Annotated in this window: 108 protein-coding genes, 2 tRNA genes, 2 pseudogenes and 2 riboswitches; of the genes and pseudogenes, 74 read left to right on the top strand and 38 right to left on the bottom strand. The window is 70.3% G+C overall.

Annotated features, from left to right (window positions below; translation table 11 throughout):
• Positions 1 to 6 precede the first annotated feature (6 nt).
• Positions 7 to 288, top strand: a complete 282-nt coding sequence (locus AC07DI_RS13285) for an HU family DNA-binding protein (RefSeq protein WP_016645140.1) — start codon at positions 7 to 9, stop codon at positions 286 to 288.
• A 111-nt stretch (positions 289 to 399) separates the two neighbouring features.
• On the opposite strand, the gene murA is transcribed toward AC07DI_RS13285, so the two are convergent.
• Positions 400 to 1,749 carry a UDP-N-acetylglucosamine 1-carboxyvinyltransferase gene (murA, locus tag AC07DI_RS13280; protein ID WP_478904314.1) on the bottom strand — a complete coding sequence of 450 codons (1,350 nt, stop codon included), beginning with the start codon at positions 1,747 to 1,749 and terminating at the stop codon, positions 400 to 402.
• Positions 1,750 to 2,001: 252 nt separating this feature from the next.
• Here murA and AC07DI_RS13275 point away from each other — a divergent pair, with 252 nt between their 5' ends.
• On the top strand, positions 2,002 to 2,604 hold the full coding sequence (locus AC07DI_RS13275) for a YqgE/AlgH family protein (RefSeq protein WP_478904312.1): 603 nt from the start codon (positions 2,002 to 2,004) through the stop codon (positions 2,602 to 2,604).
• On the opposite strand, the gene AC07DI_RS13270 is transcribed toward AC07DI_RS13275, so the two are convergent.
• On the bottom strand, positions 2,577 to 3,503 hold the full coding sequence (locus tag AC07DI_RS13270; RefSeq protein WP_478904310.1) for a LysR family transcriptional regulator: 927 nt from the start codon (positions 3,501 to 3,503) through the stop codon (positions 2,577 to 2,579). The genes AC07DI_RS13275 and AC07DI_RS13270 overlap by 28 nt on opposite strands.
• Positions 3,504 to 3,660: 157 nt before the next feature.
• On the opposite strand from AC07DI_RS13270, the gene AC07DI_RS13265 reads away from it, so the two are divergent.
• From AC07DI_RS13265 to AC07DI_RS13240, 6 genes are all read left to right on the top strand, one after another.
• Entirely contained in the window at positions 3,661 to 4,836 is a 1,176-nt protein-coding gene (locus AC07DI_RS13265; protein ID WP_478904308.1) for an MFS transporter, read from the top strand.
• Between the two features lie 56 nt (positions 4,837 to 4,892).
• Positions 4,893 to 5,198, top strand: a complete 306-nt coding sequence (locus AC07DI_RS13260; protein WP_384254910.1) for a DUF3039 domain-containing protein — start codon at positions 4,893 to 4,895, stop codon at positions 5,196 to 5,198.
• A gap of 167 nt (positions 5,199 to 5,365) precedes the next feature.
• Positions 5,366 to 7,021, top strand: a complete 1,656-nt coding sequence (locus AC07DI_RS13255) for a beta-N-acetylhexosaminidase (RefSeq protein WP_478904306.1) — start codon at positions 5,366 to 5,368, stop codon at positions 7,019 to 7,021.
• A 295-nt stretch (positions 7,022 to 7,316) separates the two neighbouring features.
• Positions 7,317 to 8,222: an FAD binding domain-containing protein gene (locus AC07DI_RS13250; RefSeq protein WP_384254904.1), complete on the top strand. Its 906-nt coding sequence runs from the start codon at positions 7,317 to 7,319 to the stop codon at positions 8,220 to 8,222.
• On the top strand, positions 8,219 to 10,159 hold the full coding sequence (locus AC07DI_RS13245) for a (2Fe-2S)-binding protein (RefSeq protein ID WP_478904305.1): 1,941 nt from the start codon (positions 8,219 to 8,221) through the stop codon (positions 10,157 to 10,159). The genes AC07DI_RS13250 and AC07DI_RS13245 overlap by 4 nt, the downstream gene beginning before the upstream one ends.
• Entirely contained in the window at positions 10,156 to 12,459 is a 2,304-nt protein-coding gene (locus tag AC07DI_RS13240) for a xanthine dehydrogenase family protein molybdopterin-binding subunit (protein ID WP_478904303.1), read from the top strand. Before AC07DI_RS13245 ends, AC07DI_RS13240 begins: the two co-directional genes overlap by 4 nt.
• A gap of 75 nt (positions 12,460 to 12,534) precedes the next feature.
• Here AC07DI_RS13240 and AC07DI_RS13235 read toward each other — a convergent pair whose 3' ends face one another.
• The 3 genes from AC07DI_RS13235 to AC07DI_RS13225 all read right to left on the bottom strand — a co-directional run bounded on the left by AC07DI_RS13235 (position 12,535) and on the right by AC07DI_RS13225 (position 18,338).
• Positions 12,535 to 15,858 carry a S8 family peptidase gene (locus AC07DI_RS13235; protein WP_478904472.1) on the bottom strand — a complete coding sequence of 1,108 codons (3,324 nt, stop codon included), beginning with the start codon at positions 15,856 to 15,858 and terminating at the stop codon, positions 12,535 to 12,537.
• 167 nt (positions 15,859 to 16,025) lie between these two features.
• A tRNA-Cys gene (locus AC07DI_RS13230) sits at positions 16,026 to 16,097 on the bottom strand.
• A gap of 1,488 nt (positions 16,098 to 17,585) precedes the next feature.
• Entirely contained in the window at positions 17,586 to 18,338 is a 753-nt protein-coding gene (locus AC07DI_RS13225; RefSeq protein ID WP_478904301.1) for a VOC family protein, read from the bottom strand.
• Between the two features lie 220 nt (positions 18,339 to 18,558).
• Between AC07DI_RS13225 and AC07DI_RS13220 the strand changes: the two are divergent.
• The 5 genes and pseudogenes from AC07DI_RS13220 to AC07DI_RS13200 all read left to right on the top strand — a co-directional run.
• Positions 18,559 to 18,747, top strand: a pseudogene (locus tag AC07DI_RS13220) (helix-turn-helix domain-containing protein); the annotation flags it as partial.
• Positions 18,748 to 18,782: 35 nt separating this feature from the next.
• Positions 18,783 to 19,052, top strand: coding sequence for a DUF397 domain-containing protein (locus AC07DI_RS13215; RefSeq protein ID WP_478904299.1), 270 nt, complete (start codon positions 18,783 to 18,785; stop codon positions 19,050 to 19,052).
• A gap of 137 nt (positions 19,053 to 19,189) precedes the next feature.
• Positions 19,190 to 20,989 carry a DEAD/DEAH box helicase gene (locus AC07DI_RS13210; RefSeq protein WP_384262772.1) on the top strand — a complete coding sequence of 600 codons (1,800 nt, stop codon included), beginning with the start codon at positions 19,190 to 19,192 and terminating at the stop codon, positions 20,987 to 20,989.
• A gap of 308 nt (positions 20,990 to 21,297) precedes the next feature.
• A complete protein-coding gene (locus AC07DI_RS13205) occupies positions 21,298 to 21,939 on the top strand; it encodes an IclR family transcriptional regulator (RefSeq protein WP_384262769.1) in 642 nt (213 codons plus the stop codon).
• A gap of 110 nt (positions 21,940 to 22,049) precedes the next feature.
• Positions 22,050 to 22,856: a S16 family serine protease gene (locus tag AC07DI_RS13200; RefSeq protein WP_478904297.1), complete on the top strand. Its 807-nt coding sequence runs from the start codon at positions 22,050 to 22,052 to the stop codon at positions 22,854 to 22,856.
• Between the two features lie 149 nt (positions 22,857 to 23,005).
• On the opposite strand, the gene AC07DI_RS13195 is transcribed toward AC07DI_RS13200, so the two are convergent.
• From AC07DI_RS13195 to AC07DI_RS13170, 6 genes are all read right to left on the bottom strand, one after another.
• Positions 23,006 to 23,617, bottom strand: a complete 612-nt coding sequence (locus AC07DI_RS13195; RefSeq protein ID WP_478904296.1) for an ArsR/SmtB family transcription factor — start codon at positions 23,615 to 23,617, stop codon at positions 23,006 to 23,008.
• A gap of 74 nt (positions 23,618 to 23,691) precedes the next feature.
• Positions 23,692 to 24,669, bottom strand: coding sequence for a glycine betaine ABC transporter substrate-binding protein (locus AC07DI_RS13190; protein ID WP_478904295.1), 978 nt, complete (start codon positions 24,667 to 24,669; stop codon positions 23,692 to 23,694).
• Positions 24,666 to 25,562 carry an ABC transporter permease gene (locus tag AC07DI_RS13185; protein WP_478904470.1) on the bottom strand — a complete coding sequence of 299 codons (897 nt, stop codon included), beginning with the start codon at positions 25,560 to 25,562 and terminating at the stop codon, positions 24,666 to 24,668. The genes AC07DI_RS13190 and AC07DI_RS13185 overlap by 4 nt, the downstream gene beginning before the upstream one ends.
• Before the next feature lie 5 nt (positions 25,563 to 25,567).
• On the bottom strand, positions 25,568 to 26,833 hold the full coding sequence (locus tag AC07DI_RS13180; RefSeq protein ID WP_478904294.1) for a betaine/proline/choline family ABC transporter ATP-binding protein: 1,266 nt from the start codon (positions 26,831 to 26,833) through the stop codon (positions 25,568 to 25,570).
• A complete protein-coding gene (locus AC07DI_RS13175; RefSeq protein ID WP_384262792.1) occupies positions 26,826 to 27,473 on the bottom strand; it encodes an ABC transporter permease in 648 nt (215 codons plus the stop codon). Before AC07DI_RS13175 ends, AC07DI_RS13180 begins: the two co-directional genes overlap by 8 nt.
• A gap of 50 nt (positions 27,474 to 27,523) precedes the next feature.
• Positions 27,524 to 27,994 (bottom strand): Lrp/AsnC family transcriptional regulator, encoded by a 471-nt coding sequence (locus AC07DI_RS13170; RefSeq protein WP_384262757.1) that lies wholly within the window; start codon positions 27,992 to 27,994, stop codon positions 27,524 to 27,526.
• Between the two features lie 121 nt (positions 27,995 to 28,115).
• On the opposite strand from AC07DI_RS13170, the gene hppD reads away from it, so the two are divergent.
• From hppD to nthA, 4 genes are all read left to right on the top strand, one after another.
• Positions 28,116 to 29,264, top strand: a complete 1,149-nt coding sequence (gene hppD / locus AC07DI_RS13165) for a 4-hydroxyphenylpyruvate dioxygenase (RefSeq protein WP_384262755.1) — start codon at positions 28,116 to 28,118, stop codon at positions 29,262 to 29,264.
• Positions 29,265 to 29,394: 130 nt separating this feature from the next.
• Positions 29,395 to 29,676 carry a hypothetical protein gene (locus AC07DI_RS13160; protein ID WP_384262752.1) on the top strand — a complete coding sequence of 94 codons (282 nt, stop codon included), beginning with the start codon at positions 29,395 to 29,397 and terminating at the stop codon, positions 29,674 to 29,676.
• Positions 29,669 to 29,953, top strand: a complete 285-nt coding sequence (locus AC07DI_RS13155; RefSeq protein WP_384262750.1) for an SH3-like domain-containing protein — start codon at positions 29,669 to 29,671, stop codon at positions 29,951 to 29,953. The genes AC07DI_RS13160 and AC07DI_RS13155 overlap by 8 nt, the downstream gene beginning before the upstream one ends.
• Positions 29,950 to 30,537: a nitrile hydratase subunit alpha gene (gene nthA / locus AC07DI_RS13150; protein WP_384262747.1), complete on the top strand. Its 588-nt coding sequence runs from the start codon at positions 29,950 to 29,952 to the stop codon at positions 30,535 to 30,537. Before AC07DI_RS13155 ends, nthA begins: the two co-directional genes overlap by 4 nt.
• An 8-nt stretch (positions 30,538 to 30,545) precedes the next feature.
• Here nthA and AC07DI_RS13145 read toward each other — a convergent pair whose 3' ends face one another.
• Positions 30,546 to 31,976, bottom strand: coding sequence for a tetratricopeptide repeat protein (locus tag AC07DI_RS13145; RefSeq protein ID WP_478904292.1), 1,431 nt, complete (start codon positions 31,974 to 31,976; stop codon positions 30,546 to 30,548).
• Between the two features lie 98 nt (positions 31,977 to 32,074).
• Between AC07DI_RS13145 and AC07DI_RS13140 the strand changes: the two genes are divergently transcribed.
• On the top strand, positions 32,075 to 33,445 hold the full coding sequence (locus AC07DI_RS13140; RefSeq protein WP_478904290.1) for an FAD-binding oxidoreductase: 1,371 nt from the start codon (positions 32,075 to 32,077) through the stop codon (positions 33,443 to 33,445).
• 83 nt (positions 33,446 to 33,528) lie between these two features.
• Here AC07DI_RS13140 and AC07DI_RS13135 read toward each other — a convergent pair whose 3' ends face one another.
• Positions 33,529 to 34,014, bottom strand: a complete 486-nt coding sequence (locus AC07DI_RS13135; protein WP_384262741.1) for an SsgA family sporulation/cell division regulator — start codon at positions 34,012 to 34,014, stop codon at positions 33,529 to 33,531.
• Between the two features lie 268 nt (positions 34,015 to 34,282).
• Here AC07DI_RS13135 and AC07DI_RS13130 point away from each other — a divergent pair, with 268 nt between their 5' ends.
• Both AC07DI_RS13130 and AC07DI_RS13125 read left to right on the top strand, forming a co-directional pair.
• Entirely contained in the window at positions 34,283 to 35,791 is a 1,509-nt protein-coding gene (locus AC07DI_RS13130) for an RDD family protein (protein ID WP_384262739.1), read from the top strand.
• Positions 35,792 to 35,892: 101 nt separating this feature from the next.
• Positions 35,893 to 36,597: an RDD family protein gene (locus AC07DI_RS13125; RefSeq protein ID WP_384262736.1), complete on the top strand. Its 705-nt coding sequence runs from the start codon at positions 35,893 to 35,895 to the stop codon at positions 36,595 to 36,597.
• A gap of 98 nt (positions 36,598 to 36,695) precedes the next feature.
• On the opposite strand, the gene AC07DI_RS13120 is transcribed toward AC07DI_RS13125, so the two are convergent.
• A complete protein-coding gene (locus AC07DI_RS13120) occupies positions 36,696 to 36,980 on the bottom strand; it encodes a hypothetical protein (protein ID WP_384262734.1) in 285 nt (94 codons plus the stop codon).
• Between the two features lie 542 nt (positions 36,981 to 37,522).
• On the opposite strand from AC07DI_RS13120, the gene AC07DI_RS13115 reads away from it, so the two are divergent.
• Entirely contained in the window at positions 37,523 to 39,892 is a 2,370-nt protein-coding gene (locus AC07DI_RS13115; protein WP_478904468.1) for an immune inhibitor A domain-containing protein, read from the top strand.
• A 147-nt stretch (positions 39,893 to 40,039) separates the two neighbouring features.
• Positions 40,040 to 40,384, top strand: coding sequence for a hypothetical protein (locus AC07DI_RS13110; RefSeq protein WP_478904287.1), 345 nt, complete (start codon positions 40,040 to 40,042; stop codon positions 40,382 to 40,384).
• A 324-nt stretch (positions 40,385 to 40,708) separates the two neighbouring features.
• On the opposite strand, the gene AC07DI_RS13105 is transcribed toward AC07DI_RS13110, so the two are convergent.
• Together AC07DI_RS13105 and AC07DI_RS13100 are read right to left on the bottom strand one after the other, a co-directional pair.
• Positions 40,709 to 41,293 carry an isochorismatase family protein gene (locus tag AC07DI_RS13105; RefSeq protein ID WP_384263804.1) on the bottom strand — a complete coding sequence of 195 codons (585 nt, stop codon included), beginning with the start codon at positions 41,291 to 41,293 and terminating at the stop codon, positions 40,709 to 40,711.
• A 130-nt stretch (positions 41,294 to 41,423) separates the two neighbouring features.
• Complete coding sequence (locus AC07DI_RS13100; RefSeq protein WP_478904285.1) at positions 41,424 to 42,752, bottom strand: nicotinate phosphoribosyltransferase; 1,329 nt, start codon at positions 42,750 to 42,752, stop codon at positions 41,424 to 41,426.
• 91 nt (positions 42,753 to 42,843) lie between these two features.
• On the opposite strand from AC07DI_RS13100, the gene clpS reads away from it, so the two are divergent.
• The 10 genes from clpS (at position 42,844) to AC07DI_RS13050 (ending at position 50,866) form a co-directional block, all read left to right on the top strand.
• Complete coding sequence (gene clpS / locus AC07DI_RS13095) at positions 42,844 to 43,158, top strand: ATP-dependent Clp protease adapter ClpS (RefSeq protein ID WP_478904284.1); 315 nt, start codon at positions 42,844 to 42,846, stop codon at positions 43,156 to 43,158.
• Between the two features lie 43 nt (positions 43,159 to 43,201).
• The gene (locus tag AC07DI_RS13090; protein ID WP_478904283.1) at positions 43,202 to 43,804 is read left to right on the top strand and encodes a DUF2017 domain-containing protein; all 603 of its coding nucleotides are present in this window, start codon (positions 43,202 to 43,204) and stop codon (positions 43,802 to 43,804) included.
• Positions 43,805 to 44,176: 372 nt separating this feature from the next.
• On the top strand, positions 44,177 to 45,679 hold the full coding sequence (locus AC07DI_RS13085) for an amino acid permease (protein WP_384263793.1): 1,503 nt from the start codon (positions 44,177 to 44,179) through the stop codon (positions 45,677 to 45,679).
• Between the two features lie 87 nt (positions 45,680 to 45,766).
• Complete coding sequence (locus AC07DI_RS13080) at positions 45,767 to 46,189, top strand: M67 family metallopeptidase (protein WP_478904281.1); 423 nt, start codon at positions 45,767 to 45,769, stop codon at positions 46,187 to 46,189.
• A 3-nt stretch (positions 46,190 to 46,192) separates the two neighbouring features.
• Positions 46,193 to 46,313, top strand: a riboswitch (cobalamin riboswitch).
• A 45-nt stretch (positions 46,314 to 46,358) separates the two neighbouring features.
• The gene (locus tag AC07DI_RS13075; RefSeq protein ID WP_478904279.1) at positions 46,359 to 47,342 is read left to right on the top strand and encodes an ABC transporter substrate-binding protein; all 984 of its coding nucleotides are present in this window, start codon (positions 46,359 to 46,361) and stop codon (positions 47,340 to 47,342) included.
• 116 nt (positions 47,343 to 47,458) lie between these two features.
• Positions 47,459 to 48,472 (top strand): FecCD family ABC transporter permease, encoded by a 1,014-nt coding sequence (locus AC07DI_RS13070; RefSeq protein WP_478904466.1) that lies wholly within the window; start codon positions 47,459 to 47,461, stop codon positions 48,470 to 48,472.
• Complete coding sequence (locus AC07DI_RS13065) at positions 48,469 to 49,296, top strand: ABC transporter ATP-binding protein (RefSeq protein ID WP_478904278.1); 828 nt, start codon at positions 48,469 to 48,471, stop codon at positions 49,294 to 49,296. The genes AC07DI_RS13070 and AC07DI_RS13065 overlap by 4 nt, the downstream gene beginning before the upstream one ends.
• A 66-nt stretch (positions 49,297 to 49,362) precedes the next feature.
• Entirely contained in the window at positions 49,363 to 49,464 is a 102-nt protein-coding gene (locus AC07DI_RS13060) for a putative leader peptide (protein WP_384263781.1), read from the top strand.
• Positions 49,465 to 49,621: 157 nt separating this feature from the next.
• Entirely contained in the window at positions 49,622 to 49,900 is a 279-nt protein-coding gene (locus AC07DI_RS13055; RefSeq protein ID WP_384263778.1) for a MoaD/ThiS family protein, read from the top strand.
• A gap of 12 nt (positions 49,901 to 49,912) precedes the next feature.
• Entirely contained in the window at positions 49,913 to 50,866 is a 954-nt protein-coding gene (locus AC07DI_RS13050) for a PLP-dependent cysteine synthase family protein (protein WP_384263775.1), read from the top strand.
• A 151-nt stretch (positions 50,867 to 51,017) separates the two neighbouring features.
• Here AC07DI_RS13050 and AC07DI_RS13045 read toward each other — a convergent pair whose 3' ends face one another.
• On the bottom strand, positions 51,018 to 51,482 hold the full coding sequence (locus AC07DI_RS13045; protein ID WP_384263834.1) for a type II toxin-antitoxin system PemK/MazF family toxin: 465 nt from the start codon (positions 51,480 to 51,482) through the stop codon (positions 51,018 to 51,020).
• Between the two features lie 200 nt (positions 51,483 to 51,682).
• On the opposite strand from AC07DI_RS13045, the gene AC07DI_RS13040 reads away from it, so the two are divergent.
• Complete coding sequence (locus AC07DI_RS13040; RefSeq protein ID WP_384263836.1) at positions 51,683 to 52,435, top strand: MBL fold metallo-hydrolase; 753 nt, start codon at positions 51,683 to 51,685, stop codon at positions 52,433 to 52,435.
• Between the two features lie 107 nt (positions 52,436 to 52,542).
• Here AC07DI_RS13040 and AC07DI_RS13035 read toward each other — a convergent pair whose 3' ends face one another.
• Positions 52,543 to 53,820: a PTS transporter subunit EIIC gene (locus AC07DI_RS13035; RefSeq protein ID WP_384263839.1), complete on the bottom strand. Its 1,278-nt coding sequence runs from the start codon at positions 53,818 to 53,820 to the stop codon at positions 52,543 to 52,545.
• A 254-nt stretch (positions 53,821 to 54,074) separates the two neighbouring features.
• On the bottom strand, positions 54,075 to 55,400 hold the full coding sequence (locus AC07DI_RS13030; RefSeq protein ID WP_384263841.1) for a PTS transporter subunit EIIC: 1,326 nt from the start codon (positions 55,398 to 55,400) through the stop codon (positions 54,075 to 54,077).
• Positions 55,401 to 55,607: 207 nt separating this feature from the next.
• On the opposite strand from AC07DI_RS13030, the gene AC07DI_RS13025 reads away from it, so the two are divergent.
• From AC07DI_RS13025 to rdgB, 4 genes are all read left to right on the top strand, one after another.
• Positions 55,608 to 55,898, top strand: a complete 291-nt coding sequence (locus AC07DI_RS13025) for a PTS sugar transporter subunit IIB (protein WP_384263850.1) — start codon at positions 55,608 to 55,610, stop codon at positions 55,896 to 55,898.
• 98 nt (positions 55,899 to 55,996) lie between these two features.
• The gene (gene rph, locus AC07DI_RS13020) at positions 55,997 to 56,737 is read left to right on the top strand and encodes a ribonuclease PH (protein ID WP_384263843.1); all 741 of its coding nucleotides are present in this window, start codon (positions 55,997 to 55,999) and stop codon (positions 56,735 to 56,737) included.
• A 126-nt stretch (positions 56,738 to 56,863) separates the two neighbouring features.
• Positions 56,864 to 57,259, top strand: coding sequence for a hypothetical protein (locus tag AC07DI_RS13015; RefSeq protein ID WP_384263845.1), 396 nt, complete (start codon positions 56,864 to 56,866; stop codon positions 57,257 to 57,259).
• 34 nt (positions 57,260 to 57,293) lie between these two features.
• Positions 57,294 to 57,899, top strand: coding sequence for an RdgB/HAM1 family non-canonical purine NTP pyrophosphatase (gene rdgB / locus AC07DI_RS13010; RefSeq protein ID WP_478904274.1), 606 nt, complete (start codon positions 57,294 to 57,296; stop codon positions 57,897 to 57,899).
• Between the two features lie 55 nt (positions 57,900 to 57,954).
• On the opposite strand, the gene AC07DI_RS13005 is transcribed toward rdgB, so the two are convergent.
• The 3 genes from AC07DI_RS13005 to bcp form a co-directional block, all read right to left on the bottom strand.
• Positions 57,955 to 58,039: transfer RNA gene (locus AC07DI_RS13005), tRNA-Leu, on the bottom strand.
• Between the two features lie 194 nt (positions 58,040 to 58,233).
• Positions 58,234 to 59,730: a glycine betaine/L-proline transporter ProP gene (gene proP / locus AC07DI_RS13000; protein ID WP_478904272.1), complete on the bottom strand. Its 1,497-nt coding sequence runs from the start codon at positions 59,728 to 59,730 to the stop codon at positions 58,234 to 58,236.
• 132 nt (positions 59,731 to 59,862) lie between these two features.
• Complete coding sequence (gene bcp / locus AC07DI_RS12995) at positions 59,863 to 60,330, bottom strand: thioredoxin-dependent thiol peroxidase (protein WP_384253751.1); 468 nt, start codon at positions 60,328 to 60,330, stop codon at positions 59,863 to 59,865.
• Between the two features lie 217 nt (positions 60,331 to 60,547).
• Here bcp and AC07DI_RS12990 point away from each other — a divergent pair, with 217 nt between their 5' ends.
• The 3 genes from AC07DI_RS12990 to AC07DI_RS12980 all read left to right on the top strand — a co-directional run bounded on the left by AC07DI_RS12990 (position 60,548) and on the right by AC07DI_RS12980 (position 61,818).
• Positions 60,548 to 60,868, top strand: coding sequence for a DUF3618 domain-containing protein (locus AC07DI_RS12990; RefSeq protein WP_478904270.1), 321 nt, complete (start codon positions 60,548 to 60,550; stop codon positions 60,866 to 60,868).
• A gap of 80 nt (positions 60,869 to 60,948) precedes the next feature.
• Positions 60,949 to 61,293, top strand: a complete 345-nt coding sequence (locus AC07DI_RS12985; RefSeq protein ID WP_030793504.1) for a GroES family chaperonin — start codon at positions 60,949 to 60,951, stop codon at positions 61,291 to 61,293.
• 92 nt (positions 61,294 to 61,385) lie between these two features.
• Positions 61,386 to 61,450, top strand: a riboswitch (guanidine-III (ykkC-III) riboswitch).
• Between the two features lie 47 nt (positions 61,451 to 61,497).
• Positions 61,498 to 61,818: a DMT family transporter gene (locus AC07DI_RS12980; RefSeq protein ID WP_150168366.1), complete on the top strand. Its 321-nt coding sequence runs from the start codon at positions 61,498 to 61,500 to the stop codon at positions 61,816 to 61,818.
• Between the two features lie 66 nt (positions 61,819 to 61,884).
• Here AC07DI_RS12980 and AC07DI_RS12975 read toward each other — a convergent pair whose 3' ends face one another.
• Complete coding sequence (locus tag AC07DI_RS12975; RefSeq protein ID WP_478904269.1) at positions 61,885 to 64,455, bottom strand: transglycosylase domain-containing protein; 2,571 nt, start codon at positions 64,453 to 64,455, stop codon at positions 61,885 to 61,887.
• A gap of 252 nt (positions 64,456 to 64,707) precedes the next feature.
• On the opposite strand from AC07DI_RS12975, the gene AC07DI_RS12970 reads away from it, so the two are divergent.
• From AC07DI_RS12970 to AC07DI_RS12955, 4 genes are read left to right on the top strand one after another with little or no spacing between them, the layout of a single operon-like run.
• Positions 64,708 to 65,529, top strand: a complete 822-nt coding sequence (locus tag AC07DI_RS12970; protein ID WP_478904267.1) for an ABC transporter permease — start codon at positions 64,708 to 64,710, stop codon at positions 65,527 to 65,529.
• Between the two features lie 31 nt (positions 65,530 to 65,560).
• The gene (locus AC07DI_RS12965) at positions 65,561 to 66,385 is read left to right on the top strand and encodes an ABC transporter permease (protein ID WP_384254074.1); all 825 of its coding nucleotides are present in this window, start codon (positions 65,561 to 65,563) and stop codon (positions 66,383 to 66,385) included.
• Positions 66,386 to 66,391: 6 nt separating this feature from the next.
• Complete coding sequence (locus AC07DI_RS12960) at positions 66,392 to 67,357, top strand: ABC transporter ATP-binding protein (protein ID WP_384253760.1); 966 nt, start codon at positions 66,392 to 66,394, stop codon at positions 67,355 to 67,357.
• A gap of 9 nt (positions 67,358 to 67,366) precedes the next feature.
• Complete coding sequence (locus AC07DI_RS12955) at positions 67,367 to 68,077, top strand: DUF1707 SHOCT-like domain-containing protein (protein ID WP_478904265.1); 711 nt, start codon at positions 67,367 to 67,369, stop codon at positions 68,075 to 68,077.
• Between the two features lie 256 nt (positions 68,078 to 68,333).
• Here AC07DI_RS12955 and AC07DI_RS12950 read toward each other — a convergent pair whose 3' ends face one another.
• A complete protein-coding gene (locus AC07DI_RS12950) occupies positions 68,334 to 69,647 on the bottom strand; it encodes an SGNH/GDSL hydrolase family protein (RefSeq protein WP_384253765.1) in 1,314 nt (437 codons plus the stop codon).
• 275 nt (positions 69,648 to 69,922) lie between these two features.
• On the opposite strand from AC07DI_RS12950, the gene AC07DI_RS12945 reads away from it, so the two are divergent.
• The 3 genes from AC07DI_RS12945 to AC07DI_RS12935 all read left to right on the top strand — a co-directional run bounded on the left by AC07DI_RS12945 (position 69,923) and on the right by AC07DI_RS12935 (position 73,985).
• A complete protein-coding gene (locus tag AC07DI_RS12945; RefSeq protein ID WP_478904263.1) occupies positions 69,923 to 71,320 on the top strand; it encodes a DUF445 domain-containing protein in 1,398 nt (465 codons plus the stop codon).
• Between the two features lie 200 nt (positions 71,321 to 71,520).
• Positions 71,521 to 72,975 carry an MFS transporter gene (locus AC07DI_RS12940; protein WP_478904262.1) on the top strand — a complete coding sequence of 485 codons (1,455 nt, stop codon included), beginning with the start codon at positions 71,521 to 71,523 and terminating at the stop codon, positions 72,973 to 72,975.
• Between the two features lie 80 nt (positions 72,976 to 73,055).
• Positions 73,056 to 73,985, top strand: a complete 930-nt coding sequence (locus AC07DI_RS12935; protein WP_478904463.1) for a GlxA family transcriptional regulator — start codon at positions 73,056 to 73,058, stop codon at positions 73,983 to 73,985.
• 80 nt (positions 73,986 to 74,065) lie between these two features.
• On the opposite strand, the gene AC07DI_RS12930 is transcribed toward AC07DI_RS12935, so the two are convergent.
• The 4 genes from AC07DI_RS12930 to AC07DI_RS12915 all read right to left on the bottom strand — a co-directional run bounded on the left by AC07DI_RS12930 (position 74,066) and on the right by AC07DI_RS12915 (position 76,111).
• Positions 74,066 to 74,368 carry a hypothetical protein gene (locus AC07DI_RS12930; protein WP_478904261.1) on the bottom strand — a complete coding sequence of 101 codons (303 nt, stop codon included), beginning with the start codon at positions 74,366 to 74,368 and terminating at the stop codon, positions 74,066 to 74,068.
• Positions 74,369 to 74,467: 99 nt separating this feature from the next.
• Positions 74,468 to 74,980 (bottom strand): nucleoside deaminase, encoded by a 513-nt coding sequence (locus AC07DI_RS12925; protein WP_478904259.1) that lies wholly within the window; start codon positions 74,978 to 74,980, stop codon positions 74,468 to 74,470.
• A 124-nt stretch (positions 74,981 to 75,104) separates the two neighbouring features.
• Positions 75,105 to 75,308: a DUF397 domain-containing protein gene (locus tag AC07DI_RS12920; protein ID WP_389713254.1), complete on the bottom strand. Its 204-nt coding sequence runs from the start codon at positions 75,306 to 75,308 to the stop codon at positions 75,105 to 75,107.
• Positions 75,308 to 76,111, bottom strand: a complete 804-nt coding sequence (locus AC07DI_RS12915) for a helix-turn-helix domain-containing protein (protein ID WP_478904257.1) — start codon at positions 76,109 to 76,111, stop codon at positions 75,308 to 75,310. Before AC07DI_RS12915 ends, AC07DI_RS12920 begins: the two co-directional genes overlap by 1 nt.
• A gap of 257 nt (positions 76,112 to 76,368) precedes the next feature.
• Between AC07DI_RS12915 and AC07DI_RS12910 the strand changes: the two genes are divergently transcribed.
• Positions 76,369 to 77,001, top strand: a complete 633-nt coding sequence (locus AC07DI_RS12910; protein WP_478904255.1) for an ATP-binding protein — start codon at positions 76,369 to 76,371, stop codon at positions 76,999 to 77,001.
• 28 nt (positions 77,002 to 77,029) lie between these two features.
• Here AC07DI_RS12910 and AC07DI_RS12905 read toward each other — a convergent pair whose 3' ends face one another.
• The gene (locus tag AC07DI_RS12905; RefSeq protein ID WP_478904253.1) at positions 77,030 to 77,833 is read right to left on the bottom strand and encodes a helix-turn-helix domain-containing protein; all 804 of its coding nucleotides are present in this window, start codon (positions 77,831 to 77,833) and stop codon (positions 77,030 to 77,032) included.
• A gap of 243 nt (positions 77,834 to 78,076) precedes the next feature.
• Between AC07DI_RS12905 and AC07DI_RS12900 the strand changes: the two genes are divergently transcribed.
• The 3 genes from AC07DI_RS12900 to AC07DI_RS12890 all read left to right on the top strand — a co-directional run bounded on the left by AC07DI_RS12900 (position 78,077) and on the right by AC07DI_RS12890 (position 82,103).
• A complete protein-coding gene (locus tag AC07DI_RS12900; RefSeq protein WP_384253786.1) occupies positions 78,077 to 78,760 on the top strand; it encodes a hypothetical protein in 684 nt (227 codons plus the stop codon).
• A 104-nt stretch (positions 78,761 to 78,864) separates the two neighbouring features.
• Positions 78,865 to 80,280 carry a transcriptional regulator gene (locus AC07DI_RS12895; RefSeq protein ID WP_478904252.1) on the top strand — a complete coding sequence of 472 codons (1,416 nt, stop codon included), beginning with the start codon at positions 78,865 to 78,867 and terminating at the stop codon, positions 80,278 to 80,280.
• Positions 80,277 to 82,103: a DEAD/DEAH box helicase gene (locus AC07DI_RS12890; RefSeq protein WP_389713262.1), complete on the top strand. Its 1,827-nt coding sequence runs from the start codon at positions 80,277 to 80,279 to the stop codon at positions 82,101 to 82,103. Before AC07DI_RS12895 ends, AC07DI_RS12890 begins: the two co-directional genes overlap by 4 nt.
• A 64-nt stretch (positions 82,104 to 82,167) precedes the next feature.
• On the opposite strand, the pseudogene AC07DI_RS12885 reads toward AC07DI_RS12890, so the two are convergent.
• A pseudogene (locus AC07DI_RS12885) lies at positions 82,168 to 83,115 on the bottom strand (DNA cytosine methyltransferase); the annotation flags it as partial.
• A gap of 143 nt (positions 83,116 to 83,258) precedes the next feature.
• On the opposite strand from AC07DI_RS12885, the gene AC07DI_RS12880 reads away from it, so the two are divergent.
• Both AC07DI_RS12880 and AC07DI_RS12875 read left to right on the top strand, forming a co-directional pair.
• The gene (locus AC07DI_RS12880) at positions 83,259 to 83,963 is read left to right on the top strand and encodes an HNH endonuclease (RefSeq protein WP_384253793.1); all 705 of its coding nucleotides are present in this window, start codon (positions 83,259 to 83,261) and stop codon (positions 83,961 to 83,963) included.
• An 88-nt stretch (positions 83,964 to 84,051) separates the two neighbouring features.
• Entirely contained in the window at positions 84,052 to 85,191 is a 1,140-nt protein-coding gene (locus tag AC07DI_RS12875) for a DNA cytosine methyltransferase (protein ID WP_478904249.1), read from the top strand.
• Here AC07DI_RS12875 and AC07DI_RS12870 read toward each other — a convergent pair.
• The 3 genes from AC07DI_RS12870 to AC07DI_RS12860 form a co-directional block, all read right to left on the bottom strand.
• Positions 85,168 to 85,572: a very short patch repair endonuclease gene (locus AC07DI_RS12870; protein WP_384253799.1), complete on the bottom strand. Its 405-nt coding sequence runs from the start codon at positions 85,570 to 85,572 to the stop codon at positions 85,168 to 85,170. The two genes, AC07DI_RS12875 and AC07DI_RS12870, sit on opposite strands and share 24 nt — an antisense overlap.
• Before the next feature lie 73 nt (positions 85,573 to 85,645).
• Positions 85,646 to 86,440 (bottom strand): HNH endonuclease, encoded by a 795-nt coding sequence (locus AC07DI_RS12865; protein ID WP_478904247.1) that lies wholly within the window; start codon positions 86,438 to 86,440, stop codon positions 85,646 to 85,648.
• 199 nt (positions 86,441 to 86,639) lie between these two features.
• Complete coding sequence (locus AC07DI_RS12860; protein ID WP_478904245.1) at positions 86,640 to 87,668, bottom strand: SEC-C metal-binding domain-containing protein; 1,029 nt, start codon at positions 87,666 to 87,668, stop codon at positions 86,640 to 86,642.
• A 190-nt stretch (positions 87,669 to 87,858) separates the two neighbouring features.
• On the opposite strand from AC07DI_RS12860, the gene AC07DI_RS12855 reads away from it, so the two are divergent.
• From AC07DI_RS12855 to AC07DI_RS12830, 6 genes are all read left to right on the top strand, one after another.
• Positions 87,859 to 88,731: a class E sortase gene (locus AC07DI_RS12855; RefSeq protein ID WP_478904243.1), complete on the top strand. Its 873-nt coding sequence runs from the start codon at positions 87,859 to 87,861 to the stop codon at positions 88,729 to 88,731.
• Positions 88,732 to 88,772: 41 nt separating this feature from the next.
• The gene (locus AC07DI_RS12850) at positions 88,773 to 88,979 is read left to right on the top strand and encodes a DUF3311 domain-containing protein (RefSeq protein WP_478904241.1); all 207 of its coding nucleotides are present in this window, start codon (positions 88,773 to 88,775) and stop codon (positions 88,977 to 88,979) included.
• Positions 88,976 to 90,508, top strand: coding sequence for a sodium:solute symporter family protein (locus AC07DI_RS12845; protein ID WP_478904240.1), 1,533 nt, complete (start codon positions 88,976 to 88,978; stop codon positions 90,506 to 90,508). The genes AC07DI_RS12850 and AC07DI_RS12845 overlap by 4 nt, the downstream gene beginning before the upstream one ends.
• An 85-nt stretch (positions 90,509 to 90,593) precedes the next feature.
• The gene (locus AC07DI_RS12840; protein WP_384253814.1) at positions 90,594 to 90,926 is read left to right on the top strand and encodes a DUF6412 domain-containing protein; all 333 of its coding nucleotides are present in this window, start codon (positions 90,594 to 90,596) and stop codon (positions 90,924 to 90,926) included.
• 116 nt (positions 90,927 to 91,042) lie between these two features.
• Complete coding sequence (locus tag AC07DI_RS12835) at positions 91,043 to 91,810, top strand: YidC/Oxa1 family membrane protein insertase (RefSeq protein ID WP_478904239.1); 768 nt, start codon at positions 91,043 to 91,045, stop codon at positions 91,808 to 91,810.
• Positions 91,811 to 91,946: 136 nt separating this feature from the next.
• Positions 91,947 to 92,804: a fumarylacetoacetate hydrolase family protein gene (locus tag AC07DI_RS12830; protein WP_478904238.1), complete on the top strand. Its 858-nt coding sequence runs from the start codon at positions 91,947 to 91,949 to the stop codon at positions 92,802 to 92,804.
• A 54-nt stretch (positions 92,805 to 92,858) separates the two neighbouring features.
• Here AC07DI_RS12830 and AC07DI_RS12825 read toward each other — a convergent pair whose 3' ends face one another.
• Positions 92,859 to 93,347, bottom strand: a complete 489-nt coding sequence (locus tag AC07DI_RS12825; protein ID WP_384253821.1) for a heme-degrading domain-containing protein — start codon at positions 93,345 to 93,347, stop codon at positions 92,859 to 92,861.
• Complete coding sequence (locus AC07DI_RS12820) at positions 93,344 to 94,438, bottom strand: Gfo/Idh/MocA family oxidoreductase (protein ID WP_478904237.1); 1,095 nt, start codon at positions 94,436 to 94,438, stop codon at positions 93,344 to 93,346. Before AC07DI_RS12820 ends, AC07DI_RS12825 begins: the two co-directional genes overlap by 4 nt.
• Before the next feature lie 56 nt (positions 94,439 to 94,494).
• Here AC07DI_RS12820 and AC07DI_RS12815 point away from each other — a divergent pair, with 56 nt between their 5' ends.
• On the top strand, positions 94,495 to 95,697 hold the full coding sequence (locus AC07DI_RS12815; protein WP_478904235.1) for an ROK family transcriptional regulator: 1,203 nt from the start codon (positions 94,495 to 94,497) through the stop codon (positions 95,695 to 95,697).
• 28 nt (positions 95,698 to 95,725) lie between these two features.
• Here AC07DI_RS12815 and AC07DI_RS12810 read toward each other — a convergent pair whose 3' ends face one another.
• Positions 95,726 to 96,619, bottom strand: a complete 894-nt coding sequence (locus tag AC07DI_RS12810) for an NADP-dependent oxidoreductase (RefSeq protein WP_478904234.1) — start codon at positions 96,617 to 96,619, stop codon at positions 95,726 to 95,728.
• An 87-nt stretch (positions 96,620 to 96,706) separates the two neighbouring features.
• Here AC07DI_RS12810 and AC07DI_RS12805 point away from each other — a divergent pair, with 87 nt between their 5' ends.
• Positions 96,707 to 97,291: a TetR/AcrR family transcriptional regulator gene (locus AC07DI_RS12805; RefSeq protein WP_478904232.1), complete on the top strand. Its 585-nt coding sequence runs from the start codon at positions 96,707 to 96,709 to the stop codon at positions 97,289 to 97,291.
• 59 nt (positions 97,292 to 97,350) lie between these two features.
• On the opposite strand, the gene AC07DI_RS12800 is transcribed toward AC07DI_RS12805, so the two are convergent.
• Entirely contained in the window at positions 97,351 to 97,950 is a 600-nt protein-coding gene (locus tag AC07DI_RS12800; RefSeq protein WP_478904231.1) for a TetR/AcrR family transcriptional regulator, read from the bottom strand.
• Between the two features lie 161 nt (positions 97,951 to 98,111).
• Here AC07DI_RS12800 and AC07DI_RS12795 point away from each other — a divergent pair, with 161 nt between their 5' ends.
• From AC07DI_RS12795 to AC07DI_RS12740, 12 genes are all read left to right on the top strand, one after another.
• Entirely contained in the window at positions 98,112 to 98,828 is a 717-nt protein-coding gene (locus AC07DI_RS12795; protein ID WP_478904229.1) for an SDR family NAD(P)-dependent oxidoreductase, read from the top strand.
• Between the two features lie 257 nt (positions 98,829 to 99,085).
• Positions 99,086 to 99,871 carry an LPXTG cell wall anchor domain-containing protein gene (locus AC07DI_RS12790; protein ID WP_478904228.1) on the top strand — a complete coding sequence of 262 codons (786 nt, stop codon included), beginning with the start codon at positions 99,086 to 99,088 and terminating at the stop codon, positions 99,869 to 99,871.
• A gap of 78 nt (positions 99,872 to 99,949) precedes the next feature.
• The gene (locus AC07DI_RS12785) at positions 99,950 to 100,732 is read left to right on the top strand and encodes a GntR family transcriptional regulator (protein WP_384253837.1); all 783 of its coding nucleotides are present in this window, start codon (positions 99,950 to 99,952) and stop codon (positions 100,730 to 100,732) included.
• Positions 100,733 to 100,865: 133 nt separating this feature from the next.
• The gene (locus tag AC07DI_RS12780) at positions 100,866 to 101,990 is read left to right on the top strand and encodes a TIGR03364 family FAD-dependent oxidoreductase (RefSeq protein WP_478904226.1); all 1,125 of its coding nucleotides are present in this window, start codon (positions 100,866 to 100,868) and stop codon (positions 101,988 to 101,990) included.
• Positions 101,991 to 102,007: 17 nt separating this feature from the next.
• Entirely contained in the window at positions 102,008 to 102,712 is a 705-nt protein-coding gene (locus AC07DI_RS12775; RefSeq protein ID WP_478904225.1) for a phosphonatase-like hydrolase, read from the top strand.
• Positions 102,712 to 103,764: an ABC transporter ATP-binding protein gene (locus tag AC07DI_RS12770; protein ID WP_478904223.1), complete on the top strand. Its 1,053-nt coding sequence runs from the start codon at positions 102,712 to 102,714 to the stop codon at positions 103,762 to 103,764. The genes AC07DI_RS12775 and AC07DI_RS12770 overlap by 1 nt, the downstream gene beginning before the upstream one ends.
• 154 nt (positions 103,765 to 103,918) lie before the next feature.
• The gene (locus AC07DI_RS12765; protein ID WP_478904461.1) at positions 103,919 to 104,722 is read left to right on the top strand and encodes a 2-aminoethylphosphonate ABC transporter permease subunit; all 804 of its coding nucleotides are present in this window, start codon (positions 103,919 to 103,921) and stop codon (positions 104,720 to 104,722) included.
• Complete coding sequence (locus AC07DI_RS12760; RefSeq protein ID WP_478904221.1) at positions 104,709 to 105,506, top strand: ABC transporter permease; 798 nt, start codon at positions 104,709 to 104,711, stop codon at positions 105,504 to 105,506. Before AC07DI_RS12765 ends, AC07DI_RS12760 begins: the two co-directional genes overlap by 14 nt.
• A 21-nt stretch (positions 105,507 to 105,527) precedes the next feature.
• Positions 105,528 to 106,613 (top strand): 2-aminoethylphosphonate ABC transporter substrate-binding protein, encoded by a 1,086-nt coding sequence (locus tag AC07DI_RS12755; protein WP_478904219.1) that lies wholly within the window; start codon positions 105,528 to 105,530, stop codon positions 106,611 to 106,613.
• A gap of 142 nt (positions 106,614 to 106,755) precedes the next feature.
• Positions 106,756 to 107,535, top strand: a complete 780-nt coding sequence (locus AC07DI_RS12750) for an HAD-IIA family hydrolase (RefSeq protein ID WP_384253852.1) — start codon at positions 106,756 to 106,758, stop codon at positions 107,533 to 107,535.
• 125 nt (positions 107,536 to 107,660) lie between these two features.
• Positions 107,661 to 108,215 (top strand): hypothetical protein, encoded by a 555-nt coding sequence (locus AC07DI_RS12745; RefSeq protein WP_384253854.1) that lies wholly within the window; start codon positions 107,661 to 107,663, stop codon positions 108,213 to 108,215.
• An 82-nt stretch (positions 108,216 to 108,297) separates the two neighbouring features.
• Positions 108,298 to 108,897 carry a class F sortase gene (locus AC07DI_RS12740; RefSeq protein WP_478904459.1) on the top strand — a complete coding sequence of 200 codons (600 nt, stop codon included), beginning with the start codon at positions 108,298 to 108,300 and terminating at the stop codon, positions 108,895 to 108,897.
• A gap of 322 nt (positions 108,898 to 109,219) precedes the next feature.
• Here the strand turns inward: AC07DI_RS12740 and AC07DI_RS12735 are convergent, their stop codons facing one another.
• A complete protein-coding gene (locus tag AC07DI_RS12735; RefSeq protein ID WP_478904218.1) occupies positions 109,220 to 109,981 on the bottom strand; it encodes an ANTAR domain-containing protein in 762 nt (253 codons plus the stop codon).
• Positions 109,982 to 110,138: 157 nt separating this feature from the next.
• On the opposite strand from AC07DI_RS12735, the gene AC07DI_RS12730 reads away from it, so the two are divergent.
• Positions 110,139 to 111,170, top strand: coding sequence for a glycoside hydrolase family 6 protein (locus AC07DI_RS12730; protein WP_478904457.1), 1,032 nt, complete (start codon positions 110,139 to 110,141; stop codon positions 111,168 to 111,170).
• Positions 111,171 to 111,187 lie beyond the last annotated feature (17 nt).

Genomic DNA, 111,187 nt, shown 5'->3' with positions numbered 1-111,187 from the left:
ACAAACATGAACCGCAGTGAGCTGGTGGCCGCGCTGGCCGACCGCGCAGAGGTGACCCGCAAGGACGCCGACGCCGTGCTGGCCGCGTTCGCCGAGACCGTCGGCGAGATCGTTGCCAAGGGCGACGAGAAGGTCACCATCCCCGGCTTCCTGACCTTCGAGCGCACCCACCGTGCCGCTCGCACCGCCCGCAACCCGCAGACCGGTGAGCCGATCAACATCCCGGCCGGTTACAGCGTCAAGGTTTCGGCTGGTTCCAAGCTGAAGGAAGCGGCGAAGGGCAAGTAGCCCCGAGCAGCGAGAAGGGGCGGTCACCCGGTGGGTGACCGCCCCTTTTGCGTGCCGTCTACAACATGGCCTCGGACGCCGGCCGGAACGGAATCATCCGGCCGGGCCGGATCAGCTCAGCGCGGCCTTGCCCGGGAGCTCGACCTTCGCGCCCAGCTCTTGGAGCTTCTCCATGAAGTTCTCGTAGCCGCGGTTGATCAGGTCGATGCCGTGGACGCGGGACGTGCCCTGCGCCGCGAGGGCCGCGATCAGGTACGAGAAGCCGCCGCGCAGGTCGGGGATGACCAGATCGGCGCCCTGCAGCTTCGTGGGGCCGCTGACGACCGCCGAGTGCAGGAAGTTGCGCTGGCCGAAGCGGCAGTCGGAGCCGCCGAGGCACTCGCGGTAGAGCTGGATGTGCGCGCCCATCTGGTTGAGCGCGGAGGTGAAGCCGAGCCGCGACTCGTAGACCGTCTCGTGGACGATGGAGAGGCCCGCGGCCTGCGTCAGGGCCACGACGAGCGGCTGCTGCCAGTCGGTCTGGAAGCCGGGGTGCACGTCCGTCTCCAGGGCGATCGCGTTGAGCGAGCCGCCCGGGTGCCAGAAGCGGATGCCCTCGTCGTCGATCTCGAAGGCACCGCCCACCTTCCGGTAGGTGTTCAGGAACGTCATCATCGAGCGCTGCTGGGCGCCGCGGACGTAGATGTTGCCTTCGGTCGCCAGGGCCGCGGAAGCCCACGAGGCGGCCTCCAGGCGGTCCGAGAGGGCGTGGTGGTTGTAGCCGCCGAGGCTGTCGACACCGGTGACCCTTATGGTCCGGTCGGTGTCCATCGCGATGATCGCGCCCATCTTCTGCAGGACGCAGATGAGGTCCTCGATCTCGGGTTCGACGGCGGCGTTCGAGAGCTCGGTGACGCCTTCCGCGAGGACGGCGGTGAGCAGGACCTGCTCGGTGGCGCCGACGGAGGGGTACGGCAGCTTGATCTTCGTGCCGCGCAGCCGCTGCGGGGCCTCCAGGTACTGGCCGCCCTCGCGCTTCTCGATGGTCGCGCCGAACTGGCGGAGCACCTCGAAGTGGAAGTCGATCGGCCGGCCGCCGATGTCGCAGCCGCCGAGGCCCGGGATGAAGGCGTGGCCGAGACGGTGCAGCAGGGGGCCGCAGAACAGGATCGGGATGCGCGACGAGCCCGCGTGGGCGTCGATGTCGGCGACGTTCGCGCTCTCCACGTGCGACGGGTCCATGATGAGCTCGCCCGGCTCCTCACCGGGGCGGACCGTGACGCCGTGCAGCTGCAGCAGGCCGCGTACGACGCGGACGTCCCGGATGTCCGGGACATTGCGCAGCCGGCTCGGAGCGCTGCCGAGCAGCGCGGCCACCATGGCCTTGGGCACGAGGTTCTTCGCGCCGCGGACACGGATCTCGCCCTCCAGCGGGGTTCCGCCATGGACAAGCAGTACGTCTTCGGTGCCGGTGACGGTCATGAATCTCGCGTTCCGATTGGATGGACGGGGGGACCAAAGGGCAAGCGTAATGGCCGCGTACCCCCCTTCCGTAAGGCCAAGGCACCTAGAACAGGTCATGAGTTCGTGACAACACGAACCGTGCGGAACCGGACACTCCAGGTCACCGTCCCCGTCGGGCGCTCCACCTGCCCCTTTCGCCCCTGAGCTGCGTTCACTCCGGTATGCGCATTGGCTCCCCGCGCGGGGCGAAGATGCGGGATCATGTGGTCCATGACCGAGGTGTCCTCGCTCACAGGGCGGCTGCTCGTGGCCACGCCGGCCCTGGCGGACCCCAACTTCGACCGTGCGGTGGTGCTGCTCCTCGACCACGACGAGGAGGGCTCGCTCGGCGTGGTCCTGAACCGTCCGACGCCGGTGGAGGTGGCCGACATCCTGGAGGGCTGGGGAGAGCTCGCGGGCGCGCCCGGCGTCGTCTTCCAGGGCGGCCCCGTCTCGCTGGACTCGGCGCTCGGCATCGCGGTGATCCCCGGCGACGAGGGAGCGCCCCGGGCGGGTGCCCGCTCGCGCGCGGGCCGTGAGGACCCCGTCGGCTTCCGGCGCGTGCACGGCGCGATCGGCCTCGTCGACCTGGAGGCCCCGCCGGAGCTCCTCGCCTCCGTCCTCGGCTCGCTGCGGATCTTCGCCGGCTACTCGGGCTGGGGCCCGGGCCAGCTGGAGAACGAACTGGAGGACGGCGCCTGGTACGTGGTCGAGTCCGAGCCCGGCGACGTGTCGTCCCCGGACCCGGAGCGGCTGTGGCGGGCGGTGCTCAGACGGCAGCGCAGTGAGCTGGCGATGGTCGCCACCTATCCGGACGACCCGTCGCTGAACTGACCGGCCTGCCGGAGGTACCGCTCGGCCAGCGGGTGGGCGTCGCGTGCCGGGACCGCCAGGTGCACGGTGACGGGCGGCGCGTTCTTCAGGCGTACGCGGCGCAGGCCCGGGTGGGAGTGTCTGCGGGCCACCGGCTCGGGCGCCACGCCCACGCCGTGGCCCGCCGCGACCGCCTCCACCCACTCGTCGAAGTTGTCGGCGGTGCAGGCGAGCCGGGGCCGGCGGGACGCGGGCCACAGGTCGGGGCGGGTCGCGCCGGTGACGGTGTTCACAACGAGCGGCACGTCCGCCAGCTCGGACCAGTCCACGACGCGGCGGCCCGCGAACTCGGCGGCGCCGCGGGCGACGACGGCCACCCGCGGCTCGTGGTGCAGCACGTGTGAGCGCACCGTGCTGCCCGGCGGTATCTCGCCGCGTACGACCGCCACGTCGCAGGCCCCCGAGGTCAGGCCCGCGAGCGGGGCGTCCCGGCGCACCAGGCGGACGCCCGCGCCGGTCGACGCCTTGAAGGCGGCGCTGAGCGCGACGCACGCCTCGGGCAGCACGGAGGTGAAGCCGAGCCGGAGCAGGGGCGGCTCGGCGCACGTCGCGCGCAGGGTGGCGTCGAGGCGGGTCAGGAGCGGGGCGAGGTCGTCCCGCAGCCGGTGGCCCGCGTCGGTGAGGACGACGCGGCGCGTGGTGCGCTCCAGGAGCCGGGCGCCGACGGCCTCCTCCAGGGCGCGCACGGTCCGGGTGAGCGCGGGCTGCCCCACGCGGAGCCGGTCGGCGGCGTGCGTGAAGCTCAGCTCGTCGGCGACGGCGAGGAAGCCTCGGAGGTGGCGTAGCTCGACGGTGCGGAGGAGGGGGGTGGCGACGGGACCTTCCTGAGCGGTGCCGTCGGCCCTGTCCGTGCCATCCATGCCATCTGTGCCATCTGTGCCATTCACGCCATCCATGCTGCCCAAGCATAAATGGGCGCTCCGGGCATTTCCCCGGCGATGCGGAGGCCTCCTACGTTTCCCTCTCCCGGCGTGCCTGCCGGTGCTGAAACGTGACCGAACGAGGGAGTTGAGTGGCGTGCGCAAAGTGTGGCTGCTGATGTTGGGGGCCTTCACGTTGGGGCTCGATGCCTATGTGATGGCCGGGCTGCTGCCGGTCGTCGCCGGGGACCTGGGCACCACGGTGTCCCTCACGGGGCAGATGGTCACCGTCTTCACCCTCGCGTACGCGGTGAGCGCCCCGCTCGTCGCGGGGATGGCGTCAGGCGTACGCCCCCGGGCGCTGATCATCGGCGCGCTCGCCGTCTTCACACTCGGCAACGCGCTGACCGCGCTCGCGCCGGGCCTCGCGGTGCTGCTCCTCGCCCGCGGCGTCGCGGGTGCCGGTGCCGGGGTCTACTCCGCGCTGTCCACGGCCGCCGCCGCCTCGCTGGTGCCGGGGGAGCGTCGCGGGCGGGCCCTCGCGCTCGTCATGGGCGGGATGAGTTCGGGCACGGTGCTCGGGGTGCCGCTGGGGGTGCTGCTCGCCGAGCACGCCGGGTGGCGCGCCACGATGTGGGGCGTGACGGGTCTCGGGGCGCTCGCGCTTGCGGGGCTCGCCGTGTGGCTGCCCGCCGTGCCCGCCGATCCGCCGGTGCCCGCGCGGGCCAGGCTCGCGGCGCTCACCGACCGCGGTGTCGTGCCGGTCGTCGGCGTCTCCTTCCTCGGGGCGGTCGCTAGCCTCGGCCTGTACACGTACCTCGCTCCCGTCCTCGATGCCACGGGCGGCGTGGGGGAGGGGGATGTCGCGCCGTACCTGTGGGCCTGGGGTGTCGGCGGGGTCATCGGCAGTGTCCTCGCGGGGCCGCTCGTGGACCGTACGGGGCGGGCGGTGGCGCTGGTCGGCGGCCTCATGGCGGCGCTGGTCCTCGCCATCGGCGCGCTTCCGTTGCTCGGCGCGGGGGCCTTTCCCGCGCTCGTCCTGTGGGGTGCGGTGGGCTGGGCGCTCCAAGTCCCCCAGCAGCACCGCCTCCTGTCGCTCCGCGCCGAACGCGGCACGGTGGCTCTCGCGCTCAACAGCTCCGCGCTCTATCTGGGCAGTGCGGTGGGGTCGGCGGGGGCGGGGCTCGCGCTGTCCGCGGGGCTGGGGGCGGGGGATCTGCCCTGGGTGGCGGCGGGAGTGGCCGGTGCGGGGCTGGTCCTGCACGTGTTCGCCACGGGCTCCTTTCGTGTGCGGGTCGCCGGGGACGGGGTGCGCAGTTCCCCGCGCCCCTGAGGGAGCCGTGGTGCGGGCCCAGCGTCAACCCCCCACCGTGAGTACCCTTGGCCGTTATGAGCACTCTTGAGCCCGAGCCCGAGCGCGGGGCAGGTACGGGGACCCTCGTAGAGCCGACGCCGCAGGTGTCGCACGGTGACGGCGACCACGAGCGCTATGCGCATTACGTCCAGAAGGACAAGATCATGGCGAGCGCGCTCGACGGCACCCCCGTCGTCGCGCTCTGCGGCAAGGTGTGGGTCCCCGGCCGCGACCCGAAGAAGTACCCCGTCTGTCCCATGTGCAAGGAGATCTACGAGTCCATGAACTCCGACGGCGACAAGGACAAGGGCGGAAAGGACGGCAAGGGCGGCAAGAAGTAGCCGGCCCTCCCTGGCCTCTGTCTGTGTCTCTGTCTCTGCCTCGCATGAGCATGAGCAAGTCCTGATCGTCCGTTTCGGCCCCTTGTGGGGTCCCTCCGCCCGAGGGGCGTTGCGCGCGGCGCAACGCCCCTTTTGCGTTGCGCAATCGCGTGACAGCCTTGGGCGCCATGACCTTTGGGCAACTCATCCCGGCGCCCGCACGCGCCGAGGCCACGCAGAGCTCTTCCTTCGTCATCGACGCCTCCACCACGCTCCACGGCGGCCCCGGCACCGAAACCACCGAGCGGTGGCTGCGCACCACCCTCGGCGCCGCGCTCGGCCTGCCGTTCCCCGCAGCCGCCCAGGGCGCCGAGGACGCGGCCAACTCCCTCTCCCTGCGCGTCGACGACTCGCTGGCGCCTGAGGCGTACCGGCTCACCATCGACAGCGACCGCGTCGAGATCCGCGGCGGCGCGAGCGCCGGCGTCTTCTGGGGTGCCCAGACGCTGCGCCAGCTCCTCGGCCCCGACGCGTTCCGCCGCGCGCGGCTGCGGCCGGACGCCGAGTACTCCGTCCCCGCGGGCGTCGTCGAGGACGCCCCCCGCTTCGGCTGGCGCGGCATGATGCTCGACGTGTCACGGCACTTCATGCCGAAGGACGGGGTCCTGCGCTACCTCGACCTGCTCGCCGCCCACAAGCTCAACGTCTTCCACTTCCACCTCACCGACGACCAGGGCTGGCGCGTGGAGATCAAGCGCCACCCGAAGCTGACGGAGGCCGGTTCGTGGCGGGCCCGCTCCAAGTGGGGGCACCGCGCCTCGCCGCTCTGGGAGGAGCGGCCGCACGGTGGCTACTACACGCAGGACGACATCCGCGAGATCGTCGCGTACGCCGACTCCCTGCACATCGCCGTCGTCCCGGAGATCGACCTGCCGGGCCACTCGCAGGCCGCCATCAGCGCCTACCCGCACCTCGGCAACACCGACGTCGTCGACACCGAGGCGCTCACCGTCTGGGACACCTGGGGCGTCAGCAAGAACGTCCTCGCCCCGACCGAGGACGTACTCCGCTTCTACGAAGGCGTCTTCGAGGAGATCCTCGACCTCTTCCCCTCCACCTTCATCCACGTGGGCGGCGACGAGTGCCCCAAGGACCAGTGGAAGGAGTCGGCGCAGGCGCAGGCCCGCATCAAGGAACTGGGCGTCGAGGACGAGGACGGCCTGCAGAGCTGGATCATCCGGCACTTCGACCGCTGGCTCGCCGCCCGCGGCCGGCGGCTCATCGGCTGGGACGAGATCCTTGAGGGCGGCCTCGCCGAGGGCGCGACCGTGGCCTCCTGGCGCGGCTACCGGGGCGGTGTCGCCGCGGCCAAGGCGGGCCACGACGTCGTCATGTGCCCCGAGCAGCAGGTGTACTTCGACCACCGCCAGCACGGCGGCCCCGACGAGCCGATGCCCATCGGGTTCATCCGCACCCTGGAGGACGTCTACCGCTTCGAGCCCGTCCCCGCCGAGCTCACCGAGGAGGAGGCGGCCCGCGTCCTCGGCACCCAGGCCAACGTCTGGACCGAGGTGATGGAGAACCAGGGACGCGTCGACTACCAGGTGTTCCCGCGGCTCGCCGCCTTCTGCGAGGTGGCGTGGCGCAGGCTGCCCGCCTCCGCCGAGCGGGACTTCGCGGACTTCGAGCGGCGAATGACCACCCACTACGCGCGACTTGACGCCCTCGGCGTCGACTACCGCCCGCCGACGGGACCGTTGCCGCACCAGCAGCGCCCGGCCCCCGAAGGGCTGACGAACAGGGATCTCGGACGCCCGATCGAGGGAGCGCCCCCGAACGTGTGAGGCGGCCCCGGGTGCGTACTCCCGGCGGCCCGCGCGAGAGCGTGGGCCGCCGGAAGCGTCAACGCAGAGCAGGGCCCAAGAAACCGGCACATTCCCCGTACCGGGGACGAATGCCTCCTACTGGACCCCCGCGTCGGGCCCCCGGGAAGATGTGCCAGAGTTGCCACGTCCGGGTTGTGAGCACGTACCGTACGGCGGAACAGGCGTAACGGTGACACGTCGCGAAACGGCGAGCACTTCACATACGCGTTGTACGTGGAGTAGGCGGCCGGGCATCGGGAAGGGGCAGCCGGTTTTGAGCACGCACGCACCGCAGGCGGCACGGACACCGCAATCGGTGAAGCTGCCCGCCACGCTGGACGAGGCCGTGGCGGCGCTCACCGCCATGCCCGCCGCCGTGCCCGTCGCCGGCGGCACGGACCTGATGGCCTCGGTCAACTCGGGGCAGCTGCGCCCCGCCGCCCTCGTCGGCCTCGGCCGCATCAGCGAGATCCGCGGCTGGCAGTACCAGGACGGCCACGCCCTGCTCGGCGCCGGGCTCACCCACGCCCGCATGGGCCGCCCCGACTTCGCCGCGCTGATCCCCGCCCTGGCCGCCGCCGCGCGCGCCGCGGGCCCGCCCCAGATCCGTAACGCGGGCACCCTCGGCGGCAACATCGCCTCGGCCGCGCCCACCGGCGACGCGCTGCCCGTGCTCGCCGCCCTCGAAGCCGTCCTGATCATCGCGGGACCCGGCGGAGCCCGCCGCGAGATCCCCGTCTCCCACCTGCTCACCGGCATGGAGATGCTCCGCCCCGGCGAGCTCATCGGCTTCGTGCGCGTCCCGCTGCTGCACGCCCCCCAGGTCTTCCTCAAGGCGACGGGACGCACCGGGCCCGGCCGCGCCACGGCCTCCGTCGCGCTGGTCCTCGACCCCGCGCGGCGCGGCGTGCGCTGCGCGGTCGGCGCCATCGCGCCGATGCCGCTGCGGCCCCTGGAGGCCGAGGAGTGGGTCGCCTCCCTGATCGACTGGGACGGCGAGCGCGGCAGCCTCGTCCCGGAGGCGGTCACCGCCTTCGGCGAGTACGTCGCCGCCGCCTGCATCCCGGAGCAGCCCCCGGCGGCCGACGGCACCGAACAGCCGTTGTCCCCCGCCGTACTGCATCTGCGGCGCACCGTCGCCGCGCTGGCCCGACGAGCACTGGGGAGGGCGCTGTCGTGAGCGACGACCAGAACACCCACAACGGCGGCGGCTGGCAGCCGCATCCGCAGGGCGAGTACGACTCCGACGCCACGGCGTTCGTCCAGCTCCCCGAAGGCATGCTGGACGCCCCGCTCGCCGCGCCGGGCCACGGCTACGTCCCGCCGCAGATAACGGTCACCCCCACCACCAGCGACGCCACCGACCCGGCGGCCACCGGCGCGTGGGTCATGCCGCCCGAGGTGACGGGCGTGCCCGGCGGCGGACGCGGGGTGCGGTGGCCCGACGCGGGCACGGCGCAGGGCCACGCGGAGAGCCACGGGTACGACCCGCGGGCGACCGGCCAGTGGAACTTCGGCGAGGCGGAAGCGCCGCGGTCGCCGGTGTACGGGCACATGCAGGGCCACGGCCAGGCCCAGGACCACGGTCAGGGCCAGGGGTACGAGCAGGAGTACGGCCAAGAGCAGGAATACGGCCAGGACTACGGGCAGGACTACGCGCACCAGCAGTACGGGCAGGAGCCCGCCGCGCCGCCCGCGCCCGCCTCCGACGTCACCGGGGAGTGGTCGATCCCGGTCGCCGTCGGCGATCTGCCGGACGAGTCGGGCGAGTTCACCGCCTCGTCGCTGTCCACGTGGGGCGGCACGCCTCCCGCGACGCTGCCCGGTGGCGCGCCCGCGCCGTGGGCGACGGGTGCGGGTGCGGGTGCCGGTGTGCCGTGGGGCGTGCAGGCGCAGGAGGCTCTGCGGCAGGCCCCGCCGGAGGTGCCGCAGGGCGTCCAGGAGACGCTCCGGGCGCCGGAACCCGCTCCCGCCCCGGCCTCGACCCCGGTCCCGGCCGCGGCGGAACCGGAGAACCGGTTCGAGAAGACGCAGTTGCTGCGGGCGATCCGCGTACCGTCCGAGCCGCCCGTGCCGCCCGTGCCGCCCGTTCCCTCCGAGGACGAGTTCGCCGCCGAGCCGCTTGTGGAGCAGGTGCACGAGCCGGTTCACGAGCCCGTTCACGAGCCCGCCGAGGTCGTGGCGGAGACCGAGCCCGAGCCCGAGCCCGCCGCTGAGCCGGACGAAGCGCACGTATCGACGGAAGAAGCGGTCGCGCCGGACGAAACGGGCGCCGTGCCGGACGAAGCGGACGTCGTGGCGGAAGCGGCGGACGAGCCCGCCGAGCAGCCCGCCGAGCCCGCCGAGGCTGTGGCACCCCTCGATGCCGCCGAGCCCCCGGACGTCACCGAGACCTCGGACGTCACCGAGACCTCGGACGACACCGACGCCCCCGACGCCGACGAGTCGCCCGCACCCGAGATCGCCCCCAACCCCCTCCACGACGACCACCCCCTCGTCTCCTACGTCCTGCGCGTGAACGGCACCGACCGTCCCGTCACCGACGCCTGGATCGGCGAGTCGCTGCTCTACGTCCTGCGTGAGCGGCTCGGTCTCGCGGGGGCCAAGGACGGCTGCTCGCAGGGCGAGTGCGGGGCCTGCAACGTCCAGGTGGACGGCCGTCTCGTCGCCTCCTGCCTGGTCCCTGCCGCCACCACCGCGGGCAGCGAGGTCCGCACCGTCGAGGGCCTCGCCGCCGACGGCCGGCCCTCCGACGTACAGCGGGCGCTCGCCAAGTGCGGCGCCGTGCAGTGCGGCTTCTGCGTACCGGGCATGGCCATGACCGTGCACGACCTCCTTGAGGGCAACCCCGCCCCGAGCGACCTGGAGGCCCGCCGCGCGCTGTGCGGCAACCTCTGCCGCTGCTCCGGCTACCGCGGTGTGCTCGACGCCGTGCGCGAGGTGGTCGCCGAGCGCGAGGCGACAGCGGCCGCCGCCGAACCAGCCGAACCCGCCGAGCCCGCCGCCTACGAGGAGCACGGCGGGACGGCCCGCATCCCGCACCAGGCGGGCCCGTACGACGCACACGGACCCGAAGGACCGCAGGGCCCCTACGGCCAGGACGGAGGCCACGCGTGAGCACCGAAGCCACCACCGCGACCGCGCCCGACGCCGCCGAGGAGGGCGCCGAGCAGCCGCCGCACGGCGTCGGCTCGTCCCTGCCGTCCGCGGAGTCCCGGGTGAAGACCGAGGGCACCTTCCCCTACGCGTCCGACCTGTGGGCCGAGGGCCTGCTCTGGGCCGCGGTCCTGCGCTCCCCGCACGCGCACGCGCGCATCGTCTCCATCGACACCGGCCACGCCCTTCAGATGCCGGGCGTGCACGCCGTCGTCACCCACGAGGACGTGCCCGGCGACGCGTTGCACGGCCGCCGGACGCCGGACCGGCCGGTCTTCGCCTCCGACGTCGTACGCCACCACGGCGAGCCCATCGCCGCCGTCGCCGCCGACCACCCCGACACCGCGCGGATGGCCGCCGCCGCCGTCATCGTCGAGTACGAGGTCCTCGAACCGGTCACCGACCCGGAGAAGGCGTTCGAGGCCGAACCGCTCCACCCCGACGGCAACCTGATCCGCCACATCCCGCTCCGCCACGGCGACCCGGAGGCGGCGGGCGAGATCGTCGTCGAGGGCCTGTACCGCATCGGCCGCCAGGACCCGGCGCCGATCGGCGCCGAGGCGGGCCTCGCCGTGCCGCGTCCCGACGGGGGAGTGGAGCTGTACGTCGCCTCCACCGACCCGCACGCCGACCGCGACCGCGCCGCCGCCTGCTACGGCATCGCACCGGAGCACGTGAAGGTCGTCGTGACGGGCGTCCCGGGCGCGACCGCCGACCGTGAGGACGCCGGTTTCCAACTCCCGCTCGGCCTCCTCGCGTTGCGCACCGGCTGCCCGGTCAAGCTGACCGCGACCCGCGAGGAGTCCTTCCTCGGCCACGCCCACCGCCACCCCACCCTCCTGCGCTACCGCCACCACGCGGACGCCGAGGGCCGCCTGGTCAAGGTCGAGGCGCAGATCCTGCTCGACGCGGGCGCGTACGCGGACACGTCGTCGGAGGCGCTCGCCGCCGCCGTCTCCTTCGCCTGCGGCCCGTACGTCGTGCCGAACGCCTTCATCGAGGGCTGGGCGGTCCGTACGAACAACCCGCCCTCCGGGCACGTCCGCGGCGAGGGCGCCCTCCAGGTGTGCGCCGCGTACGAGGCCCAGATGGACAAGATCGCCAAGAAGCTGGGCGTCGACCCGGCCGAGCTGCGGCTGCGCAACGCCATGGCGACCGGCGACATCCTGCCCACCGGGCAGACGGTGACCTGCCCGGCCCCGGTGGCCGAACTCCTCGCCGCCGTACGGGACTTCCCGCTGCCCGAGCTGCCCAAGGACACCCCCGAGGACGAGTGGCTGCTGCCCGGCGGCCCCGAGGGCGCGGGCGATCCGGCCGCCGTGCGCCGGGGCGTCGGCTACGGCCTCGGCATGGTCCAGCTCCTCGGCGCCGAGGGCACGGACGAGGTCTCCACGGCCACGGTGAAGGTGCACGACGGCGCGGCGACGGTGATCTGCGCGGCCGTCGAGACCGGCCAGGGCTTCACCACACTGGCCCGCCAGATCGTCCAGGAGACGCTCGGCATCAAAGACGTGAGCGTCGCGCCCGTCGACACCGACCAGCCGCCGGCGGGCCCGAGCTGCCGCGGCCGCCACACCTGGGTGTCGGGCGGCGCGGTGGAACGGGCCGCGAAGATGGTCCGCACCCAGCTCCTCCAGCCCCTCGCGCACAAGTTCGGCATGTCGACCGAGCTGCTCCAGATCACCGACGGCAAGATCACCTCGTACGACGGCGTGCTCTCCACGACCGTGACCGAGGCCCTGGAGGGCAAGGAGCTCTGGGCCACGGCCCAGTGCCGCCCCCACCCGACCGAGCCGCTCGACGAGGCCGGGCAGGGCGACGCCTTCGTCGGCATGGCGTTCTGCGCGATCCGCGCGGTCGTGGACGTCGACATCGAGATCGGTTCCGTACGGGTCGTGGAACTGGCCGTCGCCCAGGACGTGGGCCGCGTCCTCAACCCCGCCCAGCTGCGGGCCCGCATCGAGGCGGGCGTCACCCAGGGCGTGGGCGCCGCGCTCACGGAGAACCTCCGCACGCCCCGCGGCCTGGTCCGCCACCCGGACCTCACCGGCTACGCGCTCCCCACCGCCCTGGACACGCCCGACATCCGCATCGTGAAGCTGGTCGAGGAGCGCGACGTCGTGGCCCCCTTCGGCGCGAAGGCGGCCAGCGCGGCCCCGGTCGTGACGTCCCCGGCGGCCATCGCCTCCGCGGTCCGCGCGGCGACGGGCCGCCCGGTCAACCGCCTCCCGATCCGCCCGCAGGCGGCCGTAGCGACGTGACGGCCCGCCGGAACCGCGGGGTTCCGACGGGCCGCCGGGTGTGCCGGGGCGGGCCCCGGGCTCAATGGCGCGGGGCTACTTGCCGTGGTACGCGTCGTGGACCGACAGCGTCGACTTGTTGCCGTCCTTGTCCGTGACGGTGGCGCGGAAGGCGATTCCCTCGCCCTTCGCCGGGTTCCGCACGGAGATCCTGCCGTCCCGGACCGGCGTCTTCTGCCAGGTCCGGCCGTCGTCGTACGAGACGTACACGGCAAGGGACTTGAGGTTGCCCGGACCCGCCGCCGAGCCCTGTACCTTCACCGGAACGGACTGGGTGGCGCCCGCGGGGGCCCGGCTCGACAGGTCGAGCTTCGGCGCGAACCGCACCGTGGACGCCGGGAGCCGGACCTTCTCCGTCCCCGTGTTCTTGGACCGGAACGTCCAGCTCGCGTCGATGCGTGAGGAGGCCGCGGCCGTCCTCGGATCGCGCGTCACGGAGGTCGTCAGCCGGTACTCCGCCTCGTCGGCCGGGACCCTGAAGGTCTCGGAGCCGGACACCGGGTCGTCGTTCTCGGCGATTTTCGTGCCGTCCCGGTACAGGGTGGACTTCGCCGAGGCGTACGCGCTCCAGCCCGGGTGGCCCTTGCCGTCGGCGGCGACGGGGAGCCGGCCGCCGATCCTGTCGCCCTCGCGGAAGAGGCCGAGGTCCTTGCCGAGGGCGGGGCCGAAGACGCCGGTGTTGAACGTCCTGGCGTACGTACCGCCCGCCTTGTAGGTCTCCGGGGGCATCGAGTAGCTGCCCTCCAGGACCGGGTCGCCGTCCGCGTCCTTGTCGCCGTACTGCGAGAAGTCGATGCCCCACCGCGTCCCGTCGAGTGCGGAGACGTGCACGGTCTTGGTGCGCGGCAGCGGCTGCGGGGTCAGGATCGGTGAGATGCCGCCGGCCTGCGGCTGGTATCCGGCGACGAACAGGGAGCCCGAGCGGCCGGGCGAGGAGGCGCCCGTGCCGACCTTGAGCGTGGCGAAGTCGGCGGGCTTCAGGTGCCGGGTGTAGCCGGTCGCGAGCTTCTTGACGTTGCCTCCGATGACCATGTCGTAGCGGGTGTCGGCGCCCTTCAGCCAGGTGCCGAGCCACTGCTGGCCGAGGCCTTCGGGCGCCTGGGGGCCGAGGTGGGCGGTGCGCATGTTCTGGAAGGCGGTGACGCGCAGGGCGCCGAGTTCGTACCCCGCGTAGCTGTAGCGGCCGTCCATGGAGACCAGCTCGGCGGACGGGTCGGGCCCGGTGATGTCGACCGGCTTCGTCTTGCGGGCGTCGACGGTCACCGTCGTGTCCTTGTCGACGACCAGCGCGGGACCGGCCAGCCAGTCGACGCCCTTGTCGCCGTTCTCGGGGTCGACGTAGATCGCCGCGTCGAGCAGGTAACTGCCCTTGGCCAGGCGCGCCTTGAACGTCGCCGACGAGGAGTCCGGGAACAGGTTGAGGCCCTTGTCGGCGCCGGTGATGGCCGACAGCGACGACGCGTGGTTCGACGCGGGCCTTCCGTCGCGGCCGATGAACTTCAGCGTCACGTCGTACCGCTCGATCTCCCGCTCGACCACGGCGGCGGTGCGTACGGACTGGCCGCCGCCGTTCGCCACGACGTACGCGGAGTACGTGCCGTCGACGGTGCCACCGAGCTTCGAGTCCGCGGTCAGCTCCACCGAGGCGGTACCGCCCGCCGGGACGGTCACCTTCTCGGCGCCGAGCGAGAAGAAGCCTGCCGGGGCCGGGTCGCCCTCGGGCCCGGCAGCCACCATGCTGAGGTCGAGGGAGACGTCATCCGTACCGAGATTGCGGTACGTCACCTTCTTGGTGAGCGGCTCGTCGTCGGTGTGCGGCCACGCCTGGATGCCGAAGTTGACGGAGACGGGTTCGGCGATCACGGTCTGCCCGATGGCCCGGTCCACCGCGATACGGCCCGAACCCTGCTGGAACGGCCGGTAGCCGCCGTCCTTCGTGGAGGCGGTGAGCGCGCCCTTGAGCTCGGCGTACGTCCACTTCGGGTGCTGCTGCTTGAGCAGTGCCGCGGCGCCCGCCACGTGCGGGGACGCCATCGACGTACCGGAGATCGACAGATAGCCCTCCGGGTTCTGGCCGACCTGCTTCTCGATGGCGGAGCCGGGGGCGGCCGCGGCGGTGATGTCCACGCCGGGCGCGGTCACGTCGGGCTTGATCCCGCCGTCACCGGCGCGCGGGCCCCGGCTGGAGAACGGGGCCAGCTTGTCGTTGTCGTCGACCGCGCCGACGGTCAGGGCGGCGTCCGCGGTGCCCGGCGAGCCCACGGACCCGGGCCTGCCGTCGTTGCCCGCCGAGACGGCGAAGAGGATGCCCTTCTCCTCGGAGAGCTTGTTCACCGCCGCTTCGAGCGGGTCGACATCGGGGCTGTCGCCGCCGCCGAGGCTGAGGTTGACGACGTCGGCGCCCTCGGCCGCCGCCCACTCCATGCCCGCGACGATCCCGGAGTCGTCACCGAACCCGTCGTCGTCGAGGACCTTGCCGCTGATGAGCTCGGCGCCGGGTGCGACGCCCTTGAACTTGCCGCCCGACTTGGCGCCCGTGCCCGCGGCGGTCGACGCGACGTGCGTGCCGTGGCCGACGCGGTCCTTCAGGTCGGGGGAGGCGGAGAAGTTCTTCTCGGCGACGACCTGACCGTGGAGGTCGGGGTGGGTGGTGTCGACGCCCGAGTCGAGGACGGCGATCCTGACGCCCTTGCCGTCGTACCCGGCGTCCCACGCCTTGTCGGCACCGATCTGCCTGACGCTCTTGTCGAGGGTGGCCTCGCGGGTCCCGTCGAGCCAGACGTGCTCGATGCCCTTGCCGCCGACGCCGTCGATCAGGGTCTTCCACAGGTCGGCCGCGTCCTGCTTCGGGGTGGTGACGGCGTCGGCGTTCAGTGACTTCAAGGTCCGGCGGACGGTGGTGTCGCCGGTGGCGCGCAGGCCGGCCCGGGCGTGGGCGGCGCTGCCCTTGTAGCCGACGATCAGCTTGAGGCCCTTCGCCTTCGCCTGAGCCGCACGGTTGCGCTTTTCGCTCAACTCCGTGACGTCGAACAGCCGTTGATCGATCCGGCCCTCGGATATCAGGCGCTGGGCGTCCGCGGGGAGTACGAGGGTGTGGCCGCCCGGCGAGCGGAGCGTACGGACGGGAACGTGTTCGCGGCCCTTCGCCGGGGCGAAACCGGTGACGCGGCCTTGGGGGTCGACGGTGACGTGGTCGCCGGTGAGGAGGGTGAGTCGGTGCGTAGTGGTGCGTGGCGCGAAGGCGTCGGAGCGGTTGCTGTTGCTGTCGCGGTTGCTGTTGCTGTTGGTCCCGGGCCGTAACGGCCCGTCCCCGTCCTGCCGGGCCGCTGCGGGGCCCGTCATACCCGCCGTGAGAGCCATGGCGGCGGCCGCGGCTACGGTCGCCGCGCATGCTCTCTTCACGTGGTCGCGCAAGTTTCCTCCCTGGAACCGTGTGGACTCGTGGCACGTGAGTCCTGTTCCGGGAGTATGTCGGCCCAACTGGGCGTATTTCGATGCCTGTTACAGGAACCAAACGGGAAAGAGAGAGGCCGTGGCGGGAATCGAACCCGCGTAACTGGATTTGCAGTCCAGCCCCTCAACCACTCGGGCACACGGCCAAGTCTTCGACGTGCTGTCGACCTGACCTCTTGAACGTAGCGGTGGTTCGGGTGGGGGCTCAAGGGAGTGGAGGGTGGCGCAATGGGACTGCCATGTGGCGTTCATGAACGGGAGACGTTCGGTGGGCCGGTGCCTTTGGGGGTGGGCGGGGGCGTCCGGGGTTTTGCGGAGTGTGGCGGTTCCGGGCCGGCAGTAAAGGGCGCTCCGCTGCGCTGCGCGTCGGCTGCGCCGATGTCCCTTCGGGCCACCCTTGACTCCCGTCCCTCCACCGCACGTTGACTTTGACCCGGACGCCCAGGGGTGGGGCCGCCGGGGGGCGTGGGTTGGGTCGTTCCCTTTGCCTGCCGGGTGCGGCCCGGTCCAACGCGAGTCGAGGCTACGGTCGGGGCGCGGCTGCCCCAGCGGCGTCGCCGCTCGGGCCATCCCCTCGCGCTGCCGGGTGCGGCCCGGCTCATCGCGAGCGCACGCTACGGCCCTGGCTCGGCTGCCCCTGCGGCGTCGCCGCTCGGGGTCATCAGCCATCGCTGCCGGGTGCGGCCCGGCCCATCGTGGGCGGACGCCAGGGTCGCGCTCGGTCAGACCATTCATCGCCGGGCGGTCGCCTGCCGCTCCGGGGCACCTACTTTGGGAAAGTTGCGAATGGAGTCCCCGCGCGCCCCCTCTTCACCCCCAATGCGCCGTTCTAGATGGGAGTCTGCCGAGGCGCATGAGGCAGCGCGCGAGGCGCGGCAGGGGGGCGCGCAGCGGACTGCTTCGCAACTTAGCGAAAGTTGATGCCGCCCCCCCCGGGGTGATAGGTCGCGTATCCGAGACGGGCGGGGCGTGCGGGGCGTGACAGGGGGGGGCGCGCGTCGGACCGCTTCGCAACTTTCCCAAAGTAGGTGCCGGACCGGGCAGTGACCCGAGTGTTCGGCAGCACCCCGGGCGCGTGACGGTGATTCACGTTGGGCCGGTCCGCACCCGGCCGTGAAGGCTGATGACCCGAGCGGCGAGGCGGCAGGGGCAGCCGAGCCCGGACCGTGACGTCGGCTCGCGATGGACCGGGCCGCACCCGGCAGCGCAAAGGGATGGCCCAAGCGGCGATGCCGCCTGGTCGACCCAGCGGGGACCGTAGCGTGCGCTCGCGTTGAGCCGGGCCGCACCCGGCAACGCAAAGGGATGGCCCGAGCGGCTAGGCCGCAGGGGCAGCCGAGCCCCGACCGTGACGTCGGCTCGCGTTGGGCCGGGCCGCACCCGGCGGTGCAAAGGGAATGACCCATCCCACACCCCCCGGCGGCCCCACCCCTGGGCGTCCGGGTCAAAGTCAACGTGCGGTGGAGGGACGGGAGTCAAGGGTGGCCCGAAGGGACATCGGCGCAGCCGACGCGACCGCAGGGAGCGCCCTTTACTGCCGGCCCGGAACCGCCACACTCCGCACAACCCCGGACGCCCCCGCCCACCCCCAAAGGCACCGGCCCACCAAAGACGCCGAGAAGACCGAGCCGAAGTCACGCCGGAGCGAGAACGCAGAACTCGTTGCCCTCCGGGTCGGCGAGGCACGTCCACGGCGCGTCACCCTGACCGAAGTCGATGCCGGTCGCACCAAGCCCCCGCAACCGCGTCCCCTCCACCTCGTGATCGCCCCCGCGATAAGGCCGGAGGTCGAGATGGATGCGCGGCCGAGCCGACGGGTCCCAGCCGGTCTTCACACCCGACGTGCGGAGGAACTCCAGGTACGGCCCGACACCCTTGGCAGAGCGCAGGCGGGCGAGGTCGTCAGTCACCTCGTGCGGGGTCCAGTCCATCGCCTCGTCCCAGAACCGGGCCATGGCACGCGGATCGGCACACTCGACCACCACCGCGGCCATCGGACCGGTGTCCCGGTAGATCTCCCGCGGCTCCAGCACGCAGAACTCGTTGCCTTCAGGGTCGGCCATGACCTGCCACGGGACGTCACCCTGGCCCACGTCGACGGGGGTCGCGCCGAGTTCCCTGAGACGTGCGACCAGCTCTGCCTGATGGGCGGCGGAGGTCGTGGCCAGGTCAACGTGCAGGGAGTTCTTCACCGTCTTGGGCTGCGGGTCGGCGACGACGTCGATGACGACGGCGGTGGGGTCGGGGTAGGCGAAGCCCTCGGGTTCGAGGTTGGTCACGCCGGGGCCCTCGCTGTCGACGCCCCAGCCGAGCGCCGCCGCCCAGAAGCGGCCCAGCGCCGCGTCGTCCCGGGCCTTCAGATGGATCTGGACAAGTCGCGTCGTCATGCCGCAGATCCTAGAGCGGCGATCTTGCGCCGAGCCATCGAATAGGCGGCGCCCGTGCCCACGTCACTCAGCGTGGCCCCCCGTACGTACGGTGCATAGCGGTGCGTGGTGTGCGTACCGCAATTGTCCGGTGCGTGTCCCGGCCTGTCCTGGCTGTCTCGGTTGCTGTTCGGGTACGTGTGCGCGTTGGGCTTTGGACGGTACGACGGAGGTGGGCGCGGTGGAGTGTAACGACGCGGTGGATGAACCGGGGTGGGACGTCGACCCCGAGGACGAGATCAGTTCGGTGGTCGAGATGGTTGGCCAGCACCTCAAGTTGCGGCGTGAGGCGATGGGCCTCAGCGCCGCGGAGTTCGCTGAGGCCATCGGGTACGGGGAGGATCTCGTCCGGAAGGTCGAGCGGGGGCGCGGATCCCTCGTCATCGAGCGAATTCTGGGAGAAACATGTTCGGCAAGACCTCTGCCGGAGACGTCTCCGGACTGGAGTGGATCAAGAGCAGCTACAGCAGCAGCAACGGCGAGGACTGCGTCGAGGTCGCCTTGGAGTGGCGCAAGAGCAGCTACAGCAGCACTAACGAGTCCGGCGACTGCGTCGAGGTAGCCACAACCCCCCGAACCGTCCACATCCGCGACTCAAAGATCACCAACGGCCCCCTCCTCACCGTCACCCCCGACCGCTGGTCCGACTTCCTCGCGTACGCCTCACGCAGCTGAGGGGGAGCGCCGCGCGAGCGCCGTGTGAGACCTGTCGCACCCGTCCCGGGCACCGCCCCGAACCCACGGGTACGCCACGCATCACCGGTAAGGTGGCCCGGTTGTCATACGTGCCGCCGACCGCGAACCCGGAGACCGTGACTACCACCAGCGCCGCCGCCACCTCCTCGCACCACCTGTCGCCCGCGTTCCCCGGGCGGGCCCCCTGGGGCACCGCCAACAAGCTGCGCGCCTGGCAGGAGGGCGCGATGGAGAAGTACATCCAGGAGCAGCCGCGAGACTTCCTCGCCGTCGCCACCCCCGGCGCCGGCAAGACGACGTTCGCGCTCACGCTCGCGTCCTGGCTGCTGCACCACCACGTCGTCCAGCAGGTCACCGTGGTCGCGCCCACCGAGCATCTGAAGAAGCAGTGGGCCGAGGCCGCCGCCCGTATCGGCATCAAGCTGGACCCCGAGTACAGCGCGGGGCCCGTCAGCAAGGAGTACCACGGGGTCGCCGTGACGTACGCGGGCGTCGGCGTACGCCCGATGCTGCACCGCAACCGCTCCGAGCAGCGCAAGACCCTCGTCATCCTCGACGAGATCCACCACGCGGGCGACAGCAAGTCGTGGGGCGAGGCGTGCCTGGAGGCGTTCGAGCCGGCGACGCGGCGGCTCGCGCTCACCGGTACGCCGTTCCGGTCCGACACGAATCCGATCCCCTTCGTCACGTACGAGGAGGGGAACGACGGCATCCGGCGCTCCTCCGCCGACTACACCTACGGCTACGGCAGCGCGCTCGGCGACGGCGTCGTGCGGCCCGTGATCTTCCTCTCGTACTCCGGCAACATGCGGTGGCGCACGAAGGCCGGTGACGAGATCGCCGCGCGGCTCGGCGAGCCCATGACCAAGGACGCCGTGTCGCAGGCGTGGCGCACCGCGCTCGACCCCCGGGGCGAGTGGATGCCGAACGTCCTGAAGGCCGCCGACAAGCGGCTCACCGAGGTCAGGAAGGCCATTCCCGACGCGGGCGGCCTCGTCATCGCCTCCGACCAGGACTCCGCGCGCGCCTACGCCAAGCTGATCCGCGAGATCACCGGGTCCAAGGCCACCGTCGTCCTCTCCGACGACACCGGCGCGTCCAAGCGGATCGACGACTTCGCCGCGAGCACCGACCGGTGGATGGTCGCCGTCCGCATGGTCTCCGAAGGCGTCGACGTGCCGCGCCTCGCGGTGGGCGTGTACGCGACCACGATCTCCACGCCGCTCTTCTTCGCGCAGGCCGTCGGCCGTTTCGTACGGTCCAGGCGGCGCGGCGAGACCGCGTCCGTCTTCCTGCCCACCGTCCCCGACCTGCTCGGCTTCGCCAACGAGATGGAGGTCGAACGCGACCACGTCCTCGACAAGCCGAAGAAGGAAGGGGAGGAGGACCCCTACGCCGAGTCCGAGAAGGAGATGGACGAGGCCAACAAGGAGCAGGACGAGGACACCGGGGAGCAGGAGCAGTTCTCCTTCGAGGCCCTGGAGTCCGAGGCCGTCTTCGACCGGGTGCTCTTCGACGGCGCCGAGTTCGGCATGCAGGCGCACCCGGGCAGCGAGGAGGAGCAGGACTACCTCGGCATCCCCGGGCTCCTCGAACCCGACCAGGTGCAGATGCTGCTCCAGAAGCGGCAGGCCCGCCAGATCGCCCACAGCAGGAAGAAGCCGGACGACGAGGCCGACCTCCTGGAGATCCCCGCCGAACGGCGCCCCGTCGTCTCCCACAAGGAACTCCTCGGGCTCAGGAAGCAGCTGAACACGATGGTCGGCGCGTACGTCCACCAGAGCGGGAAGCCGCACGGGGTGATCCACACCGAGCTGCGGCGCACCTGCGGGGGGCCGCCGAGCGCGGAGGCCACGGCAGGCCAGCTGCGCCAGCGCATCGAGAAGGTCCAGGAGTGGGCCACCCGGATGAAGTGAGGGCTGAGCCGCTGGTTCCGAGTGGGGAGGTGGTGTGCGAATGCCGTGCGCGCCCCCCGCTGGCGCCCACCGCGTAACGGGGCAATGGGGGGCGCTAGGGGCGCCCCGGTGCCCGGATTCTGGACGAAGTCTTCCGCTGAGCGGGACGGCCTCGCTAATGTCCCCGCACAGCACACGCCCCGTGGCAGCGCCGCCGCGGAGCGCAGCCGGTGTTCCGACCGGCGGCCTCTGACGCGCGTCGCCCACGGGACCGGCGACGCAACCGCCGCGTAGGGGGGCCGCCGACCCTCACCTAAGGAGTGGGCGTCGTGACCGCGGAGACTTCCCAGACGCTCGACCGAGGACTGCGCGTCCTCAAGCTGCTGGCCGACACCGACCATGGGCTCACGGTCACCGAGCTGTCCAACAAGCTCGGTGTGAACCGCACCGTGGTGTACCGCCTGCTCGCCACGCTCGAACAGCACGCCCTCGTGCGGCGGGACCTCGGCGGTCGCGCCCGGGTCGGCCTCGGCGTGCTGCGGCTCGGCCGCCAGGTGCACCCGCTGGTGCGGGAGGCCGCGCTGCCCGCGCTGCGCTCGCTCGCCGAGGACATCGGGGCGACGGCACACCTCACCCTCGTCGACGGCTCGGAGGCCCTCGCGGTCGCGGTGGTCGAGCCGACCTGGACGGACTACCACGTCGCCTACCGCACCGGCTTCCGCCATCCGCTGGACCGGGGCGCCGCGGGCCGCGCGATACTCGCCGCCCGCCAGAGCCTGGTCACCGACCCCGGCTACGCGCTCACCCACGGCGAGCTGGAGGCCGGCGCGAGCGGCGCGGCGGCTCCCCTGGTCGGAGTGACGGGCCTTGAGGGCAGCGTGGGCGTGGTCATGCTGTCGGACTCGGTGCCGGAGAGAGTGGGGCCACGGGTGGTCGACGCGGCCCGGGAAGTCGCAGACGCGTTGCGCTGAGGCCGCACGGACGATCTGTTCCACGGGGCTCGGTCGATCGCCGGCTGCGCCGAGCTCGTCCTCAAACGCCGGACGGGCTTGATCATCCTCCCTCACGTTAGATTGATCCCGTGTTCTCGTTCTCTCGCCTCACGCGCCCCCAGGCCCTCGCCGTCTGCGCCCTGCCCGTCGCGGCCCTGCTCGCCGTCGCGGCGTTCGCGCCGTTGCCGTTCGCCGTGGCGCAGCCCGGTGGTACGGCGAACGTACTCGGGGAGCACGAGGGCAAGCCGGTCCTCACGGTCTCCGGCGTCCCTACGCGCAGGACGAGCGGCGAGCTGCGCATGACGACGATCGTCGCGACGGGGCCGCAGATGGACATCCGTCTGGGCGACGTCGTCGACGGCTGGTTCCGTACGGACCGTGCGGTGATGCCCAAGGACTCCGTCTACCCCGTCGGCGACAACGTCAAGGAAGTCGAGAAGCACAATCTCGGTGACATGAAGGAGTCGCAGGACGAGGCCACGCAGGCGGCGCTCGCGTATCTGAAGGCGAACGGCGTCGGCGACACGGACAAGGTGAAGGTCAAGGCCGACCTCGGCAAGATCGGCGGCCCGAGCGCCGGACTGTTCCTCGCGCTCGGCATCATCGACAAGCTGGACGGCGACGGCAGCGGCGGTGACCTCACGGGTGGCCGCAGGATCGCGGGTACCGGCACGATCTCGGCGGACGGCGAGGTCGGCCCGGTCGGCGGCGTGGCCCTGAAGACGCAGGCCGCGCGGCGTGACGGTGCGACGGTCTTCCTGGTCCCCGAGGACGAGTGCTCGGACGCTCAGTCGGAGCTGCCGAAGGGCCTGCGCCTGGTGCCGATCAAGACACTGAAGGGAACGGTCGACTCACTGCGGGCCCTCGGGAAGGGCGGGAAGGTCCCGAGCTGCTGACGAGCCGGAGCCCCAACTCCACCAGGGTCCAGCCGAGTTGAGTGCGGAGATGGTGGTGGGTTCCTCTGCCGGGCGCCGCTCGCCGCAATTCCCGCGCGCGGGCGTCGTGCAGGATCAGGTGGATGTCGGAGTGCATGGCTTCGTTCCTCTCAGTCGCCGTCGTCGTCGCTGTTGTCGGCCGGTCGGGTCGGGAACAGGTGGGAGTGGACCCGAACCCTGGCCGCGTCCGGGGTGCCCTTCGGCGGCGCCAACATCCGGTACTCCTCCATGAGTTCGTGGACCTTGTGGCTCAGCTCGGACGCGAGTTCCGGGGTCAGGTCCAGGGTGAAGTCGCTGATGTCCGAGGCCGCCCCCCACTCCTGTGGCCACTCGTGCCGCGTCGCGATCCAGGTGGACACCTCTTGGGCGCGCAGCGACGCGTACTCGTGCAGCATGGTGCTGAGGGCGCCGCGGACCTCGGGGTTCTCGTCGAGCATGAGCTCCGCGTCGGTGCGAATGCCCTGCTGGGCCGGGCGCCACCACCGCTCCCGCCCCTTGCCGCGATCGGGGTCGTCCTCCACGAACCCGTACTCCGCGAGCTGACGCAGGTGATAGCTGGTCGCGCCGCTCGACTCACCCAGGCGCGCGGCGAGTTGAGAGGCGGTCGCCGGTCCTTCGACGCCCAGCGACGTGAGCAGCCGCATCCGCAGCGGGTGCGCGAGCCCGCGCAGGGTGCGCGCGTCGAGTTCACGGACTTTGTGGGGCTTCGGCTGCTCCGTCATGGACTCAGCGTAGACATGCAAAGACTCCGTTGCAACGGTTTCTTTGCAACGGAGTCTTTGTAACTGAAGCCGGTCTACTCCTTGACGAACCCCTCCTCGACCAACCAGTCCTTCGCCACCTCATGCGGATCCTGACCGTCCACATCAACCTTGGAGTTGAGGTCCCGCGCCACCTTGTTGTTGAGCCTCTTCGTGATGGGGGCCAGGACCTCCGCGATCTCCGGATGCTTCTTCAGGGACTTGCTGTTGATCTCCGGCGCCGCGTTGTAGTTGGGGAAGAAGTGCTTGTCGTCCTCCATCGTCGTCAGGTTCATCGCCTTGATGCGGCCGTCGGTGGTGAAGACCTCGCCGTACGTGCAGGAGCCCTTGGCCGCCTGCGTGTAGATGATCCCGGTGTCCATCTTGGTGATGCTGGAGGAAGGGATCCTCATCCCGTACGCCTTCTGCATGCCGGGCAGGCCGTCGTTCCGCGAGGAGAACTCGCTCTCCACACAGAGGGAGGCGGCCTTCGGGTCGGACTTGGACAGGGCCGCCACGTCCGAGAGCGTCTTCGTCCGGTACTTCGCCGCGTTCCTCTCGTTCATCGCCAGCGCGTACGTATTGTTGAGCGCGGCCGGGGTCAGCCAGGTGACACCGTTCTTCAGGTCGGCGTCGCGCACCGCCTGCCACTGCTTCCGCGGGTCCGTGATCGGCTTGGTGTTGCCCTGGTACGTGATCCAGGCGGTGCCCGTGTACTCGTACATGGCGTCCGCGTCGCCGCCCTTGACCGCCTCGCGCGCGCCGATCGAGCCCTGGATGCCCGTGCGGTCGAGCACATCCGCGCCGGCCGCCTGGAACGCGATGCCCATGATCGCGCCGAGGACCAGCTGCTCGGTGAACTCCTTGGACGTGACGGTGAGGTCGGCGCCCTTCAGGGGCAGGCCCTTGCCGATGGAGCCGGGCTTGACGTCGTCCACCATCGGACTGCCGCTGGTGAGCCCGCACCCGGCGACCAGCGCGCCGCCCAGGACGGCGATGACGGTCGTACGCGCGGTGACCCTGAGGTTCCTCATGTGTCCACCTCCAGGCCCCTCGGACGCAGCAGCAGTTCGGCCAGCGAGGCCAGCCAGTCGACCAGGAGCGCGAGCGTGATCGTCAGGATCGAGCCGAGCATCAGGACCGGCATCCGCTGGTTGGTCATGCCCGTCGTGATGAGGTCACCGAGGCCCCCGCCGCCGCCGAACGTGGCGAGCGTCGCCGTGCCGACGTTGAGGACGAGCGCCGTGCGCACGCCCGCGAGGATCAGCGGGACGGCCAGCGGGAGTTCGACCTTGGCTAGGACGCCGAGCGGCGACATGCCGATGCCGCGCGCCGCCTCCAGGAGCGTCGGGTCGTTCGCCTTCAGGCCCGCGATCGTGTTGGAGAGGACCGGCAGGACGGCGTAGATGATGATGCCGATCAGGGCGGCCTTCTCGCCGATGCCGAGCCAGATCACCAGGAGCGCGAGGAGACCGATCGCGGGGGTCGCCTGACCGATGTTGGCCAGGGCCATCGCGACCGGGGCACCTTTGCGCAGCTTCTTGCGGGTCAGCAGGATGCCGAGCGGGATGGCGATGATGAGGACGAAGAAGGTGGAGATCGCTGTCAGTTGGACGTGCTGGCGCAGGCGGAGCCATACGTTGCCGTCGGCCAGCGCGTTCTCGGAGATCGAGTCGAGGTCGGCCTGCCGGAACCACCACCAGGTGATCAGCAGGACCACCGCGAGGACGGCGGGCAGGAAGACCAGCTTCTGCCAGACGACCTTGCGCGGCTGCCGCCGGACCGGCAGGGGCGACGGCGGGGCCTCCTGCTCGGCCTCGCCCTCGTCACGGAAGGCGAGGCCCTTGACCTCGTGCTCGCCCTCGGGGCGGGACGCCTCACGCGGGGACGGCCTGCGGTCCGGGATCCGCGGTGAGCCCCCGGAGATGCCGCTCACGCCTTCGCCTCCCCGCCGTAGCCCTCCTGCTCCTGGTGGGTCAGCCCGGCCCGCTGCTCCAGGAGTTGCTGCTGGTGCTCGATGGCTTCGAGCCGGTCCGCCTCGAGCATCTCGTGGACGGAGTTCATCAGCGTCTCCATGTCGACGACGCCCGTGTACTCGCCGCGCCGCCCGGTCACCGCGACCCGGCCCGCGTTGTCGGTGAGGACCGCTTCGAGGGCGTCGCGCAGGGTGGCGTCGCGGGTCACGGTGTCGTGGACGAGGGTGCCCGCGCGGGCCAGTGAGCCCTTGGCGCGCGTCAGGTCGCCGCGGCGCAGCCACTTGTAGGGGCGGCGGCGCTTGTCGAGCAGGAGCAGTTCGTTGGTGGCGCCGGCGCGGAGCTTGTCGAAGATGTCCTGGAGGGGGTCGTCGACGGTCACCGTGGGGATGTCGGCGATCTCCACGTCGCGTACGCGGGTGAGGTTGAGGCGCTTGAGGGCCGCGCCCGCGCCGACGAAACCGGAGACGAAGTCGTCGGCCGGGTTGGTGAGGATGGCCTCCGGGGTGTCGAACTGCGCGATGTGCGAGCGTTCCCGCAGCACGGCGATGCGGTCGCCCAGCTTGATGGCCTCGTCGAAGTCGTGCGTGACGAAGACGATGGTCTTGTGCAGCTCGTGCTGGAGCCGGATCAGCTCGTCCTGGAGGTGGTCGCGGGTGATCGGGTCGACGGCGCCGAAGGGCTCGTCCATGAGCAGTACGGGCGGGTCGGCCGCCAACGCCCTTGCCACGCCGACGCGTTGCTGCTGGCCACCGGAGAGCTGACGGGGGTAGCGGTGGCGGAACTCGCCCGGATCGAGCCCGACCAGGTCCAGCATCTCCTCGACCCGTGAGGTGATCCTCGACTTGCCCCAGCCGGTCATCCTCGGGACGAGCGCGATGTTCTGGGCGACGGTCATGTGCGGGAAGAGGCCGGACGACTGGATCGCGTACCCGATCTTGCGGCGCAGCTTCACCGGGTCCATGTCGGTGACGTCCTCGCCGCCGATGCGGATGCGGCCGCCGGTCGGCTCGATGAGCCGGTTGATCATCTTCAGGGTGGTCGACTTGCCGCAGCCGGAGGGGCCCACGAGGATCACGATCTCGCCGGCCTTGATCTCCATGTTGACGCTGTCCACGGCGGCCTCACCGCTGCCCGCGTAGCGCTTGGTGAGGTTCTCCAGCTCGATCGTGGCGCCGGAGGTGGCGGCGGACGCGGGCGCCTCTCTGGTGGTCGTCTCAGACACGGATCCCCCTCGAAATGGTCAGCCGGCCGATCAGGACGTACGCGGCGTCGAAGAGCAGCGCCAGGATGATGATCCCGAGCGTGCCCGCGAGCACCTGGTTGAGCGCGTTCTTGGAGCCGAGCGAGCCGATGCCGCGGAAGATCTCGTTGCCGAGCCCGGGACCCGACGCGTACGCGGCGATGGCCGCGATGCCCATCAGCATCTGCGTGGAGACCCGGATGCCGGTCAGGATGGGCGGCCAGGCGATCGGCAGCTCCACCCTGAAGAGCCGGGCGATGCGGGACATCCCGATGCCCTTCGCCGCGTCGACCAGCGACGGGTCGACGCCGCGCAGGCCGACGATGGCGTTGCGCACGATCGGGAGCAGCCCGTACAGGGTCAGCGCGACGACGGTCGGTGCGACGCCGAGGCCCACGACCGGGATCAGCAGGCCGATCATGGCCAGGGACGGGATGGTGAGGATGGTGGAGGTGACGGTCGTGGCGAGATTGCCCGCCCACTCGCTGCGGTAGGTGAGAACGCCGATCAGTACACCGATGACGGTGGCGACGACCATGCACTGGAAGACGGCGCTGGCGTGCTGATACGCGTCCGTCAGGAGTTGCTGGTGGCGGTTGCCGAGGTAGTCCCAGAAATTCACTGAAGTGCTCACCTCGCCTTTTCCGGAAGGTACTCACGAAATTCGGTGACTCAGGAATCTTTGGACGCCTGCTCCACCAGCGGGATGATCCGCAGCGGAACGGGATTTTCCATGACGATCGCCGTGGAAGCCCGGACGATGCCATCAAAGCCCACGACCCGGTCGATCACACGTTGGAGATCCGCGTTCGAGCGGGCCACGAGGCGGCAGAGCATATCGCCGTGGCCGGTAATCGTATGCAGTTCCAGCACCTCGGCCACGGTCGCCAAATGGGCCCGTACGTCCGCGCCCTGGCCCTGTTTGATCTCCAGGGTCGCGAAGGCCGTGACGGGGTAGCCGAGCGCCGCCGGATCGACCTCGGGGCCGAAGCCGCGGATGACTCCATTGGACTGAAGCCGGTCCATCCGCGCCTGCACCGTGCCGCGCGCCACCCCGAGCCTGCGGGACGCCTCAAGAACCCCGATACGCGGCTCACGCGCCAGGAGCACGATGAGCCTGCCGTCCAGATGATCGATCGCCATGCCGCCTCCGTGATGGTCATGATGTACAGATAGCCCGCCCATCCTGGCCAGGGACTGGTCGGATTGACCACTGAAAACGCGAACTATTGCGCACCTTGTCAATCGGGGGGAGCCTCGGGTCATGACTGAGACCACCACCCACACCACCCCGGACACCGCGCGCGAGGCCGACCCCTTCCCGGTCAAGGGAATGGACGCGGTCGTCTTCGCCGTGGGCAACGCCAAGCAGGCCGCGCACTACTACTCCACGGCGTTCGGCATGAAGCTGGTCGCCTACTCCGGACCGGAGAACGGCAGCCGCGAGACCGCGAGTTACGTGCTCACGAACGGCGGTGCGCGCTTCGTCTTCACCTCCGTCATCAAGGCCTCCACCGACTGGGGGCACTTCCTCACCTCCCACGTGGCCGAGCACGGTGACGGCGTCGTCGACCTCGCCATCGAGGTCCCGGACGCGCGCGCCGCGTACGCCTACGCCGTCGAGAACGGTGCGCGCGGGATCACGGAGCCGTACGAGGTCAAGGACGAGAACGGCACGGTCGTGCTCGCGGCCATCGCCACGTACGGCAAGACCCGCCACACCCTGGTGGAGCGCTCCGGGTACGACGGCCCGTACCTGCCCGGTTTCGTGGCCGCGAACCCGATCGTCGAGCCGCCGGCCAAGCGCACCTTCCAGGCGATCGACCACTGCGTCGGCAACGTCGAGCTCGGCAAGATGAACGAGTGGGTCGGCTTCTACAACAAGGTCATGGGCTTCACGAACATGAAGGAGTTCGTGGGCGACGACATCGCGACGGAGTACAGCGCGCTGATGTCGAAGGTGGTCGCGGACGGCACGCTCAAGGTCAAGTTCCCGATCAATGAGCCCGCCATTGCCAAGAAGAAGTCGCAGATCGACGAGTACCTGGAGTTCTACGGCGGCGCGGGTGTCCAGCACATCGCGCTCGCCACGAACGACATCGTCGCGACGGTACGCACGATGCGCGCGGCCGGCGTCCAGTTCCTCGACACGCCCGACTCGTACTACGACACCCTCGGCGAGTGGGCCGGTGAGACCCGCGTGCCCGTCGACATCCTGCGCGAGCTGAAGATCCTCGTCGACCGCGACGAGGACGGCTACCTGCTGCAGATCTTCACCAAGCCGGTGCAGGACCGGCCGACGGTCTTCTTCGAGATGATCGAGCGGCACGGGTCGATGGGCTTCGGCAAGGGGAACTTCAAGGCGCTGTTCGAGGCGATCGAGCGGGAGCAGGAGAAGCGAGGGAATCTTTAAGCGGAGGACATCGCAGGCTGCGCCCTGCTCGTCCTCGAACGCCGGACGGGCTTGGAATCCCCGTGACCCATCGCCGGACAGGCTCTGCCTGTCCGGCGATTTCGCGTCGGCGGCGGGCTAGTGTGCCGTCATGGCCAGGATCAATGACGTCGGCGGGATGCAGGGGTTCGGGGCGCTCGACACCCGTGACGACACCGAGCCCTTCCACGCCGACTGGGAAGCCCGCGTCTTCGCGCTGAACAGCGCACTCGTGCGCGAAGGCGTCTACAACCTGGACGAGTTCAGAGACGCCGTCGAGACGATGGAGCCCGCCGCGTACCTGGCGGCCTCGTACTACGAGCGCTGGTTCCACGCCATCCGTACGCTCCTGGAACGCAAGGGCGTGCTCGAACCCGGCGCGCTCGATGAGTGACCGCTTCGGGCCCGGCGCCCGTGTCCGCACCCTGGCCCACGACCCGCCCCACCACACCCGCCTGCCGCGCTACGCCCGCGGCAAGCGAGGCGTGGTCGTCGAACCCGAGGGCGCGCACGCGCTGGCCGACATCCGCGCGCAGGGCCGGGACGACGCCCCCGTCGAGCAGGTCTACGCCGTGCGCTTCACCGCCCGGGACCTGTGGGGCGAGGGCGATCACCACGTCGTGCTCGACCTGTGGGAAAGCTATCTGGAGCCGGAGGACGACACCCCATGAGCGGTACGCACACGGACGCGCGGATCTCGCGCCAAGTACGGCGCCTCGAAACCCTGTTGGAGGAGCGCGGCATCGTCGTCGGCGCCGTGCTCGACGAGATGCTCGACGCGTTCCTCAGCGGCGCGACCCCGCTGAACGGGGCCCGCGTCGTCGCGCGCGCCTGGACCGACCCGGCGTACAGGGAGCGGCTGCTCGCCGACGGCACGGCCGCCGTCACCGAACTCGGCCTCTCCGCAGGGGGAGTCCAGCCGCAGCGGCTGCGCGTCGTCGAGAACACCGAGGACACCCACAACGTCGTCGTCTGCACCCTCTGCTCCTGCTACCCCGTCCGGCTGCTCGGACCCTCACCCAGCTGGTACAAGAGCGAGGCCTACCGCTCACGCGTGGTGCGCGAACCCCGCGCCGTGCTCGCCGAGTTCGGCCTCCGGCTGCCGTCCACCACCCGCATCACCGTCTGGGACTCCAGCGCCGAGACCCGCTACCTGGTCCTGCCGCGCCGCCCCTCGTCCACGGCCTCCCTGACCGAGGAGGAGCTGGCGGCGCGGGTGACCCGCAACGCTCTGATCGGCACCGCCGCGCTCTGAGGCAGGCCTCAAGGGGCCCGGCGTTTCGGCGGTCGCGGCTTCGGCATGGGGGCGGGCTTCTCGCCGGGCGGGGCGTAGACCTGCTCGGGCCCGCCCTCCTCCGGCTCACCCAGCGCGGCCAGCGCCTTCTTCGCCACGGGCACCCGCAGCGGCGAGAAGTAGGGGTTGATGCGCAGCGCTTCCCCGAGGTGGCGGCGCGCGGCGCCCTCGTACTCAAGGTCCCGCTCGATCTGCCCCCGGTGGAAGGCGAACAGGGCGCTGCGCGGCCCCTTGTCCATCGCCTTCGTGACCAGCTTCAGGCCCGCCGCGCTCTCCCCTGCCCTGTGCAGCGCCCAGCCCAGCGCGTCCGCCACCTGCGGACTGCGGTGCCGCTTGTACTCCGCGGTGAGCCGCCGCACCGCCGCGTCCGCGTCACCGTGGTCCGCGTCGAGGAGGCCGAGGGGCCGTTCGTCGTTCACGCCGGCCGCGCTCTCCTGCTTCACGCGCGCCCGCACCGTGTCGTACTGCGCCTTCGCCGCCGGTTTCAGCTTCAACGCCTCGTACAGCTCGCCCAGTTCGAGCGCGTACTCGGGAAGTGGCTGCCTGGCGAATGCCGAACGGTAGGCCTGCAGCGCCTCCGCGTTGCGGCCGAGCGAGGCCAGGGCGCGGGCCCGGCCCGCCAGCGCCGGATGGTGCCCGGGGTCGGCGGCGAGCGCCGCGTCGTAGCGGCGCAGCGCCTGCGCGGGCTCGCCCCGCTCCCAGGCGAGCTCCCCGACCCGGTGCAGGCAGGCCGCCCGCTCCGCCGGAGTCTCGGCGAGCGCCGCCGCGTCGGACAGTGCGGCGTCGGCGTTCTCGCGCCAGCCGCGGTCGCGGTAGACCTGCCCGGCGATGGCCCTGGCGGTGGCGCCCGAATTCAGCTCCCGCATGCTCTCCAGGGCCTTGTCGACGGCCTTCGCGTCGCCGAGGCCGCTGTACGCCTCGATCAGCGCCGGGTAGGACGTCCACCGCTTCGGTGCCTGCCCGGCCGCGAGCTCGCCCCACTTCCTGGCGGCGCGGTAGTCGTGCCGGGCGTCGGCGAGCGCGGCGAGCCCCGTCAGGGCCTCCGGATTCCCCGCGGGCCGCGTCCGCAGCGACGTGTTCAGTGCGTTCTCGGCCCTTGGGAAATCCGTCACGTCGGAGGTCCGCACCCCCCGCGCCACCAACGCCGAGCCGAGCACCGCCCAGGAGTGGTCGTCACCGGGATGGGCCCGCAGATGGGCCTCGCGCTCGCCGATGAGCGCCGCCAGATCGGGCAGCGCGGCGGGCACGCCCGCCCCCACGGCCGCCATCGCCCGTCCGGCGGGCCCCAGCGCGGGCGGCGCCGCCTCCTCGGTGTCCGGGGGCAGCAGCACGAGCACACCGCCGAGCACCGCGCTCCCCGCGACGGAGGCGATCAGAACACGCTTCACCGAAGGCTTCATGGCGTTCACTGTGCGTCAATACGAAGAGCACATCCCGGCATGCGGAACGGCATCGCACACGGGTTCACACCGATGGCCCCGAGTGCGAGGCTGTGATCATGAGCCGCACGCTGATCGACCTCCTTCAGGAGGGCCTCCCCGCCGAGGCGCTCCTCACGGACCCGGACGTCACGTCCTCGTACGCGCACGACATGGCGAGCTTCTGCGCCGCGGGCGCCCCGGCCGTGGTGGCCCTGCCGCGCACCGTCGAGCAGGTCCAGCACGTCATGCGCACGGCCACCGAGCTGCGCGTCCCCGTGGTGCCGCAGGGCGCCCGCACCGGCCTGTCCGGCGCCGCGAACGCGAGCGAGGGGTGCATCGTGCTCTCCCTCGTCAAGATGGACCGCATCCTGGAGATCAGCCCCGTCGACCGCATCGCGGTCGTCGAGCCGGGCGTCGTCAACGCCACGCTCTCCCGCGCGGTCGGCGAGCACGGCCTGTACTACCCGCCGGATCCCTCCAGTTGGGAGATGTGCACCATCGGCGGGAACATCGGGACCGCCGCGGGCGGCCTGTGCTGCGTGAAGTACGGCGTGACCGCGGAGTACGTACTCGGCCTCGACGTCGTCCTCGCCGACGGACGGCTCATGAGCACCGGACGCCGCACCGCCAAGGGCGTCGCGGGGTACGACCTGACCCGGCTCTTCGTCGGCTCCGAGGGCAGCCTCGGCATCGTCGTCCGCGCCGTCCTCGCGCTCAAGCCGGAGCCACCCCGGCAGCTCGTCCTGGCCGCCGAGTTCGGCTCGGTGCAGGCCGCGTGCGACGCCGTCTGCGCCGTCATGGAGGGTGGACACGTCCCCTCGCTCCTCGAACTCATGGACCGTACGACGGTGAAGGCCGTCAACGACCTGGCCCACATGGGCCTGCCCGAGACCACCGAGGCACTGCTGCTCGCCGCCTTCGACACCGCGGACCCCGTCGCCGACCTCGCCGCCGTCGGCGCGCTCTGCGAGGCCGCGGGCGCCACCCAGGTCGTCCCGGCCGAGGACGCCGCCGAGTCCGAACTCCTGCTCCAGGCGCGCCGGTTGTCCCTCACCGCGCTCGAAGCCGTCAAGGGCAGCACGATGATCGACGACGTGTGCGTGCCGCGCTCGCGCCTCGCCGACATGCTCGGCGGCGTCGAGCGCATCGGCGAGAAGTACGGCCTGACCATCGGGGTCTGCGCGCACGCGGGCGACGGCAACACCCACCCCACCGTCTGCTTCGACGCGGCGGACCCCGACGAGAGCAGGCGCGCCCGCGAGTCCTTCGACGAGATCATGGCCCTCGGTCTGGAGCTCGGCGGCACGATCACCGGCGAGCACGGCGTCGGGGTCCTGAAGAAGGAGTGGCTGGCGCGCGAGATCGGTCCCGTGGGGGTCGAGATGCAGCAGGCCATCAAGGCCGCCTTCGACCCGCACGGACTCCTCAACCCGGGCAAGTTGTTCTGAAGACAGGCTCTGGCACAGGCTCTGAGACGGCCCGGGCAAGCCGGTCCGGTCACGTTCCGCGTACGCCCCCGTGGCGGCGGAGCTCACTCACCGTCCTTGGACTCGTCCGAGGGCCACGGGTCGCGCAGCCACAGGTCGTCCGCGTGGCCGCGGCCCGAGGCGGGTGCCAGCAACTCGGCGAGGCCGTCGTCGAGGCCGAGCTGCTCGGCCTCGGAACCCGGCGGGACCACCCGCAGCGTCCGCTCGAGCCACGCGGACACGGCGGCGGCCGGGGCTTCGAGGAGCGCGTCGCCGTCCGGCGAGCTGAGAGCCATCAGGACGACGCCGCGCCCGTCCACCTTCGTCGGCCAGACCCGCACGTCGCCGTGGCCGCACGGCCTGAACACCCCCTCCACCAGGAGTTCGCGGGCGAAGGTCCAGTTCACCGGGTGCTCGGAACCGATGTGGAAGGCGATGTGGACGGCGTAGGGGTCGTCGGTGCGGTAGGTGAGACGGGCCGGGACGGGCACGGCCCGCTCCGGCGAGAGGACGAGGTTGAGCTCCAGTTCGCGTTCCACCACGGAGTGCATGTCGATGCCCTGCCTTTCCCTGTAGGGGCCCTGGGAACGGACCCGTACGAGTGGAGAGCGCGGGATCGCCGGAGCATTACGCGGGTTCGGGAAAGTTCTTCGGACGGCGGCTGTGCGGCGCCCTCGAAGGGGTGTGTTCGTACGCGGGGAATGTGTGGGGACCGTGCCCGGAAAGTGGTCCGAAGGGCGGGAGCCGCCCGACGGGACACGGAGGTCTGATAGATGTGGACCCCCCAGAAGACCCCCGAGCAGATACGGGACGACGGACATGAGCGCCCCAACTCCGGCCCCAGGCGACGACCGGCCGCGCGAAGGCTACTACCCCGACCCGTCCATTCCCGGATATGTCCGGTACTGGAACGGTGCCGCCTGGGTTCCCGGTACGAGCCGTCCCGCGCCGTCCGACGGCGAACCGCTCCCGGCGCCGCCCGGCGCGGGTTCCGGCGGGAGTTCCGGCGTCGGCGCGGGTGCCGCCGTGCCGCCCGCGGTGGAGGAGACGGGCCCCCACTTCTTCGACGAGGAGCCGCAGGACGGCCGGGCCGACGAGGCGGGCCGGCACGGTGCCAGGCCCGAGCCCGCCTCCGCCTGGGCCGCCGACGCGGGCCGGCAGGCCGGTCTCGGCGGTGAGCAGGAGCGCAGGGTGGCCTGGGGCGACCCGGCGCAGCCCGACCCGCGCGTGCCGAGCGACGCGGCGCCCCGGGCGGACGCTTCCACCGGCTCCGCGTCGGCGAAGACGGCGAAGTCTCCGGGCTCCGCCGGTCCGTCGTCAGGACCGGCTGGGCCGCCGCACGACGAGAGCGACCCCGGCACGGTCACGATCCGCGCCACGAAGCCGGGTTCGGCGAAGCCGGGCTCCGCGAAGCCGCCGGCCGCCGAAGGCACAGTGACGTTCCGCCGGCCGACGGGACCGGTCCTGCCTGCGGCGTCGGCGGGCACCGACGGCACGATGTCGATCCGCGCGATCCGCCCCAAGTCGGCGCAGCCGTCCACGCCGCAGCAGCAGCCGCCCGTACCGCAGCAGGGGACCACGCCGCCGCAGGCCCAGCCGCAACCTCAGCCCCCGCAGCAACCCCAGCAGAACGCCGTGCCGCAGCAGAGCGGCGCCCCCGCCCCCGCGCCCGCCCCCGTCACCTCAGGACCCGGTGGCGGCTCGCCCTCCTGGGCCCAGCAGGTGCACCAGCTGGCGCAGCCCCCGGCGGGTCCGGCCGCCCCGCAGCAGGGCGAGGGGCAGCCCGTCCTGCCGTGGAAGCCGGTGACGGAGGACCCGTTCGCCGCGCTCGCCCGTACCCAGGCCGCCGCCCGCCCGGCCGGACTCGGCAGACGCCTGGCGGCACGGCTGATCGACACGGTCGTCCTCGCCGCCGTCACCGGCGCCGTCGCGCTGCCGCTCGGCACCAAGGCCGCCGACCACATCGACAGCAAGATCGACGCGGCGAAGCTCTCCGGGGAGAAGACCACGGTCTGGCTGCTCGACGGCACCACCGCGGGCTACCTCGGCATCGTCCTCGCCGTCCTGCTGCTCTTCGGCGTCGTCTACGAGGCGCTGCCCACCGCCAAATGGGGCCGCACCCTCGGCAAGAGGGTGTGCGGCATCGAGGTGCGGGACATCGAGGAGCACGAGGCGCCGTCCTTCGGGGCGGCGCTGCGGCGCTGGCTGGTGTACAGCGTGCCGGGCGTGCTCGTGATCGGGGTGGTGGGCGTGGTGTGGTGCGTCTTCGACCGGCCGTGGCGGCAGTGCTGGCACGACAAGGCGGCGAACACCTTCGTCGCGGGGTGACGGGGTACAGAGACGGGCCCTGACGGGGTACAGAGAAGGGCCCTAACCCGGTCAGCCGCTCGCCGGATGCGGAGCGGGGGCCGTCGCGGTCGACTCGGGCCATGAGCACCGAACCGCCGCAGTACCCGCCCCCGGACGACGACCCGTTCAAGAAGCAGCCGCCGCACCAGCCCCCGGAGAGCGGCGGCTCCCCGTACGGCACCCCGCCCCCGGGTGGCGGCCCTCCTCCGGGCGGCGGCTCGCCCTACGACACTCCGCCCCCGGGCGGCGGCTCCCCGTACGGCACCCCGCCCCCGCCCTACGGGGGTGACCCGTACGGGGGTGGGCCCGGTGGCCACGGCGGGCAGGATCCCCTCGCCGGAATGCCTCCCCTCGCCGACAGCGGCAAGCGGGTGCTCGCCCGCATCGTCGACATGATTCTGGTGGGCATCGTCGTCGCCCTGCTGACGTGGGCCTTCGGCACCTCGGAGTACGACTTCGACCCGGACGACGTGAACACGGGCAAGTCGTTCGGCCAGTCCCTGCTGGCCGCCGTGCTCTACATCGCGTACGACACCTTCATGATTTCCAGGACCGGGCAGACGCTCGGCAAGAAGTGGCTGGGGATGCGGGTCGCGAACCTCAACGACGGGGCCACGCCGAGCATGCAGACCGCGCTCGCCCGCGCGGCCGTGCTCTGGCTGCCGTTCGCCTTCTGCTGCGCCTGCGTCTGGACAGCGATCTGCGGCGGCTGGAGCTTCTTCGACAAGCCCTACAAACAGGGCCTGCACGACAAGGCCGCCAAAACGGTGGTGGTCAGCGTATAGAGCGCGTCCGGAGCGCGTCCGGAGCGCGTCCGGAGCGACCGGGTCATGTGCCGGGTCGCGGCGGCGACACACTCATCCGGCGGGTTCGTGGCTTCGGGTCACGGGCCCGCCGGTTCGCGTACGGAGTCGGCGAGCACGGCGCGGCGGCCCGGGACGCGCTCGTCGGTGGTGGTGGCCACCGGCAGGACGCGTGCGGCGGGCGCCGCGGGCTGTTTGGGCGACGGCACCGTCACGGCGACCAGTAAGCCGAGGCCGAGCGCGGCCAGAGCTATCACCGCGATACCGACTCCCGAACCGGTCCGGGAGAGCAGCAGCATCGCGAGGGTCGAGAAGATGACGGTCACCGAACCGTAGGTGATCTGTGCGGTGGTCGGACGTGGCATGGGACGAGGCATGACGTGATCCGTCCTCGGCAGTGATCCCCCCACGTCTCGTGGACCATGGGGGCGGATGCGGATGGGGGAACGGCAGTATGCGAATCAAAGGGTGCTCGACGGCGGCGACTTGGGATGTGCCGCCTCGCGCTGTAGCGCACCGTCGATTGACTCTATTCCGCTGCATGCCCGACGGGAACGGGTAGTAAGCGTGACCTAACCCACGGTGCGGCAGCACAGGGGGCGCACGGGTTCATGGCGTCCACCAAGTGGACGTCGCGGCGCGCCCGTTGCCGTGCCCCGTGGGGGAGTGCTCCGTGTCCGGATAACGGTGCCCGGCGTCTGCATAGTGCACTTGGCCTGTGCAAGTCAAGGTCTGTCTTTTCTTCCGTGCTTCCGGTCGAATGTCGTCACTTGTGACGCGTACATCGCGCGCGGACCTCCTCCGACCGGGATATCGGTCCGCCACATTCTCGCGCGGGCGCGGGGGAGGACAGCATCAAGTGACAGTCAGAACACGGACGTTCAGAGCCGCCGCGGTGGCCGTGGCGATGGCCGCGGCCACCGCGACCTTCGCGGCGGCGACGGCGACGGCTTCGGCCGAGGACGGTGCCTCGGGCGGGGCGCCGGCCATCGACCGGCAGGACCCGTCGCGGGCCAAGGCGCAGGTCGACCACGACCTGGACGGCCCCTTCAGCAAGCAGCAGGCGCAGCAGCGCAAGGCGGCCCTGCAGCAGGTCGTCGCGGGCGACGCCAAGGTCCAGCGGAAGGGCGGCTCCCAGGTCGTCAAGCTCGACGACAAGAAGTACGTCGAGCTCGGCCGGGAGAAGACCGACAAGATCTTCACGATCCTGGTGGAGTTCGGGAACAAGGTCGACGACACGACCATGTACGACCCGGACGGCCCCGAGGGCCCCCAGCCGCCGGTCAAGAAGTACGGCGGCAAGCCCGGCCCGCTGCACAACAAGATAGCCAAGCCCGACCCGAAGAAGGACAACAGCACGGCCTGGCAGGCTGACTACAACCAGAAGCACTTCCAGGACCTGTACTTCGGCAAGGGCAAGGACAGCAAGGGCAAGGCGAAGCACTCGCTGAAGACCTACTACGAGAAGACCTCTTCGGGCCGGTACTCGGTCGATGGCGAGGTCTCCGACTGGGTCAAGGTCGACTACAACGAGGGCCGCTACGGCTCGAACTACTGCGGCGACACCAACTGCCCGAACGTCTGGGACGCGGTCAAGGACGGCGTGACCGCCTGGGCCAAGGACCAGAAGGCCAAGGGCCGCACGGACGAGCAGGTCAAGGCGGACCTCGCCAAGTACGACCTGTGGGACCGCTACGACTTCGACGGCGACGGCGACTTCAACGAGCCGGACGGCTACATCGACCACTTCCAGCTCGTGCACGCGGGCGAGGACGAGTCGGCCGGCGGCGGCGCCGAGGGCACCAACGCCCTGTGGGCGCACCGCTGGTACGCGTACGGCAACGACGCGGGCAAGACGGGCCCCTCGGACAACAAGGCCGGCGGCACCCAGATCGGCGACACGGGCATCTGGGTCGGCGACTACACGATGCAGCCGGAGAACGGCGGCCTCGGCGTCTTCGCCCACGAGTACGGCCACGACCTCGGTCTGCCCGACCTGTACGACACCTCGGGCAAGGGCGAGAACTCGGTCGGCTTCTGGTCGCTGATGTCGGCGGGTTCCTGGCTCGGCACCGGCAAGAACGCCATCGGTGACCTGCCGGGCGACATGACCGCCTGGGACAAGTTCCAGCTGGGCTGGCTCGACTACGCCAAGGCCAGGGCGGCGACGACGTCCGAGCACAAGCTGGGCGTCTCGGAGTACAACACCCGCCACCGCCAGGCGCTCGTCGTCGACCTGCCGAAGAAGGCCGTCACCACCGACGTCGTGAAGCCCGCCGAGGGCTCCAAGCAGTGGTGGAGCGACCAGGGCGACAACCTCAAGAACACCCTGACGCGCTCCGTCGACCTCACCGGCAAGTCCAAGGCGGAGCTCTCGCTCCAGGGCTGGTGGGACATCGAGGCCAACTACGACTACCTCTACACCGAGGTCTCGACGGACAACGGTGCCAACTGGACGCCGGTGGACGGCACCGCGGACGGCAAGCCGATCACCCGCGACGCCGGTGACAAGCCCGCGCTGACCGGTGCGTCGGGCGCGTACAAGAAGCTGCTCTTCCCGCTCGACGCCTACGCGGGCAAGAAGGTCGACGTCCGCTTCCGCTACGCCACGGACGGCGGCGCGGGTGGCAAGGGCTTCGCCGCCGACACGCTCGCGGTCACCGCGGACGGCGCCAAGCTGTTTGAGGACGGCGCCGAGGGCGGCGACAACGGCTGGACGGCGAAGGGCTTCTCGCGCATCGGCCAGTCCTTCACCAAGAAGTACGACCAGTACTATCTCGCCGAGAACCGTCAGTACGTGTCGTACGACAAGACCCTTGAGGTCGGCCCGTACAACTTCGGTTCCAAGGCGCGTCCCGACTGGGTCGAGCACTACCCGTACCAGACCGGCCTCATGGTCTGGCAGTGGGACACCTCGCAGAAGGACAACAACACCAGCGCGCACCCCGGCCAGGGCCTGATCCTTCCGGTCGACGCCCACGCCACGCCGCTGAAGTGGAAGGACGGCACGGTTCTGCGCAACAAGATCCAGCCGTTCGACGCGCCCTTCAGCAAGTACGCGACCGACGCGTTCACGCTCCACAACGCGGACGTCGCGCTGAAGATCAAGTCCCAGAAGGGCGTCCCGGTCTTCGACGACCACAAGGGCGTCTACTGGTCCAAGGAGAACCCCACGGGAAGTGTGAAGGTCACTGACACCAACACTCGGATCAAGATCGTCAAGCAGCCGAAGGATGGCTCGACGATCACGGTCCAGGTCGGCCCCTCCACGAAGTAGTTAGCGTTTTCGCAGGTCAAACCATGATCGGCCGTCGCCCTCTAGCGGGCGGCGGCCGATCGTGTTTAGGTGCGTCCTGTGGATTTCTTATTGACGCGGGGCCCGGACCGGGGCCTCGTCCGATCCTCAACGGGGGTGTGACCCAGCATGTCCGCAGGAGGTTTCTGCAAGCTGCCGAACGGCAGTGTGGTGGTGGCGCTGACCCTGCCGAGCCCGTCGCCGGGCGACGGCACGGTCAGGATGATCGTGCACGCCGTGAACCGCGCGAGGGCGCTGACCCGGCTGCGGAATCTGGGCCTGCGGGCGGTGTACCTGCGGGGCAACGCGGAGCCGCCGACGCCGGACGAGGTCACGGCGGTCCTGCACCATCCGGACGGCCTCATATGGCGCGGGGCGCCGGATGCCCTGAACGAGCTGTGGCACCCGATCAGAGCCTTGCGCAGACAGCCTCGCGGCGTGTCTCGCACCAGCGGTTCGGGGGTCGCGTTCTGAGGGGTCGCACGGGGGCGGCGGCGGCCGCCTGCGGGTGCGGGTGCCTGGGGTAGTCCTTGTCGCCGTCCGGCCGGAGGTGCCGTCAAGGGGCGCGGGGAACTGCGCGAGCGGCCCCCGCCGGGGGGTCGGCCGAAAGACGGGTTTGCTCGGCGGGCTCTGCGGGTGCGGGCGCGTCGTGGCTGGGCGCGCAGTTCCCCGCGCCCCTGGGTGGGCCTCATCGCCGGCAGACGGCAGGTGGTCCTGGGGTGGGTCTCCTCGCCGTCCGGCCGGAGGTGCCGTCAAGGGGCGCGGGGAACTGCGCGAGCGGCCCCCACCGGGCAGTCGTCAGACGACGGGCTTTCCCGTCAGTTCCACCCCGGCCGAGCGGAGCTCGGCCATCGCCGCCTCCGTGGTCGCCGCGGAGACCCCGGCCGTCAGGTCGAGGAGGACCGTCGTCCTGAACCCCTCCCGCGCCGCGTCCACCGCCGTGGCCCGCACGCAGTGATCCGTGGCGATGCCGACCACGTCCACCTCCGTGATCTCCCGGCTCCGCAGCCACTCCGCCAAGGAGACCCCGTTCTCGTCGACGCCCTCGAAGCCGCTGTACGCCGCCGAGTAGGCCCCCTTCGAGAAGACTCCGTCGATCGCGCCCGAGGCGACCGCGGGGGCGAAGTTCGGGTGGAAGCCGATGCCCTCCGTGCCGGCCACACAGTGCGGCGGCCAGGAGTCGACGTAGTCGGGGTGGTCGGAGAAGTGGTCGCCGGGGTCGATGTGGTGATCGCGGGTGGCCACGACGTGGCGGTAGCCCGCGGGGGCCTGGCCGATCAGCTCGGTGATGGCGGCGGCCACGTCCGCGCCACCGGCGACCGCGAGGCTGCCGCCTTCGCAGAAGTCGTTCTGCACGTCTACGACGATCAGTGCGCGGCGCATGAGGCGTGTCCTTCGCTCGGCAGGGCGGGATCGGTGGGGGACTCGGCCGGATGAACCGAGCGTAGAGACTTCACGTGCGTTGCGGGAGGGGGCGCCTGCGCGGCGCCCCCGAGGGCCACGGACGCGGACGTCAGACGTACTCCGTCGGAATGACCGCCTCGCCCCGCGACAGCTGCGTCGCCGAGAGCGGCAGCCCGCCGCGCGCGGCGGCGTGCCGGTCGCGGACCGCGTCCAGCGGCTCGCGGGCCACCACCTCGCCGCCCTTGACCAGCTCGACCAGGAGCTGCCGGTCGGCCAGCGCCGTCGGCACGGGCCCGGTGCCGATGACCTCGGCCTCGGCGACCCCGTACGCGTCGGTCCTGCGCGCCGCCCACTTGCGGCCGCCCATCGAGGATTTGGCGCCGAGCGACTTCTTCGCCACCGGCTCCAGGGGGGCCTTGGGGTCCGCCGAGTGCGCGCGGGCCACCAGCTTGTAGACCATGGAGGCGGTGGGGTGCCCGGAGCCGGTGACGAGCTGCGTGCCCACGCCGTACGCGTCGACGGGCGCCGCGGCGAGCGAGGCGATGGCGTACTCGTCGAGATCGGAGGTCACGACGATCTTCGTCTCCGTGGCGCCGAGATCGTCCAGCTGCTGCCGCACCCGGTGGGCGACGAGCAGCAGGTCACCGGAGTCGATGCGGACGGCGCCCAGTTCGGGCCCGGCGACCTCGACGGCCATCCGGACGGCCTCCGTCACGTCGTACGTGTCGACGAGCAGCGTCGTGCCGCGGCCGAGCGAGTCGACCTGGGCGCGGAACGCGTCGCGTTCGTTGTCGTGCAGGAGGGTGAAGGCGTGGGCGCTGGTGCCGACGGTCGGGATGCCGTAGCGGAACCCGGCGGCCAGGTCCGAGGTGGTGGCGAAGCCGCCGACGTAGGCGGCGCGGGAGGCGGCGACGGCGCCCAGCTCGTGGGTGCGGCGGGCGCCCATCTCGATCAGCGGGCGGTCCCCAGCGGCCGAGGACATCCGGGAGGCGGCGGCGGCGATGGCCGAGTCGTGGTTGAGGATGGAGAGGATCACGGTCTCCAGGAGCACGCACTCGGCGAAGGAACCCTCGACCCGCAGGATCGGGGAGCCCGGGAAGTACACCTCGCCCTCGGGGTAGCCCCAGATGTCGCCGCTGAAGCGGTAGTCGGCGAGCCAGGCGAGCGTGGCCTCGTCGACGATGTCGCGCTCGCGCAGGAAGCCGAGGACACCGGCGTCGAAGCGGAAGTTCTCCACGGCGTCCAGGACCCGGCCCGTTCCGGCCACCACGCCGTAGCGCCGGCCCTCGGGCAGTCTGCGGGTGAAGACCTCGAAGACCGAACGCCGGTCGCCGGTGCCCGCTTTCAGTGCGGCCTGCACCATCGTCAGCTCGTACTGGTCCGTGAAGAGCGCTGTCGAGGGAACGTCCACCGGCAGGCCCAGGTCCGCTGTGTTCATACGAAGGATGCTACCCCCAATCTCGTCACTCTGACGATTTCACGAGCCGCGCGGCAGGCCATTTGTGCGAGGCGCCCCGCGGGGTGGCAGCATGGGTCGGGTGAGTACGGCTCCCGCAGAAATCACCCGCCCGGATTCGGACGAAGAGGCGCTCGTCGTCCCCGAACCGGACGTGCCCTGGATCACGCTCGTGCACAACGACCCGGTCAATCTGATGAGTTACGTGACGTACGTGTTCCAGACGTACTTCGGCTACTCGAAGGACAAGGCCACGAAGCTGATGATGGACGTGCACCAGAAGGGGCGTGCGGTCGTCTCGAGCGGCACCCGTGAGGAGATGGAGCGCGACGTGCAGGCCATGCACGGCTACGGCCTGTGGGCCACCCTTCAGCAGGACCGCAAGTAGTGGCCCGCCAGCAGCGTACGGACCGGAAGCAGCGACGCATCTGATGCCAGGACAATTCGAACCGACTCCGGGCGGCGGCGCCGCCGTCGCGCTCGACGAGGTCGAGATCTCGATCATCCGTTCCCTCGCCGTGCAGCTCCTGGAGCTGATCGGTCCCGGTCCGGGCGGCGAGGTCTCAGACGACCCGCTCGCGGAGCTCTTCGCCGAGGGGCCGAGCGAGCCGCCCGCCGATCCGGTGATGCGGCGCCTGCTGCCCGACGCGTACGGCGGTCCGGCGAGCGAGGACGGTCCGGGTGACGCCGAGGAGACGCGGGCGTACTCGGCGGAGTTCCGCCGTTTCACGGAGAACGACCTGCGTGCCAGGAAGCGCGACGACGCCCTGGCCGTGATCCGTTCGCTGGACTCGGTGAACGCCTCCGGCGACGGCGGAGCTGTCCTGAAACTGTCGGTCGAGGAGTCCCGGCAGTGGCTGGGCGCCCTCAACGACCTCCGGCTCGCGATCGGCACCCGCCTGGAGGTCACCGACGAGGACGACGCCGATCTGCTCTACAGCCTCCCGGACACCGACCCCCGCAAGCCGATGGTGATGGCCTACCTCTGGCTGGGCGGACTGCAGGAAACGCTGGTCGGGACGTTGCTGGACTGATTCCGGGCAGACTTCGCTGCATAAGGCAGCGAAATTTGTTGTAGAGGACAGGTTCCGTTCACCGGACGGACCGTTCGCTCAGCGGACGCTCAAATCCGCATAACGATCGCGTCAAGTCGGTGCCTGCATTTAGGGTGCCAAGGGCGGTTTGTCCGCTTCTTCTTGTGGTGTACGCCACAGGTGGCTCATTCCCTCACTGTTGCCCCCGTGATAAATCTTCACGACCACTCGGTGACGCCACCCATGTCGCCGAGGGCGCTCGAGCCGGCAGACCGCCGGTAGCACTCCATCCATATCCGGGGGGATCAGGACCTGATCCGCAGCCACAACGCAGATGAGCGGGCGCGGATCAGCATGGAGAAAGGCGTCACCATGACCTCAGTGCAGGTCGAAGAGCACCACGACGAGCACGGCGGCAGTGGGGTCGTGCAGGGTTCGTCCGGCGAGGGCGAGGGGTATCAGCGCGGGCTCGGGGCCCGGCAGATCCAGATGATCGCGATCGGCGGTGCCATCGGCACCGGCCTGTTCCTCGGCGCGGGCAAGGCCATTCACAAGGCGGGGCCCAGCCTCATCCTGGCGTACGCCATCGCGGGCCTCGTCATCTTCTTCATCATGCGGGCGCTCGGCGAGCTCCTCATGTACCGGCCCGTGTCCGGCTCCTTCTCGGAGTACGCACGCGAGTTCATGGGCCCGTTCTTCGGCTTCGTGACCGGCTGGACGTACTGGCTCTTCTGGGTCGTCACCGGCATCACGGAAGTCACCGCGGCCGCCCAGTACATGCAGTACTGGACCCACGACTCCTTCCCGCAATGGGCGTACGCGCTCGTCTTCACCGTCATCCTGTACGGCGCGAACCTCATCTCCGTGAAGCTCTTCGGCGAGCTGGAGTTCTGGTTCTCGATGGTCAAGGTCACCGCCATCATCGGCATGATCCTGATCTGCGTCGGCATCCTCACCATCGGCTTCTCCGACGCCGGTGACACCGCCTCCGTGACCCACCTGTGGGACGAGGGTGGCTTCTTCCCCAACGGCATCGGCTCCACGCTGATGACGCTCCAGATCGTGATGTTCGCCTTCCTCGCCGTCGAGCTCGTCGGCGTCACCGCGGGCGAGTCCAAGGACCCGAAGACCGTCCTGCCCAAGGCCATCAACACCGTGCCGTGGCGCATCGCCGTCTTCTACGTCGGCGCGCTCATCATGATCCTGTCGGTCGTCCCGTGGACGACGTTCAAGCCCGACGTCTCGCCGTTCGTCGCCGCCTTCGAGAAGATGGGCCTCGGCGTCGGCGCCGCCATCGTGAACTTCGTGGTCCTCACCGCCGCGCTCTCCTCCTGCAACTCCGGCATGTACTCCACCGGCCGCATGCTGCGCGACCTGGCGCTCAACGGCCAGGGCCCGAAGTTCTTCACCAAGCTCACGAAGAACGGCCTGCCGCTGATCGGCACCACGGCCTCCGCCGCGTGCATGCTGGTCGGCGTCTGGATCAACTACCAGTGGCCCGGCAAGGCGTTCACCTACGTCGTCTCCTTCGCGACCATCTCCGGTATGTGGGCCTGGATCATGATCCTCGCCTGCCAGATCCGCTACCGCCGCAAGGCCGACCGCGGCGAGCTGCCGCAGTCCACCTTCCGGGCGCCCGGTGCCCCGTACACCAGCTGGTTCGCGCTGCTCTTCATCGGCATGGTCATCGTGATGATGGGCATCGACAAGGACAACCGGGTCTCGCTGTACGCCGCCCCGGTCTGGGCCGCGATCCTGACGGTGTCGTACCTGGTGCTCAAGAGCCGCAACCCGCAGGCGGCCGCCTTCAACAAGCGCAAGACCGCTGTCGACGGCTCGGTCACCGCCGACAGCACGCCGGTCGGGAAGGACTGACACCGCTTCCCAGAGCGTTGTCCAGCATTCGGGCCCGCCCGTACCACACTTCGGTACGGCGCGGGCCCTCTGCTTATCCTGACTCCCATGCTGACCCTCACCCAGGCCCTCCACGACCAGATCGTCGCGCACGCGCGCCAGGACCACCCCGACGAGGCCTGCGGCGTCGTCGCGGGCCCGGCGGGCACCGGCCGCCCCGAGCGGTTCATCCCCATGCTGAACGCCGCGCGCTCGCCCACGTTCTACGAGTTCGACTCGGGTGACCTGCTGAAGCTCTACCGCGAGATGGACGACCGCGACGAGGAGCCCGTGATCGTCTACCACTCGCACACGGCCACCGAGGCCTACCCCTCGCGCACCGACATCACCTACGCCAACGAGCCCGGCGCCCACTACGTCCTGGTCTCCACGGCGGACACCGACGGCCCGGGCCCCTTCCAGTTCCGCTCGTACCGCATCGTGGACGGCGAGGTCACCGAGGAAGAGGTAAAGGTCGTACAGGCATACTGATCTTTACCAACGAGGGCGGCAGGAGCCAGGAAGCCGGTGCGAACCCGGCACGGTCCCGCCACTGTGACCCCACCCCATAGTTGGGGCGGGGGAGTCAGGAACTGACCTGCCGCCTTCCTCCCACGCAACGCAGGGGACGCGGAAATCCCCTGGAGGAGGCAGTTCCGTCATGCCCCGGTCCCACCGGCCCCTGCGCGCCCTCGTCACGGCCGCCCTGCTCGCCCCGCTCGCCGCCTGCTCCACCTCGGCGGCGGACGACGACTCCGGGCCCGCCACCAAGGCCGCCGGATTCCCGTACACCGTCACCAACTGCGGCGTGCGGACGACGTACGACGCACCCCCGAAGCGCGCCGTCACCATGAACCAGCACGCCACCGAAGTGATGCTGGAACTCGGCCTGAAGGACCGGCTGGCCGGTACCGCCTACCTCGACGACGAGGTCCTGCCGAAGTACAAGAAGGCGTACGAGTCGATCCCGGTGATCGCCAAGGAGTACCCCTCCTACGAGAAGCTGCTCTCCGCCAACCCCGACTACGTGTACGGCGGTTACGCGAGCGCCTTCCTCGCCGGTGACGGACGCAGCCGCTCGGCCCTCGCCAAGTCCGGCATCGACAGCCGCCTCAACATCGAGGGCTGCGCCGGGCACCCCGTCTCCATGGACGATGTCTACCGCGAGGTCCGCGAGGTCGGCGCCACGTTCGGGGTGCGGGCGCGGGCCGAGAAATGGGTGAGCGCCGCCCGCCGCGAACTGGCCGCCACCGCGGAGAAGTCACGGTCCCGGTCCAAGGGTGAGAAGCCCCGCTCCGTCTTCGTCTACGACAGCGGCGACAAGACCGCGTTCACGGCGGGCGGCCGGGGCATCGGCAACGACATCGTCGAGCGGGCGGGCGGCCACAACGTCTTCGCCGACGTGAACAAGTCCTTCACCGACGCGTCCTGGGAGAAGGTCGTCGAGCGCAAGCCCGAAACGATCCTGATCCTCGACTACGGCGCCACCACCGTCACCCAGAAGAAGAAGCGCCTCCTCGACGACCCGGCCCTCCAGGACGTCCCCGCCATCAAGAACGAGAACTTCGCGGTCCTGCGCCTGTCGGACGTGGTCACGGGCGTACGAGCACCGGAGGCGGTGAGGAAGCTGGCGGCGCAGCTGTGAGCCGGACCATTCAGCGCGTGGGGCGGATCACCCAGCGCGTGGGGCGGATCATCCAGCCCGTCCGGCGTTTGAGGACGAGCCCGAAGGGCGATGGGCCGAGCTCACGGGGGCGGCACCTGACGATACTGACCGTCCTCACCGCAACCCTGGCGGCCACCGCCCTCGCCGGTCTCGCACTCGGCTCCGTGCGGATCCCCCCGGCCCACGTCATGGAGATCCTCACCGGCCGAGCGGAACCCTCCCCGTTCAGAACCATCGTCCTCGACGTAAGACTCCCGAGAGTCATCCTCGGAGCCACCGTCGGAGGCGGCCTCGCAGTCATCGGCGCCGTCCTCCAGGCCCTCGTCCGCAACCCCCTCGCGGACCCGTTCCTGCTGGGCGTCTCCTCCGGAGCCTCGGTGGGCGCCGTCTGCGCCATCGTGCTCGGCGGCGTCTTCGGCCTCGGCGCCGCCCTGTCGACCACCGTCACCATCCCGGCCGCCGCCTTCGCGGGTGCCCTGCTCTCGCTCGTCCTCGTCTACACCCTGGCCAGAAGCGGGGGCGGCGGCTTCGCCACTGGCCGGCTGATCCTCGCGGGCGTCGCCGTCTCGTACATCCTGACCGCGCTGACCAGCCTCATCCTGGTCACCGCCGACAGCGCGGACCACCTCAAGGAAGTCCTCTACTGGACGCTCGGCGGCCTCGGCAGCGCCCGCTGGGACATGCTCGCCCTGCCCTGCTCCGTCCTCATCCTCGGCACGGCCCTCCTCGTCGCCATGGCCCGCCCCCTCGATCTGCTCCTCGCGGGCGAGGAGGGCGCCACCGTCCTCGGCCTGGACGCGACCCGCTTCCGTGTCACCGTCTTCGTCCTCGCCTCCCTGCTGACCGGTGTCCTGGTCGCCTACAGCGGGGCCATCGGGTTCGTCGGCCTGATGGTGCCGCACGCCGCCCGCATGCTGGTCGGCGCCGCCCACCGCGCGCTGTTGCCGGTCGTGGCGCTGATGGGCGCGGTCTTCCTGGTCGCCGCCGACCTCGCCGCGCGCACCGTCGCCGCGCCGCAGGACATCCCCGTCGGCGTGCTCACCGCGCTGACCGGCGGCCCCTTCTTCCTCTGGCTGCTGCGGCGACGTACCGAAGGAGTCCCGGCATGAACGCGCGGAACCCCGGCACGAGCGTGGAACCGGGTGGCCCCCGCCCCACCGGCGAGCTGCGCACGGAAGGCCTCTCCTACGAGATCGGCGGGCGCCTCCTTGTCGACGCCGTCGACCTCACCGCCGCCCCCGGCGAGACCGTCGGCGTCATCGGCCCCAACGGCAGCGGCAAGACGACACTGCTGCGCTGCGTGTACGGCACCCTGCGTCCCACCGGGGGCCGCGCCCTCCTCGACGGCGACGACCTGCACACCATGACCGCGAAGGCGCGCGCCCGGCGCCTCGCCACGGTCCCGCAGGACGGCCAGGCCGCCTTCGAGCTCAGCGTCCGGCAGGTCGTCGCGATGGGCCGCTCCCCGCACAAACGGTTCTGGGAGGCGGACACGGTGGCCGACGACGAGCTGGTCACGGCGGCGCTCGCCAGGGTCGGCGTCGGGGAACTGGCCGACCGCGCCTTCCCCTCCCTCTCCGGCGGCGAACGCCAGCGCGCCCTCGTCGCCCGCGCCCTGGTGCAACAGCCCACCCTCGTCGTCCTCGACGAACCCACGAACCACCTGGACATCCGCTACCAGCTCGGCATCCTCTCCTTCGTGCGCGGCCTCGGCACGACCAACCTGCTCGCCCTGCACGACCTGAACCTCGCCGCGTACTACTGCGACCGCCTCTACGTCCTCGACGGGGGCCGCGTGGTCGCCTCCGGGACGCCCGAGGAGGTCCTCACCGCCGAGCTGCTCGCCACCGTGTACGGCGTGAGGGCCGAGGTCGGCGTCCATCCGCTGACCGGCGCCCCGACCGTCGTCTATCTGCCGCCGCCCGCATCCTGAACGCTTTGGGTCCAGCAGATGAGATCACATTCCGGGATCCGGACCGGGAATCGATACGATGACCGCATGGTTTCCCACGACGTGAGCGAAAAGACGCCGGGCGCACTGCTCGTTGCGCGGCTGCACGTCGACCTGTGCCGCCTCGCCAGCGCGATCTGTTCCCGCTGAACCGCGCTGCCGCACGGCTGTGGGTCTCCTGGCCCGCGGGTCCCGGCGCCGCACCCCGTACGCGCACCACCGCACGGCAGCACGCCCGCCGCGCGCCCACGACCCGCACCGCTCGACTTCCCGACGCACTCACCGATCCCCGACAGGAGCCCCCAGCATGGCCATCGAGGTCCGCATCCCGACCATCCTCCGCACCTACACCGACGGAGCCAAGGCCGTCGAGGGCAACGGGGGCACCCTCGCCGAGCTCCTCACCGACCTCGACTCGCGCCACAACGGCATCGCCGAGCGCATCGTCGACGGCGACAAGCTGCGCCGCTTCGTGAACGTGTACCTGAACGACGAGGACGTCCGCTTCCTCGACGGCATCTCCACGAAGCTCGCCGACGGCGACAACGTCACGATCCTGCCGGCCGTCGCCGGCGGCATGGTCTAGGCCCGATCCCGGATGCCTCGCTACGACTCCCCGCTCGCCGCGGTCGGCAACACGCCGCTCGTCCGTCTGCCGCGGCTCTCCCCCGCTGACGACGTCCGCATCTGGGCCAAGCTGGAGGACCGCAACCCCACCGGTTCAGTCAAGGACCGGCCCGCCCTCCACATGGTCGAACAGGCCGAGAAGGACGGCCGGTTGACGCCCGGTTGCACGATCCTGGAGCCGACCTCCGGCAACACCGGCATCTCGCTCGCCATGGCGGCCAAGCTCAAGGGCTACCGCATCGTGTGCGTCATGCCGGAGAACACCTCCCAGGAGCGGCGCGACCTGCTCGCCATGTGGGGCGCCGAGATCATCTCCTCCCCGGCGGCCGGCGGCTCCAACACCGCCGTCCGCGTCGCCAAGGAGCTGTCCGCGGAGCACCCGGACTGGGTGATGCTCTACCAGTACGGCAACCCCGACAACGCGGGCGCGCACTACGCGACCACCGGTCCCGAGATCCTCGCCGACCTGCCCTCCGTCACCCACTTCGTGGCCGGACTCGGCACCACCGGCACGCTCATGGGCGTCGGCCGCTACCTGCGCGAGCAGAAGCCCGACATCAAGATCGTCGCCGCCGAGCCGCGCTACGACGACCTCGTCTACGGCCTGCGCAACCTCGACGAGGGCTTCGTCCCCGAGCTGTACGACGCCTCCGTCCTGACCACCCGCTTCTCGGTGGGCTCCGCCGACGCGGTGACGCGCACGCGTGAACTCCTCCAGGAGGAGGGGATCTTCGCGGGCGTCTCCACGGGGGCCGCGCTGCACGCGGCGATCGGGGTCGGCAAGAAGGCGGTCAAGGCGGGGGAGTCCGCCGACATCGTCTTCGTCGTCGCCGACGGCGGGTGGAAGTACCTGTCGACGGGCGTCTACACCGCGGCCACGACGGAAGAGGCGATCGAGACGTTGCAGGGCCAGCTGTGGGCTTAGCTGGCTTAGCCGCCCCGGAGGGCGGGGGCACGGGGCTCGGTTGAGTCACCGGCTTCGCCGAGTTCGTCCTCAATCGCCGGACGGGCTTGAAATCCACGGGGCTCACGCCGCTGCGGGGACTGGGCATCCAGTCCCCGCAGCGGCGTTCCGGTTAGCCACCGGCCAAGTACTTCACCCGATCCCACAGCACCGGATCCACCACCCCGGCCCTGCGCCGGAACTCGCCCAGCGGCACGTCCCGCAGCTCGTCCGTCTCCAGGAAGCTCGGGCGGCCCTGAGCGTCGCCCACCGCCCCCGGCGGGAGCGTGATCACGCCCGCTCGCTCGTCGTGGTACTTGCTGGTGATCTTCGCGACCCGGGCGTTCCCGCCCCGCACCGACAGGACCAGGCACGGGCGGTCCTTGCCGCCGGGGCCGTCCTCGTACGGCACCTGCGCCCACCAGATCTCCGCAGGTCGCGGCGCGGGCAACCGGCGCCGGGGGTCTCGTGGCGGCCGTGTCCTGCCGGGCGGCCGGGAGCTGGACGCACGGGGGCCGCGCCCCCAGCCGTCCACCAGCGTGACGACGAGCGCGAGCACCACCACGGCGCCCAGCGCCAGCCACCAGGACGTGTCCATGAGGTCGACGGTACCGGCGCGCGCGCCCCGCCGCCCACCGCGCCCCGAGCGCCCCAGGAGACCCCCGAACCGGTGACAGTGCAGGTGAGTTCCCCCACAACAGCCGGTGACGGAGGAACGACCAGCCCTTTTGCGCCTTACGCTCGACGGACCGCACACCACCCCCCAGACTCTCCTGCCAGCGCGGAGGTTCCAGCTTCATGAAGCTCACCGTCGTCGGCTGCTCGGGGTCGTTTCCGTCCGCGGACTCGGCCTGCTCGAGCTACCTCGTCGAGGCCGACGGCTTCCGGTTGCTGCTCGACATGGGCAACGGCGCCCTCGGCGAGCTGCAGCGCCACATCGGTCTGTACGACCTGGACGCGGTCTTCCTCAGCCATCTGCACGCCGATCACTGCATCGACATGTGCGCGTACTTCGTCGCGCGCTACTACCGGCACGAGGGCGGCCGCTGCGCCCCCATCCCGGTCTTCGGCCCCGAAGGCACCGAGCAGCGCCTGACCACCGCGTACGCCGACACGCCCTCCGCCTCCTCGATGAGCGAGGTCTTCGACTTCCACACGGTCAAGCCGGGCTCGTTCGACATCGGCCCGTTCGCCGTGCGCACCGAGAAGATGTGCCACCCCGTCGAGGCGTACGCCATCCGGGTCGAGCACGCCGGGAAGTCCCTCACGTACTCCGGTGACACCGGGCCCTGCGAGGCGCTGGACAAGCTCGCCGAGGGCACCGACTTCTTCCTGTGCGAGGCCGCCTTCACGCACGGCAAGGAGAACATCCCCGACCTGCATCTGAACGGCCGCGAGGCGGGGGAGTCCGCGCGGCGTGCCGATGCAGGAAGGTTGCTGCTCACGCACATCCCGCCGTGGACGGACCCGCAGGTGAACCTCGCGGACGCACGCGCCGTGTACGAGGGTCCGGCCGGCCTCGCGGCGCCCGGCGCGACGTACGAGATCTGACCCGATCAGATCCGACCCGATCAGATCCGACCCGATCCGGTCCGACTCGTGACAGAGCCCCCGCCGTTGACTACGGCGGGGGCTCTGTCACGGGTCTGGCGGGGAGGCTACTTGCCCTCCGCCTTCTGCAGTTCGGCCAGCTCCTCGTCGGACTCGCGGCCCGGCGTCGGCAGGTTGAACTTGGTGATCGCGAAGCGGAAGACCACGTAGTAGACCGCCGCGAAGCAGAGGCCGACCAGGGCCAGGCCCCACGGGTTCTTCGCGATGCCGAGGTTCAGCAGGAAGTCGACCGCGCCGGCCGAGAAGCCGAAGCCGTCCTTCATGCCGAGCGCCCAGGTCAGCGCCATGGAGACACCGGTGAGCACCGCGTGGATCGCGTACAGGACCGGCGCGATGAACATGAAGGTGAACTCGATCGGCTCGGTCACACCGGTCACGAACGCGGTGGCCGCGAGGGAGAACATCATGCCGCCGACGACCTTGCGGCGCTCGGGACGGGCGCAGTGCACGATCGCGAGGCAGGCGGCCGGGAGGGCGAACATCATGATCGGGAAGAAGCCGGTCATGAACTGGCCCGCGGACGGGTCGTGGTGCAGGAAGCGCGCGATGTCGCCGTGGTAGTCCACGCCGCCGTCGGTGTGCGTGCCCGCCTGGAACCACGGGAAGGAGTTCAGGAGGTGGTGCATGCCGACGGGGATCAGCGCACGGTTGGCGACACCGAAGACGCCCGCGCCGACGGCGCCCGAACCGACGAGCCACTCACTGAAGTTGTGGATGGCGGTGCCGAGGACCGGCCAGATCAGACCGAAGACGATGCCCGCGACCAGACCCGCGAAGGCGGAGAGGATCGGGACAAGACGGCGGCCGCCGAAGAAGCCGGCCCAGTCGGGCAGCTTGGTCCGGTAGAACTTCTGGTACAGCAGGGCGACGATGATGCCCATGACCACGCCGCCGAGCACACCGGCGTTGACCGGCGCCTCGTTCATGACGATCTTGCCGTCGACGACGGAGGCGACCTTCGGCAGGTTCTTGTCCGTGAAGGTGCCGAGCACCTTCTGGAAGACCAGGTAGCCGGTGACGGCCGCGAGGGCCGTGGAGCCGTCCGACTTCTTCGCGAAGCCGATCGCGATGCCGACGCAGAACAGCAGCGCCATGTTGTCGAGCAGCGCGCCACCGCCCGCCGCCATGTAGCTCGCGAGCTTGTTGATGAAGGTCGGGAACGACTCCTTGCCGAGCATGTCGTCCTGGCCGAAACGGACCAGGAGGGCTGCGGCGGGCAGCACAGCGACCGGCAGCATCAGGCTGCGGCCGATGCGCTGCATGACAGCCATCACGCCGGCGCCCTTTTTCTTGTCGGCCGCGGGGGCGGCACTGGCCGTAGGCACAACTTCCTCCAGTGGGCAAGGCGCCGCCAGGGGACAGTTAAGTGGAAGACGGCGGCGTCTCAGGGGGACGCGGCGAGAAGGCCGCGTGGTCTACACCAATAGTGGTGTAGACCTGTTGTAGCACGGTGAAGGTGACGTAAGGAACCCGTGATTCCTGTTGGCTGGGTCATATCTGGATATGACAGGCCAAAGGCCCTCGGACCTGAGGTCCGAGGGCCTGGTTGGACGGCGAGAAGGCGGCCGGGCGGCGGGAGTTAGGCCTTCGTCTGCTCCCGGTCCAGGGCCTCCGCCTCCTCCTCCGGTTCACGTCCCGGAGTGTGCAGATCGAACTTCGTGATGACGAAGCGGAACAGCGCGTAGTAGACGAGGGCGAAGCAGAGACCGATCGGAATGATCAGCCATGGCTTGGTCGCGAGACTCCAGTTGATGACGTAGTCGATCAGCCCCGCCGAGAAGCTGAAACCGTCCTTCACGCCCAGCGCCCACGTCACCGCCATCGACACGCCCGTGAGTACCGCGTGGATCGCGTACAGCACCGGCGCGATGAAGAGGAACGAGTACTCGATCGGCTCGGTGATCCCCGTGACGAACGACGTCAGGCCGACCGAGAGCATCAGGCCGCCCACCACCTTGCGCCGCTCCGGGCGCGCGCAGTGCGTGATCGCGAGGGCCGCCGCGGGCAGCGCGAACATCATGATGGGGAAGAAGCCCGAGGTGAACTGGCCCGCCGTCGGGTCCCCCGCGAGGAACCGGTTGATGTCACCGTGCACCATCGTGCCGTCCGGCTTCGTGTAGTCGCCGAACTGGAACCAGACGAACGTGTTCAGGAACTGGTGCAGGCCGACCGTGAGCAGCGCGCGGTTGGCGACACCGAAGATGCCCGAGCCCAGCCAGCCGAGGTCGACGAGCCACTTGGAGAAGCTGGTCAGCGCGTCGCCGATGGGCGGCCAGATCCATACGCACAGGCCCGCGAAGACCAGCCCGACGAAGGCCATGATGATCGGCACCAGGCGGCGGCCGTTGAAGAAGCCGAGCCAGTCGACCAGCTTCACGCGGTGGTAGCGCTGCCAGAACCAGGCGGAGAGCAGTCCCATCACGATGCCGCCGAACACCCCCGGATTCTGGTACGCGGCCTGCGCGACCGTCCCGTCCTCGGCCACGCACACCCCGCTCCACATGCCCGCGGCGCCGAACGTGGTGTCCAGCGGGCAGCCCTCGGGGAAGGCGCGGAGCACCGCGTAGTAGACGAGGAAGCCCGCGACCGCCGCGAGCGCCGTGGAGCCGTCCGCCTTCTTCGCCATGCCGATCGCGACACCGATGCAGAACAGCAGCGGAAGGCCGAGCGAGGAGTCGAGCAACGAACCGCCCGCGGCCGCGAAGACCTTGGCGACGTTGGTCCAGCCGAGGCCGTCGTCGCCGAAGACGTCGGGCTGGCCGAGGCGGTTCAGGATGCCGGCGGCGGGGAGGACCGCGATGGGCAGCTGGAGGCTGCGGCCCATCTTCTGAAGGCCCTGGAAGAGGCCGTTCCACCACTTCTTCTGCGGCTTCTTCTGCGGCACCGCCGCGGCTTGCGAACTCATCGGCGTCCTTCCCGGAACAAGCCAGGTTTGGCGGTCGTTGAAAACTGGTGTAGACCAGTTGCGAACGGTGGGAGTGCCGCCCGACGCGGGACGGCACCTTGATCGTCATCATTGGGCACGACGGACGTCACCGCCCGCGAAGATGGTCCAACCGTGCGTTACCGTGGCAAAGCGGACCGACGGCGGGTCGAACGCCGCGTCCTTTGGCTGCACCTCCGGGGCGAGCCCGGGACCCCCAGCCGTGAGAACAACAGGGAGAACACCATGGCCAGCAAGGCTGAGAAGATCGTCGCCGGGCTCGGCGGCATCGACAACATCGAAGAGGTCGAGGGCTGCATCACCCGCCTGCGCACCGAGGTCAAGGACCCCGGCCTGGTCGACGACGCAGCCCTGAAGGCCGCGGGCGCCCACGGCGTCGTGAAGATGGGCACCGCGATCCAGGTCGTCATCGGCACCGACGCCGACCCGATCGCCGCGGACATCGAAGACATGATGTGAGTTCCTGAACTCACCGGGGACTCGCCGTGGACCCACGGACGAGGGGCCCTCCCACGCTCGGGAAGGGCCCCTCACCCATGTCCGGATAGGCTCGACGCATGTCCTCAACGCCCCGCATCGACGGCCGCACCCCCGAACAACTCCGCCCGATCACCATCGAACGCGGCTGGAGCAAGCACGCCGAGGGCTCCGTCCTCATCTCCTTCGGCGACACCAAGGTCTTCTGCACCGCATCCGTCACCGAAGGCGTCCCGCGCTGGCGCAAGGGCAGCGGCGAGGGCTGGGTCACCGCCGAGTACTCGATGCTGCCCCGCTCCACCAACACCCGCGGCGACCGCGAGTCCGTCCGCGGCAAGATCGGCGGCCGCACCCACGAGATCAGCCGCCTCATCGGCCGCAGCCTCCGCGCCGTCATCGACTACAAGGCGCTCGGCGAGAACACCATCGTCCTGGACTGCGACGTCCTCCAGGCCGACGGCGGCACCCGCACCGCCGCCATCACCGGCGCCTACGTCGCCCTCGCCGACGCCGTCACCTGGGCCCAGGGCAAGAAGATCATCAAGGCCGGCCGCAAGCCCCTCACCGACACCGTCAGCGCCGTCTCCGTCGGCATCGTCGGCGGCGTACCGCTCCTCGACCTCTGCTACGAGGAAGACGTCAGGGCCGACACCGACATGAACGTCGTCTGCACCGGCGACGGCCGCTTCGTCGAGGTCCAGGGCACCGCCGAGGCCGAGCCCTTCGCCCGCAAGGAACTGAACGCGCTCCTCGACCTCGCCGTCGGCGGCTGCGAGGACCTCACCGCCTTCCAGCGCGAGGCACTGGAAGCGACGCGCTGACGCGCCGGCGCTCCGCGAGGAACGGCGGCCGGCCAGGCAACCAACCACCCCTCTCCGGGCGTTCTTACGAGTACGGGCGCGCGGGCAGAGCCGCGCGCCCGTCGTACCCCGGGGAGGGACCGAACCATGGCCGCGCGCCACCGTCGTATCGCCACCGCCGTCGCCACGGCACTGATCGTCATCCCGGCCGGCGCCGGCCTCGTCGGCTGCGACGCCGTCTCGAAGGCCTTGGACTGCGTCCAGACCGCGGACACCATCGCCGACAGCGTCACCGACCTCCAGCAGGCCGTCGAGAACGCGGGCGACAACCCCGCCGAGGCCGACCGCGCCCTCGACGACATCGGCAAGAACCTGGACAAGATCGGCGAGAAGACCGACGACACGGACGTGAACAAGGCCGTCGACCACCTCGACGAGGCCGTCGACAACGTCCGCAAGTCCATCAGGAACGGCGACGCCACACCGGACGTCGGCCCGGTCACCGACGCGGCGGGCGAACTGACGAAGGTCTGCACGCCGTGACGGACGCGGGTCGGGCCCCCGGGATACTGGGGCCATGACCCGCCTCATCCTCGCCACCCGTAACACCGGCAAGATCACGGAACTGAAGGCCATCCTCGCCGACGCGGGCCTCGCCCACGAACTCGTCGGCGCGGACGCCTACCCCCAGATCCCCGACGTCAGGGAAACCGGCGTCACCTTCGCCGAGAACGCCCTCCTCAAGGCGCACGCCCTCGCCCAGGCCACCGGCCTGCCCGCCGTCGCCGACGACTCCGGCCTCTGCGTCGACGTACTCGGCGGCGCCCCCGGCATCTTCTCCGCCCGCTGGGCAGGCCGCCACGGCGACGACCGCGCCAATCTCGACCTGCTCCTGGCCCAGCTCGGCGACATCGAGGCGCCCGAACACCGCACCGCCCACTTCGCCTGCGCGGCGGCACTGGCCCTCCCCGACGGCACGGAACGCGTGGTCGAAGGCCGCCTGCGAGGCGTACTGCGCCACACCCCCTCCGGCACCGGCGGCTTCGGCTACGACCCGATCCTCCAGCCGGACGGCGAGAGCCGCACGTGCGCGGAGCTGACCCCCGCGGAGAAGAACGCGATCAGCCATCGCGGGGAGGCGTTCCGGGGGCTGGTGCCGGTGGTGCGGGAGTTGTTGGGCTGAGGCGAACGGGCCGTGGGGCCGGTCTCGGACGACCGGCCCCACGGCCCGTTGCGTGTGCGGCCGGTGGGACTCGAACCCACACGGGTGTTAACCCACTGGGACCTAAACCCAGCATGACTGCCAAATTCCATCACGGCCGCTCAAAAACGGTCACTCTGTCTGACCGGCGGCGTTCAGTGTACGGGCAGGGCAGGTCACCCGGCGAGAGGCGGCCTCCCCTTTCCGGCGGCACCACGTCTCCGTCAGTGCATGGCAGTTGGGGCACAGGTATCTCAGATTTGCCCGCCGGTTGTCAGGTCGGTCCAGTTGCGGGCCGTCGAGAGGGGAGGGTGGGTCAGAACTTCGGGGCCGTCGCCTGTGCCTCGACCATTTCCGCGGCCTCCTCCTTCGTCTCCACCGACGGCGGTGAACCCGACAGCGGCTTCTGGGCCGTTTCCTTCATGCAGGCCACCGCGATGACGCCGACGACCGCCGCGGCCATCGAGTAGTACGCCGGGACCATGTCCGTGCCCGTGAGGCTGATCAGGGACGTGATGACCAGGGGGGCCGTGCCGCCGAAGAGGGAGGCGGAGAGGTTGTAGCCGACGGAGAGGGAGCCGTAGCGGACCGAGGTGGGGAAGAGCGCCGGGAGCGTCGCGGACATCGTGCCGAGGAGGCAGACCAGGGAGAGGCCGAGCAGGAGCATGCCGCCGGAGACCGCGACCAGGCTGCCCTGCTTGATGAGCAGGAACGCCGGGACGGAGAGGACCAGGAAGCCCACCATGCCGGTCATCAGGAGCGGCTTGCGGCCGAAGCGGTCCGAGAGCCTGCCGACCTGGTTGATGATCAGCATCAGGACGATCATGGTGCCGATGAGGATCAGGAGGCCGTGCGAGTCGTCGTAGCCGAGCTCGTCCGAGAGGTACGTCGGCATGTACGACAGCAGCATGTAGTCGGTGACGTTGTACGCGCCGACCAGGGCGATGCAGAGGATCAGCGTGGGCCAGTAGTCGCGGAAGATCTTCGCGAGGTCGCCCTTGGCCGTGGTCTCCACGGTCGACGCGCCTTCGGACGCCGAGTGGTAGCTCGCGTCCTCCATCTTCTGGAACGCCGGGGTCTCGTCGAGCTTGAGCCGCAGGTAGAGGCCGACGAGGCCGAGCGGTCCCGCGACGAGGAACGGCAGGCGCCAGCCCCAGGACTCCATGGCGTCCGAGCCGAGGGCCGAGTTGAGGATGAGCACCAGGCCCGCCGCGCCGGTGTAGCCGGCGAGGGTGCCCATCTCCAGGAAGCTGCCGAAGTAGCCGCGGCGCTTGTCGGGGGCGTACTCCGCGATGAACGTCGAGGCGCCGCCGTACTCGCCGCCCGTCGAGAAGCCCTGGACGAGGCGGAAGAAGATCAGCAGGACCGGCGCCCAGAAGCCGATCGAGTCGTAGGACGGGATCAGGCCGATGGCGAGGGTGCCGATCGCCATCATGATCATCGTCAGCGCGAGGACCTTCTTGCGGCCGACCTTGTCGCCCATCGGACCGAACACCATGCCGCCGACGGGTCGCACCAGGAAGGAGACCGCGAAGGTGGCGAAGGACGAGATCAACTGAGCCGTGTCGTTCCCGGACGGGAAGAAGACGTGGCCGATCGTGACGGCCAGATAGCTGTAGATGCCGAAGTCGAACCACTCCATGGCGTTTCCGAGCGAGGCCGCCTTGACCGCCCGCTTGACCGCGGCTTCGTCCGTGACCGTGATGTCGGTGCGGCGCAGGGGAGGGTTCCTGCGGCGCTTCACGGCCCGGAACAGCGTCCGGTGGCGTCTTACCGCCTCGGTATCCGCCGCGGTCTCGTCGTGGGCCGCCATGGAGTTGATCCTTTCGTTCTTCGTACATACCCCCAGGGATCACTTGCTCGAACGTGGCCAACGCAAACGAAAGCCCCCCGCGAGGGGGGCTTCGTCACACTTCGGAAGGCGGATACGGGAGGAGTGGCGGCCTCAGACGCCCAGGTCGCGGATGATCTTCGCCACGTGCCCCGTCGCCTTCACGTTGTAGAACGCGTGCTCGACCTTGCCCTGCTCGTCGACCACCACGGTCGAGCGGATCACGCCCGTCACCGTTTTGCCGTACAGCTTCTTCTCGCCGAACGCGCCGTACGCCGCAAGGGTCTCCTTGGAGGGGTCGCCGACCAGCGTGACCTTGAGGTTCTCCTGCTCGCGGAACTTCGCCAGCTTCTCCGGCTTGTCCGGCGAGACGCCGATGACGTCGTACCCGGCGGCGGCGAGCGCGTCGAGGTTGTCGGTGAAGTCGCAGGCCTGCTTGGTGCAGCCGGGCGTGAGGGCGGCCGGGTAGAAGTAGACGATGACCTTGCGGCCCTTGTGGTCGGCCAGCGAGACGTCCTTGCCGTCGGCGTCGGGCAGGGTGAAGGCGGGGGCGGTGTCGCCGGGCTGCAGTCGCTCGCTCATGGTTCGGTCTCCTCGTGATCCTGGTAAGGGGTGCTGCGGCAAGAGGTGCTGCTGTAAGGGTGCTGCGGTATGGGGTGCCGCGCGCAGGGTGTGGTGACGGAGTCGAGCGTAATAGGGGTGCCGTGGGGTGCGGTGCGCGTGAAGCTGACAGACTGTGGGATACAGATCCACTGATAGACCGGTTCCGATTTTCAGCTACGACGACGGAGGCAGCGCGGTGTCGGATGCCAGGACCCCTGCGCAGATCGAGGCGGACATCAAGCGCCGGCGCGACCAGTTGGCCGAGACGCTCGACGAGATCGGGGTGCGCGTCCACCCGAAGACGATCGTCGGCGACGCGAAGGCGAAGGTCGTCTCCAGCGTGGACAACACGCTCGGCCGGGCGTACGTCGGGGCGAACCGCTTCGTCTCGGATGTGCGGGGACAGCTGGTCACCGAGGACGGCGCCCCGCGCATCGAACGGATCGTGCCCGTCGCCCTGGTGGCCGTGGGCCTCGTCGGGCTGCTCGTGGTGAGCTCGCGGCGGCGCGACGACTGAGGAGTTCCGGCCCCGGGTTCCGCCCCCGGGTTCCGACCCGGGAGACCATGACGGCGGCCGGTGCGGGTAGGTTCTGGGGCGTGAGCGAGAAGACCCACCACGACGACAAGCTGCCCATCCGGATGCTGCACGACCGTGTGCTCGTGCGGCAGGACACCAGCGAGGGCGAGCGCCGCTCCGGCGGCGGCATCCTGATCCCCGCGACCGCGGCCGTGGGCCGACGGCTCGCCTGGGCCGAGGTGGTCGCCGTCGGGCAGAACGTACGGACGGTCGAGCCGGGCGACCGGGTCCTGTACGACCCGGAGGACCGCGCCGAGGTGGAGGTGCGGGGCGTGGCCTACGTCCTGATGCGGGAGCGCGACCTGCACGCCGTGGCCGCCGACCGGTTCGAGGGTTCGGAGGACTCGACGGGGCTGTATCTGTAGCCCGTTCGGCCCGGGTGGCCCGTCCGTCCGGCCTACCCTCCGAAGATGTCCGAAAGGGCCGGTGACCATCGTCACCGGCCCCTTTCGCGCGGCCTTTGCTACCTTGGAATGACCCCGACGAGACGCGCCGTACCGGGTTCCGCAAAGACGACGCACCCCAATCAGGTAACGCGTTCTCGCGTTCTGCTCGTCGGAGGTGCCGTCATGGCCTGGGTTCTGCTGATCGTCGCCGGTCTGCTCGAAGTGGGCTGGTCGATCGGGATGAAGTACACGGACGGTTTCACGCGGCTGTGGCCGAGCGTCTTCACGGGCGTGGGCATCGTCGCCAGCATGATGCTGCTGTCGCAGGCCGCCAAGACACTGCCCATCGGTACGGCGTACGGAGTGTGGGTCGGCATCGGCGCCGCGGGTGCGGCGGTGCTCGGCATGGTGATTCTGGGTGAGCCGGTCACCGCCGCCCGGATCTTCTTCGTCTGCCTGCTGCTGGTCGCCGTGGTCGGCCTGAAGGCGACGTCCGGGCACTGAGGGAGGGGGCTGTCGGGCCTCACCGCCGCTACCCGTGCGACCGCCGTTACCCGTCCGCGACCGCCGTTACCCGTCCGTGAACCCGCCGAGCGCCCCGCCGTCGTCCTCCGTGCCGCCGTCGGCCGCTCCGCCGGGATCGGTGCCGCCGTCCGTCGGACCGCCCGGGACGCCCCCGTCGGTCGGCCCGCCGTCGGCGGTGCCGCCGTCCGTGGGCCCGCCGTCGGCCGTCCCGCCGTCCGTGGGCCCACCCGTCTGGCCGCCATCGGTGGTGGTGCCGCCGGTACGGCCGCCGCCGCCCGTGGTGGTGCCGCCGGGGTTCTGGCCGCCGTCCGTGGTGGTGGTGCCGCCCGTGGCCTGGCCCCCGCCGGTGTCGGGACCGCCGTCCGTGGTGCCGCCGGTCTCGGGGTCCCCGGTGCCGCCGGTCGCCGGGTCGGTCGGCGGCAGGGGCTGGTCGGCGCCCTGCCCCACCTCCAGGTCGAAGTCCTTGACCGGCTTGCCCTCAAGGGCGGCCTTGGTGAACTGCGCCCAGACCCGCGCCGGGTACGCGCCACCGTTGATGCGCTGCTCGCCGAGCGCCCCGTACAGCGGAGTGTGGGCCCCGGTGTCCGGGTTCTGGCCCATCACCGAGACCACCGTCGCCAGCTCGGGGGTGTAGCCGGCGAACCAGGCCGCCGTGTCGTTCTCCGCGGTGCCGGTCTTGCCCGCCGCCGGACGCCCCGCGCCCTGCGCCGCCGTGCCGGTGCCGCCCTGGACGACGCTCTGCAGGATGGACGTGGTGGTGTCGGCGGCCTCGCGGGTCACGGCCTGCGCGGTCTTCCGCTCCGGCAGTTCGACCTCGCTGCCGTCCTTGGTGATCTTCTCGACGATCGTGTACGTGCCGTGCTTGCCGTGGTTCGCCAGCGTCGCGTACGCCTCGGTCATGTCGAGGACGCTGGCGGTGGACGGGCCGAGCGCGATCGAGGGGGAGGCGTTCAGGTCGGGGGTGTCCTCCGGGACCCCGAGGGCGACCGCGGTGTCCTTGACCTTGTCCGAGCCGACGTCGACGGCCATCTGCGCGTACACCGAGTTCACGGACTTGTCGGTGGCGGTGCGCACGGAGATGTCGCCGTAGTCGACGTTGTCCTCGTTCTCCGGGGCGTACGCGCCGCCGCTCCAGCCCTGCACGGGGCGCTTGTTGGTGCCGTCGTAGACGGTGTTCGGGTTGATCGGGCGGCCGTCCTGGGTGACCGAACCGTTCTCCACCGCGGAGGTGAAGACGAACGGCTTGAAGGTCGAGCCGACCTGGTAGTCACGCCGCGTCGCGTTGTTGACGTACTGCTTGGTGTAGTCGATGCCGCCGTACATGGCGACGACCTTGCCGGTCGCCGGATCGATGGAGGCGCCGCCCGCGCGCACGTTGCGGTCGGCCTTGCGGGCGCCCTTGTCGACCTTGGACATCACCTGGTCGTCGACGGCCTTCTTGAAGGCGTCCTGGCGTTCCTTCTGCAGGGTCGTCGTGATGCGGTAGCCGCCCTTGGCGAGGGTGTCCTCGTCGATGATCTCGTTGGCCGTGAGGTAGTCCTCGACGGCCTTGACGACGTAACCGCGCTGCCCGGAGAGGCCCGCCGCGCCCTTGGCCTCGTCGGGCTTCGGAAACTTCATCTTCACCCGGTCGGACCTGGCGAGCCAGCCCTCCTTGACCATGCCGTCCAGGACGTAGTTCCAGCGGCCCGCCGCGCGCGGCTTGTTCTCGGGGTGCGTGGCGACGTCGTAGGCGTTGGGGGAGTTCAGGAGGGTGGCGAGGTAGGCGCCCTGGGCGGTGGAGAGGTCCTGGACGTTCTCGCCGAAGTAGGCCTGCGCGGCGGCCTGGATGCCGTACGCGTTGCGGCCGAAGTAGCTGGTGTTCAGGTAGCCCTCGAGGATGTCGTCCTTGCTCACCTCGCGGTCCAGCTTGATCGAGATGAAGAACTCCTTCACCTTCCGGGTGACCGTCTGCTCCTGGCCCAGGTAGTAGTTCTTCACGTACTGCTGGGTGATCGTGGAACCGGACTGCTTGCCCTTGCCGGTGACGGTGTTCCAGGCCGCGCGGAGCATCGCCTTCGGGTCGACCGCGGACTCGCCGTAGAAGTCGCGGTCCTCGGCGGCGAGCACGGCGTGCTGGATGGTCAGCGGCATCTGCTTGAGCGGCACCTTCTCGCGGTTGACCTCGCCGTCGCGGGCGATCTGGGTGCCGTCGGAGTACAGGTAGACGTTGCTCTGCTTGGTGGCCGCGCTGTTCGCCGGCGGGATGTCGACGAGCATGTAGCCCGCCATGAAGCCACCGACGAGCAGCAGGGCCAGCAGGATGAAGCCGCCGAGGACCATGCGCCAGGTCGGGAAGATCCGCCGCCAGCCCTTGCGCTTGGGCCGCTTGGGCTTCTCGGGCTTTGCAGACTTCTCGGATGTCTCGGGTGTCTCGGACGCCTCGGGGTTCTCCGGCCCCGTGCCCTCGGCTGCCGCTGCCGCCGCCGCGCCCCCGTCCCCGGCCGCATCCCCGCCCCCGGCCACGTCCTCGCCCCCGGGCGCGCTCGCCGGTTCGCCGGAGGGCGTGTCCTGCGGGTCCCTGGGCGCCCAGCCCTTGCGCCCGGCAGGGCCCTGCTGCTGCGGCTCGTCGCTCATGTCTCGCGGAACTCCCGGTTAGCGTCGTACGTCCAGTACGCCTCGTAAACCCCATTGCAACCCATTGCAACCTCATTGCACACCGTGGCCACACACGTTCGTGACCAGGCACGCGCCCCCGCACCGAAATTGCCTGGCACGGACGACCCCGGTAGCACTAGGCTCCAGCGCTTTGGGCCGGTGGCCCGGCCGGGAACGCAGCCCGGGGTGAAGACCGAGCCCAAGGTGAAGACGAAGCCCACGGTGAAAGGGATGCACGTGCGTACAGGACGGTTCCGTTTGTACGCGGCCGTCGCCGGGGGCAGCTTCCGCAGATACGCCACGTACCGGGTGGCGACCGCGGCCGGGGTGTTCACCAACTCCGTCTTCGGGCTCATTCTGGCGTACACGTACCTCGCGCTGTGGGACGAGCGGCCGGGGCTCGGCGGCTACGACCAGTCTCAGGCACTCACCTATGTGTGGCTGGGCCAGGGCCTGCTGGCGACGATGGCCCTGATGGGCGGCGGCTTCGAGAGCGAGCTGATCGAGCGGATCCGCACCGGGGACATCGCCGTCGACCTGTACCGGCCCGCCGACCTGCAACTCTGGTGGCTGGCGACCGATCTCGGCCGTGGCACCTTCCAGCTGCTCGGACGCGGTGTCGTGCCGATGCTCTTCGGCGGGCTCGTCTTCGATCTGACGCTGCCGACGGGTCCGCTGCGCTGGCTGGCGTTCCTCGTCGCCGTCGTGCTCGGCGCGGTGGTCGGCTACGCCATCCGCTTCCTGGTGGCGCTCTCCGCGTTCTGGCTGCTGGACGGCGCGGGCACCACGCAGGTGGCGATGCTCGCGAGCACCTTCTTCTCCGGGATGCTGCTCCCGCTGAACGTCTTCCCTGGCGCGCTCGGCGAGATCGCCCGCGCGCTGCCCTGGTCGGCGCTGCTCCAGATGCCCGCCGACGTGTTCCTCGGCGAGGCGACCGGCGCCGATGTGCTGCGGACGTACGCCTTCCAGATCGGCTGGGCGGTGGCGCTCGTGACGGCCGGGCGGTTGTTGCAGGCGGCGGCGACGCGACGGGTGGTGGTCCAGGGTGGCTGAGCCGACGCCGGGGAGGGGCGGGCTCGCGCGGGTGCGGGGCGGCGTGGCGCAGGTGCGCGACGGGTTCCGTGCCTACCGGCTGATCTCCGCCATGTGGATCCGTTCCCTGATGGCCTACCGCGTCTCCTTCCTGCTGACCGCGTTCGGCAACTTCGCGGTGACCGCGTTCGACTTCGTGGCGATCCTGCTGATGTTCTCCCAGGTGGACCGGCTCGGCGGCTACTCGCTCGCCGAGATCGCCTTCCTGTACGGCGTCTCGTGCACCGCGTTCGGCCTCGCCGACCTCGCGCTCGGCTCCATGGACCGGCTCGGCAGGCGGGTGCGCGACGGCACACTCGACACGCTCCTGGTGCGGCCCGCCCCGGTCATCGCCCAGGTCGCCGCCGACCGCTTCGGCCTGCACAGGATCGGCCGCGTCACGCAGGGCGCGTGCGTCCTCGGGTACGCGCTCGTCGTCCTGGACGTCGACTGGAGTCCGGTGAAGGTCCTGATGGTGCCGCTGATGCTGCTGTGCGGCGCGGGCATCTTCGGGGCCGTGTTCGTGATGGGCGGGGCCTTCCAGTTCCTGGCGCTGGACGCGTCCCAGGTGCAGAACGCCTTCACGTACGGCGGCACCACGCTTTTGCAGTACCCGCCGACCGTCTTCGCCAAGGACCTGCTGCGCGGCGTCACCTTCGTCCTGCCGCTCGCCTTCGTCAACTGGCTGCCCGCGCTGTACGTGCTCGGCCGGCCCTACCCGCTCGACCTGCCGGCCTGGGTGGCGTTCGCGCCGCCGCCGGTGGCCGTCGGCGCTCTCGCCCTGGCTGGTCTCGCCTGGCGCGCAGGCCTCCGTTCGTACCGCAGCACCGGGAGCTGAACCACCATGAGTACCGCCTTCATCGAGCTCGACGGCGTGGAGAAGGTCTTCGACGTACGCAAGCGGACCGGCTTCCTGCGACATGAACGGCACGAGGTGCGGGCGGTCGACGGGATCTCCTTCACCGTGCCGCGCGGTGAGATGGTCGGCTACATCGGACCCAACGGCGCGGGCAAGTCGACGACGATCAAGATGCTGACGGGCATCCTGACGCCCAGCGGCGGCCGGCTGCGCGTCGCGGGCATCGACCCCTCCCGCGAGCGCACCCGCCTGGCCCACCGCATCGGCGTCGTCTTCGGCCAGCGCACCACGCTCTGGTGGGACCTGCCGCTGATCGACTCGTACCGCCTGATGCACCGGATGTACCGCATCCCGGACGGCCGTTACGCGGAGAACCTCGACCGCTGCGTCGAACTCCTCGAACTCGGCGCCCTGTTGGACGTGCCCGTACGCCAGCTCTCCCTCGGCCAGCGGATGCGCGGCGACATCGCGGCGGCGCTGCTGCACGACCCGGAGGTGCTGTATCTGGACGAGCCGACGATCGGCCTCGACGTGATCAGCAAGTCGAAGGTGCGGGGTTTCCTGCGCGACCTGAACGCGGCGTCCGGCACGACGGTCCTCCTCACCACGCACGACCTCACCGACATCGAGCAGCTCTGCGAGCGCGTGATGGTCATCGACCACGGGCGCCTGATGTACGACGGGCCGCTGGCAGGCCTGCACGAGGTGGGCGAGAGCGAGCGCACCCTCGTCGTCGACCTCGAACGTGAACTGCCGCCCATCGAGGACGAGTCGGCGCGGGTGGTGAGGGTGGAGGGTCCTCGGCAGTGGTTGGCCTTCCCCATGGCGGAGTCAGCTGCTCCGCTTGTCGCGCGGATCGCGGCGCGCTATCCCCTGGCCGATCTCTCGGTCAGGGAGCCGGACATCGAAGCGGTCATCGCCAAGATGTACGCGGAGAAGGGGAGCTCGTAGGCTGCCCATATGAATGACGAACACCCCGTTCACCCCCAACACCCCGAACGCCCCGACCTGCGCGCCTCCGACGCCGACCGCGAGAAGGTCGCCGAACAGCTCAGGGACGCGCTGACCGAGGGCCGCCTCGACATGTCGGAGTTCGAGGAGCGCCTGGACGCGGCGTACCGGGCGCGTACGTACGGGGAGTTGGCCCCTCTCACCCGCGATCTGCCCTCGCACGGCGCCAAGGTGTCCATGGTGAAGCGGCCGGTGAGCGACGATCCCGCCGCCATCGACTGGGACGAGCGGATGGTGCGCGGCGGCGAACCGTCCTCCACGTTCGGCTTCGCCGTCTGGAGCGGGTTCGGCCGCAAGGGCGGCTGGGTGGTCGGCCGCCAGTTCGTCGGCTTCGCGCTGTGGGGCGGCGGCGAGATCGACCTGCGCGAGGCGAGGTTCACGGAACGCGAGGTCGAGATCCGCTGCTTCACGATCATGGGCGGAATACAGGTGATCGTCCCCCCGGACATGACCGTCACGGTCAAGGGCTTCGGAATCATGGGCGGCATCGACGACAAGGCCACGGGCGAGGGCACCCCCGGCTCCCCCCGAGTGACGGTCAGGGGCTACGCCCTGATGGGTGGCATAGGCGTAGACCGAAAAATCCGCAGAATGGAACGCCTACGCCTAAAGGAACAACGCCGCAGAGAAGCCCTGGAACGAGGAAACGACCGACACTGACCCCCCAAGGGGCGCGGGGAACTGCGCAACAGAGCCACGGGTGGGCCGCACTGACCGACGAGGCAGACCGAAGCCTCCTCCAGGGGCGCGGGGAACTGCGCAACAGAGCAACGGGTGGGCTGCGCATACAGGCCCGGCCCGCCGAAGCCTCCCTAGAAGGGGCGCGGGGAACTGCGCACCAGAGCAACGGGTGGGCCGCACTACCCGACCAGCCAGACCGAAGCCTCCCTAAAACCCGCCCCCCACCCCGGGAGGGTCAAAGCGCAGCCGACCCTTTGAGCCCCGCAAGATCAAACACCTCAGCCATCCGCCGGAACCCCGCATCGGACGGATGCAGATGATCCCCCGAGTCGAACCGCGCCCGAAGCCTCCGCGGGTCATACGGATCCCGCAACGCCCGGTCGAAGTCCACGAACTCATCGAAGACCTCGCCGGAGCGAATCCGCGCGTTCACACCCTCCCGCACGGACTCCAGAGCGGGCTCGTACCCCCGGTGCCCCCCGAACGGCATCAGCGTCGCCCCGACGACCCGCAGGCCACGCCCATGCGCCTGCCGGGTCAGCTCACGCAGCCCCTCGACGATCCGGTCGGGATCGTTCTGGTGCGGGTTGCGCAGGATGTCGTTGACGCCGAGCGCGATGACGACGGCCTTGACGCCGGTGCGGTCGAGGACGTCACGGCCGAACCGGGAGAGCCCGCTGGGATTGACGGCGGGATTGCCGCGCCCGTCGGAGAGGACGCGGTTGCCGCTGATGCCCTGGTTCACGACGCCGTAACGAGGCGCGCCGGGCTCGTCGCGCAGCCGGTCGGCGAGGACGTCGGTCCAGCGGCGGTTGGCGCCCATCGTGGAGGAGATGCCGTCGGTGATCGAGTCACCGAAGACGACGACGGTGCCCTCGGTCTCGTTGCTGAGGACGTCCACCGCGGTGAGGTAGCGCCAGTACGGGCTCTGCTCGGTGTACGCGTCACCCAACTGGTCCTCGGTGCGGTCACCCTCGGCGACGTAGCTGATCTGGCGCGCGTGCGGGTGGTAGGTGACGGGCCCGGACGGGGTCGGCGAGTACGTCGTGACCAGCAGGTCCGCGTCGTGCGGGACGCGCAGCCTGGCGGCGTCGCTCAGCACCTGCTGCCCCGGCGCGATCACCACCGACGTGTTGCCGCCGAAGGTGAGCCTGCGCAGCGTGCCGGCCGCGGCGGCCGGGTTGTTCGACGCGGAGGCCAGCGCGATCGAGGCGTGCGTGATGCTGAGCGGCGTACGCCCGTACAGGTTGGACAGCGTGATGCGGGCACTCGTGCCGCCGACGCTGGTGTGCACGACGTTGCGCAGGGAGCGGCCGGCGAACCCCCGCCGCTCGGTGCCCGGTTCGGACCCCGCGGGCGAGGCGGACCAGGAGCCGACCCAGCTGCCGGAGGAGGCGGGTGCGGCGGAGTTACGGGGGTTGCGCGAACCCGCGCTGAAGGGGTCCTGCGAGCCGTCGTCGGTGGAGACCCCGACGTATATGGCGGCCGAGATCACCACTATGACCGCGATGACCGCGGCGAGAAGGGCATAACCGTGTCGCTTGGTCATGCGGGCTCTTTCTCCTCGGGAAGGGGGAGCCCCGAGGCTCCGGTGTGATCACCCCATGATGCGGCATGGGCCGTGAGGCGGCCGACACTGCCCCCCTCCGTCCTCTGGGACGCCGGGAACTTGTCGTCCGTTCCAGGAGTCGGTCAGGAAGGGGCGTACGCCACACGGTGTGGGGACAATCGGGACACGAGACGTGGCACGGCGAGGAAACCATGCGGATGCGGATGCGGATGCGGACGAGGACGAGGACGAGGCGAACGGGCCAGGTGGAGTGAGTGGAACGCACAAACACGGAGGAACCGACCGAACCGGCCAAGACGGGAACCGAACCGGCCAGGACGGGCGCGGCCGGTAGCCCGGTCGGCGTAGGCGCGGCCCGCGGCGGCGCAAGCGGGCCCGGCGGGTCCGGCGGCCTCACCTACAGCCCCGCCGACGAGGAGAAGCGGCGCGGCGTCCGCCGTATGAAGACCACGGCGACGGGCCTGCTCGTCCTGGTCGCCCTCATCTACGTACTCGCCAAATGGGCGCAGCACTCCGGCGCGGGCCCCTGGGCGGGTTACGTGGCCGCGGCGGCCGAGGCGGGCATGGTCGGCGCGCTCGCCGACTGGTTCGCGGTCACGGCGCTCTTCCGTCACCCGCTCGGCCTGCCCATCCCGCACACGGCGATCATCCCGAACAAGAAGGACCAGCTGGGCGCCTCGCTCGGCGACTTCGTGGGGGAGAACTTCCTGTCCGCGGATGTCGTACGGGGCCGCCTGCACGCGGTCGGCATCGGCGGACGCCTCGGCACCTGGCTGGCCGAGCCCGCGCACGCCGACCGGGTGACCGCCGAGCTCGCCACGGCCCTGCGCGGCGCCCTCACGGTCCTGCGCGACTCCGATGTGCAGGCGGTCGTCGGCGAGGCGATCACGCGCCGCGCCGACGCCCAGGAGATCGCCCCCGGCATGGGCAAGATGCTGGAGAAGGTCGTGGCGGACGGCGGCCACAAGCGGGTCGTCGACCTGGTCTGCGTCCGCGCCCACGACTGGCTCGTCGAGCACGCAGACTCCGTGATGGACGCGGTCCAGGGCGGCGCCCCCGGCTGGACCCCGCGGTTCGTCGACAAACGGGTCGGCGAGCGCGTCTACAAGGAGCTGCTCCGTTTCGTCACCGAGATGCGGGACATGCCCGAGCACCCCGCGCGCGGCGCCGTCGACCGCTTCCTCGCCGACTTCGCCGCGGACCTCCAGTCCGACACGGACACGCGCGAACGCGTGGAGCGGCTGAAGCGGGAGGTCCTCGGGCGCGACGAGGTCCAGGACCTCATCGCCTCCGCCTGGTCGGCCGTACGCGCCATGATCGTGGCCGCCGCCGAGGACGAACGCAGCGAACTCCGCCTGCGCGTCCGCGCCTCGCTCCTCTCGCTGGGCGCCCGCATGGCGACGGACGCCCGCCTCCAGCAGAAGGTCGACGGCTGGGTGGAGGGCGCGGCGGTCTACGTGGTCACGACCTACCGCGCCGAGATCACCTCGCTCATCACGGACACGGTCGCGGGCTGGGACGCGGAGCACACCTCGAAGAAGATCGAGGCGCACATCGGCCGTGACCTGCAGTTCATCCGGATCAACGGCACGGTGGTGGGCTCGCTGGCGGGGCTTGCGATCTATGCGGTGTCGCGGCTGCTCGGGGCGTAGGGCGGGGCGCGGGGCAGCGACGTATCGGCTGGCGCGGCGCGCCGCGCGTACGACGGCCGTACGGCCCTGCCGCCGCGCGTGAGAGCGCGTTCAGCCGCGCGTACGACGGCTGTACGGCCTTCTCGCCGCGCGTGAGACCGCGTTTGCCGGGCACTCTGGAGGAGCCCCCGGGAAGAGCCACGGGGCTCCCGGGAGGTGTCATGACCACAGCCGACGACACGTCGACCGTCACCACGGCCGTACCCGCCCGCCTCGACCGGCTGCCCTGGTCCCGCTGGCACTGGATGATCGTCATCGGCCTCGGCACCGTCTGGATCCTGGACGGCCTGGAAGTCACCACCGTCGGCAACATCGCGAGCCGCCTCTCCGAGGAGGGCAGCGGCCTGGCCATCTCCTCGGCCCAGGTCACCGGCGTCGCGGCCGCCCTCTACGTGGCGGGGGCCTGCGCCGGGGCGCTCTTCTTCGGCTGGCTCACCGACAAGTTCGGCCGAAAAAAGCTGTTCATGGTCACCCTCGTGGTGTACCTCTCCGCCACCGCCCTGACGGCGCTCTCCTTCGACGCCTGGTGGTTCTTCCTCTTCCGCTTCCTCACCGGCTTCGGCATCGGCGGGGAGTACGCGGCCATCAACTCGGCGATCGACGAACTGATCCCGTCCAAGTACCGCGGCCGCGTAGACCTGATCATCAACGGCAGCTACTGGCTGGGCGCGATCGGCGGCTCGCTGCTCTCGGTCCTCATGCTCAACACCGGGATCCTCCCCAAGAACCTGGGCTGGCGGCTCACCTTCGCCCTCGGCGTCGTCCTCGGCCTGGTGATCCTCCTCGTACGCCGCCACGTACCGGAGAGCCCGCGCTGGCAGTTCATCCACGGCCGCGGCGAGGAGGCGGACGCCCTCGTCACCTCCGTGGAGCGGGAGATCGAGGAGGAGAAGGGCGAGCGCCTGCCGCCCCCGGGCGGCGAGATCACCATCCACCAGCGCAAGAGCATCGGCTTCGGGCTGATCGCGAAGACCGTCTTCCGCGACTACCCCAAACGCGCGGTGCTCGGCCTCTCCCTCTTCATCGGCCAGGCGTTCCTCTACAACGCGATCACCTTCGGCTTCGGCGCGATCCTCACCAAGTTCTTCGACGTCCCGTCGGGCAGCACGGGCTACTACTTCGCCGTCATCGCGGCGGGCAACTTCCTGGGCCCACTCCTCCTCGGCAAGCTCTTCGACACGGTGGGCCGGCGCCCGATGATCTCCTCGACGTATCTCCTCTCCGGCATCCTGCTCTTCGCCACGGCCTGGCTGTTCGACCGCGGCTCGCTGAGCGCGACGACGCTGACGGCCTGCTGGTGCGTGGTCCTGTTCTTCGCGTCGGCGGGCGCGAGCAGCGCGTACCTCACGGTCTCGGAGATCTTCCCGATGGAGACCCGCGCCATGGCGATCGCCTTCTTCTACGCGGTCGGCACGGCGGCGGGCGGCATCAGCGGCCCCCTGATCTTCTCCAAGCTGACCGAGTCGGGCGTGGTCGGCGACACGGTCCTCGCCTTCCAGATCGGCGCGGGCCTGATGTGCGCGGCGGGTCTGGTGGCGGCGGCGCTGGCGGTGAAGGCGGAGGGCCGCTCGCTGGAGGACATCGCGACGCCGCTGTCGTCGGCGGAGGCCAAGTGAGACCAGCAGAAGCGGCCGGACAGCCGCCCCGTGCGAGGCGGCGCCGGGTGGCCGTCCTGGTCCGGCACGGCGTGCTTCCGATGGAACTGGGCCTGGTGCACCAGCTGTTCGGCGCCGCGCGCGGCCCGTCGGGGGAGCGCCTGTACGAGGTACGGACCTGCGCGGCGACCGGCCCAGGCAGGCTCCGTACGGACGCGGACTTCCCGATCGAGGCCCCGCACGGAGCCGAGGCGCTGACGTGGGCGGAAACGGTGATCGTCCCGGCATCGCACGAGGAGGACGAGTCGCTGGCCCCCGGCGCCCTGCCGGACCGGTTGGCCGGGCCACTCGCCTCGGTGCCGACGGGCACTCGAATCGCCTCGATCTGCACGGGCGCGTTCGTCCTCGCGGCGGCGGGCCTCCTGGACGGCCGCAGGGCGACGACGCACTGGCTGTCGACGGACCTGTTCGCCCGCACGTTCCCCTCCGTGACCGTCGACCCCGACGTCCTGTACGTCGACGAGGGCCGCATCCTGACGTCGGCGGGGGAGGCGGCCGGGGTGGACCTGTGCCTGCACATGATCCGCGAGGACCACGGCGCGGCGGTGGCGGCGGACGTGGCACGCCGCACGGTGGTGCCGCCGCACCGGGAGGGCGGCCAGGCGCAGTACATCCAACGGCCGGTCCCGGTACGGGAGTCGACGTCGACGAGCGCGGCGCGCGCGTGGGCGGAGGACAACCTGGCCGCCCCCCTGACGCTGAGTGAGCTGGCGGCCCGAGCCTCGATGAGCGTACGCACGTTCAGCCGCCGCTTCCGCGAGGAGACGGGCCTGACGCCGATGCAGTGGCTGGCCCGGCGCCGGGTGGACCGGGCGCGGGAATTGCTGGAGTCGACGGACCACACGGTCGACCGCATAGCGACGGAGGCGGGCTTCGGCACGGGAGCGTCGCTGAGGCAGCACTTCGTGGCGGGGGTGGGGGTGCCTCCGGCAACGTACCGAACAACGTTCAGAGGCACACCGACCAGCTAGAGAACCCCCGCACTCTCCGCCGCGCGCCCTACCCCCTCCCGAGACCCTCAAGAGAGCCCCACGAGCGGGATTCACTCACATCAGGCGCGACGATCGGCCAACGCCCAAGAGGCCGCGGCCACGCCCCCAGCCACGGCGAACACCGCGGGCCAGGCCCCGACCTTCTTGGCGAGCGGATGCGACCCGGCGAACCCGGCGACGTACGCGGCGGTGAGCGCGGCGGCCGTCTTGGCACCGGCGGCCTCCCGCCACTGCCGAGCGGCCACGGTCCCGGCCGCGGCGAGCACGGCTCCGCCGAGGGGACGCTTCTTGGTGGCCCGCGCGGTGGCGTAGCCCCCGACCAGCCCGCTCGCGGCCACGACTGCCGTGGGAATCCTCGCCATGATCGATCCGCCTCTCGGTGATACATCCAGGTTGTCTATGTTGCCCATGTTGCTATGGGGTGAGGCTAACGCGGAGCAATGAGGCGTCGGCCGGCACCCTCAGAGCTTCGGCTCGACGGGGCCGGGCTGCTCGGCGGCCCACTCGGCGAGAACCCCGACCGCGGCGGCCCGGACCTCCCCCTCGACGGCCACCTCGTCCAACAGCTGCCGCTCCCCGTTGGGCAGCGCGAGCTCCCGGTAGAACTGCAGGTCCGGGTGCCCGTTGCGGGCGGCGTCGTGCCGGTCGGCGGCGTAGACGAGACGGCTGATCCCCGCCCAGTAGCAGGCGGTGAGACACATCGGACAGGGCTCACAGCTGGAGTAAAGGGTGCCGCCCTCAATGAGGAAGTTCCCGAGCCGCCGCCCCGCGTCCCGCAGGGCCATGACCTCGGCATGCGCGGTCGGATCACACGACTCGACGACGGAGTTGCTCCCCGACCCCACGACTTCCCCATCCATGACGACGACGGCACCGAAGGGCTTCTTGGTGCCGGGGTCGAGGGCGTGGCGGGAGAGGGCGATGGCTTGGTCGAGGAATGTGCGGTCCTGGTCGTGTTCGGGGGCGTAAGGCAACGGGTTCTCCTCCTCGTACGTCGCGGCGTGCCGCCCATGGGTACAGGGTTTACGGCTGAGCCGGTCTCACACATGACCGTGCTTCACAGAGGCGGAGAACCGCGTCACCGCCACGTACCGACCTTCAGAGCCGGTCGGCGGCGTCCGCGACGAACCGGGCCCACGCTGTGGAAGAGACCAGAAGGAGAGGCCCGTCGGCTCGCTTGGAGTCGCGTATGAGGACACCGCGAGGCAGGAAAGCAGCCTCCACACACTCGGTGGTGTTGCCCCCGCTGTAGGACGACTTGAACCACGAGATGGCTGAGGGGGATGGAGGCACAACAGGCATTACAGCTCCTTGCGGACGCGTTGAATCATGGAGGAGGAGGCTTCCATGTCCAACGCTTGTGCGCGGAGGTAGTCGAACGCAAGCCGGTATCGGTTCAGTTCCTCGTCCTTCTCAAGGAAGAGCGAACCGGTGTGGAGGTCGACGTACACGACGTCCAGCGCTGGTTCCGTGCCACCGATAATCACGAAGCTGCCGAGGGCAGCGGAGTGGGCTCCCTTGGAGAACGGCAGAATTTGCAGCGTGATGCCGGGTGACTCGTTCGCTTCGAGGAGCCGGCCGAGTTGTTCCTTCATGTCAGCCGGGGATCCCACGACGCGACGGATGACGGACTCGTCGAGAATGGCCCACAGCCGAGGGGGAGTCGGCCGGGTGAGAACCTCCTGCCGCTTCATGCGGATGTCCACGAGGCGTTCGATCTCGGCCGGGGCGAGGCGCACTTCGTTGGCTTGCTGGACCGCGGTGCTGTAAGCCCGCGTCTGCAGCAGTCCAGGGACGTAGACGCAGGAGAAGTGGTCTTCACGTACGGCCTCGTCTTCCAGCGTGAGCAAGAGGTTCATGCTCTCGGGAATCGAGTCGGTGAACGAACTCCACCATCCTTGCTGCTTGGCGTCTTTGGCGAGGGCCACAACGGCGCGGCGCTCGGCCTCGGTTGCCGCGTACTCACGGCAGAGAGCATCAACCACGAGCCACTTGACCGGACCGGCTTGCGTTTCGTACCTGCTCACCGTCGCCTTGGACACCCCGACGAGGGTGCCGGCTTCCTCAAGAGTCATGCCCTTGCGGGCGCGCAGCTTCCGCATCATGGCGCCTAGCTGGCGTCGGCGAGTGGTGTTCCGTACTGACGTGCGGCTCCTCCCCAGCGGCCGGGTGCCCGGCCTGAGGTCGCGCTCAGGCTATGTGTCCAACTGGTTGGCCCTCCAGCAGGTTCACTCGAAGGATTCGCGTGAGAAGTTACATAGCGAGAGTTCTCTGTGCCATCCTCGCCAATGGTTCACTACGCGGTGTAGCCGTACAGATACGGCGGGCGCAGCTCTGCGTGGTCTGGGAGGAGGGAGCCTCCATGTCCATTCACGACGAGGGGGAACGGCGGCTGCGCTGTGTCCTGCCATTCGAGGCGGCGCCGGCGGAACTTCAGCTGCTGCGCAAGTCGGTGAGACGCCACCTGAAGCTGTGGGGTGCGCTGGACGTCAATGACGAAGTGGAGCTGGTCACGACCGAGTTGGCGACCAATGTCATCAAGCATGTCGGCGAAGGGACGGCAGCGACGCTGGTCCTTGAACCACGCGGCGATCGTCTGCGCGTGGAGGTCCACGACAAGAGCCGCCTCGCGCCGGCTCTAAGCGCTGTGTGCGGGGAAGCGGAGTGCGGGCGTGGCCTTCACTTGCTGGCGTCCCTGAGTGAGGAGTGGGGCACACTGCTCACTGCAACTGGAAAGGCCGTCTGGTGCGAACTCTCCCTCGAACCGGCCCGCCACTGTATGCGGGTTCGGCGAGCCGCGCAGGTACTTGACGAGTACCGACGGGTGGCCGGTGTGAATTCCGCTCTGGCGCCGTCCTTCGCGGTCCTCGAAGAGTCGGTCACCGACGTAATCGCCGATCTGCTCCACTGGCTGGTCGCGCAAGGAGGAGACCCGGGCGAGGCGCTAGAACGGGCACAGATGCACTTCGAGGCGGAGGCCGACGCAGCGGCGTAGGTGGCCCGCCGGCGAGGGCGGGGGCGGGCTACTCATCCGTGCGGATGGCCGCCAATATGACGCGCGCGTCGTCTACTTGACCCTCATCAATCAGTGCGGCGGTGATGTTGACGGAAGCCTGGATGTCGTCACGGTTCGCGGCGGCGTTGAGCATGGCTTCCGCCCCGTCCTCCGCTCCGGCGTCTCGGTAGGCGGCTACGGCGCGAGGGAACTCTCGTGAGGCGAGGTTGTGTCCCTTCGCCCAGACGTTGAATTGCGCATCCCGATATCGGCCCGCCGCTACGTGGCCCAGGTAATCCGCGATGTCGGCGGCATGCGCGTTGTCGGCAAGGTGCCGGTCCCCCTCTTGAAGGGGGACCGGCACCTCTGCCCGTGCCGACGGGCCCGCAAGTCTGCGGCGAGCGAGCCGAATCCGCTTCATGCGGCGCTGGTTGTGGAACGTTGCGTAGGCCGGCTGCTGAGCGGGGCGAGTTGTGGTGGCCGCCATAGCGGCGTTCGCCGCTGAGGGCGCGATGCGCTGAGCGCGAGCGGCGTCACGGAGCTGGAGCAGATAGGGCAGCGTGTGCGGCAAGGCCTTCGCCGAAGTCCGCTGGGCCTCGTCTTCCAGGACCTTGTAGATCCTCTCCAGCTTCCCTGCGTCCGGCACTCGCCTGCCCGTGTTGTAACAGGACAGGCTGGACTGGCTGACGCCTGCCCGCCTGGCGATCGTCCCCTGGGTGAGGCCCACTGCGGTCAGTACAGCTCGCAGGGCCTCCAGGAACGCCTCTCTGGGTAAGGGCAGAAGAGCGTTGTCATCCTGCTGGGGAAGGACCCCCGCGGATCTCGTCGCCATATATGGGCCAGCCTCTCCGTATGGCGCGGTCGCCTGAGTGGACCTTCCATACTGCTGGAGCAACTGGCTTCATGAGTAGGCGCTACGGCCATTGCGGACGTGCAATTTATGGCGCCAGTGCAATTCCCGGTTGGCACTGGATTTCGCACCCTTGCCTGAGCAAGGCTCCTGGTGTCGCGGACCGGCGGGTCTCCCCGCCGTTCGCGGCCCAAGTAGACCCAGCACAAGGATGAGGGGTACGAGGTGGACATGCCGTCATGGACTGACCCGAAGCTCGGCACCATGAAGCGCGCTGCCCTGTGGTTGGTGGACGTGGTGGGCGAAGGGAACATCTTCACCAAGGAAGCAGTGAAGGAAGCCTTCCCGGGGGTCAGCCAGGCTGATCGCCGAGTACGTGACCTGAGGGACCACGGCTGGCAGATCAACACCAACCGTGAGGACGCCTCCCTCGGCCAGCACGAGCAGCGCTTCGTGAAGCAGGGTGAGCCGGTGTGGCAGCCGGGCAAGGGCACGCGCCCCGGCACTTCGATCACTCAGACCCGACGGCGCGAAGTGCTCAGGCGGGACGGGCACTTCTGTCGGTCGTGCGGTATCACGCCGGGGGAGGTCTATGCCGGCACTCATGAATCCGCCCAGATCGACATCGCTCGCCGAGTTGTGCGACAGCCGAATGGCACTGAGAAGACGGAGCTCGTAGCCGAGTGCAACCGCTGCAGGGTGGGAGGGCGTGGCGCCGTGGTGGATCTGGGCGAGATGCTGAAGCGCGCCGAGGGCCTGAGCGGCTTGGAACGCAGGGTGCTCTCGGGCTGGATGGACCAGGACCGGCGCGAGTTCAGCGCGGCGGAGGCGTTCTGGGCCGACTACCGGACGCTTCCCGAGGAGTCGAGGGTGAAGATCCGCGAAGCCCTGAAGCCGGCGGGTGAGTAGGCGCCACCAACCCTTGATAGTCCGGAGGCTACGCCTCCCTCCCTCGGGTGGGAGGCGGCCCCCACGTAGCAGTACTAAATCTGATGCTCTTGAGGAGATTGCTAGTGGACAGGGAATTCGGCCGACCGCCGCTGGCGGAAGAGAACAAGGCGCGAGTTGAAGAACGACTGAAGGAAATCGCCGGCGGGAACGTCGTCCGGGAGACGCTCACCATCGAGTGGCGTACACAACCGCTCTCCGTCGAGGTCATTGACATGCCGGTGGAGACGCTCTACTACAACCCGGGAACACACCGTATCCGCGCCCAGCGGGATCACGAGCCTGAGCGCGACGAACTGCTTAAGCAGGAGCCCTGGGCGCCGGACAGCCAGGACTACCTGCACTACCTGCTGCAGATGCTGCCGGCCGACCCCTCGAAGAAGGACCCTGACTTCGACGACCTGATGGAGAGTCTCCGCTCTTACCGTCAGAACGAGCCCGGTCTCATCACGCGGGACGGCATTCTGGTCAACGGCAACACCCGTCGTGCGGCCCTCAAGGAACTGGGCATCACGAACATCCGGGTGGGTGTGCTGCCGGAGTCATGTACTTGGGATGACATCAACGCTGTAGAGCTGTCGCTCCAGCTCCGGCCGGACCAGCGTCGTGAGTACTCGTACATCAACCGGCTGCTGGCCATGGAGGAGCAACAGCTTCTGGGCCGGCCACTGGCCGATGTGGCGCGGGAGTTCCGTATCCGTGCCAACACCTGCGAGCAGGATCTGTGGATTCTCTCCTGCCTTCGTGACCTGATCGAGCGGTCAGGCGACGGAGGTGCTCAGCTTCGGCTGCTGGACTTCGAGCAGCACCAGGAGAAGCTCCGTGAGTTGTACCGTCGGTACGCCAAGGAGTCGACGGCGAGCAAGGACAACGCGGAGGTCCTGAAAGAGACGCGACTCACGGCCATTGTCCTTGGGTTCTCCAAGACGGACGTACGGCTGATCGAGCCCGACTTCAGGGACCGGTACCTGGACAAGCAGTTGCCGGACGCGCTGAAGACGGAGCCCGAGGCTCCGGCGGCGGTGGCCATTCCAGGGCTCAACCGGACCATGAAGCCGTCCGCGCCGAAGGTCGCTCAGGCCAAGGCTCTGACGGACACCATTCTGAAAGCGAAGGCAGTGGTGACCGCAGAGGACGGCCTCCTCACCGAACGCAGTAAGTCCGCGACAGCGACGTTCGCCGCCGCGCACAAGGCGGTTGGGGACGCTTTGGAGCCGGCAGGCAAGGACGCTCGGGTGCGCAAGCGCAAGCAGGCAGCACAGGACCGCATCACCGATGCCTGCCAGGACATCGAGCAGTGCATTACCGACCTCACGCTAGCCAAGGCTTCCGGAAGTCTCGACGAGGAGGCATTTGATGAGGCGGTGCTGACGCTCCGCGAGACCCTGACGAAGCTGGCTGTGGCGACCCAGCGCAGTATCAAGGCGCCAGGTGACGGCGTCTCCTGGCTTCGCGAATCGGTCAGGCAGGAGGGCATGTGACCGCCGTCGCCGAACCGTCTCTGCGGATTTCCTCTGACGTCACGCGGACGCGCGCTGTCCTGCGAGCGGCTCCGGGGCGTGAAGGAGACTTCGCGAAGCTGGCGGCACGTTTCCCCGCAGGCGGACAGCGCACGCTGCTGTCCGTGGAGGTCGACCTGGATGACTTTCTCACTGGGCTTGATGCGCTGGCTATTTGGCCATCTGCGGACGTGGAGTGGGAAGGGGAGCTGGCAACCCTCGTCGGTGGCGTACTCGACGACGCCGAGCGTGCCGAGCAATGGCTGGAGGACTCCGGATCGGCCGCCGCCGTATCACCGGACACAGTCCTGGAGCGGCTCGGTCCAGAGTGGCGCGCGGACCTGACTGACTTCCAGCGACGAGACATCGCTCGTCTTCTGTCTTTGCAGCACGGGGCGAACTTCTCCGTACCGGGGGCCGGCAAGACGCGTGTCGGTCTGGCGGTATTCGCCGCGATGCGGGAACAGGGGAGCGTGCGCAGGCTGCTCGTCGTGAGCCCTAAGTCCGCGTACGAGTCGTGGGATTACGAGAGCGAGGTGTGCTTCAGAGAGCCGCTCACCGCGCGGGTTATGGAGCGCACACCCAGCCCGGGTACGGATGTCCTGATCGTCAACTACGAGCGCCTCGATCGGTCACTCGCCGCACTCGCGACCTGGCTGCGTGGCGCACCCTCGATGCTCATCCTCGATGAGGCCCACCGCATGAAGCTCGGGGCGCGCGGCATCTACGGAAGTGCCTGCATGGCACTAGGGCCGTTGGCCCGTCGGCGCCTCATCCTGACCGGAACGCCGGCTCCCAACGGCGCTCGCGACCTGGAGAATCTCCTGTCCTTCGTCTGGCCCGGTCACGGCCGCCGGGTTGTGACCAATGCCGTGGCCGGCGGTGATCTCGCCCATGCCAGTACGGTGCTGCGCCCGCTCTTCACCCGGACCACCAAGAACGAACTGGGCCTCCCCCCCTTCGAGACACGCATCCGTTACGTCGAGCTCCCGCCGCTGCACCGCGAGGTGTACGACGCGCTCGTCGGCCGCTACACCGCTCGCGCTGAGGCCGGGCGGGAGGACTTCGACGCCCTGGGCAAGGCGATGCTGCGCCTGCTCATGGCGGGTACGAGCCCGGCCCTGCTGATGGAGGGAGAGAGCCGGTACGCACCGCTCGACTACCGGGTCCCGCCCTTGGAGGTGCCACGGACGGATTCCCTGTACTCGCTGCTCAAACAGCTGCCTCAATACGAACTCTCTCCGAAATACAAGGAAGCGCTGAGCATCGTCGCCGAGAACGCGGCCATGGGGCGGAAGACCCTGGTGTGGACGACCTTCGTGCGCAGTCTGACCACCATGGAGCGACTCTTCTCCGCCTACCAACCAGCCGTGGTGCATGGAGGCACACCTGATCGCCAGGAGCAGCTCAGGCGGTTCAGAGAAGACCCTGACTGCCACGTGCTTCTCTCCAATCCCGCGACCCTGGGAGAGGGCATCAGCCTCCACCAGGTCTGTCACGACGCCGTCTATGTGGACCGTGACTTCATGGCAGGCAGGTTCCTCCAGAGCCTTGACCGCATTCATCGGCTGGGGCTCGAACCTGATACCGAGACGCGGGTCACGGTTCTCGCCGCAGAAGAGACGATCGACGAAGTGGTAGCTCTCCGGTTGGAGGACAAGCTTCAGTTCATGGGGCAGATTCTCGATGATCCGTCGGTGCAGCAGCTCGCGGACTTGCAGGAAGAACCGTCACTTGCCGCGGGGATGGACATGGCCGATGTCCGTGCGCTGCTTCGTCACCTTGATTCTCATGGTGACCGGTAAGGGGCTGCCTGGTGTTGCCTCCGGCTGCACTGTCCGCATGATCGAAGGCCTCTATCACCGTACGGCCGACTGCTTGCGCCACCGGTGGTGGAAACGCATTACCCACTTGCCGGTAAGTGGACGTCTTGCAGCCCTCGAACTTCCACTCTGGGGGAAAGCCCTGCAATAGAGCCATCTGCGCAACGGTCAGCCTCACCGGAAGCACGTCGCCTGGGCCGGGTGGCATGTCAGCCACACTTGAGCCGTTGACTCCGATTTCTGCCCAGGCCTGCCGTGCTCGTGTGGGTCCAAGATCTGGGCCGCCGTGTTTCCGCGAGCCGCCGCATAGCGTGGGTGCGACCTTCTGGGCCTGTTGAGCCCAGGGATCGGCCAGTTCCCATCCGCGGGACGCCATTGACTCGCGAAGAACATTCCCTACGAGTGCGGCCTCGACGGGGGCGGAGGTGGTCTCATCCGGCCATCGGAAGTGCTCGAAGACGTGGTGCTCAAGGGCTACGAGGACGGCGCGCGGCCGGAGCTGGGGGACCCCGAAGTCCCGCGCGTACAGAAGTCTCCACTCCGCGGTGTACCCAAGGGCCGAGAGAGCTTGGACAATTTTGAACCGATAGGCGGAGAACTTGCTCTGAAGAAGTCCTTTCACATTTTCGATGAGGACGGCTCGCGGCCTGACCGCCGAGGCCAGCGATAAGACGTACGGGAAGAGGTCGCGCTCGTCATCGGCGCCCAGCTGCTGGCCGGCGAGTGAGAAGGGCGGACACGGTACTCCCGCTGCGAGGAGGTCATGGCGTCGCACGTCGGTGAAGGAATCCGCATTCAGTGTCCGGAGATCTGCCTGAAGAACATTCCAGTCTGGCCGGTTGCCGCGGAGAGTGCGGCATGCGTCAGTGTCCAATTCCACCAGTGTTTCGTGCTGGAACCCGGCCCTCTCCAGGCCGAGCGCTTGCCCTCCCGCACCTGCGCAGAGTTCGAGGCATGAGCGACGGGGGGTGACCTTGGTCGATAGCTGTGTCACGAGGGGCGCCCTTCGGGGCTGTCGTTCCGACGAGTGTCCCGAGCAGCTTGCCGCCACTTGCCGCGGCAAGTGGCGGCAAGCTAAGGTTTCGACGCGAACGAAGGACTATGCGAACCGGTGTTCTGGCGTGTGGAGGGGTTGTCATGGGAAGCAGGCCCGACTGGCGAGATGAGGCGCTCGGCACCCGCGTGAGGGTGGCTCTGTGGCTGAGGGATGAAGTCGGCGAAGGGCGGACCTTCAAGAAGCAGGCCCTGCGGGCCGCCATCCCAGGCTCTGAGCAGGTGGACCGCCGCATGAGAGACCTGCGGCCGGCGGGCTGGGATATCAAGACCTACCGCGACAAGCCCAGCTTGCAGGCCGATGAGCTGTACCTGGAGAAGATCGGCCACCCGGTCTGGGAGAGGGAGCACCGCGCTGCGGGGTTGAGGCAGATCAGCGCGAAGACTCGGCGGTTCGTCTTCGAGCGCGATGGCCATATGTGCCGTCGCTGTGGTGTGGCCGCGGGTGAGGAGTACGCGGGTGAGCGTGGCTCCCACGCTCGCTTGACGCTGGGGCACGTGAACCCGCACAAGTCCGGTAGTGGGGCGAACTCCGAAGACTTGATCACCGAGTGCGCTCGCTGCAACGAGACGGTGAAGCACCTGACTGGTGCGCAGATGACACGTGAGCAGGTGTGGGACAGGATCAAGGAACTGCCGGTGCGGTTCAAGAAGGACTTGTTGGTATGGATGGCTGCCGACGCGCGGCCACTGAGCGGCGCTGAACGCGCGTGGGGGATGTACCGGCAGCTGCCAGCGGAGTTGCGGGATGAGGTCAGGCGGGACCTCGAAGCTCTGCTCAAAAGCTGACGCATACCGGGAGAGCTGCGACGCGGGCGAGTTCCGGTGCTGTGGATGCGACACTAGCGTGTCGTAGCTACACCACCGGGAGGGTTCGATGAGTTCCAGCGACCAGCCGCTGACCTCGATTGAGATCTGCGCGGGAGCTGGAGGCCAGGCAGTTGGCCTCCATGGGGCGGGGTTCCGTCACCGTGCACTCGTCGAGATCGACAAGTTTGCGGCCGAGACGCTCAAGCTCAACGTGGTGGAGCGCAAGGTCTGGGGAGAGGAAGAGGCTGCTGAGTGCGAAATCCTTCCCATGGACGTCAAGGACTTCAAGCCGACAGTAAAAGATCTCGATCTACTCGCCGGCGGGGTCCCTTGCCCCCCTTTCTCTGTCGCCGGGAAGCAACTCGGTCAGGATGACGAGCGTGATCTCTTCCCGGAGATGCTGAGACTGGTAGGAGAACTGACTCCTCGCGCGGTAATGATCGAAAACGTTGCCGGTCTCGTTAAACCTTTCGATAAGTTCTTCCGTTATCGAGAAGATATCAAGCGCGAGCTTCGCGACATGGAATATGTTGTGTGTGGGTGGCGTCTCCTGGAGGCCGCCGACTACGGCGTTCCTCAGCTTCGGCCTCGTGCGATTCTGGTGGCGATCCGAAAGGACTGTTACCGCGGATTTGACTGGCCGAAGCCGACAGATGAGCTTAAGACAGTGGCGCAGGCGTTGAGGGACACGATGGAGCGCCGTTTCACCGATGCCGGCAGGCCTGACGGTTTTGAGAAGTGGCTCAAGAAGGCTACTGAAGCCGGAACGGTGGCCCCCACCCTTGTGGGCGGCTCCAAGAAGCATGGTGGCGCTGACCTCGGGCCGACCCGAGCGAAGAAGGCCTGGCGGGCCCTCGGGGTGAACGGGATGGGTGTCGCTAACGACGAGAAGGAACCCAACCTCGAAAGGGACTTGGGCAACAAGGACTTGGCGATCGATGTGCCGGAGGAGAAGCGCGTCGGCCCCATGCTCACTGTCGAACAGGCGGCGATTATTCAGGGATTCCCTACGGACTGGATTTTCGCTGGGCGTAAGACCGCCCAATACCGGCAGGTGGGCAATGCGTTCCCTCCGCCCGTCGCCAAGGCTGTCGGGTTGGCCATCAAGGACGCGCTGGAGCGCACGGGGGATCTGATGGAACCTCCTGTGGGAGACCGTGAGCTGGACGGCACTACTAGCGCTTCAGTCCGGGACACCCTCATCTGATGTGCGGTTCCGCCGCTCCGAGACCAGCCGTGTAATCTCAGCTGCCGACTCTTCGGCGGACGTGTGTTCCCAGAAGCGCAGAACAAGCCAGCCAGCTTCTGTTAGCTGCTGGTCGGTGTCCCGGTCCCGTTCCATATTCCGTTTGACCTTGTCCGACCAGTAGCCTGGATTGGTCTTTGGCGACACATAGTGTTCGGGGCATCCGTGCCAATAGCAACCGTCGATGAATACGGCGACCTTTGCTGGCCGAAAGACCATGTCTGCGGTTCGGCGAAGGCCGGGCAGCGGGCGTGTCGAGACACGATAACGTAGGCCGTTGGCATGGACGAGCCGCCTGATCAGCCGTTCAGGTTTGGTGTCCCGGCTCCGGATCGCCTGCATGTTGCGTCGCCTCGCGGCAGACGATGCCCATGAGCCTTCTGGCGGAGACCAGGGCTGCGGATCACTCACTGCTCTACTCCTGCGAGCTGTTCCCGGCTGCGTCTGTCGCCGAACGTTTCGCTCTCTGGCGCGTCCGCTCAAGCTTGGCAATCGCGGCTTGCGGGCCCCCCGGGGGCCAAGGCTCCCAGTGTTCCAGGCGATAGAACGAGAGGACGCGCCGCCCCTTCCTGCGCTGAGTGTTCTCGATGATCCAGCCGAGGGATCTGAGCTCACGCATTCGCTTGGTCGGATCGCCGTGGTTCTCTTCCCGGGCAACGAGAACAATAAGCTCCTTTGGGACGTTCTCGCCTGCCATAGCCTTCAGTAGTTCGCCGATCCGCAGATGGACCTCGGGGAGTGCCAGCGACTTTCGCAGGGCAGCGGCGTTCTCTTGATGGTCGGCGAAGAGAGACTGCTTGTCATGGTTGTCCTCCTCGCAGAGCAGCTGGAGGTTTTCCTGTTCGTTGGTTCCGCCTAGGTCAAGCGGGACCATGTGATCGATGACCAGCTTCACCTGGTCGTCTTTGGGCGTGCGGCCACAAGCGGCACAGCGGTTGCCATATGTGTGGTGGACCATGGCGCGTACTGATCCGCGGATGTTCTTCCGCGCCGTTCGCTTGCCGAAATGAGGATTCCAGCCGAGCAGCGGATAGACGAAGAGGTTCTTCTCCCCCGGTATGCGCTGTGCGGGCACGTCGAAGTGGGTGCGCAGCGAGCGAAGCCGCCGGTCCATCTGCAAGTTGGCCTTGCCGGTGACGAGGCTGACGCGCTCCCTGATGGCAGGCATGGCCAGTGGTTCTTCCTGCGACTGGTAGAGCACTTGGTACACGGCCCGTGTCTCGGAGTCAGGGACCAGGTCCTGCAACTCCTTGCTATTCGGCGCAGGGAGAGGGCGTGGCTCGTTCGTCTCTGGCATGTGGTCCTGAAGTTTCGCTCGATGCCGGTGATCGGACGGTGGTTCGGAAGTGGGCGAGGACTAGGCCGGACTTCGGTGGCTCAGGGAGGGGGACGAGTCGAGGGTCCCGCTGTCAATCGCTGCCGTGGCACGTCCCATAAGCCACGCCCGACCCGCACCAACACTCCCCGCCCCCCTCAGGAGGCCAAGACGTCGCCCGCCCCCGCGCCGCCAGCGTCGTCGCGTACTGGGGGAGGAGTGAGGGGTCCTCCGGGGAGGATGCCTCGGACGCGGCGAAGGCCTCGTAGGACGGGACCGTTCCCGTGACGATGCCCAGGTTCGGGGTTCCCGAGGCGGAGAGTTCCCTCAGTGACGACTCTATGGTCGACAGGTGCGCCTCGTGGGAGGGGTACTCCGAGGACAGGGACGGGTACGCCGACAGGAGTTCCGTCAGTTCCGGCGCCGGCCAGTGGAGGATCGCCACCGGGAAGGGGCGGGAGAGGGCCTCCCTGTACGAGCCCAACTCCGCCTGGATTCGGGAGATTTCCGCGCGCAGCTCCGCCGGGTTCTCCGAACCGAGGGACCAGACCCGCTTCGGGTCGTGGAGCTCGTCCAGGGGGACCGGCGCCGTGGAGACCCGGTCCGCCAGGGTGTCCCACGCGTCGTGGTCCGCGCCCAGGAGGCGGCGTACGCGGTGGCGGCCGAAGAGGATCGGGTGCGTCGCGTACGGGGGCTCCGCCGCCTGCGCGGGCAGCAGCCGCGTCGCCGCCTCCGTGAACGTCTCGTGCGCCTGCTCCAGCTCGTCGTGCGATTCGAGTGACTCCGCCACGATCACCCACGGCGCCGGGTCCCGCGGCGCCGCCGCGCGGACGCCGTCGATGATCGCCCTCGCCTCCGCCTCGTGGCCGTACTCCCAGAGGTTCGACGCCTTCAGGGCGCGGATGAGGAGAGGCGAGCCCGCGGGCGTCTGTGCGGAGAGCAAGCGGTCGTAGAGCGTCGTCGCGCGGTCGCGGGCGCCGGCCAGTTCGAGGTGGGCCGCGGCCTGGAGGAGGAGCTGTTCGGCGTCCTCCGGGTACAGGCCGGCCGTGCGTTCCAGGCGCGCGGCTTCGGCGATGTGGTCGACGTCGACGTGGTCGGCGGCAGCAGGCTTGTCGGGGCGCATACGGGACACGGTACTGCCGAGGGGGCCTCCAGCAGGAGGGGCGGTTCGGCAGCTGCCTCGTCCGGCCATGGATTGTTGGCGGAGCAACGCCTATCCTCCCGGCGGCCGGGCGGGCCCGAGCGGATGGAGCGGTAGCGGTTCGAGGAGCCCGGGAAGCCCGGGGGCCCGGGCAGCTCAAGGAGGAGGCCTCGTGCGCGAGCGGATTCCGGTGGTCCAGCACGGACGCACCTGGCGACGCACCCGGCGACGCGCCCCTCGACGCGCCCCGCGCCGCACCCCCGTCGTGCGCGCCCTGTGGGGCGGGGCCGAGATCGCCGTCACCCTCGGACTCGTCCTCCTTCTGCTCGTCGCCCATCAGCTGTGGTGGACCAACCGCCAAGCCCGCGCCGCCGCCGAGCGGAAGGTCCAGGCCCTGGAGGAGGAGTGGGGTAGGGGTGAGGGCGGGGCGTCCGGTCCCGGGGGCGGTTCGGGCGACGGGGCCGGTTCCGGTTCCGATTCCGGGGCCGGTTCTCGTTCTGGGGCAGGGGGCCGCTCCACCAGCTCGTCCCCGGACAACGATCGCCCCCGTACGGACAGCAGCGGAACCGAAGGCCGTCCCCCCACCCCCCGCTGGGACCAGGCCTACGCCGTCCTCCGCATCCCCCGCATCGGCATCCGCGTCCCCGTCGCCGAGGGCGTCAGCAAAGGGGCCGTGCTCAATCAGGGGTACGCCGGTCACTATCCCCGTACCGCCCAGCCCGGCCGGGCCGGGAACTTCGCGCTCGCCGGGCACCGCAACACGCACGGGGAGCCGTTCCGCCACATCGACCGGCTGCGGCGCGGGGACGAGGTCACCGTCGAGACCGCGCAGGCCACCTATACGTACGTCGTCGACAAGACGCTGGCGCGGACCTCCGCACGCGACGGCGGAGTGATCCGCGCGGTGCCGCGCAGCGACGTGCGCGCGGGGTACGGGTATCGCGAGCCCGGGTACTACGTCACGCTCACCACCTGCACCCCCGAGTACACCTCCAAGTACCGGCTCGTCGTGTGGGGCAAGCTGCGCGCCATGCGGCCGCGTTAGGCCGAGGTTCGCGCCCCGCGCCCCGGATAGGGTCAGGCCTCGTGATCGCTCGACGTCCCCATCTCCTCTGGCTCCTGGTCCCCTTCGTGCTCTACCTCGGGGCCCTGCCGCTCGCCAACCGCGTGCGGCCCGTCGTCCTCGGGCTGCCCTTCCTGTTCTTCTGGCTGCTCTGCGCGACGCTGCTCACGCCCGTGTGCGTGTGGCTCACCCACCGGGGCGACCGGAAACTGAAGGAGCGGCGGTCATGAGTGACGGAGCCGTCGCCACCGCCGTCTTCGGCGTCTTCATGGTGGGGACCGTCGCGCTCGGCCTCGCCGCCGTCCGCGGGCGCGGGAAGCAGGGCGGGATCGCCGAGTGGTCCGTGGGCGGGCGCAGCCTCGGGGGCGTGTTCATCTGGGTGCTGATGGCGGGCGAGGGCTACACCAGTTTCAGCTATCTGGGGGCCGCGGGCTGGGGGTACAACTACGGCGCGCCCGTGCTGTACGTCGTCGCGTACATGTCCTGCGGATACGCCGTGGGGTACGTCGTCGGCCCCATGCTCTGGGCCTACGCCCGGCGCCACGGGCTCGTCAGCATCTCCGACATGGTCGCCCACCGGTACGGGCGGCCGTGGCTCGGCGCGGGCGTCGCCCTCCTCGTCACCGTGTTCCTGCTGCCCTACATCCAGTTGCAGATCACCGGCATGGGCGTCGTCGTCTCCACCATTTCCTACGGCGCCATCAGCCTCAACTGGGCCTATTTCATCGGCTTCGCCGTCACGACCGGCTTCGTGGTGGTGAGCGGGCTCCGCGGCAGCGCCTGGGTCTCGGTCCTGAAGGACGTGCTCGTCATCGGCACGCTCGCCTTCCTCGCCGTCTACGTACCCCTCCACTACTTCGACGGGTACGGGGACTTCCTCGACCGGATCGTGCGCGAGAAGAGCGACTGGCTCACGCTGCCGGGCAGCGGCGGGAGCCCGTACGGAGAGGCGTGGTTCGCCACGACGTCGCTGCTCAACGCCGTGACCGTCGTCATCTTCCCGACCACCGTCGCCGGTTACCTCGGCGCCCGCAACGCGGACGCCCTGCGCCGCAACGCCATCTGGCTGCCCGGCTACAACGTCCTGCTCTTCGTCCCCATGCTGCTCGGCATGGCCGCCCTCTTCGTCGTCCCGGGACTCGTCGGCGCCGAGTCCAATCTGGCGCTCTTCAAGCTGGTGGTCGACTCGCTGCCCGCGTGGGCCGTCGGTGTCATCGGGGTCGCGGCCGCGCTCTCCTCCATCGTGCCCATGGCCGTGTTCATGCTGGTCATCGGGACCATGTGGGGCAGCAGCGTGCTGTCGCTCCTGCCCCGTTGGCGCACTCCGCAGCGGCAGAAGCTCGCCTCGCAGGGCGTGGTCGTCGTCGCGGGAGGCGTCGCCCTCGCTCTGACCTACGGGGCGCCCAACACCCTCGTACGGCTCTCCCTCATCTCGTACGAGGGGATGGCGCAGCTCGTACCGATGCTGCTGCTCGGCCTCGTGTGGCGGAGGCTGACCCTCGCCGGGTCGCTGAGCGGGCTCGTCGTGGGGGTCGGGGTCGTGTGCGCGCTCGTCTTCGGCGACCACGACCCCGTCCTCGGCGTCAACGCGGGAATCCTCGCGCTCGCCCTCAACCTGGCCGTGGCGCTCGCCGTGTCGTACGCGGGGCCCGGCGACCGCGCCGACAGCCGGCCGGACGCCGAGGTCCTCGCGGGCGATCCCCTCGACGGGGAGGACGACGACCTCAGCCTCGGGGCTTCTTCAGGGCGCCGAAGTTGATCCTGTATAACGGCTGTAGTACTTAGCATTGTCGTACGTGTAGGTGTACACGTATGAGTACACGGACGAGGAGAGGAGGGTGGTCATGCGCGGAGTGCTGCGCAACGTGATCCGCGACGGCAGAGCCGCCGCCCGCCCCGCCCTTCTCCTCCTGTTCCTCCTCGTCGAGGTCGTCCTCGTCGACACCGGCAGCCTCACCGCCGCCGTCGCGCTCGCCGCGACCGCCGCCGCGGGCTCCGCGCTCGCCGTCTGCTCCGTGATCGCCGCGCGCTGCGCGCCCGCCGTGCCCCGCACCAGGGTGCGCACGGCGATCCGCGACCGCGAGATGCGTACGGCCTTCCTGCCGCAACGCGACCCCGACGCCCGGGGCCGCAGGCGCCCCCGAGCACCCGGCCGTCTCCTCCTGACGGCCGCGTAGGGGAACACACCCAGCTTTCCTGGCGTCCCTTGCGGTTCGTCATGCCGACGCGACGGCAGCCCTCGCTGACCGTCGCCCTCTCTCCCGGCACGACGAGACCCTCGGAGGGCTTCTCCATGTCCGCTTTCATGTCCGTGTTCGCCAGTCTGGTCGAGCACCTCGCCGATCTGCTCGACCCGCTCTTCCACGGCTCGGCGACCGCCGCCGCGATCGTGCTGTTCACCGCCTGCGTACGACTCCTCGTACATCCGTTGTCGCGGGCGTCGGCCCGGGGCCAGCGGGCGCGCGCCGAGCTGTCGCCGCGGATCGCCGAGTTGCGCAAGAAACACGCCAAGAACCCGGAGAAGCTGCAGAAGGCCGTCCTGGAACTGCACCGCGAGGAGAAGGTGTCGCCGCTCTCCGGCTGCCTGCCCAGCCTCTTCCAGCTGCCGGCCTTCTTCCTCCTCTACCACCTCTTCTCCAGCTCCAGCATCGGCGGCGACGCGAACGCGCTGCTCGACCACACCCTGTTCGCGGCGCCGCTCGGCGGCCGGTGGACGGACGCGCTGGCGGGCGGCGGGGTGTTCGGTGCGCAGGGCCTGGTCTACGTCGGACTCTTCGTGATCGTCGCGTCCGTCGCCACCTTCAACTTCCGGCGCACCAAGCGCCAGATGGTGGCCAACCCGGTGCCGCAGGCCGGGGCCGGGGACCAGCAGGTGCCGGGCATGGGCGCGATCGCGAAGGTGATGCCGCTGATGTCGTTCATGACTCTGTTCACCGTGGCCGTGGTGCCGCTGGCCGCCGCGCTGTACGTGGTGACCAGTACGACGTGGAGCGCGGTGGAGCGGGCGGTGCTGTACCGGGACATGCCGGGCAGTGCGGGCGCGCTGGCCGCCGCCGTATGAGGGCGGGGGCTACCGCCCGGTAAAGGTCCAGTACGTGAACGGGGTATTGCGGACCGGACGGCGAGCTTGGACGATCGACCAAACCTCCGATGGCCGCATCCCATCGGCCGGGCTACCGAAGGAATGGAGTCTGACCATGAAGCTGCTGCGAGTCGGTACGGCGGGGGCGGAGCGCCCGGCACTCATCGATGCCGACGGCACCCTCCATGACCTGTCGGGCATCGTCGCCGACATCGACGGCGACGTGCTCGGCGACGCGGGCGCGCTCGGCCGGATCAGGGCCGCTGCTGACGCCGGTGACCTGCCCGTTGTCGACGCCCGGGGGTTGCGCGTGGGGCCGCCGGTCGGGCGGATCGGCAAGGTCGTCTGCATCGGGCTCAACTACCACGACCACGCCCGAGAGACGGGCGCCGAGCCGCCCGCCGAGCCGGTCATCTTCTTCAAGGCGGCCGACACGGTGGTCGGCCCGGACGACACGGTGCTTGTGCCGCGCGGCTCGGTGAAGACGGACTGGGAGGTCGAGCTCGCCGTGGTCATCGGACGTACGGCGCGCTACCTGGAGTCGCACGAGGAGGCGCTCGCGCACGTCGCGGGGTACGCGGTGGCGCACGACGTCTCCGAGCGGGAGTTCCAGATCGAGCGGGGCGGCACCTGGGACAAGGGCAAGAACTGCGAGACGTTCAACCCGCTGGGCCCCTGGCTGGTCACCGCGGACGAGGTGGCGGACCCGCAGGCGCTCTCCTTGAAGCTCTGGGTCAACGGCGAGCTGAAGCAGGACGGCACGACCGCCGACCAGATCTTCCCGGTCGCCGAAGTCGTGCGGTACGTGAGCCAGTTCATGACGCTCTACCCGGGCGACGTGATCAACACGGGCACGCCCGCCGGCGTGGCGATGGGCCGGCCCGAGCCGAAGCCGTACCTGCGGGCGGGCGATGTGGTGGAGCTGGAGATCGAGGGGCTCGGGCGGCAGCGGCAGGAGCTGAAGGGGGCGTAGCGCGCGCCCCGGGGCCCCGCCGCCGGGGCCCCTCGGCCGTGCGGCCCCCTCGGCTCAGATCGTCCCGGCGAACCGCTCCAGCGCCGCCACCACCAGCGCATGGTCCTCGATCTGCGGCAGCCCCGACACCACCACCGTGCCGATCACCCCCGCGCCATCGACCGCGATCGGGAACGCGCCGCCGTGGGCCGCGTACACGTCGGGGTCAAGGCGGGAGGAGTCCTCGAAGGTCGTGCCCTTGGCGCGGAAGCGGGAGCCGACGAGGTACGAGGAGCAGTGGTAGCGCTCGACGACGCGGCGCTTGCGGGCGATCCACGCGTCGTTGTCGGGCGTCGAGCCGGGGAGCGCCGCGTGGAAGAGCTGCTGGCCGCCGCGGTGGATGTCGATCGCGACGGGGGCGTCGCGTTCGCGGGCCAGCTCCACGAGGAGCGTGCCGAGGGCCCACGCGTCGTCGTACGTGAAGTGGGGCAGGACCAGGCGGCGTTCCTGGGCCTCCAGCTCGTCGATGGAGGGGGCGTTCGCGGGGGCGGGAGGAGTGCTCACAGCGTCACCGTCACACCGTCGCGGGCCGAGCGGCGGGCCGCTTCCAGGACGTCCAGGGCCGCGGCGGCCTCGTGCGCGGTGACGGGGTTCTCGCCGGTGCCGCGCAGCGCCGCGGCCACCGCCGCGTAGTACGCGGGGTAGTCGCCCGGCAGGGTCCGCAGCGGGCTGCCGCCGCCGGTCAGCGGGGACTCCCCGGCGCCGACCCGGCCCCACATCGACTCGTCCTCCACGCCCCACGCGTCGTCCCGCGCGGCCGGGCGCCTGCCCTCGCGCAGCGCCGCCTCCTGCGGGTCGAGGCCGTACTTCACGTAGCCCGCCCGCGAGCCGAGGACCCGGAAGCGCGGGCCGAGCTGGGCGGTGGTGGCGCTGACGTAGAGGTGCGAGCGGACGCCGTTGGTGTGCGTGAGGGCGAGGAACGTGTCGTCGTCGGCCTCCGCTCCCGGGCGCCGGACGTCCGACTCCGCGTACACGCTCGCCACCGGGCCGAAGAGCACCAGGGCCTGGTCGACGACGTGGCTGCCGAGGTCGTAGAGGAGACCGCCGATGTCCTCGGGGTTCCCGGACTCGCGCCAGCCGCCCTTCGGGCGCGGCCGCCACCGTTCGAAGCGGGACTCGAAGCGCCATACGTCACCGAGCCCGCCGTCGGCGAGCAGCTGCCGCAGCGTGCGGAAGTCGTTGTCCCAGCGGCGGTTCTGGAAGACGGAGAGGAGCAGCCCGCGCTCGTCGGCGAGGGCCGCGAGCTCGCGTGCCTCGGCGGCGGTGCCCGCGACCGGCTTGTCCACGACGGTCGGCAGGCCCGCCTTGAGGGCGGCGGTGGCGAGCGACACGTGCGTCTTGTTCGGAGCGGCGATGACGATCAGGTCGAGCTCGTCCGCGCGCTCCCACAGCTCGTCGGCCGACGCGGCGCACCGCAGGTCGTCGCCGAACTCGGCGCGGGCCTGCGCCTGCCGTTCGGGGTTCGACGTCACGACCGTGTCGAGGACGAGGCCCTCGGTGGCGGCGATCAGTGGGGCGTGGAAGACGGAGCCCGCGAGGCCGTACCCGACGAGGCCGACGCGGAGGGGAGAGCGTGAAGAGCCTGTGCCAGTCATGCCTTCCACTTAAGCAACGGTGTTGCCAAAGTGCAAGCGGGCGGGACAATGGGTCCGTGAAGCCGTACGTGAACAGGGTGAACCCCGGAGTGAACCTGCCGGCGCTGCGCGGGCACAACGCCGCGCTCGTGCTCGATCTGCTGCGCGCCGCGGGCGAGGCGGGCATCAGCCGCCTCGAACTCGCCGAGCGCACCGGGCTCACCCCGCAGGCGGTCAGCAAGATCACCGCGCGGCTGCGGGACGAGGGCCTGGCCGCCGAGGCGGGCCGCCGCGCGTCCACCGGCGGCAAGCCCCGCACGGTGCTGCGGCTCGTCCCCGCCGCGGGCCACGCGGTCGGCCTCCACCTGGACCGCGACGCGCTGACGGCGGTCCTTGTCGACCTCACCGGCACGGTGGTCGCCGAACGCCGCGCCCCGCTCGCCTTCGGCGCGGGCGCGCGGGCGGTGGTCGAGGCGGCGGCGGGCGAGGTGCGGGAGCTGTTGCGGTCGGGAGAGGGAGAGGGAGAGGGAGAGGGAGAGGGAGAGGGGCGGGGGCAGGGCGAAGGGCAGGGAGAGGGAGAGGGAGGGGCCGGGCGTCGGATCTCCGGAGTCGGGGTCGCGCTCCCCGGGCCGCTCGACCACGCCGCAGGCGTACTGCACCGTGTCACCGGCTTCCCGGAGTGGGACGGGTTCGCGCTGCGCGACGCGCTCGGTGCGCGGCTCGGGCTGCCCGTCGTCGTGGACAAGGACACCAACGCCGCCGCCCTGGGCCTGGCCCTCGCCGGTGCCGCCGACTCCTTCGCGTACCTCCACCTCGGCACCGGACTCGGCGCCGGGCTCGTGCTCGACGGCGCCCTCTACCGCGGCGCGCGCACGGGCGCGGGTGAATTCGGCCACCAAGTGCTGCAGTTGGACGGGCCGCGCTGCGAGTGCGGGGACCGGGGGTGTGTCGAGGCGCTCTGCCTCGCGGCCGTCGCCCGGGGCGACCTCGACGAGGCGGCGCGGGTGCTCGGCACGGCCGCGGGCAACGTCGTCGGCCTGCTCGACATCGACCGCGTGCTGCTGGGCGGCCGGACGGTCTACGCCGCCGAGAACCTTTTCGTACGAGGGGTGGGCACGGTCGTCGCCGAACGCGTCCGGCGCGGGGGTGGGAGGACGCCGGTGCCGGTGAGCCTCGCCGCGGGAGGGGAGCGCGGAGTCGCCGAGGGGGCGGCCCAGCTGGTCCTCGCTCCCCTCTTCGGGCGGGCGGAGGGAGTTGTTCCGCACGACGGCCCGGGATGACGGCTGACCCCGCCCCCCAGGAAGCCGCTCAGATGACGATGACCCGGCGTCCGCGTGTATGGCCGGCCCGGCTGTCGATGTGGGCTGCCGCGGCCTCGGTGAGCGAGTACGACTTCTCGACCGGGATGTGGAGCTTGCCCCGCGCGATGAGTTCGGCCGCCTCGGCCAGCGCGTCCGGCACGCTCCCCGCCGCGCCGGAGAAGCGGACACCGAACTGCGGTGCGTCGAGGTCGGCGATGGAGAGCACCTTGCGCGCGTCACCCGTCAGCTCGACCAGTTCGCGGATCACGCCCGACCCGGCGAGATCGAGGGCCGCGTCGACCCGGCCGAGCCGCCGCACCCGGTCGATCCAGCCCTCGCCGTACGTCGTGGCGAGGGCGCCCAGGTCGCGCAGGTAGTCCTGGTTCGCGGCACCGGCCGTGCCGATCACCACGATGCCGCGGTCGCGGGCGATCTGCAGGACCGCCGAGCCGACACCTCCCGACGCCCCGCTGACCAGCAACCTCTGCCCGGCCTCCACCCCCACCTCGCGGATGACGCGCAGCGCGGTCTCCACCACGGAGGGGTATCCGGCCGCCTCTTCGAAGGTCAGCCCCTCAGGCATACGCGCCCAGGCCGAAAGCACGGCGAACTCGGCGTAGGTGCTCGACCCCTCGCCGAAGACGGAATCGCCGACCTCGATCCCTTCGACGCCCTCGCCGACCTCGTCCACCACTCCCGCGGCGTCCAGGCCGACGCCCGCGGGCAGTTCCAGGGGGTGGGCGGCCAGGATCTGGCCTTCACGGACGCGCCAGTCGACGGGATTCACCCCCGCCGCCCGCACGGCGATGCGTATGTGGCCGGGTCCCGCGTGGGGCTCCTCGGCATCGATGAGGCGCAGGACGTCCGGACCGCCGAACTCGGCGAAGCTCACTTTCTTCATGCCGCCGAACGTAACACTAACGGTTAGTGTTTTGTAGCTGTTGTTTTTGCGTGACCGTTGTGGTTTCGTACCTGATAGCATCTGGCCATGACCGTGCCGACCGGGCGCCGTGAGCGCAAGAAGGCCGCCACCCGCCAGAAGATCGCCGACGCGGCACTGCGGCTCTTCCAGGAGCGCGGGTACGACGCGGTGGGTATCCGTGACGTGGCCGCCGAGGCCGACGTCGCCGTCACCACGCTCTTCTCCCACTTCGCCTCGAAAGAGGCCCTGGTCTTCGAGCAGGACGAGGACTTCGAGCAGCGCCTCACGAGGGCGGTCGTGGACCGGGAGCCGCACGAGCCGCTCCTCCCCGCGCTGCGCCGCGAGATCCACGCCATGGTGCGGCACTGCACGGCGGACGGCGCGGGCCCGATCTGGCGCATGATCAACGAATCGCCCGCCCTGCGGCAGTACGACGAGTCGATGCGGCTGCGCCATGCGAAGTCGCTGGCCACGGCCATCGCGGCCGATCTCGGCCTGCCGGGGACCACGACGGCCTGCCGGGCGGTCGCCCGGTTCGTCGTCGACGCCTACTCGCTGGCCCGCGAGGCGGACGATCCGCAGGGAGCGGTGGACGAGGTCTTCGAGATGATCGAGGCGGCCTGGGGGAGCACGGGCCCTTCGCGCCGGTGACGCGCTCGATGTCCAGCCGGTGACGCGCTCGACGACGGCTCTCCCGCCGTTGGCGCTCGCTACTTCGTGCGCGGCCTGAGCAGGTCCTCCACGAGTGTGTCCACCAGGCCGCGCGGAATGCTCGAACCCGTCAGCGCGCGATAGACGATCGGGCCGACGACGGCGTCGGCCGTGGCCTCGGGGCCGAGCGCGGGCGCGATCTCGCCCGCGTCGACCGCGCGCGCCAGCATGTCGCGCTCCAGGGCGCGGCGCGGGCCGAGATAGCGCTTGTGGAAGCTCTTGGCCGTGTCCGGGTCGTGCTGCGCCTCGGCGATGAGCGCGAGCAGGACCTTGCCCGCGGGGTCACGGGTCAGGAACCGCGCGAAGGCGCGCAGGTAGCCGCGGATGCTCTCCGCCGTGGGCCGCTCCGCAGGGACGGGGAGGCGCTTGTCGCTGTCCTCGATGAGGGTGTCGAGGAGGATCTCCACCTTCGAGGGCCACCAGCGGTAGATCGTCTGCTTCGCGACACCGGCACGGCGCGCGATCGCCTCGACGGTCAGGGCGCCGAAGCCGTTCTCGACGAGCAGGTCGTCCGCGGCGTGGAGCACGGCGAGGCGCGCGGCCTCGTCGCGCCGGCTGCCGGAGTGCGGTCTGCGGGGGCGAGAGGTCGTGGCGGGCATGCGGACACGATACCGGTACCCGGGGGCGGGTGTTGGGGGCGGAGTGTGTTGCGCGGACGCGACGGTGCGTCCAGGCATGGATTGGGCGAGACGGCGCGTCCAGGCATTGTTTGGACGCGACGGTGCGTCTAGGCTGACCGCTCCACGACGAAGGAGCGCAGATGACTGCCACGCCGCCCGACACCTCCCGTACGCAACCCCCTCAGGCCCTCGTCATCGGAGCCTCCAGGGGGTTAGGACTGGTCCTCGCCGACGAGCTCGCCCGGCGCGGCTGGCGCGTCGTCGCCACGGCGCGGCAGGACGATGGCGAGCTGCGGGCGACCGCCGAGGCCAGGGGCGGGCGCCTTGAGGTGGAGACGCTGGAGATGACGAGCCCCGGCCAGGTGGCCGCGCTGGGGGAGCGCCTGGCGGGCCGCCGGCTCGACCTGCTCTTCGTCAACGCGGCGATCGACCGGGGCGACCTGCCGATCGACGAGGTCCCGACCGACATGTTCACCGAGGTGATGATCACCAACGCGCTCAGCCCGCTGCGCGCCCTGGAGGCCCTGCGCGCACTCGTCGCGCCCGGCGGAACCGTCGCCGTCATGTCCTCCGACCAGGGCAGCGTCTCGCTCAATACCGACGGCGGCTACGAGCTCTACAAGGCCGGCAAGGCCGCTCTCAACCAGCTGATGCGCAGTTACGCCACCCGCCACGCGGACGACGGGCAGACCAAGCTGCTCATCGATCCCGGCCACAACCGGACCCGGCTCGGCGGCTTCGACGCGCCACTCGAGCCCCGGGAGAGCATCCCGGCCGTCGTCGACGTCCTCGAAGCGCAGGCGGGCGCCCCTGGGCTGCAATTCCTCGACCGGCACGGCGAGACCGTCCCCTGGTAGGGCTCCGGGCCGGTGTCCGGGCGGTGGGCGGTCGACCGATGGGCCCGCCGACCCGCTCCGGCGGAAACTCGCCTGAACGAGGGGGATCGGGCGGCCGAACGGGCCCATCGCGCGGTGGGGCGGCGCTGAGGTCGCGCGTGCGGGGAAGGTCTCGAAGCATGCCCTGACCGGTGGACGCCGACCGCCGTCCGCCTCCCTCCCGCTCCCGGTCCCGCCCCGCCTCCCCTCGTCGGTGTTCAGCTCAGCAAAGGCCCTTCATGCGCTTGTGCCGTTCCCTCGTCCTCGGTGCCGCCGTCGCTGCCGCCGTCCTCGTGCCCGTGGTGGTGGCGGCGCCCGCGACGGCCGGGACGTCCGCGGTGGCCGACGGAGACGGGAGCCGGGGGAGCCGCGCCTCCCGGGCGGCCTGGACCCACGCCGTGAAACGGCCCACCTGCGCCACGGACGACAGCGCCGACTTCCCCATCGACACCCGTATCCACCGCGGGCCCGGCACCTACCACCCCGGGGACGGCTACCAGCACTGGTCGATCGACCTCACCAACACCACTGACGAGACCTGCGCCAGGATCCACCCGATCGTCGTCCTCGTCGACCGGGCGCGGACACTGCGGCCCGAGCAGATCCAGCTGGAGTTCGACGACGGGAAGCGGCGGCGGCCCGTGCCGTTCGAGAGGACCGGTCAGGGAGAGCACGTCGGCGTCTTCGACGACGCGGGCTTCGCCGGGTTCACGGTCGCGCCAGGCCGTACCGTCACGGTCGAGGTCCGGCTCACCTTCACCTCGGACACCGAGGCCGACCGCGTCGTGGCGTCCGCCGCGCTCGTGCAGCGCAGGGACGACGACGGCGACTGGGTCGGCGACTCCAACGACTACCCGTTCGACATCGTGACCGAAGGCCCCGCGACGCCGTCCGCCGAACAGCTCGCCCAGACGGGTCCGGGCGCCCCGACGGTGTCCGGGATCGCCGCCGGAGCCGTCCTCCTCGGCGCGGGCGCCGTCGTCATGGCGGCCCGGCGCAGGCGCCTGCGGTCCGGAGCGCGCTGACCTCGGCCCAGGACCGCCCCCGGCCTCCGCCACCTCCCGTTCACCCGCGTGTTCACGTACGTCTGCGAACATCCCCGAGTGGACAACCCGAACCCCGCGCACCACCCCGCCCACCTGCTGGACCAGGTGCCCGGCGCCCCCATCCGCTCCGGCATCCCCGAGCACGGCCGCATCCCGAAGTACTACGCCGTCAAGGCCCGGATAGCCGCGCTCATCGTGGAGTTGGGGGACGGGCAGCCGCTGCCCACCGAGCGGGATCTCGCCGAGCGGTACGAGGTGGCGCGCGAGACCGTGCGCCAGGCGCTGCGCGAACTGCTCCTGGAGGGGCGGCTGCGCAGGCAGGGGCGCGGCACCGTCGTCGCGGGGCCGAAGCTGGAGCAGCCGCTGTCGCTCGCGAGCTACACGGAGGGCGTGCGGCGCCAGGGCCGTACGCCCGGCCGCAATCTCATCTCGCTGGACCGCTTCCCGTGCCCGGCCGTGCTCGCCGCCGAGATCGGCGCCGGTGCGGGCGAGCCCGTCTGGCACATGGAGCGGGTGCTGCTCGCCGACGACGAGCGGGTCGGCCTGGAGAGCACGTACGTCTCCGTCGCCCGCGTACCCCGCCTCGACGTCGACTTCGCACCGGACTCCTCCTTCTACGCGTACTTGCGCGACCGCCTCGGCATCTCCTTCGGCGACGCCGACGAGAGGATCGAAACGGTCCTCGCCACCCCCCGCGAGGCCCTTCTCATCGGGACTCCGCCCGCGCTCCCCATGCTGCTGATCCACCGGCTCTCCCGGGACACGGACGGTCGGCCGCTCGAACGCGTACGCACCCTCTACCGCGGGGACCGGTTCTCCTTCACCACCCACCTCGGCTGATCCGCCCCTCGAATGCACCGCCCCTCGAAAGTCACGGATGCGTAACGGGTCTAGTCCAAGCTTGGGTGGGCGTTCACCGTCCCGTTGCCAGTCGGCCCCGCGCGGGTCACCGCTCCCCAGCAGCGTTGCCGCCGTGAGAGTCATCGTCGTAGGAGCCGGCGTGGTGGGAACCATGCACGCCTGGCACGCAGTGGAGCGCGGCCACGAGGTCGTACAGATCGAGCGCGAGAGCGAGGCCCGGGGAGCGTCGCTGCGCAACTTCGGGCAGATATGGGTGAGCGGCCGGGCGGGCGGCGAGGAGCTCGACACCGCCCTGCGCGCCCGTGAGCTGTGGGAGGGCATCGGGGAGCGCGTCCCGGGCCTCGGCTTCCGGGCCAACGGCTCCCTCACCCTCGTGCGCGACGACAGGGAACGCGCCGTCGCCGAGGCCGCGCTGGCCCGCCCCGACGCCGCCGCCCGCGGTTACAAGCTGCTCACCGCCGACGAGGCGCGCGCCCTCAACCCGGCCCTGCGCGGCGAGTTCAGCGCCGCCCTGTGGTGCGAGCGGGACGCGGCCGTGGAGCCGCGCACCGCGCAACTGCGGCTGCGCGAGGCCCTGTCGAAGTCCCCGCGCTACACCTTCCTGCCGGGCCGCGAGGTCCGCGAGGTCGTCGGCGCGGGCAGCGTCCGCGACGACCACGGCGACGTGCACACCGGCGACGTCGTCGTGCTCGCCACCGGCAGCTGGCTCGGCGGGCTCGTCCGGGAGCTGGCCGGACCCGACCTGCCGGTGCGCCGCGTAAGGCTGCAGATGATGCAGACCGAACCCCTCGGCGAGCGGCTCACCACCTCCGTCGCCGACGCCGACAGCTTCCGCTACTACCCGGCGTACCGGTCGGAAGCGCTCGACGCGCTCAACGCCGGGCAGCCACAGGCGCCGACCGCCGCCGCGCACAAGATGCAGCTGCTCATGGTGCAGCGCGAGGACGGCGGCCTGACCATCGGCGACACCCACGAGTACGAGCACCCCTTCGCCTTCGACACCGTCGAGGCCCCCTACGACCACCTCACCGAGGTCGTCGAGGGCTTCCTCGGCCGCCCGCTGCCGAAGATCCGGCGGCGCTGGGCCGGGGTGTACGCGCAGTGCGTCGACACGAGCCGTGTCGTGCACCGGCAGCAGGTGCGCGACGGCGTGTGGCTGGTCACCGGGCCCGGCGGGCGCGGCATGACCTGCTCGCCCGCGATCGCCGAGCAGACCGCCGACGAACTGGGATGGTGAGGGATTTGACGAACACCATGACGCACACCACGGACGGCAGCCGGATCGGGCTCGTCGTGCTCGACATGGCCGGCACCACCGTCGCCGACGGCGGCCTCGTCGAGCAGGCCTTCGCCGCCGCCGCGCGCGAACTCGGCGTCGAACCCGAATCGGCCGACCACGCCGCGAAACTGGAGTACGTCCGCGCCACCATGGGCGAGTCCAAGATCTCCGTCTTCCGGCACCTGTTCGGCGAGGAGAAGCTCGCGCGGCAGGCGAACGTCGCCTTCGAGAAGGCGTACGGGACCCTCGTCGACGGCGGCCGCATCGCACCCGTCCCCGGGGCGCGCGAGGCCATCGAGGAGCTCGCGGACGACGGCCGCACCGTCGTCCTCACCACCGGATTCGCCCGGGTCACCCAGGACGCCATCCTCGACGCGCTCGGCTGGCGGAACCTGGTCGGCCTGACCCTCTGCCCCGCCGACGCGGGCGGCCGCGGACGCCCCTACCCGGACATGGTGCTCGCCGCCTTCCTGCGGACCGGCGCCGTGGACGGCGTGCGGGACATCGCCGTCGCGGGCGACACGGCCTACGACATGCTCAGCGGCGTACGCTCCGGCGCCTCCGTCGTCGCGGGCGTGCTCACCGGCGCCCACGACGGTGCCGCGCTGCGCGAGGCCGGGGCCACCCACGTGCTCGGTTCCGTCGCCGAACTGCCCGCCCTGCTCCGGGAAGTCGGCTGATGGGCAGCGGCATCCGCTTCGACCGGGTCTCCGTCGCGTACGGCGGCACCACCGTCCTCGACTCCCTCGACCTGACCGTCGAGCCCGGCGAGGTCATGGCCCTGCTCGGGCCCTCCGGGTCCGGCAAGACCACCGCGCTGCGGGCCGTCGCCGGGTTCGTGCGGCCCGCGGCGGGGCGGGTGTTCATCGGTGGCCGCGACGTCACCGCTCTGCCGCCGCACCGGCGCGGCATCGGCATGGTCGTCCAGCAGTACGCGCTCTTCCCGCACATGCGCGTCGCGGACAACGTCGCCTTCGGCATGAAGGCGCGGAAGGTGGCGAAGTCCGAGATACCCGGGCGGGTCGCCGAGGCGCTGGAGATGACCGGCATGGCGGCGTACGCGAAACGGCTTCCGCGCGAGCTGTCCGGCGGGCAGCAGCAGCGGGTCGCCATCGCGCGGGCGCTCGCCGTCCGGCCGGGCGTGCTGCTCCTCGACGAGCCGCTGTCCGCGCTCGACGCACAGCTGCGCTCCGGAATGCTGGCCGAACTCGCCCGTCTGCACCGGGAGTTGCCCGACGTCTCGATCCTGTACGTCACCCATGACCAGGTCGAGGCGCTCACCCTGGCCGACCGGATCGCCGTCATGGACCGGGCGAGGCTCCAGGACTGCGGGACGCCCCAGGAGCTGTACCGGGCTCCTCGGACGGAGTTCACGGCGTCGTTCGTGGGCAACGCGAACCTCCTCACGGTGACGGTGGGCACGAAGGGCGTCTCCCTCGGCGGCACGGAACTCGACGTCGACACGGGGGCGGTGGCGGCGGGGGTGACCGCCACGTTGTGCGTGCGGCCGCATCTGGTGGGGCTGGGCGAGGGGCCCAACTCCGTCGTGGGGGAGGTCGTCGAGGTCCAGTGGCGGGGGGCCACGCACCGGTTGTACGTGGTGGTCGGCGGGGAGCGGATCAAGGCGGACGTACGAGAGCTGCGGACGCCCCCGGCGATCGGGGAAACGGTGACGCTGCACTTCGCGCCCGACGACGCGGTGCTCCTGGCCGGAGGGGTGACCGGTGGGTAGTCCCGCTGAGCGCCTCGCCGACAGTGTCCCGGCACCGGGGGCTGCGCCCACCCGTTCCGCCGCACGGAACACCTGCCCACAGCGGGAGCCGAACGCCTGCCCACAGCGGGAGCGGGACGGCTCGCCTTGGCGGGAGCGGCGCGTTCCCGCACTCGTGTGGGCCCTGCCGCCCGTCCTCCTCCTCGGTCTCTTCTTCCTCTATCCGCTCGTGCTCGTCGTTCAGCAGTCGGTGCGGCCCGATACGGGTGGGACCTCGTTCGCCGCGTACTCCGACGTGTTCGCGTCCGAGGTGTTCCGGGAGGCGCTCGGGGCCACCGTGTGGCTGGCGGTCGGGGCGACCGCGGGGTGTCTCGTACTGGGGTTCGCGCTCGCGTTGATCATCGCGTTCGTGCCGTTTCCCGGCGGGAAGGCCGTCGCCCGGTTCATCGACGTCTTCCTCTCCTTCCCGTCCTTCCTCATCACCCTCGCCCTGCTGTTCGTCTACGGGACTAAGGGCATGGCCAACGGGGTGTGGACGGAGGCGACCGGCGCCGCGGAGGGCCCGTTCCAGTTCCTGACCACCCCGTGGGGCGTGCTGCTCGCCGAGATCACGTACTTCACGCCGTTCGTGATGCGGCCGCTGCTCGCCGCGTTCTCGCAGCTCGACACGGCGCAGCTGGAGGTCGCGGCCGGTCTGGGGGCGAAGCCCGCCCGTATCGTCCGGCGCGTCATCCTGCCCGAGGCGCTGCCCGCGCTCGCCGCGGGCGGCAGCCTCGTCCTCGTCATGTGCCTGAACGAGTTCGGGATCGTGCTCTTCACGGGCGCCAAGGGGGTCACCACCCTGCCGATGCTCGTCTACAGCAAGGCCATCCTCGAGTCCGACTACCCGGCGGCGTGTGTCGTCGCCGTCGTCAACATCGCGATCTCCGTGGGCCTCTACGGCCTCTACCGGGTGGTGAGCCGTCGTGCTGGTGCATAGCCACAAGGGCAGATGGGCCCTCTGGGCGCTCTTCCTCGTCCTCTTCCTGCCGCTCTTCGCGCTGCCGCTGCTCGTGATCCTGACGGCGTCGTTCGCCGAGCACTGGTCGGGGGCCTTCCCCACCGGATTCACCGGGGAGCACTACGCGTCGGCCACCCGCGGGGAGTCCCTGGAGGCCCTCACCACGAGCCTGGTGACCGCGGTGAGCGCCAGCCTGCTCGCGCTGGCCGTCGGCTCGTGGGCCGCGCTCGCCGCCGCCGCCCTGAAGAAGCGCGGCAAGGCGCTCGTCGACGCGCTGTTCGTGCTGCCCCTCGCCGTGCCGTCGGTCGTCGTCGGCCTCGCGGTGCTCGTCGCGTTCTCCAAGCCGCCGATGATCCTCAACGGCACGCGGTGGATCGTGATCCTCGCGCACGCCCTGCTCGTCACGGCGTTCGCCCACCAGTCGGTCGCGGCGGCCCTCGTCCGCCTCGACCCGGCGTACGAGCAGGCCGCGGCCTCGCTCGGCGCCCGGCCCTCGTACGTCCTGTGGAAGGTGAAGCTGCCGCTGCTGCTGCCGTCCCTGACGGCGGCGACCGGGCTCTGCTTCGCGCTCTCCATGGGCGAGCTGAGCGCCACGATGATGCTCTACCCGCCGGACTGGATGCCGCTCCCGGTGCGGATCTACGCGGCCACCGACCGCGGGTCCACGTTCACCGGCGCCGCCGTCGCGGTGGTTCTGATGGCGGCCACGCTCCTCGTGCTGTTCGCCGTCTCCCGTATCCGCACCCGCGCCTCCTACCGCTGAAGCCAAGGAGTACGAAACGTCATGTCCCGCCTTACCCGAGCCCAGCACCTGCGCACGGCCGTCGCCGTCACCGGCGGCCTCGTCCTTGCCGGATCCCTCACCGCGTGCGGCGGCAGCTCCGCCGCGTCCGACGACAAGGCCGTCACCGTCTACAGTGCCGACGGCCTCAAGGGCGAGAACGGCGACGGCTGGTACGACCGGGTCTTCGAGGAGTTCGAGAAGAAGACCGGCATCAAGGTGAACTACGTCGAGGGCGGCTCGGGGGAGATGGTGCAGCGCGCCGTCCGCGAGAAGTCCAACACCCAGGCCGATGTGCTGATCACGCTGCCGCCCTTCATCCAACAGGCCGACGAGAAGGGGCTGTTGAAGGCGTACGAGCCCGAGGGGTCGAAGGAGGTCGGCGCCGCGGACAAGGACGCCGACGGCAAGTGGACCTCCGTGGTGAAGAACTACTTCGGCTTCGTCTACAACAAGAAGGAGCTGCCCGGCGGCAAGGCGCCCAGGACGTGGGAGGACCTCACCGACGGCACGTACAAGAACAAGGTGCAGTACTCGACGCCCGGGGTCGCGGGCGACGGTACCGCCGTGCTCATCAAGGCGATGCACGACTTCGGCGGCAAGGGGCCGGCGATGGAGTACCTGAAGAAGCTCCAGACCAACAACGTCGGCCCGTCCGCCTCCACCGGCAAGCTCGCGCCCAAGGTCGACAAGGGCGAGCTCCTGGCGGCCAACGGCGACGTCCAGATGAACTACGCCCAGTCCAAGGACCTGCCGAACCTCAACATCTGGTTCCCGGCGACCGCGAAGGCCCCGGACAGGCCGACCACCTTCGCGCTGCCCTACGCGGCCGGCCTGGTCACCAAGGCCCCGCACGACGCCAACGCGCGGAAACTCCTGGACTTCCTGCTCAGCCGCGACGCGCAGCGCCAGGTCAGCGAGATCGGCGGCGGCTTCCCGGCCCGCAAGGACGTCAGGCCCACCGACGCCAACGCGACCGCCCTCGGCAAGATCATGGACGGCGTGGAGATCTTCCGGCCGGACTGGCGGGACGTCTCGGAGAACCTTCCGTCGTACGTGGAGGACTGGAAGTCGGCGACCGGCAGCTGAGAGTTCACCGTCGTACCTCTGGGCTCCGGTGATCGACGGGGTCAAGATCACTGGATCCTGATTAGGCTGTGGGGCGTCGGCACAGCGCTGTCCCGGCGTCCCCTCACCACCAGGCTGACCGCAGACCGCAGGAGTGCACCTCATGGCAGAGCGCAAGCCCATCGAATCGTGGCTCACCGACATGGACGGCGTGCTCATCCACGAAGGGGTGCCGATCCCCGGCGCCGACACCTTCATCAAGAAGCTGCGCGAGTCCGGCAAGCCGTTCCTCGTCCTGACGAACAACTCCATCTACACCGCGCGCGACCTCCAGGCCCGGCTGGCCCGCATGGGCCTCGACGTCCCCGTCGACAACATCTGGACCTCCGCGCTCGCCACCGCCAAGTTCCTCGACGACCAGCGCCCCGGCGGCACCGCGTACGTCATCGGCGAGGCGGGCCTGACCACGGCCCTGCACGACATCGGGTACGTCCTCACCGACCACGACCCGGACTACGTGGTGCTCGGCGAGACCCGCACGTACTCCTTCGAGGCCATGACCAAGGCCGTCCGCCTCATCAACGCGGGCGCCCGCTTCATCTGCACCAACCCCGACGAGACCGGCCCCTCCACCGAGGGCCCACTTCCCGCCACCGGGGCCGTCGCCGCGCTGATCACCAAGGCCACCGGCAAGAACCCGTACTTCGCGGGCAAGCCGAACCCGCTGATGATGCGGACCGGGCTGAACGCGATCGGGGCGCACTCGGAGACCAGCGCGATGATCGGCGACCGCATGGACACGGACGTCCTGGCCGGTCTGGAGGCGGGCATGGAGACGTTCCTGGTGCTGACGGGCCTGACGACCCGCGCCGACATCGACAAGCACCCCTTCAGGCCCTCCACCGTCGTGGACTCCATCGCGGACCTCGTCGACCGCGTCTGACGCAGCCCGTGTTCGCCGCAGAACGCCTCTGACCTGCGGCGCAGCGCCCCACGGGTCCTCGGGCGGCGCGCCCCGAGATGCGAAGGGCCGCCCGGCGCGTGAACCTCGTATACAGGAGGTTCACGATGCGTATACGTTCCCTTGCCGTCCGTGGAGCAGGGGTGGCCGTCGCCCTCGCGGCCGCCCTGCCCGCCACCGCGGCCCAGGCCCACGACAGCGGCTCCGTGCGAGCCACCATCACCCCGTCCACCGCCGCGCCCGGCGCCACCGTCGAGGTGAGCGTCACGGGCTGCGGGGGCACGACAGGAACGGCGGGTTCGGGGGTCTTCGAGGGGGACGCCGAGCTCACCGGCCGTGACGGCGGCCAGTACGCGCTGGCGGGCAGCGCCAGGATCCGGCAGGGCGTCTACGGCGCACACGACGTGACCATCACCTGCGACGGCCACCCGCACCAGGGCGCAGGCACGCTCCAGGTGATCGAACACCACCAGGACCCGGTCTCGCCGGTACGGGCCGGCGGTGGCGGCGCCGCACACCACGTGACCACGGCCGCGTCCCGTGCGCACGATGCCAACGAGGCGGGACCCGGCACCCGGCACGCCGTGATCGGCCTGGTCCTCGCCGCGGTCGCGGCCGTCGCCGTCGCGTTCCGCAGCGTCCGCCGCCGACGTTCCCAGTGACGGACGGGAGACAGTCGTGTCCAGCGGTGAACACCCCCATGGATCAAGGCGGTTGTCGACCGGCGTCGCCTGGGCCGTCCTCATGGCCGGCCTGTGCCTCTGGGGCAGCGACGTCGCCGGTCTGCGCGGCGGCCTCTCCGGGCCCGCCACCGGTGACGTGGCCGCGGTCGGCCGCCCCCTCAGCGTCGAACTGCCCGCCCCGCACGAGCCGTTGGCGCCCGCGCGTCCGCTGCGCGTCGATGTGCCGTCGCTGAAGGTGCGGGCCCCCGTCCATGCCCGCGGCCTGGACGCCGACGGGGCGATCGACCCGCCGCCCTTCACGCAGGCCGACACCGTCGGCTGGTACGCGGGCGGCACCCGCCCCGGCGCCCCCGGCGCCGCCCTCGTCGTCGGCCACGTCGACACGGAGACGGAACCCGCCGTCTTCTACGACCTCAGCACGCTGCGCCCCGGCGAGAAGATCGAGGTGACCCGCGACGACGGCACGGTCGCGGAGTTCACGGTGGACGACGTCCGGGTCATCACCCGCGCCCGCTTCGACGCGAAGAAGGCCTACGGCGTCCACGAGAAGGGCCGCGCCGAGCTGCGCCTGATCACCTGCGGCGGCGCCTTCGACAAGAACGCCCGCACCTACACGGCGAACGTCGTCGTCTCGGCGTACCTCACGGGAGTCGACAGGTGACCACCGCACGCGCCACCGGCCTCGCGTCCGGCCCTCCACCTGGCCCGGTCGGCGGCCCGCTCCCCCCGGAGCCGCCGACCGGACAGGTCCTCGACCGCGCGCGCACGGGTTGCGGGAGTAGCCCGGCGTCGGCGCGGGAGGTCCGGGACCATTCCGAATGACGGATCACGGAATGGTGGGCAAAGGCCGGGGGCTCGGGCCGTGCAACCGACTGTAGAACGAACAGGCGCGCGATCCTAGAGGGCGTCCGAGCCGGAATGACACCACGTCGCTCTTCCCTCTCCCTCCGTGATCACCGCAGGTGGCACGGGTAGGGCCGAATTCAGCGGGCGGGCCGCGGAATGCCTTCCAGCAGCGTTTCACTGCCGACCGAGCCCTTGATCACCGCGGCGGCGACGAGATCGAGACACTGTTGCTCGCGGCGCGCATAACTCCGCAGCGCCTCGAATGCCTCGTCCACGCCGCTCTTCCACCGCTCCGCCAGGATTCCCTTGGCCTGTTCGATGCGAATTCGGCTGTCGAGCGCGGTCTGGAGCTGTTCCGAGAGGGTCCGGCACTCGCAGAACGCGTGGCGATTGGCGAGGCCCACCGCCGCGGCTCGGGCCAGGGCGAGGGCGGCCCGGAACTCCCGCTCGGACGTGGCCGGTCGACGCGTCCCCGGGACGAAGACGTTGAGGACGCCCAGCATGGCGCCGCGCCGGTGCATCGGCGCCGCGTACGTCTCCGCGACGCCGTACTTCACGGCCTGCCCGGTGAACGCGGGCCAGCGCGCCCGCACCCGGCCGGAGCCGATCCGGACCGGTGGCACGGGCCTTCGGGAACCGAAGCTCTCCAGGCACGGGCCGCCGAGGTGCTGCACGGCCAACAGGTCCCGCACCCGCTCCTGTTGGCGGCTGCTGGGAACGAGACGTACCGTGCCCGCCCCGCCCGTGTACATGACGCCGACGCCCTGCGCGCCGAGCAGCTCCACCGAGCGGTCCGAGAGCCACCGCAGATACCTCTCGGTGTCGAAGTCGTCGGCCAGGGTGTCCGCCGTCTCCACGAGAACTTCGGCAAGCCGCAGTTCACTGTCACGGTCCCGCACGGCCCCTCCTCCCCAACTCCCCGCAGACTCCGCCTACCCGGCGGCGCGACGCTGTAACAGCTCTTCTACAGCTCCTCGCGGGGGTTGGCCGGACCTCGTGGGGCAAGGAGGCCGTATGTCAGGATTGAGACCGGACAGTGCACCCGAGGGGGAGTGGATGTACCGCAAAGACACCGGTCGCGGGCACGGTTTCGCGGCCAGGGGAGTGCGGGCAGGGGTGGCGCTCGCGGGGGCGGCGATGCTCCTGGCCGGCTGCTCCTCCTCCGACGGTGACTCCGGGGGAACGTCGAGTCCACCGGTCGGGCAGCAGCCCAAGGCCAAGGACCCGTACTGGGTCAACCCGGACGGCAACGCGGCCAAGCAGGTCGCCTCGTACGCCAAGGACGGCAAGAAGGACGACGCCGCGCTGATCCGGAAGATCGCCGAGCAGCCCGTCGCCGAGTGGCTCGTCCCGGAGAACGCGGAGGACCAGGCGCGCGGCTTCACCGAGGCCGCCGAGAAGGCCGGCAGGGACGCCCTGCTCGTCGTCTACAACATCCCGCACCGCGACTGCGGCCAGTACTCGGGCGGCGGCGCGGCCGACGGCAACGCGTACCGCGCCTTCATCGACCAGGTCGCCAAGGGCATCGGCGACCGCCACGCCACGGTGATCCTGGAACCCGACGCGGTTCTCCACATGGTCGACAAGTGCACGCCGCAGCAGTTCCACGAGGAGCGCTACGACCTCCTGAACGGCGCCATCGGAAAGCTCAAGTCCCTGAAGGGCACCAAGGTGTACCTGGACGCGGGCAACGCGGGCTGGGGAAACCCCGACTCGCTCTGGGAGCCCCTGAAGCGGTCCGGCGTCGAGCAGGCCGACGGCTTCTCGGTGAACGTCTCCAACTTCCAGACCACCGAGGCCAGCACCGAGTTCGGCAAGAAGCTGTCGGCGAAGATCGGCGGAAAGCCGTTCGTCATCGACACGGGCCGCAACGGCAATGGGGCGTACACCAAGGGCAAGGACCCCTGGTGCAACCCGCCGGGCCGGGCGCTCGGCGAGACCCCGACGACGAAGACGTCCGACCCGCTGGTCGACGCGTATCTCTGGGTCAAGCGTCCCGGTGAGTCCGACGGGACCTGTCGGGGCGGCCCCAAGGCCGGCGAATGGTGGCCCGACTACGCGTTGGGCCTGGCGAGGAACGCCCCCTAGGGGCGCGGGGCTGCGAC

The sequence above is a fragment of the Streptomyces sp. NPDC044106 genome (genome assembly GCF_056433985.1).
Note: the sequence above shows the minus strand (reverse complement) of the source record. Positions and strands in the feature narration are given on the sequence as shown.

Bases quoted from the DNA above. Each gene is read 5' to 3' on its own strand.
- AC07DI_RS13285 (WP_016645140.1), top strand. From the start codon at position 7: ATGAACCGCAGTGAGCTGGTGGCCGCGCTGGCCGACCGCGCAGAGGTG.
- murA (WP_478904314.1), bottom strand. From the start codon at position 1,749: ATGACCGTCACCGGCACCGAAGACGTACTGCTTGTCCATGGCGGAACC.
- AC07DI_RS13275 (WP_478904312.1), top strand. From the start codon at position 2,002: ATGACCGAGGTGTCCTCGCTCACAGGGCGGCTGCTCGTGGCCACGCCG.
- AC07DI_RS13270 (WP_478904310.1), bottom strand. From the start codon at position 3,503: ATGGATGGCACGGACAGGGCCGACGGCACCGCTCAGGAAGGTCCCGTC.
- AC07DI_RS13260 (WP_384254910.1), top strand. From the start codon at position 4,893: ATGAGCACTCTTGAGCCCGAGCCCGAGCGCGGGGCAGGTACGGGGACC.
- AC07DI_RS13255 (WP_478904306.1), top strand. From the start codon at position 5,366: ATGACCTTTGGGCAACTCATCCCGGCGCCCGCACGCGCCGAGGCCACG.
- AC07DI_RS13235 (WP_478904472.1), bottom strand. From the start codon at position 15,858: ATGGCTCTCACGGCGGGTATGACGGGCCCCGCAGCGGCCCGGCAGGAC.
- AC07DI_RS13225 (WP_478904301.1), bottom strand. From the start codon at position 18,338: ATGACGACGCGACTTGTCCAGATCCATCTGAAGGCCCGGGACGACGCG.
- AC07DI_RS13215 (WP_478904299.1), top strand. From the start codon at position 18,783: ATGTTCGGCAAGACCTCTGCCGGAGACGTCTCCGGACTGGAGTGGATC.
- AC07DI_RS13195 (WP_478904296.1), bottom strand. From the start codon at position 23,617: ATGACGGAGCAGCCGAAGCCCCACAAAGTCCGTGAACTCGACGCGCGC.
- AC07DI_RS13190 (WP_478904295.1), bottom strand. From the start codon at position 24,669: ATGAGGAACCTCAGGGTCACCGCGCGTACGACCGTCATCGCCGTCCTG.
- AC07DI_RS13170 (WP_384262757.1), bottom strand. From the start codon at position 27,994: ATGGCGATCGATCATCTGGACGGCAGGCTCATCGTGCTCCTGGCGCGT.
- hppD (WP_384262755.1), top strand. From the start codon at position 28,116: ATGACTGAGACCACCACCCACACCACCCCGGACACCGCGCGCGAGGCC.
- AC07DI_RS13160 (WP_384262752.1), top strand. From the start codon at position 29,395: ATGGCCAGGATCAATGACGTCGGCGGGATGCAGGGGTTCGGGGCGCTC.
- AC07DI_RS13155 (WP_384262750.1), top strand. From the start codon at position 29,669: ATGAGTGACCGCTTCGGGCCCGGCGCCCGTGTCCGCACCCTGGCCCAC.
- nthA (WP_384262747.1), top strand. From the start codon at position 29,950: ATGAGCGGTACGCACACGGACGCGCGGATCTCGCGCCAAGTACGGCGC.
- AC07DI_RS13145 (WP_478904292.1), bottom strand. From the start codon at position 31,976: ATGAAGCCTTCGGTGAAGCGTGTTCTGATCGCCTCCGTCGCGGGGAGC.
- AC07DI_RS13140 (WP_478904290.1), top strand. From the start codon at position 32,075: ATGAGCCGCACGCTGATCGACCTCCTTCAGGAGGGCCTCCCCGCCGAG.
- AC07DI_RS13135 (WP_384262741.1), bottom strand. From the start codon at position 34,014: ATGCACTCCGTGGTGGAACGCGAACTGGAGCTCAACCTCGTCCTCTCG.
- AC07DI_RS13130 (WP_384262739.1), top strand. From the start codon at position 34,283: ATGAGCGCCCCAACTCCGGCCCCAGGCGACGACCGGCCGCGCGAAGGC.
- AC07DI_RS13125 (WP_384262736.1), top strand. From the start codon at position 35,893: ATGAGCACCGAACCGCCGCAGTACCCGCCCCCGGACGACGACCCGTTC.
- AC07DI_RS13120 (WP_384262734.1), bottom strand. From the start codon at position 36,980: ATGCCACGTCCGACCACCGCACAGATCACCTACGGTTCGGTGACCGTC.
- AC07DI_RS13115 (WP_478904468.1), top strand. From the start codon at position 37,523: ATGGCCGCGGCCACCGCGACCTTCGCGGCGGCGACGGCGACGGCTTCG.
- AC07DI_RS13110 (WP_478904287.1), top strand. From the start codon at position 40,040: ATGTCCGCAGGAGGTTTCTGCAAGCTGCCGAACGGCAGTGTGGTGGTG.
- AC07DI_RS13105 (WP_384263804.1), bottom strand. From the start codon at position 41,293: ATGCGCCGCGCACTGATCGTCGTAGACGTGCAGAACGACTTCTGCGAA.
- AC07DI_RS13100 (WP_478904285.1), bottom strand. From the start codon at position 42,752: ATGAACACAGCGGACCTGGGCCTGCCGGTGGACGTTCCCTCGACAGCG.
- clpS (WP_478904284.1), top strand. From the start codon at position 42,844: ATGGGTCGGGTGAGTACGGCTCCCGCAGAAATCACCCGCCCGGATTCG.
- AC07DI_RS13090 (WP_478904283.1), top strand. From the start codon at position 43,202: ATGCCAGGACAATTCGAACCGACTCCGGGCGGCGGCGCCGCCGTCGCG.
- AC07DI_RS13085 (WP_384263793.1), top strand. From the start codon at position 44,177: ATGACCTCAGTGCAGGTCGAAGAGCACCACGACGAGCACGGCGGCAGT.
- AC07DI_RS13080 (WP_478904281.1), top strand. From the start codon at position 45,767: ATGCTGACCCTCACCCAGGCCCTCCACGACCAGATCGTCGCGCACGCG.
- AC07DI_RS13075 (WP_478904279.1), top strand. From the start codon at position 46,359: ATGCCCCGGTCCCACCGGCCCCTGCGCGCCCTCGTCACGGCCGCCCTG.
- AC07DI_RS13065 (WP_478904278.1), top strand. From the start codon at position 48,469: ATGAACGCGCGGAACCCCGGCACGAGCGTGGAACCGGGTGGCCCCCGC.
- AC07DI_RS13060 (WP_384263781.1), top strand. From the start codon at position 49,363: ATGGTTTCCCACGACGTGAGCGAAAAGACGCCGGGCGCACTGCTCGTT.
- AC07DI_RS13055 (WP_384263778.1), top strand. From the start codon at position 49,622: ATGGCCATCGAGGTCCGCATCCCGACCATCCTCCGCACCTACACCGAC.
- AC07DI_RS13050 (WP_384263775.1), top strand. From the start codon at position 49,913: ATGCCTCGCTACGACTCCCCGCTCGCCGCGGTCGGCAACACGCCGCTC.
- AC07DI_RS13045 (WP_384263834.1), bottom strand. From the start codon at position 51,482: ATGGACACGTCCTGGTGGCTGGCGCTGGGCGCCGTGGTGGTGCTCGCG.
- AC07DI_RS13040 (WP_384263836.1), top strand. From the start codon at position 51,683: ATGAAGCTCACCGTCGTCGGCTGCTCGGGGTCGTTTCCGTCCGCGGAC.
- AC07DI_RS13030 (WP_384263841.1), bottom strand. From the start codon at position 55,400: ATGAGTTCGCAAGCCGCGGCGGTGCCGCAGAAGAAGCCGCAGAAGAAG.
- rph (WP_384263843.1), top strand. From the start codon at position 55,997: ATGTCCTCAACGCCCCGCATCGACGGCCGCACCCCCGAACAACTCCGC.
- AC07DI_RS13015 (WP_384263845.1), top strand. From the start codon at position 56,864: ATGGCCGCGCGCCACCGTCGTATCGCCACCGCCGTCGCCACGGCACTG.
- rdgB (WP_478904274.1), top strand. From the start codon at position 57,294: ATGACCCGCCTCATCCTCGCCACCCGTAACACCGGCAAGATCACGGAA.
- proP (WP_478904272.1), bottom strand. From the start codon at position 59,730: ATGGCGGCCCACGACGAGACCGCGGCGGATACCGAGGCGGTAAGACGC.
- bcp (WP_384253751.1), bottom strand. From the start codon at position 60,330: ATGAGCGAGCGACTGCAGCCCGGCGACACCGCCCCCGCCTTCACCCTG.
- AC07DI_RS12980 (WP_150168366.1), top strand. From the start codon at position 61,498: ATGGCCTGGGTTCTGCTGATCGTCGCCGGTCTGCTCGAAGTGGGCTGG.
- AC07DI_RS12975 (WP_478904269.1), bottom strand. From the start codon at position 64,455: ATGAGCGACGAGCCGCAGCAGCAGGGCCCTGCCGGGCGCAAGGGCTGG.
- AC07DI_RS12970 (WP_478904267.1), top strand. From the start codon at position 64,708: ATGCACGTGCGTACAGGACGGTTCCGTTTGTACGCGGCCGTCGCCGGG.
- AC07DI_RS12960 (WP_384253760.1), top strand. From the start codon at position 66,392: ATGAGTACCGCCTTCATCGAGCTCGACGGCGTGGAGAAGGTCTTCGAC.
- AC07DI_RS12955 (WP_478904265.1), top strand. From the start codon at position 67,367: ATGAATGACGAACACCCCGTTCACCCCCAACACCCCGAACGCCCCGAC.
- AC07DI_RS12950 (WP_384253765.1), bottom strand. From the start codon at position 69,647: ATGACCAAGCGACACGGTTATGCCCTTCTCGCCGCGGTCATCGCGGTC.
- AC07DI_RS12940 (WP_478904262.1), top strand. From the start codon at position 71,521: ATGACCACAGCCGACGACACGTCGACCGTCACCACGGCCGTACCCGCC.
- AC07DI_RS12935 (WP_478904463.1), top strand. From the start codon at position 73,056: ATGGAACTGGGCCTGGTGCACCAGCTGTTCGGCGCCGCGCGCGGCCCG.
- AC07DI_RS12930 (WP_478904261.1), bottom strand. From the start codon at position 74,368: ATGGCGAGGATTCCCACGGCAGTCGTGGCCGCGAGCGGGCTGGTCGGG.
- AC07DI_RS12920 (WP_389713254.1), bottom strand. From the start codon at position 75,308: ATGCCTGTTGTGCCTCCATCCCCCTCAGCCATCTCGTGGTTCAAGTCG.
- AC07DI_RS12915 (WP_478904257.1), bottom strand. From the start codon at position 76,111: ATGATGCGGAAGCTGCGCGCCCGCAAGGGCATGACTCTTGAGGAAGCC.
- AC07DI_RS12910 (WP_478904255.1), top strand. From the start codon at position 76,369: ATGTCCATTCACGACGAGGGGGAACGGCGGCTGCGCTGTGTCCTGCCA.
- AC07DI_RS12905 (WP_478904253.1), bottom strand. From the start codon at position 77,833: ATGGCGACGAGATCCGCGGGGGTCCTTCCCCAGCAGGATGACAACGCT.
- AC07DI_RS12880 (WP_384253793.1), top strand. From the start codon at position 83,259: ATGGGAAGCAGGCCCGACTGGCGAGATGAGGCGCTCGGCACCCGCGTG.
- AC07DI_RS12875 (WP_478904249.1), top strand. From the start codon at position 84,052: ATGAGTTCCAGCGACCAGCCGCTGACCTCGATTGAGATCTGCGCGGGA.
- AC07DI_RS12870 (WP_384253799.1), bottom strand. From the start codon at position 85,572: ATGCAGGCGATCCGGAGCCGGGACACCAAACCTGAACGGCTGATCAGG.
- AC07DI_RS12860 (WP_478904245.1), bottom strand. From the start codon at position 87,668: ATGCGCCCCGACAAGCCTGCTGCCGCCGACCACGTCGACGTCGACCAC.
- AC07DI_RS12845 (WP_478904240.1), top strand. From the start codon at position 88,976: ATGAGTGACGGAGCCGTCGCCACCGCCGTCTTCGGCGTCTTCATGGTG.
- AC07DI_RS12840 (WP_384253814.1), top strand. From the start codon at position 90,594: ATGCGCGGAGTGCTGCGCAACGTGATCCGCGACGGCAGAGCCGCCGCC.
- AC07DI_RS12835 (WP_478904239.1), top strand. From the start codon at position 91,043: ATGTCCGCTTTCATGTCCGTGTTCGCCAGTCTGGTCGAGCACCTCGCC.
- AC07DI_RS12830 (WP_478904238.1), top strand. From the start codon at position 91,947: ATGAAGCTGCTGCGAGTCGGTACGGCGGGGGCGGAGCGCCCGGCACTC.
- AC07DI_RS12820 (WP_478904237.1), bottom strand. From the start codon at position 94,438: ATGACTGGCACAGGCTCTTCACGCTCTCCCCTCCGCGTCGGCCTCGTC.
- AC07DI_RS12810 (WP_478904234.1), bottom strand. From the start codon at position 96,619: ATGAAGAAAGTGAGCTTCGCCGAGTTCGGCGGTCCGGACGTCCTGCGC.
- AC07DI_RS12805 (WP_478904232.1), top strand. From the start codon at position 96,707: ATGACCGTGCCGACCGGGCGCCGTGAGCGCAAGAAGGCCGCCACCCGC.
- AC07DI_RS12800 (WP_478904231.1), bottom strand. From the start codon at position 97,950: ATGCCCGCCACGACCTCTCGCCCCCGCAGACCGCACTCCGGCAGCCGG.
- AC07DI_RS12795 (WP_478904229.1), top strand. From the start codon at position 98,112: ATGACTGCCACGCCGCCCGACACCTCCCGTACGCAACCCCCTCAGGCC.
- AC07DI_RS12790 (WP_478904228.1), top strand. From the start codon at position 99,086: ATGCGCTTGTGCCGTTCCCTCGTCCTCGGTGCCGCCGTCGCTGCCGCC.
- AC07DI_RS12775 (WP_478904225.1), top strand. From the start codon at position 102,008: ATGACGCACACCACGGACGGCAGCCGGATCGGGCTCGTCGTGCTCGAC.
- AC07DI_RS12770 (WP_478904223.1), top strand. From the start codon at position 102,712: ATGGGCAGCGGCATCCGCTTCGACCGGGTCTCCGTCGCGTACGGCGGC.
- AC07DI_RS12755 (WP_478904219.1), top strand. From the start codon at position 105,528: ATGTCCCGCCTTACCCGAGCCCAGCACCTGCGCACGGCCGTCGCCGTC.
- AC07DI_RS12750 (WP_384253852.1), top strand. From the start codon at position 106,756: ATGGCAGAGCGCAAGCCCATCGAATCGTGGCTCACCGACATGGACGGC.
- AC07DI_RS12745 (WP_384253854.1), top strand. From the start codon at position 107,661: ATGCGTATACGTTCCCTTGCCGTCCGTGGAGCAGGGGTGGCCGTCGCC.
- AC07DI_RS12740 (WP_478904459.1), top strand. From the start codon at position 108,298: ATGGCCGGCCTGTGCCTCTGGGGCAGCGACGTCGCCGGTCTGCGCGGC.
- AC07DI_RS12730 (WP_478904457.1), top strand. From the start codon at position 110,139: ATGTACCGCAAAGACACCGGTCGCGGGCACGGTTTCGCGGCCAGGGGA.